The sequence below is a fragment of the Leptotrichia sp. SK-5 genome (genome assembly GCF_055387215.1).
This window is the reverse complement of sequence record NZ_AP028931.1, coordinates 2,018,503-2,133,845: the sequence shown is the minus strand read 5'-3', so window position 1 is coordinate 2,133,845 and position 115,343 is coordinate 2,018,503. Positions and strand designations below refer to the sequence as shown.

Genomic DNA, 115,343 nt, shown 5'->3' with positions numbered 1-115,343 from the left:
ATTTTATCACTCCTTATTTTAAATTATAGTTTAAAAAGAAAGCCAAGAGTAAATCCTAACTTTCCATTTTTTATTTGTTGTATAGTAAAACTGCTTTAAAGCCGAACTCAAAAGCTATGGCTATTTTACTCAAACCCTAAATTTATATAATTTTCAATAGTTCGGTTTTAAATGGGTTCGAGTATATTTTTAAATTAATTTTTCAACGCCTGAATTGGAGGAGCTACTTTTCCACCACGATTTATTAAGACAGAACAATCTAAATTATTTATGTTTATAATATCTGCTTCTCCTAGAAGTCCTCCAAACACTACTCTATCGCCAGCTTTTTTTCCAGGAACTGGGATTATTCTAACTGCAGTAGTTTTACTGTTTACCATTCCAATTGCCATTTCATCTGCTATTATTCCAGAAATTACAGCTTCAGAAGTATCACCTGGAATAGCTATCATATCAAGTCCAACAGAACATACACAAGTCATTGCCTCCAGTTTTTCAAGTGTCAAATATCCTTTGCTTGTAGCTTCTATCATTCCCTGATCTTCACTTACTGGGATAAATGCTCCTGTTAAGCCTCCAACACGAGTTGCAGCCATTGCTCCGCCTTTTTTTACAGCATCATTTAATATTGCGAGTGCAAGCGTTGTTCCATAAGCTCCGACTGCTTCCAGCCCAAATTCCTCCAGTACGTTTCCAACACTATCGCCCACTGCTGGAGTTGGTGCAAGTGACAAATCAATTATTCCAAATTCAACACCAAGTCTTTCAGCAACTTCTTTTCCGATTAATTCTCCCATTCTTGTGATTTTAAAACTTACTTTTTTTATTGCTTCTGTTATTTCATCAATTTTTGCCTTTTTTGAAATGTTAGCAAGTGTGTGTCTTACAACTCCTGGACCGCTGATTCCCACGTTTAGTACAATATCTGGATTTTCTACTCCGTGAAATGCACCCGCCATAAATGGATTATCAGGAACAGCATTTGTAAATACGACAAATTTTGCCGCTGCCAGTCCGTCTTCATCTTTGGAAAGTTCAGCCAATTCCTTTACAGTTTTTCCCATCATTTTTACAGCATCCAAGTTGATTCCTGACTTTGTAGAGCCTACGTTTACAGAGGAGCAAACTCTGTCTGTTTCAGAAAGTGCCTTTGGAATACTATTTATTAGCTTAACATCACCTTTTGTAAAACCTTTGTCCACAAGTGCCGAAAATCCTCCAATAAAGTCAATTCCAATTGTTTTCGCCGCTTTATCCAGTGCTTTTGCAAAAATTGTGTAATCTTCGGCGTTAGTTGCATTTCCAATTATTGAAATTGGAGTAACTGAAACTCTTTTGTTAATAATTGGCATATTGTATTTACTTGCCACTTCATCAGCGATTTTTACCAAATCTTTTCCATTTTCCGTAATTTTGTTATAAATATTTTCTGCTGTTTTTTCGGCATTTGCATCAATGCAGTCAAGCAGGCTTATCCCCATTGTGACAGTTCTCACATCAAGGTGCTGCATTTCTACCATGTCTATCGTTTCCAGTATCTCATCAGGTAATAAATTCATTTTTCCCTCCTAAATTTCTTATAATAATTGCTCTCGAAAAATTCTGAAAAATTATATTCTGTGCATCGCCTTGAAAATATTTTCATGTTGCAAGTAAACTCTTACTCCAATTTTTTCCTCAACCGCCTTAAACTCTTCCTGCAATCCTTTTATATTCGTATTTTTAGGAGCTTCCACAAGCATAATCATCGCAAAAATATCATTTTCAAAAACTTTTTGTGTTATATCTATAATATTCAAGTTAAGTTCACTTAACTTTGTCGATACATTCGCAACAATTCCCGATTTATCCGTTCCAATAACTGTAATAACAATTCTATCGTTCATTCTGATACCTCCTGACAAATTAAATTAAAACTCTTCTTAATGTATTAAATTATCGCATAAATTTAGGTATTTCGCAAGTGGGAAGTTTTATTTTGACAGAGTAAAAAATATAGGGGCAGTCATTAAATACCACAACAAATCTTTTTTGACTGCTTTTTTTAAAATATTTTACTTTGTGATATTTCTTTCAAAACTTCCCTAAGCGGACATTCTCCTCCTCTCAAATATGGCATATTTGTGCTTTTTCCTGTTTCATTAACAATTTCTGGCAAGCATTCCATCTCTATTGCCTTTTCTAGTGAACTCGTTCTTTTGCCGCTAAAGTACAATTCATACGCCTTTTTCCTGTCTTTTCCATAGTTTGCAAAAAAGGTGTGATATAACGCTCTTGCCATTATCTTCCTTCTTGAAAACGCTTTCGGCCTGCTTGACAAAAATCTTGAGCATTCGTGGGACACAAGGGCTTCCGTCCTTGAGCCTATGTAATCCTCTTCAGTATATATCCTCCTTATCTTCTCATGCTGGTTAAGCAGCATCTTCATCTGCTCCTTTCTTCTCTGGCTCACATTCTCCTTTTCCTTGAAATTTTCATAAAAGTTTTCAAGTTCTTTAAAATTATCTCCCTTTAGCCATCTGTAAAGTTTTTTTGATATTTCCTTGTCCCTTTTAGAAATTTCAGCTATGGCTTTTACTAAATGGAACTTGTCATAGATGTGTATTGGCTTGTAAATTCCAAGCTCTCTTACAAAGCTGTCTGTCCATGTTCCTCCATCAGAGTTGACAATTAGTTTCTTTTTGTCCATACTGTATCTTTTTTCAAGATAGTTAAGTACATACTCCGACACTTCCTCAAGCGATACGGATGCAGGAAACATTATTGTGTGCTTGTCAATGAGTTTGTTCCTGCCTGTGCAGATTTCTTCAATTCCACGATGTATTACAATCATCCTCATATATGTATTTCTGCTTCTTCTACACTTCATATGATCTTCATCAATCTCCATATATACTGGTGAATTGTCATCTCTTTCAAATCTTTCAATATCAAGTTTCGGCATTTGAAAAGAATTGACAAGATTATACACGGTAGCCCTTGAAACACCGTAAGTTTTTGCAAGAAATGAAGCTGCAGTATGCTGACATTCAAAAAGTATAGTAAAAATCATCTCCTCAGAAAGCCGTCTATACCGCTTAAGTCCAATTTTTTCATCAATGTAATAGTGAATGCCTGTTTTTTTGTTTACATATTTTCGACGTTCAAAAGTTACATCCCCGAAGGCAGTGGTAACAGTTCTTTTAACAAATCCTTTGCTTTTAAACTTATCATTTCTTTCATCGGAATGAAAAAAGGCATCGTCAACTCTTTTGACATAAACTCTAAACAGCGTTTCAAAGGCCTTTGAGACAAACAGCTTAAACTGCTGCTCAAACGGAAGTTTGAAGGAAAAAATATTTTTAAAAAAAGTCTTTACAAGTGAAGAAAAATTTGATATTCTGATCATAGAGGAAACCGCCTTTCAATAGGATTTGGCGATTATATTGTAACTGGTTTCCTCTTTTTTGTTAATTTGAAATTTAATTAAATTTATTTGCCCCTATATTTTTTACTCTGTCGTTTTATTTTATAAAAAACTTAGGATGTGAAATAATTTGGATTAAAAAAAATATCCAAGTAAACAACACTCTCTTTATTGCAACTTTTTTGATTATTAATATCCAGCTTGTAACATTTTTTTATAAACTTCCTGAGCTTCTTCATAGCCTAAATCAGATGCTTGTTTTACATATTTTTTTGCATTGATACGGTCATTTTGGTTGTAATACAAGATTCCTAAATTATACATAGCTTTAACATGTCCTTTTTGTATAGCTTTTAAAAACATTTCTTTGGCTTTGTCAAATTTATTTTGTTCATAGTATAAAGTTCCTAAATTATACATAGCTTCAATTTCACCTTTTTGACTGGCTTCTAAAAACATCTGTTCAGCTTTGTCAAATTTTTTCTGGTAATAATATAAATTTCCCAAATTATATATAGCAAAAACAGAACCTTTTTGGCTAGCCTTCAAGTACATCTGTTCAGCTTTTGGATAATTATTATTCTTAAAATACGAATTCCCATTCTCTAAGTATCCAGCTTGTGCTGCATGTGCTAAAGCGATAGTTCCTAATATAATAAGTTTTTTCATTTTAATTCATCTCCTCTGTTGTTTTTTACTATGTAAACTATAATTTAGTTACATTAATTATATACATTACTTTTTATTTTTGTCAATAATTTAATCAAAAGTACGAGTTTAGATATTATTGAAAGTATAGAAAAAATATTTTATTTATTGATATTTGTAGATTAAAGTGATATAATTTGAAAAAATTAGATTTGCATAAAATCATACAAGGAGGAAAATAAAAAATGAAATTTTTGAATTTTTTCAAAAGATTTTTGATATTTACATTAAAAGAAATATATTCGTTTTTTCTAAAACTGTCGTTATTTATATTTGTAATTTTTATTATTGGAATTTCTACAATTGCAATTTTTAGTTCCAAAGATAAGAATGAAAAAATGAAAAAAAGCTATGAATATATACTTTTTAATGTTTCTGACGTTACAGAAGATAAAATTATCGGTTCAAATTTTCTATCAGATGAAAAATTATCGTATATGGATATTTTAAATAGTTTGGATGATATTAAAAATAATAATCAAGTAAAAGGAGTGATTATTGCTTTAGACACTATAAATTTATCATCTGCAAAAATAGAGGAATTGTCTAAAAAATTTGAAGAATTAAAAGCAAATAATAAAAAAATATATGCGTTTGGTGCTTATATTACGAATGCCAATTATAAATTAGCTTCTATTGCCAATGAAGTAGTTATGGTTCCATCAACATCAGCAAGTCTTGATTTGACAGGATATCATTATTCAGATTTATATTATAAAGGGCTTTTTGATAAACTTGGGGTAAATATGGAAGTAGTCCGTATAGGAAATTACAAATCTTATGGGGAAAATTATACTGGAAATGAGATGACTCCCGAATTGCGTTCAGAATTAACTAGAATTTTGGAAAATCGATATGATAAATTTGTTACAGAAATTTCGAAAAATCGTAAAATTGACAAAAATGTTTTAAATAATGATATTGTAAATGGAAATGATATTAATTTGACTCCATTTGCTGCACGTGATAAAAATTTTGTCGATAAACTTGAGCATTTTTCTGATTTTACAAAACGTCTAAACATAAGGGAAGACAATGTTGCAGATATTTATGATTATTATGAAAAAAGAGTAGAAGATGGTAAAATAGGAAATCCAAGAAATGGAACAATAGCTGTAATTTATGCCGAAGGTTCGATTTTATATGATCCAACTGATGTTACTGAAGGTGTAATTACTCCAGATAATATTTTACAAAAAATTGAAAAAGCTATGAAAACTAAAAATTTAAAGGGAATTGTACTTCGGGTAAATTCAGGTGGAGGTTCAGCACTTGCTTCTGAAATAATTTATCAGGAACTTACAAAACTGAATATTCCAATTTATGTTTCAATGTCTGATACAACAGCCTCTGGAGGTTACTATATCTCAATGGCAGGAAATAAAGTATTTGCAAACAATGCCACAATAACAGGATCAATTGGTGTAGTTTCAATGCTCCCAAAATTTAACAATGCACAAAATAAATATGGAGTTCATTCTAATTCAGTATCAAAAGGCAAATATTCAGAAATTTATGATAGCTTTGAACCATTATCTGAAGAATCTCGTGCGAAAATCAGTCAATCTATGCAAGAAACATACAAAGAGTTCAAATCTCGTGTTTCTAAAAATCGTAAAATAGATGAAAATACTCTTGAAGGCTATGCACAAGGTAAAATATGGCTAGGGGATGAAGCAAAAAATATAAACTTAATTGATGGAATTGCGAGTCTTGATGAAGTTATAAAAATAATGGCAAAAGACTTAAATTTACGTAACAATTATGCTGTAGAAAGTATTTATCTGGAAGAAGATTTTTCTCACAAGTTAAAATCACTCACAAGAATGGTTACAGAAAAATTCAGTTTAACTACACAATTGAAAAAAAATATTCCAGAAGCTAAAAAAGTATTTAACGAATATGATTTTGCAGTTCAAAATCAAAATAAACCACTGTATTATTTAACATACAAATTAAATTTATATTAGAAATTAAGCGGAGTAAAAGTAAAAATTGTTTTTTAGAGACACTTTTTATTAAAAAACTCCGTTTTTTGCTTATTTAGTTTTGATAAATTTTATAAAATATAGTATAATAAAAACAAGAGTTTATAATAATTTAATTTTCATTAGAGATAGTAAAATTATTTTTTTAATAGTCTCTATTTCAAAGGCTATAATATAATTTGAAACAAGGAGGAAAAATGATTTATTTAGATAATTCAGCCAGTACAAAGCCACGTAAAGAAGTTATAAATGTGTTAGTTCAAACAATGGAAGAAAATTATGCAAATCCCGATGCAATTCATGATTTTTCCCATAAAACTTTATTAAAGATAAAAAATGCTAAAAAGATAATATCTGATTATTTAGAAGTTGAAGCTGACAGAATTTACTTTACAGCAGGTGGCGGAGATGGAAATAACCTTGTATTGCAAGGAATTATCAATGCAAATTCACGAATAAAAAAACATCTAATTACAACAAAAATTGAACATCCGTCAGTCTATGAAGTGTTTAAGCATTATGAAAATCTAGGCTTTGAAGTGGATTATCTGAATGTGGATAAAGATGGTTTTATAGATCTTGAAGAACTTGAAAATACGATTAGGGAAGATACGGTAATAGTTTCGGTTGGAGCAGTGAATAGTGAAACTGGAGCGATTCAAGATTTGGAGCAAATTTCAAAAATTATTAAAATGAAAAACAGAGATACATATTTTCATACTGATTTTGTACAGGGACTTGGATGTACGAATATAAAGTTTGATAAAATTCCTGTAGATGCAATAACAATAAGTGGACATAAAATTCATGCACCAAAGGGAATTGGAGCCATCTATATAAATAAACGTGTCAAAATTGCAAATATAATTTATGGTTCAAATGCTGAAAATGGAATTGTAAAAAGAACAATGCCGACAGAATTAATTTTGGCTTTTGCAAAAGCTGTAGAGATTTTGATAAAAGAGGAAAAAAACGAAATGGAGCATTCACAAAAGTTAAAAGAAATGCTTGCAAATAAAATCTCTGAGGAAATTACAAATATAAAATTTAATTCTTTGCTTAGCATTGAAAAATCAAGTCCTAAAGTATTGAATGTATCGTTTAACGGCACAAAAGGTGAGGTGCTGACACATTTTCTAGGAATGTATCAAATTTATGTTTCTACAGGCTCAGCCTGTTCATCAAAAAAAGGGAATAGCAGAATACTTGAAGTTATGGGACTTACTCAATCAGAATTGGATGGAGCAATAAGGTTCAGTTTTTCAAAGGATAATACAGAAAAGGAAATTGATGAAGTTGTGAAACGACTGAAGGAAAGTGTGGAAAGAATTAGGAAAATGAGATAATATTTTTTATATAAAAAACAGAAAGGAAAAAGATGAGCAATTATACTGATAAAAATTTATTGAATGCAATAGGGCTTTCTTATGGAGAGTTGTCACTAAAAGGTAAAAACAGGGTGCAATTTGAAAAGAAATTGAAAAATAAGATTAATAAGGTGTTAAAAGGATTTGATTATCAGTTATTCGATGATTTATCAAAATTATATGTCTTAATAAATCCTGAAAATTTGGATGAAGTTACAGACAAACTAAAAAAAGTTTTTGGAATAGTAGGTCTTAATCAATCGGCAAAAGTTGAAAGAAATGATGAATTTATAAAGGAAAAAGTATTAGAATTTGCAAATTATGCTTATGAAAATGGAGCTAGAACTTTTAAAATAACAGTTAATCGCAGTAACAAAGGATTTGAGAAGAAATCAATGGACTATGCACGTGAACTCGGAGGACATGTACTGGTAAACAGTCCTTTTGAAAAAGTTAAAATGAAAGATCCTGATGTTATGATAAATGTTGACATTAGAAAAAATGCTTATATTTATACGGATAGAATAAAAACTTATGGTGGACTTCCGCTAGGTTCAACGGGAAAGGGACTTGTTCTTTTATCAGGTGGAATAGACAGCCCAGTTGCTTCATTTATGATGGCAAAAAGAGGAATGCGTTTAAATTTTATAACATTCCACAGTTTCCCATTTACAAGCCAGCAGGCTCTTGAAAAAGTAAAGGAACTAACTGATATTTTATCGCTTTATGTTGGTAAAACAAGACTTTATTCTTTAAATATATTAAAAATACAGGAAGCGATAAATACACAGACAAAAAAAGATTTGGCTACAATTTTAACAAGACGGGCTATGATGCGTCTAGCTGAAAGATTGTCAAATACGATGCAGTATCAGGCATTAATTACAGGGGAAAGTCTTGGACAGGTAGCGTCACAGACAATGGGAGGGCTTACTTGTACAAATGCTTCTGTGGAAAAATTGCCAGTATTTAGACCTCTTATTGGAATGGATAAGACAGAAATAATTGAAATTGCAAAAGAAATAGAAACTTATGAAAAATCCATTGAGCCATACGAGGATTCATGCGTGATTTTTGCTCCGAAACATCCTGTTACAAATCCTAAGCTAGAAGATGTGCTAGCAGAAGAGGCAAAAATTGAAAACTATGATGAAATTATGAATGAAATTTTTGAAGAACGTGAATATTTTAATTTTGGATAAATTTATTTTATAAAAAGATTATGTATAAATATATTTGTTTGTAATATTTAGATACATTTAATAAAAAATAAAAAAGAAAATGGAGAAAGTTTATGAAAGAAAAGAAAAATTTTCAAAAACAAAAAAAAGGAGTAAAAGAAAACGGATTTAAGAAAAAAATATCCGAAATAAAAAGAATGATTTACTTGATTTACCGAAATTATCGTGATGGTGAAACGCAAATACTTGCGATTTCTTTAACTTACTACTCACTTCTTGCCATTTTTCCAGTAGTTGCTCTTGTATTAGGAATCACAAAGGGATTTGGGCTGGATAAAATATTCATACAGAAGTTTTTTGAATTATGGCCAGGAAATAACAGTTTTTTAAGGGTAATTGTGGATGTTGCTCAAAGGCTTCTTTTATCTACGGAAAGTAGTATATTAACTGGAGTAGGAATTGTTATTTTAATTTATTCAGCAGTAAAAGTTTTAATAATGCTTGAAAATTCCTTTAATAAAATATGGAAAATTAATAAGAAAAGATCAATTACAAGAAGAGTTATTGACTATATTGCAATTATATTTTTAGGACCAATATTTTTTGTTTTGCTATCAGCCTTAAATTCGGTTGCAGTTGAGGAAATATCCAAACATTTTTCAGGGAATGCAGTAATTATGAACTTATTTATTGGATTGTTCGGGCCTGCGACATACATTATTTTGTTCAGTTATCTATTTTATGTGATTCCAAACACAAATGTAAAAATAAAACCAGCAGTTTATGCAGGAATTGTAACGACATTACTTACTTTTGGATGGAAATTGCTGTTCTTATTATTACAGTCGTCAATTACAAGATACAATATAATTTATGGAAGTTTGGCTCTAATTCCTATTTTCCTAATATGGGTACAATATGTTTGGGTAACAATTTTACTTGGAGCGCAAATAGCTTTTTCAATTCAAACATCGGATGAGTTCTTATACAGCGAAAAAATTGAAATGCCAATCAAAGTAAAAAGGGAAGCTGGAATTTTAATTTTATCCCTAATTATCAAAAATTTTGTTGAAAAAAAAGAGTCATTTACGTATCAAAAATTAACTGATAGGCTAGGTATGGAAGTTTTTTTTGTGAAAGAAATTTTGTCTGATTTGGAAAAAATGGGATTTATTAATGAAGTTTTTTATGATAAAAATTCAGACAGTCAATACCAAGTTGCATATAGTCCAGAATCCATAACAATCAGAGAATTTATGAAAAAATTTGATACAAAAAATATTGAATATTATGAAAATATTTTTGATAATTTGAACGAAGAAGACAAAAAACTTCTTGAAAAAATAAGGGAAAAACTGGCAATGAAAAAAATAGAAAATCCTGATCCTGAATTTGAAAATACTCCTGAAAAAGAGGAAACATATTTTTCAGAATCAGAACAGCCAGAAAATTTTCAAAATCCAATAAAACCAAGAAATCCCGAAGAATTAACAATAGATTTTCAAATTTCAAAACAAAAAAATGAAAATTTACAAATAAAAGATTCTCCAAGAATAATAAGAAAAGAAAGAATTAACCGTGAATCAGAAGTTCAAACTTCTCAATCAGAAGATAATAATTCTCAAGATACTCAAAAAAGAGTCAGATACGAAGATGGAACTTGGAAATTCTTTTAATTAGAAATGAGGAATAGAAATGATAACAGTAGTAATAATTATCGTGATAATAAACATTGTTACAGTTGTTGGAACAATTATTTTTCTTAATAAGAAAAACATTGAAAATGAAGAAAAAATGCTGTTAAATCAGATTAACGAAAATAATCAGCAAAATTTTGAGGAAAATAAGAAAAAATTTGATGAAATTGAAAAAACAATAAGCCTAAATGCAAAAAATAACTTGCTTGAAGGCATAAATAACTTACAAAATAAATTATCTGAAAATAATGAAAAATTACTTTTAAGGTTTAATCAGCTGGGACAAAATTTAAGTGGTACAATGAACGATAATAATCAGTTGTTATCTAAAAATCATACTGAAAACAGCCAACTTTTAACTTCCAGCATGAATAATAACATTCAAAAGCTGTCAGTTCGCCTAAATGAAAATAATACAGCGTTGACAGGTGTAATGACTGAAAATAATCAGAATTTGACAAAAAATATAAACGAATTTAAAGATGGACTTACAAAAAATATAAATGAAAATTTTGAAAAATTAAGTCAAAAAATTGAAAATAGACTTGATGTAATGAATATGAAAGTGGAAGAACGTTTATCAAAAGGGTTTGAGGAGACAACAAAAACTTTTGGAAACGTGTTAGAACGTCTGAGTAAAATCGATGAAGCACAGAAAAAAATTGAAGCTTTGTCAAGTAATGTCGTTTCACTTCAAGACATTCTAACTGATAAAAAAAGTCGTGGAATTTTTGGTGAAATTCAGCTTTACCAAATATTATCTTCAGTTTTTGGAGAAAAAAATGATAAACTTTACCAAAAGCAATACAAACTTTCAAACGGAACCATTGTTGATTCTATTATTTTCACGCCAGAACCACTTGGAAATATCGCAGTTGACTCAAAATTTCCATTAGAAAATTATAGAAAAATGTATAATAATGATTTATCTCAAATTGAAAGAGAAAATGCTCGGAAAGATTTTGTGACTGATTTGAAAAAACATATAGACGCAATTTCTTCAAAATATATAATAAAAAATGAAACGAGTGAACAGGCAATATTGTTTCTTCCAGCTGAAGCAATTTTTGCTGAAATAAACGCTTATCATACAGATATAATAGAATATGCCTACAAAAAAAACGTACGGATAGCGTCCCCAACAACTTTAATTTCAGTATTGACAGTAATTCAAGTTATGATGACAAACTTAGAACGTGATAAATATGCAAATATAATTCAGCAGGAACTCGAAAAATTGAATGTTGAGTTTACAAGATACCGTACTCGTTGGGATAATTTACAAAAAGATATCGAAAAAGTTTCTAAAGATGTAAAAGAAATCAACACAACTTCAAACAAAATAAGCAAAAGATTTACAGAAATTTCGAATGCAAAATTTGAAGAAAAAACAGTTAATAATAATGTTGAAAATTTAAAAATCTTAGGAATGGAAGAATAGATTTTATCAAAATTTATTAGATAAGATTTACTTCAAAAAGGAGAATAAAATAAAAAATGCAAAAAAATGGAATAATATTTGGAAAGTTTTATCCACTTCATATTGGACATGTTGATTTTATTCAAAGAGCTAGTGGTTACGTAGAAAATTTATATGTTGTGGTATGTACTGATGATGACAGGGATAAAAAATTATTTGAAGACTCAAAAATGAAAAAAATGCCAACTGTAAAAGATAGAATTAGATTTGCAGAAAAAACTTTTAAACACCAGAAAAATATAAAAATAATACATCTTGCGGAAGATGGTATACCATTTTATCCCAATGGCTGGAAATTATGGAGTGAAAGAGTACAGGAAACACTTTTAAAAAATAAAATTAAAGTGGACATAATTTTTACAAATGAAACTCAAGATGTGGAAAATTACAAAAATAATTTTTTGACATTACCCAATTTTGAAAAAACTTTCAATAAAAATTTAGAAATTAAATTAATAGACATAAATAGAAACAATTTTCATATTAGTGCAACAGAAATAAGAAAAAACCCATATAAAAACTGGTTTTTTATTCCAAAATATGTAAGAGAATTTTTTGTACTAAAAGTAGCAATAATTGGTTCGGAATATTCAGGAAAGACTAACTTAACTCATAAATTAGCAAATTATTATAACACAACTTATGTAAAAGAATATCGAAAAGAGTATATAAAAGAAGAAATGCAGAATCACATAGAAAACATTCAGTACTCTGATTACAGCAATATTGCTTATGAACACAATAGAAGAATACTAGAATCTATCAAAAATGCTGATAAACTAACTTTTATAGATACAGAATTTTCTTCTTTACAAACATTTTCAATAATTCAAAATGATACAAAAAACCCAGTAATAGAAGATTTTATTAAACACAGCAATTTTGATATTCTGCTATATATTGAAAAAAAATCAAACTCAAAAGATAAATCAAAATATAAAACTTCTGAATATGATAAGATATTACAATCCTTACTTGAACAAAATAACCAAGAGTTTATACAATTATATTACAAAAATAATAATAGTCTTACAGAAAATTATATAAAAAGCATTGAAATAATAAATAAATATCTTGAAATAAACTAATATAAAATAATACCTTTCTAAGAAATAAAAAATAGACTACGAATAAAAATATTCAAAAACACAAAATTTTTTAAAAAAAGTAGTTGACAAATAAATTCAGTTATGATAATATATATCTTGTCGATACGAAATCGTGTCGCAGGACAATTGAGATAAGAATAGAAGAAGCAATAATGTGTAAAAGATAAATAATAGTCAAGAGCTCTTGTTGTAAAACAAGATTCTCGTCAAGACAAAGGTGAAAATTAAATATATGTAAAATATATTGAATGAAGAGTTTGATCCTGGCTCAGGATGAACGCTGACAGAATGCTTAACACATGCAAGTCTTTGGCGAATCTGTGCTTGCACAGGCTAGCCAAGGCGGACGGGTGAGTAACGCGTAAAGAACTTGCCCTGCAGACAGGGATAACAGACGGAAACGACTGATAACACCTGATACAATTGCCAGCACGCATGTGCCTGGCAATGAAAAGAGATGCTGCAGGAGAGCTTTGCGTCCTATTAGCTTGTTGGTGAGGTAACGGCTCACCAAGGCGATGATAGGTAGCCGGCCTGAGAGGGTGAACGGCCACAAGGGGACTGAGATACGGCCCTTACTCCTACGGGAGGCAGCAGTGGGGAATATTGGACAATGGGGGCAACCCTGATCCAGCAATTCTGTGTGCACGAAGAAGGTTTTCGGATTGTAAAGTGCTTTCAGCAGGGAAGAAGAAAGTGACGGTACCTGCAGAAGAAGCGACGGCTAAATACGTGCCAGCAGCCGCGGTAATACGTATGTCGCAAGCGTTATCCGGAATTATTGGGCATAAAGGGCATCTAGGCGGCCAGGCAAGTCTGGGGTGAAAACTTGCGGCTCAACCGCAAGCCTGCCCTGGAAACTGTTTGGCTAGAGTGCTGGAGAGGTGGACGGAACTGCACGAGTAGAGGTGAAATTCGTAGATATGTGCAGGAATGCCGATGATGAAGATAGTTCACTGGACGGCAACTGACGCTGAAGTGCGAAAGCTGGGGGAGCGAACAGGATTAGATACCCTGGTAGTCCCAGCCGTAAACGATGATTACTGGGTGTGGGCATGAAGAGTGTCCGTGCCGAAGCAAATGCGATAAGTAATCCGCCTGGGGAGTACGGCCGCAAGGCTGAAACTCAAAGGAATTGACGGGGACCCGCACAAGCGGTGGAGCATGTGGTTTAATTCGACGCAACGCGAGGAACCTTACCAGATCTTGACATCCTACGAATGCCTGTGAGAACAGGCAGTGCCTTCGGGAACGTAGAGACAGGTGGTGCATGGCTGTCGACAGCTCGTGTCGTGAGATGTTGGGTTAAGTCCCGCAACGAGCGCAACCCCTATCGTTAGTTGCCATCATTAAGTTGGGGACTCTGGCGAGACTGCCTGCGAAGAGCAGGAGGAAGGTGGGGATGACGTCAAGTCATCATGCCCCTTATGATCTGGGCTACACACGTGCTACAATGGCCGGTACAGAGAGCTGCAAAGTGGCAACGCCAAGCGAATCTTTAAAGCCGGTCCAAGTTCGGATTGAAGTCTGCAACTCGACTTCATGAAGCTGGAATCGCTAGTAATCGCAGATCAGCAATGCTGCGGTGAATACGTTCTCGGGTCTTGTACACACCGCCCGTCACACCACGAGAGTTGTCTGCACCTGAAGCTGCCGGTCTAACCGTAAGGAGGAAGGCATCTAAGGTGTGGATAGTGATTGGGGTGAAGTCGTAACAAGGTATCCGTACCGGAAGGTGCGGATGGATCACCTCCTTTCTAAGGAGTTAATTCATTACACTGCTTCTTCGTATATCTTATGGGCGTGTAGCTCAGGTGGTTAGAGCACTGTGCTGATAACGCAGGGGTCGCTGGTTCGAGTCCAGCCATGCCCACCATATTATGTCTTGGGGATATAGCTCAGTTGGGAGAGCGCTGCCCTTGCAAGGCAGAGGTCAGCGGTTCGAACCCGCTTATCTCCACCAATTAATATTTAGGACAATGGGAAATGAATAGTAGGTAAAAGATTACAATGAAACTGGAGTAAAAGTTATTCTGGATAAAAAGCTAACAAGGGCACACGGAGGATGCCTAGGCAACAACAGCCGATGAAGGACGTGATAAGCTGCGATAAGCCGGGAGAAGATGCACATAATCGTTAATCCCCGGATTTCCGAATGGGAAAACCTGCATGCCTGGAGGGCATGCGTGAAAACGGTAAGCCCGTGAACTGAAACATCTAAGTAACGGGAGGAAAAGAAAGTAAAAACGATTCCCTAAGTAGCGGCGAGCGAACGGGGAAAAGCCTAAACCGTGCCAGTGCCAAGCGGACAGCATTGCTGGCACGGGGTTGTGGGACTTCCATCAACGGATTGTCATAATGTTTAAGCTGTATGTATGTAAGTAGAATCAGCTGGGAAGCTGAACCAAAGAAGGTGATAGTCCTGTAGAACATAAAATACATATAGTGACTGGAAGCACCCGAGTAGCGTCAGGCACGAGGAATCTGGCGTGAATCAGCGTGGACCATATCACGCAAGGCTAAATACTGCTGTTGACCGATAGTGAAGAGTACCGTGAGGGAAAGGTGAAAAGAACCCTGAGCAAGGGAGTGAAATAGAATTTGAAACCGTGTGCTTACAAACGGTAGGAGCACTTTATGTGTGACTGCGTGGATTTTGGTTAATCATCCTGCGAGTTATGATTAGTGGCAAGGTTAATAAAGCGGAGCCGAAGGGAAACCGAGTCTTAACAGGGCGTCAAGTCGCTAGTCATAGACGCGAAACCTAGTGATCTAGGCCTGTCCAGGCTGAAGCTGAGGTAAGACTCAGTGGAGGGCCGAACTCACCGCCGTTGAAAAGTTGGGAGATGAGGCAGGTCTAGGGGTGAAAAGCCAATCGAACTAGGAGATAGCTCGTTCTCTCCGAAATGCATTTAGGTGCAGCCTTGACGTTAAGATATGTGGGGGTAGAGCTCTGTATGGTCTAGGGGGCGTACTGCTTACCGAAATCAAGCAAACTTCGAATACCATATATTAATAGTCAGGAGTGAGTCCGCGGATGACAAGGTCCGCGGACGAGAGGGGAACAGCCCAGACCGCCAGCTAAGGTCCCTAATTATGTCTAAGTGGGAAAGGAGGTGGATATTCACAGACAACCAGGAGGTTGGCTTAGAAGCAGCCATGCCTTAAAAGAGTGCGTAATAGCTCACTGGTCGAGAGTATCTGCGCCGAAGATGTAACGGGGCTAAGACATAAACCGAAGCTGCGGAGGCGTGCCTGCACGCCTGGTAGGAGAGCGTTCTGTAGGCCGTTGAAGGAATGCCGCAAGGCCATTCTGGAGGTATCAGAAGTGAGAATGCAGGAATGAGTAGCGAGAAGGCGGGCGAGAATCCCGCCGGCCGGAAGTCCAAGGTTTCCAGGGGAAGGTTTGTCCGCCCTGGGGAAGTCGGGACCTAAGCATAAGCAAAATTGTGATGGCGAATGGAAAACAGGTTAATATTCCTGTACCACTATTATCGCTTGAGAGACGGAGTGACGCAGGAAGGTATGTGAGAAGACTGACGGAATAGTCTTTCTAAGGGCGTAGCATGGACACGCAGGAAAATCCGCGTGTCTAAATGTGAGACCTGACGGGGAAGTGCATTGGCATAAGTCACAGATCCTACACTGCCGGGAAAAACTTCTATCGATGAGAAGTAGTGCCCGTACTGTAAACCGACACAGGTGGACAGAGTGAGAAACTTAAGGCCGACAGGATAACTCTAGCTAAGGAACTCTGCAAAATAGCCCCGTAACTTCGGGAGAAGGGGTGCCTGATATACCTGAGAGGAGAAACGCCTCAAGGGGAAACAGGCCGCAGTGAAGAGTCCCAAGCAACTGTTTACCAAAAACACAGGTCTATGCTAAGCTGAAAGGCGACGTATATGGGCTGACACCTGCCCAGTGCCGGAAGGTTAAGAGGAGGAGTGAGAGCTCCGAATTGAAGCCCCGGTGAACGGCGGCCGTAACTATAACGGTCCTAAGGTAGCGAAATTCCTTGTCGGGTAAGTTCCGACCTGCACGAATGGTGAAATGATTTGGGAGCTGTCTTGGCTGGAGACCTGGTGAAGTTGTAATGCCGGTGAAGATACCGGCTACCTGCAGTAGGACGGAAAGACCCCGTGGAGCTTTACTGTAGTTTGGCATTGGGTTTTGGCTGTGTGTGTATAGGATAGTTGGGAGACTGTGAAGCTGAGGCGTCAGTTTCAGCCGAGTCGCCGTTGGAATACCAACCATATGCCGTTGAAATTCTAATCCGGTAACGGAGACAGTGCTAGATGGGCAGTTTGACTGGGGCGGTCGCCTCCCAAAGAGTAACGGAGGCGTTCAAAGGTTCCCTCAGGCTGGATGGAAATCAGCCTAAGAGTGCAAACGCATAAGGGAGCTTGACTGCAAGACTGACGGGTCGAGCAGGCACGAAAGTGGGAGTTAGTGATCCGGCGGTTCCGTATGGAAGGACCGTCGCTCAACGGATAAAAGCTACCCCGGGGATAACAGGCTGATACTTCCCAAGAGTCCATATCGACGGAAGTGTTTGGCACCTCGATGTCGGCTCGTCTCATCCTGGGGCTGGAGAAGGTCCCAAGGGTTGGGCTGTTCGCCCATTAAAGAGGCACGCGAGCTGGGTTCAGAACGTCGTGAGACAGTTCGGTCCCTATCCACTGCAGGCGCCTGAATACTGAAAAGATCTGACCTTAGTACGAGAGGACCGGGTTGGACAGACCTCTGATGTACCAGTTGTCACGCCAGTGGCATGGCTGGGTAGTCACGTCTGGAACGGATAATCGCTGAAAGCATCTAAGCGAGAAGCCGACTTTGAGATGAGTATTCGCAGTATCCATGGAGAACACATGGTTGATAGGCCAGGGGTGTAAGCGCAGCAATGCGTTCAGCTGACTGGTACTAATATTACATCTGCTTTTTAGTTAATCTTTTACTGCTGCTATTTATTTCTCATTGTCTTAACTTGACAATTTAGTTTTTAAAGTTTGGTGATGCTAGCAGCAGGGATACACCCGGTCACATTTCGAACCCGGCAGTTAAGTCTGTTTACGCCTACGATACTTGGATTCGTCCCGGGAAAATAGGCAGTTGCCAAACTTTTTTCTTTTGCGTGTCTCCGTAGCTCAGCCGGTTAGAGCATCTGACTGTTAATCAGAGGGCCGTTGGTTCGAGTCCAACCGGGGACGCCATTTTTTTTGTTAAAAATATTCAAAAATAGACTTCTTTCATTTCAACTTTTCTATATTTTAGTTTGATTCTTTAACTTTTTATATATATTATACATTCTTAAATTCTGATGTTTATTTAGGTTTTATTTATTAACTATTGTAAAATAAATTTAGAGTAAATTTTATATAAATAATTAATCTATTAAAATTTTTTTTACAAGGATCAGAATCTAATATTTTTAATTAATATACAAAACTTATATTACAGACGTTATAGGTATATTTGGTGGCTTGTAAGAGCATATTATATTTGTGTCTATTTATTTTTAATACATAATAGATTTGTTATTTGATTATGATATTATGTCAAAAAAATAGACTGTGTCATAAAATTGATATCATGAGACAGTCTTAAATTATAATATGTATAAATTTTTAAATATTTATTTTTGTGTGTTTTTTAAAAATTTTAGAATTTTTAAAAGATTCTTATTGAATACGTAAATTATAGTTTTAATTATGGTACTTTTAATTTTTTTATGTATTTATTATGTATTCCATTTTTTTCTCAGATTAATTTTAAAATTTCCAAATTTATCCATTATGTTATAGGAAATATCGCTTAAAAATTCATCAAAAATATTAAATTCAAAATCAAAATTATTGTCAAATTTATTTTTTGAATAATTTTTGTAATGATTATTTAAAAGATTCCATAAGTCAAGACTTGAAAGATATAAGTTTCCAGTAATATTATATTTTTCAGGTATTCTTAACTTGAAAGGAGCGGAATTAATTTCAACATTTTTTGCTGTATTTTGTGGTAATTTGATTGTTTCAATTGCAGAAGTTAATTTTTTTCCCAAATTATTATTAGTATTTGAAAGAACGTGTGATGTTGAGTTATTTATTGATAATATTAAATTTTCAACATTTTGTGGCAAATTATCATAAGGGATATTTGGCATATTTGTTGTTATCATTAGAAATCCTGCATTGCGTTCTTTTGAGAGTTTTAAAAGAGTTTCATACTGATCTGAGGTTGCAGAATGAACGACATGAACAATACGATTTGTATTTTCAGGATTATTTTCAAAATTGTAATTTCTGGGAGTCCAATGGTTTATGTAAGTATCAGCAGATACTTCACTTGTTAACCATAAATCAGAATAGTTTGACATTTCATCTGTAATACTTACACCAGGATTTGCAACGACAATTGAATCAGGATATTTTGTTTTAACATAATTGTATAATTGCGCCATATATTTTATTTCTAAAGGGTTTTTTCCAGATGATATTTCATCAAAGAAAATTCCTGAAATATTATCAGAACCATAAAATTGTATATATTTGTCAATTTCAGAATACACTTGCTTTATGCTTTTAGTATATTCGTTTGTAGTTACGTATCCGAGATTTTTGATTCCCAGTTCTTTATTTTTTTTGATTTGAACAACATAGTTATAATCAGCCTTGTCAGATGGACCGTTGTCAGGATTGATTATAACGTAAGGAATTGTTGTTTCATATTCATAATTTTCAGAGTCTGGTGTACTAAGGAAATCATGATTAGAAGAATAAGTATTTGTAACTTTACTTTTATGAATATCACCAGTATAGCTAAAATCAACTTTAAATTCATTTTCATTTTTTAAATTATTTTTTATAATATCAAAAATTTCATCATTTTTAGAAAAATTAAAATTACTTTCTACACTTGATATGGTTTTATTTTTTAAATCATTAAAGTTAGAAGTTTGTATTGATGAATCAATATTTGAGGAATGTACAGTTTTTTCATAACTTAATCCTGTTACACCCGCTAAGAAAGATGGAATTAAAAAACTATTATTTTTTAACTTTTTCTTCATTTACGACCTCTTTTCAGTGTATATTTGTACTGCTAAAGACAATCTTAGCAGTTTTTTATTTATAGATATTTCAAATTATAAATGAAAGTGTAAGTTGCGTTTTGATTTTCTATAAAGTGATTGACCAATAAAAATTTAATACTAGAATTTTCAAATTCCATTTTAGCAATATATATTATCATTTTTTTTTTATAATTTCAAGAACTTTTTTCTAAAAGAAGATAAAATTTTATTAAAAATAAAATATGCAGCCAAATAACTAACATTGACTGCTTTTTCATAATTTTAAATTGGATAACATAGTAATACTATGTATTAAAGCTTAAATTAAAAGTTTAATTACTATAAAGGAGTTTAGTGTCTTTTTAACTTAGCTTGTTTAAAGTTTTAGTAGTATAAATTAATGTTTTTTATTTTGTTTTATACTAGGTTTTTTAGTGTTTCTTTTTTCTTGAGGATTTATTGTTTGTTTTTTTGTTGGGTTTTTGTTTGTCGTTTTTCTTTTTGACTGAACAACCGTTACTTTTGGTTTTGGCTTTGGATGCTTAGGAGGTACTGCAAAAGAGACTATTGAAATTCCAATAATTCCTAGAATTGCAACCATTTTCTTAAAGGTGTTTTTTATATTCATATTTAACCATCTCCATTCAAATTTATTTTTTCTATTTTCTCTTGACAAGTATATAGTATCATTTAATTTTGTCAAAATTATGTAAATTTTATGTCTTTTTTGTGAAATTTAAGTTTTATTTTTATAATATTGATTAAATTAAAATTAAAAAACAATTGACAAAAATATAAAAATGTAGTATTATAAGTTAAAATTAAAATATAATTAAGAAAATGAAGGGGAATGGATTATTATAAAATACTGGAAGTGTCTGAAAATGCAGATATTTTGAAAATAAAAAAGAAATATAGAAAATTAGCAATGAAATATCATCCCGACAGAAATGCAGGAGATGAAAAGGCTGCAAAAAAATTTCGAGAAATAACAGAGGCTTATGAAGTACTTTCAAATGAGAAAAGACGGAAAGAGTATGATTATAAAAGAGAAAATGAGAATAATCATACAAAAAAGAAAAATGATAAGGAAAATTTTAAAAATAAATATTCTGAAAATAATTTTAGTTTTGGAAAAGAATTTTTTAAAAGTGCGGCCGAAATGAAAGGAATGTTTGAAAATAGTTTTGGACTAGATAAAATGGCAAAGAATAAAGCAAAAGCTGAAAAAGAAAGTGTGAAAAGCAGGTTTGAGAGTTTTTTTGATATGAAAGAGAAAAAGTAAGAAGGGGAAATTAGAAATGTTGTGGGGAATCAGAAGAAGTTTTACAAATTGGAAAAATATTTTTAGGCGTCCGATTGGGCGTGGGAGCATTTACAGGCTGGAAAGGCTTAGAAGTGTAGCACGGCTTGGAAAAAATAGAGAAAATGGAAAAATTAACAATGAAAAAAATAAAATTAGTGTCGATAAGGGAATTAAAAAATATGAAAAACGTAAATTGAATGCAAAAAAACAGAAAAGTTACAAATTTTTAAATATAAAAAATATTTTGATAATGACAGTTTTAATATTTACATTTATTTTTGTCCATCTTTCAGGATATTCTACAAAAAGCCTTTATTTTTCGATTTTTATTTATATCGGAGTTACACTTTACCTTCTTATTGTGGAAAGATTTTTTGAAAAAGTGGAAGTTGAGGAGGAAATCAGAAATATAAAACATGAGAGGGAAAGGGAGCATAATGTATTTTTAGAAAGAGTAAAGGAAATAGAGGATTTGGAGAAAAATCAGATTGAGCATATATTTTTGAAGGATTCAGAAGACTATGATATGAAAATTTGGAAAATTGGGAGGGCAACATCACTTCTCATTGGGAAGCAATCGCCAAGAAACAGAGTGGATATAGATGTAAGTGAAGGAATTTACTCAAATTTAGTCAGCAGGGCTCATGGAATTTTAAATCGTGTCAACGGAATTTGGTATTATGAGGATTTAGGCTCACAAAATGGAAGCGGAATTGAAAGAAGTTTAGATAAACGGAAAATAAAGCTGAAAAAAAATATACCAGTAAAAGTGGAATCAGGGGACATAATTTATTTAGCGACTACAAAAATATTATTAAAATAAATCTATAAATTTATAAAATGAAAAAAGAAAGGAAAATTTTAAAATGAAATTGGATAGATGTAAAAATGGGCATATATATGATGTTTCAAGATACAGCTTATGTCCTTACTGCAAATCAGAAGGGCTGGAAACGGAAAATCTGGATGACAAAATTAATCTGGTTGAAGAAATGAAGGATGAGGACAGAACAACAGCCTACTGGTCTAAAGACAGCACAGTAGATCCGGTCGTGGGTTGGCTTACGTGCATTGAGGGGCATGATAAGGGAAAAGACTACAGAATTGTGAGCGAACGGAACTTTGTTGGGCGTGGAGAAAATATGGATATACAAATTTTAGGAGATACTATGATTTCTAGAAAAAACCATTGTTCAATAAGTTATAATCCTAAACAGAGAAAATTTATGCTAACTCCCGGAGATTCTAATGGACTTATTTATTTAAATGGAGAAGCAGTTTACAACACAGTAGAATTACGGGCTTATTCAGTAGTGGAAATGGGGGAAAGTAAGTTTGTATTTGTGAATTTATGCGGAGATTATTTTGACTGGGAAAAGGAAAAGTCGAGAGAAGAAAGTACAAAAAGGAAATATGAAAATTTAAATGATGAAAAAATTGTGAAAAATGCAAATTTTCAGGATAAAAATAATGATTTAGAAGTAAAAATCGAAGATTATGAAGAAATTTAATAAATTTATACTAAATCCAATATTTTCAAATGATTTAAGATATAATTTTTATTTTTTAAACAGAATTGAGTATAAATTAATCCGTCGGAGCATTTTTATGTGCTGGCAAAACTGTCTGAGCATAGCAAGTTTTTTGTCAGTGCATAAAAATGTCGTAGACTAGCCATAGGTGGTAGGATTTGCGGCGATGAGCAATCCTATGAAAATAAAAGAAAAAATATAATATAAAATAAGAAAAACTGTTATTGAACAAAATAATCTAATACTAAATCTTATTAGAAAATAGAATACAATTCAAAATTTATTAGATATTAACCTTTTTAATGGGGAATAGTATAAAAATATATTTTATAAAGTTGAATTAATAAAAAATAGAGGGAGAAATTGAGAAATGAGGAAAGATGAGGCAAAATTTATTACGGAATTTTTGAGCGAGGCTGGGACGAAGGCTGAAAATAACGATTATTTTGGGTATGTTTTGCTGGATAATTATGCGATTTGGGCCGTGGCGGATGGATTTGATGAGGAAGAAGGGGCAAAAGTTGCGGCAAGAATTGCTGTGGAATCCGTGATTGAATATTTTATACTACGTCCACGGTTTAACTATGATGTAATAAAGGAAATGATGGATTATGCCAATCTGAAAGTTAAGGAAAAACAGGAAGAAACTCAGAAATATTCTCTTATGCACACTTCTCTTTTAATCGTTATAAGCAATTATAATTCAATTTTATATGGAAATATCGGAAATACAAGGTTTTATCATATTAGAGGCGGATATATCATTTCTCAAAGTAGAGATGACACGATAGCACAGCTTTTGGTGGACGAAGAGGCATTGAATATATCGGATATGAGATTTCATAGGCAAAGAAATGATTTGCTGCAGGCAATTGGGGATTTTGGGAAAATTAAGCCAAATATTATAAAAAAACCTGTAGAACTTATGGAAAAGGATGTTTTTTGCTTGACGACTGTAGGATTCTGGGAAAATATTGATGAACATGATATGGAAAATGATTTATCCAGATTTGAGGATAAGAAGCAATGGTTAAATTCATTGGAAAAACGGATACTTGCTTCGCGTAGGGATAATATTGAAAATTATACGATAGCACAGGTAGAAGTGGGTGCTGTAGCAAGTCCAGAGCCGATGGAAAAGGACAAAAGGAAACTTATTAAAAAAATAATACTTGTAATGCTGATTATTGCTGTAATTATTTTGTTTGTTATAATTTGGAATGTAAAAAGGCGAAACGGTATTCTGCAGGCGGCAACGCAGTATGAAAAATTGGCGGATGAGGAGATCTTAAAGAAAAATTTTAATAATTCAATTGATAATTTGAAACTTGAAATCGGAGAGTACGAAAAATTAAAGCCAAAAAGCAAGGGTATAATAGGATTTCTTACGAATGCTGAGAAAAAGAGAGCTGATGCAAGCAAGAAAATTGATGAGATAAATAAGAAAATTGGGGAAACTGAGAAGATTAAAAAGGCATTTTCGGATATTAATGAGGGAAATGAGATGTTTAACAGCGGGAATTATGACGAGGCGAACGTAAAATATCAGCAGGCTAAGTATAACCTGAATGACAACAGTTATAAACGTGACGAGTTGAACACGGAAGAGATTTTAAATACATTGGATTCACGGATAAATTCAACCGTGAAATTAAAGGAAGCCAAGGCTTTGGAGGTCGCTGGAGATACGGCAGTTAATGAAGGAAGCTACAATTTGGCAAAAGTTAGCTATAAAAATGCGGCTGATATGTATTTGGCAAATGGAAGGGCAGATTATGTTTCGCAAGTTGAGAAAAAGCTGGAGGAAATAACGGATAAGGAAAAAACAGCGTATAATGGGGCAATGCTTGCTGAAAATAAAGGGGATTCGCTGGCACAAAGCAATATTAATTCTTCAAAAGAAGCGTATTATCAGGCACGACAGATGTACCAAACGCTTGGAGATACTGTGAAAGTGGGAGAAATCGACAATAAGATACAGGAACTTAATTCCCAGCAAAACGCTGATTTGCAGACTGCCAACAATCTCGTTCAGGAAGGGCTTTCGCAAATAACTGCCAATAATCCAGCACAAGCAATAAATATTCTAACGCAGGCTAAAAATATTTATCAGAAGATGAAAGATACAAATAATGCAAATGCTGTAAGTAAATACATAAATCAGGCACAGGAATTTATTAAATTTGAAAGCCAGAATGCTGAAAAGTTAAAAACGCAGGAAATGGAATATTCGGAAAGGTTAAGGCAGCAGGAAATCCAGATGGAGCAGCAACTGCAGATAAAAGAAGCTGAAATCAAGGCACAGCAGGAAGAAATGGAGCGGGAGAGGCAAAGACGTGAAGAAATAACAAGGAAAATGGAAAATGCGTCAAATCTGGAAATGCAGGCTGATCAACTGGCTATAAATGAAAGATTTGAAGAAAGTATTTCAAAATATGAGGAAGTGAAGAAACTTCTTGAAGAAGTAAATGCAGATGGGAACTTTGGAAATCAGATGTCGAAAATTGAGAATTTGAATAAAAAAATTGAAAAAAGTGAGGGATATTTATTAAAGAAAAAAGCAGAAGAGGATTTTAAGAATAAAAAATGGAAGGAAGCTGTGGAAAAATTTACGCAGGCAAAGGAAAAGCTGGAAAAAAGCAGTACAAAACAAAATGAAATAGCCGAAATTGAGAAAAAGCTAAAAAAGGCTGAGAAAAAGGCAAATAAAAAATGGTGGCAGTTTTGGAAGATTTTTTAAAAGGGAGAAGGGAAAATGATAAAAAATATAAAATTAAATACTTTCTTTTTTAAGGAATATGCACAAATTGCTGAAAAAAACACTTATTCAGCATATATTCCAAATGGAAGTAAGGGAATATGGTGTATTGCTGACCTTGATGAAAAGACAAATGAAAAAATGCAGGAAAAGTCAGAAATATCTCAAAAATTTGAAAATAGTAATGTTGAAAACAAGAAAATTGATAAGATAAATTTAGCAAAAATAGGAGTTCATAAAATTATTGAAAAATATTTGGAAAATAATGAATTTTCGCTGGAAAATATAGAACAGATAATACAATCTTCTATTGATAAAGTGACTTTTGAGAAAACAAAATTATATAAATTTCATAAAGCTGAAAAAGATTTTGATTTAAAAAATTTTTATTCACAAATTGTTATTATTATTGAAAAAAATAATATGATTGTTGGAAATATAGGGAAAACTGAACTTGTTTTGTATAGGGAAAATAGAATTGTGGAAAAGATAGGTGGTGAGCAAGTCAAAAAAATAAGACTTAAAAAACATGATTATTTGCTGGCTGGGAGTCCTGAATTTTGGAAAGTTGTTAATGAGAGTGAAATTGAGGAGATTTATGTTGATAGGAAAAGTAAATTAAATGTCGAGCAGAATTTAAGTGAAAAGATAAAGGCTAGTGAGAAAAAACTGGGAAAAGTGATACCATTTTTGTCGATTTTTGTTGAAGATATTGAAATGGAAAAAAATTATAAATTGTTAGAAAAAGAAATTAATGAAAAAAATCAAAAACAGGAAAAAGTTGTAAAATATATATTTTTGGCTGTAATATTTGTGTTTATGTTTGTTTCTGTGGGGAAAAATATTCAAAAGGGTAACTTGAAAGGTAAAAGAAAAGTAAAAAATATAATGGCTGAGAAAATTATAGAGAAAGCGAATTTGATGAAAATTAATTTAAGTAAACGAGCAGAGATAGAAAGAAATAAAGTCAGACAGAAAAATATTGAAGATGAAGTTGAAAAAACTTTGAAGAATAGTGATCTGGTTGAAAATAAGGAAATAAGAAATAAAAAGATAGAAAATGAAGAAATAGAAAAAAACTATGCAAAAAATTTGGAAATTACTCAAAATATTATAGAAACTAAAGAGAAAAGAGCTGAAAAATTAAATAATTCAAGAATAAAAAAGAAAAGTTCTAAAAATAAAAAATATAATAGAAAAAATTTGAATGCAGATAATAGAAATTTTAAGAAAAATTATAAAGTAAAAAGTAATGGAATCTCACAACTTGAAAAGGAAATTGAGAAAAACTGGGAAGTTATTGGGCGTGATAGAAATGGGAATAATTTTGTGAAAAATAGAGAATTTAAAAGGGAAAAGAAGAATGGATTTTTTATTAAAGGGAACAATATTGAATGGAAAGTATAAAATTTTAAATTATGTGGCTAAAAGCGATTTTTCCAATATTTACTTGTGTGAAGACAGACAAGGGGAAAAAGTAATTATTAAGGAATGCTATCCTTCGAAAATTGTTATGAGAAATGAAAAAGAGGTTTTTACGAAAAAGTATAAGAAAGATTTTGAACAGCTGAAAGAATGTTTTTGGAAAGAAAAATGTATTTTGGAGAAATTTTTGAAAAAATCTAAAAGAAGGAGACAGAAATTTGTGGATGATGTTGTTAAATTCGTGGATTTTTTTAGCGAAAATGGGACAAACTATATTGTTACCGAGTATTTTTATGGAGTTACCTTGAAAAAATATATTTTGGAAAATCGGATAAAAAATGGAAAAGTAAGGATAAATCATATTTTGGAAATATTTTTTAAAATTGCAGAAGTAGTTTGTAAAATTCATAAAAAGGGCATTATTCATTGTGATTTGAAGCCTTCAAATATTTTGATTGATATTAAGGGAAATATTAGGATTATTGATTTTGGAGCGAGCTTGAAAAAGAAGGAAAAGATTGAACTTGTTAAGATTTCAGAAGGATATTCGCCGATTGAGATTTATTCAGAGAAAGTAGAGATTGATGAAAGAACGGATGTTTATTCACTTGCGGCACTTTTATATTTTATGCTTTGTGGAGTGAAAGTGGATGGGGCGATTAAGAGGTTCTATAAGGCTGAACTAGAGTTTGGCAGGGAAGTTATTTTAGGATTTGAGAAGGTTGGAAAATTTAAGGAAGTGGAAGAAGTTATAAAAAAGGGGCTTGAGTTTGAGAGGGAGAAAAGATTTGGGAGTGTTAAGGAAATGATTGAAAAATTGAGAAAAATTTTTATGCAAAGCTAAATATTTTTAATATTTTTAGATTTTATAAATTATACTATTTGTCATTAAAATAATAGAATTATAGTAAAACTTCTTTGAAACCGAACTCAAAAGTCATGACTATTTTACTCAAACTCTAAATTCATATAATTTTTAGTAGTTTAATTTTAAACAGGTTAGAGTACAGTATAATTTTTTTTATGCAACAAAATATAATTTCTGTTTTTTAAATTTGGGTTAGCATTAGATATGCTTGATAACCGTTTAAATTTAAAGTAAATATTGTTTAACAAAGGTAAAGAATTCTTTGTTATTCAGGAAACTATTAGATAAATCACGATAAAATCAAAAACAAGTAAATCTTGAATTTTAATAAAATCGTTATAATACTTGAAAATAGTAAAGGGGAAAAGGTAAAAATGAGATTATTTTATGAAGAGGAATTGCGAAGAAAATCTTATTATGAGATGTATCAGATTGCAATTGAGGAACATTTGGTAAATGTACATGTGGAAACGCCCACGAGAGAGGAGCTTATCTCACTTTTGATGAAATATAGAGGGGTCAAGGAAAATTACTGTATTGACAAGTTTAATAAAAATGGGCTTGTGAATGTTCAGGAACTTTTTGATAATAAACTTGGCGAGAGAATTCATCATGAGAATAAGATACGAGTACCACACAAAATTATTTTATACAAGGAGCTTGATTTGATGAGAGAAGACAATTATAAAATTGAGATTCCTGAAAATGTCAGTAGTGCAAATGCTTTTCTTATAAATGCAAATAATTACTTGTGTGGGATTTTCCAGCTGGAAAAGGATTTGAATAGCAGAAATAAATATTTTCTGATTAGTAAAAAGGAATTTTTTAGAGTTGAAACACTGAGAAATAATAAGTTCTCTTTCTTATTTTTCAAGGAAAATGACTTGAAATTTATTCATAAGTTTTATAATTTGAAGGAAAATGAAATGACACCGCTTTATCCATATCAGATGGACTATTATAAAGTTGAGATTGAAAATTTTATTGTGAAAAATCTGGAAACTACGAATACATCGCTTTGTATTGATTTTGGAACGGTAAATACGGCTCTTGGGGCATATCTGGATAAAAATTATGTGAAAGATTTGCCTACTAATGATATTTTGAATGGAAATGTCGTAATAGATGCTATAAATTATGTGAAATTTGATGATGGAGAGAGACATTATCGTGAGATTTTTCCAACATTAGTTTATGTTGATGATTGCAGCGATGCTAATAATATTAAGTATTCATTTGGGTACGATGTGGTAAGAAAGCTGGAGAGAAATGACTATATTGTCAATGGCTCGATTTTTTACAGCTTGAAAAGGTGGGTGCATGAACATAATAAACTTGAGAAAATTAATGATGAGTTTGGAAATATTCTGTATGTAAAAAGAAAGGATATAATAAAGGCATATTTAAAATATGTTGTGAATCGTGCTGAATATATGTTTAAATGTAAATTTAAAAAAATTCACGCTTCCAGTCCTGTAAAATTAAAGGAGCAGTTTTTGACGATGTTTCAGGAAATTTTTATGATGGAAAATAAATTTAATAAAAATCAGAATTCTGAAATTTCTGAAAAAAATATAATTTCAAGCGAGAAAAATTATGAATATGAAATTATCCGTGAAAATGCGATGGATGAAGCGATTGCAGTGCTGTACAATACAATTGAAATACAGATAAGGAAGGGTAGATATAAGGAGAACGAAGAATACAGTGCATTAATTATTGACTGTGGTGGCGGGACGACGGATTTGGCGGCTTGTAAATATGTGATTAGCAAGGACAAAATTTCATATTATCTGGATATAAGGACGAGCTTTGAAAACGGGGATGAGAATTTTGGTGGAAATGACTTGACTTACAGGATTATGCAGTATTTGAAAATTGTTCTTGGGGCAAGATACTCTGAAAATAGGGTCGTTTCTATTAACGATTTGATAAAATATGACAATGATATGATTTATAAGGTAATTGATGAGAGCGGTGTTGAGAAGATTTTTGAAAATATGAATTTGGAATATGAAAAGTATGAAAATGTAATTCCTACAAAATATTCGCAGTTTGAGAATAAAATGAGTGAAGAATATCAGAAAATACGGAATAACTTTTATATGTTATGGGAAGCAGCTGAAAATCTTAAAAAAGAATTTTTTACATCCGATGGAAGACTGCGGACACGTTTTGATGTGCCTAAAAATTATGAAAAACGGAATGATATTCATATAACGCAGTTAAAAAGCTGGAAAATTCATACTTATGAAAATGGAATATTTACTACAATAACAGATTACCCAAGACATATTTTTACGATAAAGGAAATTGAAAAAATAGTAAAAGCTGATATTTACGGAATGCTCAGAAAATTTTTGAATACATATTACAAGGAAGGACTGCTTTTTGAATATTCATTAATAAAATTAAGTGGACAATCAACAAAAATCAGTACATTTCAGGAAGTCCTAAAGGAATTTGTGCCGGGAAAAATGATTGAATACAAGGAACTGAGCCATCGTGATGATTACGAGCTAAAACTGAACTGTCTGGATGGAGCTATAAAATATCTAGATTATAAGCGTTTCGGGCATATAGACGTGGAAATTGTGAATGAAGTTCCGCTTGTACCGTATTCTGTGTGGGTGGAAAAATACGATGGGGAAAAAGTGGAAATGATACAAACTTCACGAAAGGCTGATATTCTGATTGGACAAATTGACAAAAAGATTTCTGCTGAAGAACTAAAAATTTATGTTTATACTGCAGAAGGCGAATTGAAAAAAGAGATGATTTATAAAAATGAGGATAACTACGAAGAAATGGATGCACAGGAAATTTTGCCTGAATTTACAAATATAATTTCTCAAAATGATACCGATACAATTCAAAACGGCACAATCAGATTTTTTATTTATACTGATTTGAACAACTGGGGATTTTTTGTTGTTCCAATCCAAAGAAAATCAGATCAGCTTTATCTTGGACGAAAGGAATATTTCCCTTATGAAGATAATTTAAGTGAAAATTCCTATTTTGACGGAAACCACTAAAAAAGGAAGAGAATATTGAGAAAAAAAGATGAAATAATTTGGATAATGCCCACAATTTTTATTTTTATTATTCTTTTTATGATAAAATTCTGTACTCCGAAAGTTAATCAGAAATATGTTATTGAAAAAATAACACGTGAAAATCTTGAACTTTTTGTGGATATGAAAGGAACTGTTGTTGCACATAATATTACTAAAATTGGACTGGATGTGAATTTATCCGTTGATGATGTTTATTACAGGGCTGGGGATTTTGTAAAAAAGGGCGATATAATAGTGAAGTTTAGTGATTATCAGAAAAATGGATTGAATGAAAAACGTATGTTATTAGTGATTAAAAATCGGGAATTACGAAATTTGGAAAAACAAAAGGAATTGGGAGCTGATGTTAGTCAGAAAATTCAGGAATTACGTGGAGAAATATCAGGATTGGAAATTGAAATTAAAGATGAAATGAGAAGTACAAGATTGGTTCAGAGAAGTGTAAAAAGTCCATTTGATGCTTACATTGTGAAAATTAATCCAGTGAAAGGTGGAATTACAAACAAAAATGAACCTATTTTGATTCTTGCCAAAAGGGAAGATTTAAAAATAGTTAGTGAAAGTTTGAAAAGTGAGAAAGTTAAAAATCTGAATATTGGAAATGTTGCTGACATTACTATTTTCAGGAGAGAAAATAAAAAGATTGGGGAAGAAAAAACACTTGAAGAATTAATTGAAATGAAAAATGATAAAAGTAAGGAAATTTTGCAAGATAAGAATAAGACAAAAGAGAATTCAGATTTATTTTCTGAAAAAAAAGTTATTGAAGCAGAATTATTTAAGATTAATAAAATTGGTGATATGAATGTGTTTGAATTTTTGCCAACATTATTTAAGGATTTGTTTTTAAATGAGCAGGTAGATATTCGTGTAATTTATAGGAAAAAAGAGAATGTTCTGGCTGTTCCAAAAAAGGCTGTTATTTTTAAAAATCAGAAAAGTTTTATTTATTTGATTGATAAAAATAATTTAGTTAAAGAAAAAGAAGTATTTATTGGAATGGATAACGGAGAGAAGATTGAAATTTTTGGAATGGATATTGGAGAGGGAATCGAAATCATTGGGAATCCTGATGATAAAATTGGGAATAATGTGATTGTGGAACGAAGGAATATTAAGGATGAGGAAATTGAAAAGAAGAAAAAATTGGAAAGTTTAGAGCGGGAAAATGAAAAGCTGGGGAATAGAATGGATGAGAATGAGAGGGAAATTATTAGACTAAAAAGAAAATAAATCAGGATGTTTTTATCCTGATTTTTAGCGATACTTTTTAAATTTATATTAAATGAAAGAAGAACTTTTAATTGTTGATTTTATTAATTTTTCCTTCTTCGCTGATAAAAAGCCCATTTCCATTTGGAAAATCAGATTTATTCAAGGAAATTATCTTCTTTATTGCTAATTTTTCTGAATCTATAAAAGGACCGAAACTTTTGTAAGTTTGTCTTACTGGAATAATTTCTCCAGAAATAAAGTCTCCTTTGTTATTTATTTTAATTTTAAAAATAGGTGCAATTCCCATTGAACCAGAAACATTAATTTTTCCAAAAGTTGCAAAATTTCCTCCACTATACGAAATAAATTTATTTTTGTACAGCTCGACTGCTCTTGTAACATGAGGGCCTTGCCCAAAGATTATGTCAGCTCCATTGTCTATCGCAAAATGGGCAAACTCATAAACATTTCCTCTATCTTCGCCATGAAAAATTTCATGTCTTTTAGTAATGTGTTCAGCATTAGCACCTTCGGCTCCACCGTGAAACATAACAATTACAATATCAACTTTTGATTTTAATTCAGAAATAAGTTTTTGTGCATAATTATAGTCATTTAGTTTTACAGTAGCTGAATTTGGAGAAAATGAAATAAATCCAAATTTTTTTCCATTTTTTTCTAAAATCGTACTTTCAGCAATATCTTTAATTCCAGAATATTTTATTCCTAAATTATCAAGATTTTTCATAGTTTCCTTAATTCCAATTTCTCCAAAATCATTGCTATGGTTATTGGCAATGCTCAAATAGTCGAATCCAGCCTGTTTTAAATATGTTCCATATCTTGAAGGCATACGAAAGACATAACAAACATTTGGATTATTACAGCTTTTGGGAGTTCCGCCTGTATCAAATAGTGTTCCTTCCAGATTTCCTACAGTTATGTCAGCATTTTTCAGTATATTTTGCGTATTTTCAAGAATATTGGCATTATTTTCAGGAAGCAGGTATTCAAAAGGGTAATTTGAGCCAAGCATTATATCTCCAACACCAATTATTGTAAATTCTGTCTTTTTATTATGTTTATCAATTTTAGGAGTATCATTTTTGGAAATATTTGATATTTTTGAATTATTGATAAATTTATTAGCAACAATTTTAAAACTAGGATTTGTTGGAATTATCATAAATATTGTAACTAAAATAGCTATTAAAATTAATACAATATATTTTTTCATAAAGTCCTTTCAAAAATGTTAGTTTTTACAAATATTTTACACATCTTTAATCTAAAATGCAATAAATTTTATATTTGAAAAAATAATTTTTCATTTGTTATTGAAATTAAAATATAAAAATGATAATATAGAAATTAAGCAAAATATTTTATAATCAAATTATTTTGATTGCAAAATTATAGATTGTTATTAGATTGCTTAAATTTTAAGTTTATTTTAAAAAGTTTAAGTATATTTGTGAAAAATATGGGAGAAAGTAAAATATGAAAATAAAAGACTTATCAGTTTTATTGACAAAAGTTTCGTTATTTAAGGGATTAGATCCTGAAAAAATTTCAAAATGTTTGGAAAAATTGGATTTTAAAATAAAAAAATATGAAAAGAATGAAACTGTATTTTTTCGTGGAGATACTTTGGAAAAAGTAATAATTATTATAAAAGGTTCTGCTTATGGAGAAATGCAAAAATTTAATGGAGACACGATTGTTATAGGTGAGATGAAAACAGGGGAAGTTCTGGCTTCTGCATTTTTATTTGGAGAAAATAATATTTTTCCTGTTGATTTGATAACTTTGGAAAATTCTAAATTATTATTTTTTGATAAAGAAAAATATTTAGATACAATTCATTCCGATAAAAGACTTTTACTTAATTTTATAACTGAAATTTCAAATAAAAGTCAACTTTTATCAAAGCGAATATGGTTTAATTTTACAAATAAGACAATTGAGGAAAAGATTTTAAGCTACATAAAAGAAAATTCTGAAAATGGTAAAATTAAATTTTTGCCTAGTATTTCAGCTTTGGCAAAACGTTTTGAAGTAACAAGACCTGCTTTATCAAGAGAAATTTCAAATCTATGTAAAAAGAAAATTTTAATAAAAGCTGAAAATAATGTCTATTTGATAAATTTTTAAAAAGAATGTTTGACATTTTTTCAGATAAAAGTTATAATGATTACAGATAAATAATCAATAATAAATTAAAAGTTTTCTGATCTATGCGACACTAATAATGAATTTTTGGGCTTTACTCTATTTTAATGGGGTTATTCCTTTATAAATTGTTTCAGGGAAATCACGACGGCTAATGCTTTGTACGGATTCTGTACAATTTATAAATATGACTACCACCTGTAACGTCTTACAGGCAACCAAAAATTACATTAGAACGGTAGATCGGATTTTTTTGTGTTTTTAAAAGAAATTACTAAAATTATCTTTGCTGTTTTCTACATTTTCGAATAGATAATCCTATTATCAAATAAAGAATTGTCGGAATTATACCTACTGAAAGTGAAAAGAAAAGTGATTGATTCTTTTCTACAGATACAATTCCTAGGAGCAGTAAAGGATTTATAGCAGCATCTTCCAGAGTATGCATAATAACTGCTGGCCACATTGATTTAGTAATTCTAAAAATTTCTGTGTACATTATAGTCCAGCATGCTACTACTACCATCCCTATCAGAAAAAATGTTAATCTATCAACTGGCAAAGTATTTTTTATTTCACTTTCAGATAAAAATATTAGAATATATGGCAAATGCCAAATCCACCAAATAAATCCCACAAGTAAATATATTTTTAAATCAGATAACTTCAGTTTTAAAAGTTGATTTGTAAGATAAGATCTCCAAACAGACTCTTCAAATATATTTTTTATAAATTGAGACGCAATTTGTATAAGTAGAACTCCAGTATAGGCTGCAATTCCAATATTTACACTGGGAAATTTAATACTTTGTGTTATTAATCCTAATAAAAGAACAGTTAGAGTAACAACAGGATATATTAAAATGCTGATTAGATAAAACTTTTTATTATTTTTAAAATTGAGGGAAAATCCTGTATTTTTCCATCCATCTCCTCTAAAAGTACGAAGTATTATTGTGCAGATTAATGGAGATACAAGCCATATAAGAAGCCCTAATGATCCGTCCTTCCCTGTTACCGTTCCAATATTTTCATAATAATCTTGCCCTGTCAGTTTATCAATAAAATATCCTATCCAACCACAAATAGTAATAAAAATTGTAAAAATAATTACATTTTGTTTAATCCTATTCGAATTATTCATATAATTTCACCTCTTATAAAATATATTTAAACTCTGTAATAAAAAATTTTCAAGTCTATATTTTTGTCTTCAGTTTTTTAAACCATTTAATGTTAAAATCTACAACATCAATTCCATAATCTAAAGTAGCTAAAGTAAATTTACTGATTTCTTTGATATTTTTAGACACATTATTTTTTTTATTTAAGTTTTTAATTCTTTCCTGATATTCTGTATCTGTAAGTAGATAGTTTTCAATTCCTAGTCTTTCATTTTCAAAATTTATTGATTCTTTTAAGTTTTTTAGTTCAGAATATTCTTCTTCTAAAGAAAGAATGATTTTATTAATTAGATTTTTTTGTTCATTTTTTGGAATATATCCCATAAAAAGAAGTTTTCCCATGTCTATATTTTTAGTTTTTGAAATATCAATAGGAATCTTTATCCATTCCATTAATACTTTTTCTCCAATATCAGTTATTGCGTATCTTTTTTTATTTATTCCTTTTTCAACAAGCTCTTCAAAAGTAACCATTTTTAATGAGAGTAGTTTTTTTAGAGTGACCTGAATGCTTCCAAGACTATCGCTGCACATAGACTTGAAATTATCTCTTATAGTATTTCTAAGTTCGTATGCAGTCATTCTACGTAACATTAAAATTCCTAAAATTATTTTATCCATAATACACCTCCTATTTATACCTAATAGTAACATACTTTTTAGGTATTGTAAAGTGATTATTTTTAAGTTATCAAAAAAGAACAGCAAAACATGAATTTTACAGTTCTTTTATTTTTATAGTCAATTTAAAAATTGAAATATTTGTTATTTATTTAGATTAATAAATAGCTCTAAATGTAAGGACGTAAATCTGCTTTTTCACTCATTCTGATGTCATATCGTAAACATGTTTTCAATGTAGCTGCATAATAATGATGTCAGATTTAGCCTAAAATATTTCATCCTCACCCAAGTATTTACGTTTCGTATCATTGATATCAACAAATATATTTCCCCTCCCATTGTCGATTGCAATGTCCTATCCTAATTTTTTTAGGTTATACTGTTTAATTATATTTTCAAAGAGTATGGTTGTAAATTAAAAAATTTATACAATTAAAGAAAAATAACAAAAACTAACTTGATTTTTTCGTATTTCAAGTTAAAATTTAATATAAGGTAAATTTTGTTAATTAAAGAAAGTAGATACAGGGAGGAAATGTTATGAGAATATACGACAGCAGTAACATTAGAAATGTAGGAATTTTAGGACATAGCGGTTCAGGAAAGAGTAATATGGTGGAGGGGCTGGAATTTACGGCTGGACTTACCAATCGTATCGCAGCCAATGAAAATGATACAAAAATTACTAATTCTTTGAGTTTGCATGCTATTGAGTATCAGGCTGCGAAATTTAATTTTGTGGATATTCCAGGGTACGGAGATTTTTTTGGTGAAGTTGAATCGGGACTTGCGGCAGTTGACGGAGCGATTATTATTGTTGACGGAACTACTGATTTAACAGTTGGGACAGAAACGGCTCTTGAGTTGACAGACAGCAGAAATATTCCACGATTTATTTTTGTAAACAAAATTGACAATGAAAAAGCTGATTATGAAAAGATTCTTTCACAGTTGAGAGAAAAATATGGTAAAAGAATCGCTCCATTTCATGTACCTTGGGGACGGGGAGACGAATTTCGTGGGCATATTAATGTAATTGATATGTTTGCAAGGGAATTTGATAAAAATAAAAATGAATGTGCAACTGTGGAAATGCCCGCTGATATGGATGATGAAATAAATTCAATTCGTGAAATGCTTTTGGAAGCAGTAGCTGAAACAGATGAAGAATTAATGGATAAATATTTTAATGGAATTGAGTTTACAACGGCTGAAATTCATCGTGGACTTAGACAGGGAGTGCTTGACTGTTCTGTAATTCCTGTTATTTGCGGTGCGACTCTAAAAAATATTGGACTTCACACAACTTTTGACATGGTAAAGGATTTCTTGCCATCACCTAACGATAACAAAAAAATTGAGCCTGAAAAAAATACATTTGTATGCCAAATTTTCAAAACTACTATTGATTCTTTTTTAGGAAAAGTTTCATACGCAAAAGTTTATTCTGGTGAAGTTAAGCAAGATAGCGAAGTTTTTAATATAAATAGAAAAACAAAAGAAAGAATTGGAAAAATTTACACATTCGTTATGAATAAAATGGAAGAAGTTCAAAAGGGAATCGCTGGAGATATTGTTGTATTTTCAAAATTTAACAGTACAAGAACTTCTGATACATTGTCAACTAATGAAAAAGAAGCTGCCATAAAGGAAATAACTTTTCCAAAACCACAATTATTCGTGGCAATAGAGCCTTTGAACAAAAATGATGATGAAAAAATGTCTTCTGGACTTAATCGTCTAATGGAAGAAGATCCATCTTTCACTTGGCATAGAAACCTTGAAACAGGTCAGACAGTGCTGGGAGTACAAGGAGAACTTCATTCTGCAACAGTTATCGAAAAATTAAAAGCTAAATTTGGAATTTCAATAAAAACTATCGAATTAAAAGTGCCGTACCGTGAAACAATCAAAGGAACTTCTGATGTTCAAGGAAAACACAAGAAACAATCAGGAGGGCACGGACAATACGGAGATGTATTAATTAAATTCTCTCACGTAGATGAAGACTTTGTCTTTGAAGAAACAATTACAGGTGGAAGCGTTCCAAAATCATATATTCCAGCTGTAGAAAAAGGATTAAGAGAATCCCTAAAAGAAGGAGTTCTAGCTGGTTATCCAGTAACTAACATAAAAGCTGTCTTATACGACGGTTCATATCACGATGTAGATTCTTCAGAATTAGCCTTTAAAATTGCCGCAAACTTGGCCTTCAAAAAGGGAATGCTGGAAGCAAAACCAGTTTTATTAGAACCAATTATGGAACTTACAATTATCATTCCAGAAGAATATATAGGAGATGTAATGGGCGACATCAACAAAAAACGTGGTAGAGTAATAGGAATGGAAGCCCACAAAAATACAAAACAAAAAATAATAGCTGAAGCCCCAATGTCAGAAACATTCAAATATGCCAACGAATTAAAAGCCATCACGCAAGGACGTGGATATTTTGAAATGAAACTTGTAAGATATGAAGAATTAATGGGAGACTTGGCACAAAAAGTAATTGACAGCAGAAAAAAATAAAATTTAACTAGAAATATTTTTTATATAGTTTGAGAAAAGAGAGAAATTTAATAATATTATTTTTCTCTTTTTTTGTTTTGATAAAGTAATACTAAGCCCTCATTTGAATAGTGGAAATCAGAAAATTCATGTAATTAAAGTCTTTTTTACAAGGCTGCCAAATTAATTGTTGTAGAATTTTATTTCTATTTTTTAAATGGAGTTTAGTATAAAATATTTGAATGGGGAAATTTTTCTAAAAAACTTTGAAAAATCAAAAAAATATGGTACAATAAGTTTGTAGAAAAAATTCCTACCACTACTAAAAATTAAAAATGCAGAGAAAAATTCGCTTAAAGCCACTAAACATGCTAGTTAGGAGTTACGGAAAATGCTAAAAAAACAGCAAAAAATGATAAAAATTAATCAAAAAAATGCGATTTTAATGTCTGAAAAAATTCTTGTAACATTGATAAATAAGGGGTTTTCTCAAAAGTACGGGTAAGAATAGTGAATCCATTAAAACAAGGATTGAGACCAATATCTTTAGGTATTGATAAATAAAATTTATCATTGTAAGAATAGTGAATCCATTAAAACAAGGATTGAGACGTTTTTCTTATTATAGGCGAAAGCATAAACCTAAATTTTGTAAGAATAGTGAATCCATTAAAACAAGGATTGAGACAAAGGAGTGATCCAAATGAAATGGGTTACAAAAGAAGTAAGAATAGTGAATCCATTAAAACAAGGATTGAGACAATCTATCATTCTGATCCTCCTTAATTTTTGTTACATTGTAAGAATAGTGAATCCATTAAAACAAGGATTGAGACATCCTAATATAAATGTAGTATACGCTAAATTAGGGGAAGTAAGAATAGTGAATCCATTAAAACAAGGATTGAGACATCCTTCACTAAGAAGTCTTTCTCTAAAATAATCTATTCCGTAAGAATAGTGAATCCATTAAAACAAGGATTGAGACAATGATTTAGCACATCCGGTACATGATATACCTTATATAAGGTAAGAATAGTGAATCCATTAAAACAAGGATTGAGACGAAAGAACGTCTTCGTTTCCTTCTAATGTAGAAACGTAAGAATAGTGAATCCATTAAAACAAGGATTGAGACAAGTACCCCTCCTAAAAATATTAAAATTTCTCTTGCTCCGTAAGAATAGTGAATCCATTAAAACAAGGATTGAGACCAGTACAGCCCTTCGCTTAATATTACCGCTCCAGCACCTGTAAGAATAGTGAATCCATTAAAACAAGGATTGAGACCATCTTCTCCTATAAGATATCCAATGTAATCTTTAACTTGTAAGAATAGTGAATCCATTAAAACAAGGATTGAGACTAAAAATTTTAAAACCAGATATGAAATCGATAAAGCAGTAAGAATAGTGAATCCATTAAAACAAGGATTGAGACAGCTAAAGAAAAATTAGATGAACTAACTAGAACACTAGTGTAAGAATAGTGAATCCATTAAAACAAGGATTGAGACAAGTACCCCTCCTAAAAATATTAAAATTTCTCTTGCTCCGTAAGAATAGTGAATCCATTAAAACAAGGATTGAGACGTCCAGTTTTTGAATCTAACTAGAATATTTGCCAACCGTAAGAATAGTGAATCCATTAAAACAAGGATTGAGACATCGTCTAAATCTTTGTATCTATAAGTTTTAGATTCGTAAGAATAGTGAATCCATTAAAACAAGGATTGAGACAGAGTGAAAAATTCTTTTGATATAGATGGAAATATAAGTGAATCCATTAAAACAAGGATTGAGACTTTAGCAATAGTTTGTTTCCATAATTATCTCGTAGAAAGTAAGAATAGTAAATCCATTAAAATAAGGATTGAAACATCGAAAGCTTCAGGATTCATATAATTATTAAACAATGTAAGAATAGTGAATCCATTAAAACAAGGATTGAGACCCTTCAAGATCTAAGACTTCATCCTCTGTTTGTTCAACAAGTAAGAATAGTGAATCCATTAAAATAAGGATTGAAACTTCCGTCCACTTGGACGGTTTAAAGCTGAAATAGGTCTCGTAAGAATAGTGAATCCATTAAAACAAGGATTGAAACCTAATATTCTTATAGAGGTAGTCCCTAGATATAAAACTTTGTAAGAATAGTGAATCCATTAAAACAAGGATTGAAACTATATAGATCGACAACACAAAGGATTTATCGATCCTAGAGTAAGAATAGTGAATCCATTAAAACAAGGATTGAAACCCCCCTCTCCAAAATAGGTAAGGTAATATTAGTGCCAACGTAAGAATAGTGAATCCATTAAAACAAGGATTGAAACTATATAGATCGACAACACAAAGGATTTATCGATCCTAGAGTAAGAATAGTGAATCCATTAAAACAAGGATTGAAACTTTTACTGATATAGTAGTCAAAACCGCTATGCCACTCGGTAAGAATAGTGAATCCATTAAAACAAGGATTGAAACATACATATCTATGAGGACTTTGAATTCTTTTTCATATGTAAGAATAGTGAATCCATTAAAACAAGGATTGAAACGATAAAATATTATCAACATTTGTAACCATAAAATACGTAAGAATAGTGAATCCATTAAAATAAGGATTGGAACAAAGAATTAAAAACAACAACTTTTATGTGAGGTTGTTTTTTTGTTTATAGAAAATTGTGAAAAAGGAGTGAAAGGAATGGCGTTAATTTTTGTTACTGGCGGGGCGAAAAGTGGGAAAAGCAAGTTTGCCGAAGAGTTAATTTTAAGTTTGAATGATGGGAAGCAGGAGAATGTGTATTTGGCAACATCGCTTGTGTTTGATGAGGAAATGAAGGAAAAGGTGAGGTTGCATAAGGAAAGAAGGAAAAACGATTGGGGAACTGTGGAAACTTATAAAAATTTTGAAAATAGTTTAAATAAATATTTTCCTAAAACAGAAAATGAAATTAAAAATAATATGCTTGTGGATTGCCTTACGAATATGATAACCAACATAATTTTTGAGGAAAAGGATGTTGACTGGGATAATTTTGACAAAAAATCTTATGTAAAGATTGTGGAAAAGTTGAATAAAAATGTGGAAAACTCAGTAAATGAATTGCTAAATATCACAAATCAATTTGAAAATACGGTAGTTGTGTCAAATGAGCTGGGACTTGGGCTTGTGCCGAGTTATCCATTGGGACGTTATTTTCGTGAAATTGCAGGAAAGATGAATCAGGCTGTGGCAAAAAGGGCTGATGAAGTTTATTTTGTGGTGTCTGGCATTCCAATGAAAATTAAATAATTAATAGTCCTGTTCGATAACTATAAGAACTTAGAATTTATAACCAATTTATTTTAATGGGGAATGGTATAAAATATTATTATAGGAAATTGTAAAAGTAAAAGCAATAAAATTATTGAATGACAGGGGTAATTATAAGTACAAGAGATTAATCACTCTTTTCAGAGAATAGAGAAAAATAATAGAATAAAAAATTATATTTATTGGAATTTATATACTTTTACAATGGCTGAAAAGCATTAATAAAGGAGTATTTTAATATGAAAAACAAAAAAACAGATTTACAGCTGGAAAAGGATAAAATTAGACAAGAAATTTTGGAAAAAAGAAATAATTTATCCACTGAAGAAGTAGAAAAAAAAAGTGATTTAATTATTGAAAATTTGGGGAAATTTATAAAAAATGCTGAAAATATAATGATTTTTATGGACATGAAAAATGAAGTGAGAATCACAAAATTGATGAAACTTTATCCTGAGAAAAGTTTTTTTATTCCAAAAATTACAGATAGTAAAAATAGAGAAATGAAAATTAATAGATATAACGAAAATGAGCTTGTGCTACATAAGTTTGGATATTATGAATCTTCTTCCAGCGACTTTTATAACGAAAATATTTTGAATATTGTAATTGTTCCAGCAGTTGTCTTTGATTTGGAAAAAAATCGAATTGGATTTGGCGGTGGATATTATGATACTTTTTTGAAAAAGATTCGAGGGGAAAATAAAAAAATTTTGTTTATTGGCATTTGTTATGATTTTCAGATTATTGAAAAAGTTCCGGCAGAAGAGCATGATGTAGTCTTGGATTTTGTTGTAAGTGAAAGTAGAATTTTTTAAAAATTTTACTAAAAAATTGCTGTTCTATTTGATTATCCAAGAGTTTAGTTACTTTCTGTATTTTTTTCTTAAATATGTTGTAATATTTGACTTCTTTATTGCTCTATTATTTTTTATTATAAGTAATTAAAATTTCTTTTTTATTGCAACTTTTTTACTTTCAAATTATTTAAGTGAGCTTTCAAATCATATAAAAAAACATTATCCAAATATTTCTTTGTTTTTTGATTCTGTAGAATCGTAATTTTTTGCAACTTATTTAGAGTTACAAAATCTGTTTTAGTATATACTCTGGTTTCATAATATCACATTTCTATATATTCGTGTATTCTCACTTCTAATTTAACCCTTCTAAATTTTCAAAATTTTTATTCAAAACATATTTTTTTAGTTATATAAAATGTTTTTATAGGCATTATTTGAAGAGATTTTCTAGATTCATTGTAATTGAAAAATATAATTTTCTGTGTATTTTTAAAATACGCTAGATTGTTTAGTTATTGTTCATTTAATTTTTCAGCAGTTCACAAATCATATTAAAAATGCTATAATATCAGATAGCAATAAAAAAGGGTGAGAACATTGAATATTACATTATATAGAAAATATCGGCCTCAGAACTTTGATGAAATTGCAGGGCAGGAATTTGTGTTAAGGGCAATAAAAAATTCTTTGAGGGAAAATAAACTTTCGCATGCGTACTTGTTTACAGGGCCACGTGGAGTTGGGAAAACAACTATCGCAAGGCTTATTGCAAAAGGTGTAAACTGCCTGAATAGTGAAGATGTGACAGATAATCCTTGTGGAGAGTGTGAAAATTGCCGTGAAATTTCTCAAGGGATTTCTATGGATATGATTGAAATTGATGCGGCTTCTAATCGTGGGATTGATGAAATTAGGGAACTGAAGGAAAAAATAAATTATCAGCCTGTTAAAGGAAGAAAAAAAATATATATAATTGATGAAGTCCACATGCTTACAAAAGAGGCTTTTAATGCACTTTTGAAGACGCTGGAGGAACCTCCTTCACACGTTATATTTATTCTTGCGACTACCGAGATTGACAAGATTCCAGATACAGTTATTTCCAGGTGTCAGCGATATGATTTTTTGCCAATTGATAAGGAAGATATAAAAAAATTGTTAAAAAATGTGGCTGAAAAGGAAAATATTAAGATTGATGATGCAAGTCTTGATTTGATTTACCGAAAGTCTGAAGGAAGTGCAAGGGACAGTTTTTCCATATTTGAGCAAGTTGTGTCAAACTTCAACAATGAAGAAATTGATATTACAAAGACGCAGAATGCTTTGGGAGTTGTGCCTGACGTTATTCTGGAAGAATTTTTAAATCTAGTAAAGGAAGGCGATAAAGAAAAATTAGTTGATTTTATTGATAAAATCTGGGAAGACGGACTTATTATCGAAACTTTTTTAAAGGATTTTTCGTATTATTTAAAAGAGCAGTTTAGGAAAAAAACGGATTTATCGGTAAATTTTCTGCTGGATACGATAAGCGCGATTTTTTTTACCTTGAATGAATTTAAGTATGAAGAGGATAAAAGGCTGCTTGGCTATGTACTTATCCACGAGCTTTATAAAAAGAATAAGAAAAATTCCCAAAGTACAAATTCTAGTGAAAACATTCCTGCTTTTAATAAAAACGACATGAAAGATATGTCAAACAGCATTTATGAAAAAGTATTAAGCCAAGTTATGAAAAATGCTAATATTGTGAATCAGAAGGCTAGCTCTATGGGAATTTCCGAACCTGTAAATATGGAAAAAACTGAAAAAATTGTAAAAGATTATGATATTTCAATTTTTACTGAAAATTGGAAAAAAGTTTTGGCTGGAATAAAAAAGGTAAGCGTTATGCTGGGGGCACTAGCGATAGAAAGCCGTCCAGATAGAGTGGAAAATGGAGTTTTGTATATAAAATTCCCCAAAAATCAAAAATTTCACAGCGAACAAGTTTTACTGCCCGAGAAAAAGCCGAAAATTGAAGCAGTTATTAATCAAATCTGTAATTCAGATATTATGATCCAAACTTTTCTCGAAAGCGAAGATTCACAAAATGAAGAGGATAAATTTTTGCAAAATGCGGTCAAGTTCTTTGATGGAGAGATTTTGGAAAAAAAATAATGTTAAAATATTGAACAAAAAAATTTAAACAAAGAAAGGAATGATTAAATATGAAAATTAAAGTAATTTTGAAGGAAACAATAAAAGGTGTCGGGAAAAAAGATGAAATTGTGGAAGTAAAAGATGGATATGCAAATAACTTTTTATTAAATAAAAATAAGGCAATACTTGCGACTCCAGAGAATGTTAATAAATTGAAGGCAAAAAATGAAAAAATTCAAAAAAATCACGATAGAGATGTAAAAAATGCAAATGAACTAAAAGAATTCTTGGCTGACAAAGAAATTGTTCTAAAAGTGAAGGCTGGAGAAAATAATAAAGTGTTTGGTTCAATTGGGGCAAAGGAAATTGTAGAGGCATTGAAGGAGCAGTTAAATGTTGAAATTGATAAAAAGAAAGTTTCTGCTAATTCAAAAGTTAAGGAAATTGGAGTGCATAACGTAGAATTAAAACTTCACTCTGAAGTTAAAGCAAATTTAAAAGTCAGGGTTGAAGCTAAATAACTTAAATTATATTTAAACTTAGTAAAACTCAGAATAGAAGAAATTCGTTTGGTAAATATATGATTATAAAAAAATATTGACAAAAGGGGGAGGCTTGCCCCCTTATAAAAATAAAAAACAGTAAATTATCAAACACATTTATAATATTATGGCTTCTAGTTTTGATTTTTAAATGGGATTTTTATAGAAAGTGAGAAATTACAAAAATGGGATTGTATGATTTGGAAGAAGAAGAAAACAGCAAGCCGTTTAGTATCGAAGCTGAAGAGGCCTTGCTCGGATCTATCTTTATAAATCCTAATGTTATTGGAGATGTTGTCGATGTTGTAACATCCGAGGACTTTTACAAAAATAACTATAAGCTGATTTTCTCAGAAATGGTAAAGGCTTATAATGTTGGGAAAATAATTGATGTGCTTTTAATTATTGAATCGCTGAAAAAGCAGGAAATGATGGATGAAGTTGGGGGCGAGGACATTATTTACGATTTGACGGAAGTTGTGCCGACTGCTGCAAATGCGGTGAACTACGCTCAAATTGTAAGAGATAAATCTATACAGCGGCAATTGATAGGCATTGGGGAAGAAATTGTTAAAATGGCTGTGCGTGGTTACGAAGATGTCGATAAAATGCTGGATAAATCAGAAGGCATGATTTTTAAAATTGCCGAATCCAAGCAGAAAAAGGACATTGTCCCTCTATTTGAGCTTGTTCAAGGCAAAGTTACACAAATGGACAATTATAGTGAGAGCAAAGGCAAGATAACTGGCATTTCTTCGGGATTTGATAGATACGACAGCATAACCAGCGGGTTTCATGGCTCCGACTTATTAATTCTTGCAGCACGTCCTGCCATGGGTAAAACGGCCTTTGCTTTAAATTTGGCTATAAATGTTGCACGACAGGGAAAAGGCGTACTTATATACAGTTTAGAAATGGGAAATGAGCAATTGTTTGACAGACTTGTAGCAAGTGAGGCAAAAATACGGTTAAAAGCTCTAAAAGACAGCACAATGACACCAGAAGAACTTGTAAATTTGGGAAGTGGATTAGGTCGACTTTCTGAAATGCCAATTTATATTTCAGATTCCTCAAGTGTAACAATGTTGGAAATAAAAGCTACTGCACGGCGTTTAAAAGCTGAAGGGAAATTAGATTTTATGTTAATTGACTACTTGCAGTTAATTAATCCGTCTGAAAATTCAAGAAAAAGCAGAGAACAGGAAATATCCGAAATTTCACGTTCATTAAAAATATTGGCAAAAGAGCTGAATATCCCAATTGTAACACTTTCACAGCTATCACGTGGAGTAGAGCAGAGAGTGGATAAAAGACCAATTTTGTCAGACTTGCGGGAATCAGGGGCAATTGAGCAAGATGCAGATATGGTAATGTTTTTATATCGTGATAAATATTATCACAAAGACACTGCTCCTGAAGTAAACAACATGAATGTTCCATCAAAATATCTAAGTGCATCACAGGAAGTCCCAAAAGATAATAAAAATGAACTTGAAAAAGTGGAACTAATAATTGGTAAACATAGAAGTGGGCCGACTGGAACCATAGAATTAGGATTTAGACCAAGCTATCAGCAGTTTGTAAACGTTGTAGACGATGAATTTGTACCGCCTTCTGAATAATAAAAATAAAGAAAAAGAAAAATTAAGGAGAGAAAATAAAAAAATGGAAACAAAAAAAAGAGTAGAATTATTGGCACCAGCTGGAAATATGGAAAAGTTAAAAACAGCTTTTCATTTTGGAGCTGATGCCTGTTTTGTTGGAGGAAGCGCTTTCAACTTGAGAGGAATGTCTTCAAACTTTAAAAATAAGGAATTAAAGGAAGCCGTGGACTATGTTCACAGTTTAGGTAAAAAAATATATGTTACACTAAATATTTTTGCACATAATACAGAGATTGAATATATGCCAAGATTTATAAAAAAACTTGATGAATTTGGCGTGGATGCGGTAATTGTGGCTGATTTAGGAGTTTTCCAGATGGTTAGGCAACATGCTCCGAATATGAAAATTCACGTAAGTACTCAAGCAAATAATACAAACTGGATGAGTGTAAAAACTTGGAAGGATATGGGAGCAAAAAGAGTTATTTTAGCTAGAGAAATGTCGTTAAAAGAAATAAAAACTATTCGTGAAAAAGTACCTGATGTGGAAATTGAAGTATTTATTCATGGAGCAATGTGTATGGCTTATTCAGGAAGATGCCTATTAAGCAATTACTTTACAAACCGTGACGCAAACCGTGGAATCTGTGCACAGGATTGCCGTTGGAACTATAAAGTGATTGCAGAGGGGCATGAGGAAACTGGGGCTCACGATATTGTAGAAAATGAAGAAGGGACATATATGTTTAATGCTAAAGACTTATGTTCCATTGAATTTATTGACAAAGTGCTTGAAACTGGTGTGGATTCGTTAAAAATCGAAGGAAGAATGAAAAGTATTTACTACAATTCAACTGTTGTAAAACAGTATAAAAGAGCATTGGATAACTATTATTCTGGAAATTACGAATATAATCCAGACTGGCTAAAAGAGCTTAAAACAATCAGCCATAGACAATATTCAAACGGATTTTATTTAGGACCGACTTCTGAAAAAGATCAAAATTATGAAACAGGACTTTCTTATAGCCAAACTTACAGACTTGTTGCAAATGTACTTGAAAAAGTTGACACAAATAAATACAAAATTCAAATAAGAAATAAAGTTTATGCAACAGAAACTTTGGAACTTGTACGTCCGATTGGAGATGCTGTTAAATTCAAAGTAGAAAATTTTTTAAATACAAAAAATGATGAATTGCAAGAATACGTAAATCCAAATACTATCGCTATTATTGAAACAGATGTGGAAATGGGACCAATGGATTTGATAAGAATAAAACTTCCAGAAGGGCAATCTGACAGTGATATGGATACTTCTGATTTTTAATCAAAATAAATTTTATTTTAATAAAAAATTTAACAAAAAAAAAGAGTAATATTCAAAACGCTATATTTTTTAATGATAACCAAACTATATATTCACTAAAAATTATAATAAAAAAAAGATAAAATACTATACAAATCAAAAAAAATAGGTTATAATTATCTATATATTTAGAAACTTTTTATTTTTTAAATGAGAAGATTGAAAATTATAAATTTAAAAACAAAAATAGAATTGGAGATAATTATGAGAGAAAAAATATTAGTAATTGAAGATGATCCTAAAATTTCGAGATTACTTGAAATTGAATTAAAATTTGAAGGGTTTGATGTATTTTTTGCATACGATGGTAAAGAAGGTCTAAATATGGCTAAGTATGGTTCATACGATATTATCCTTCTAGATGTAATGCTTCCGAAAATGAGCGGAATGGAAGTTTGTAAAAGAATAAGGGAAACTTCACAAGTACCTATTATTATGCTTACTGCAAAAGATGAAATTAGTGATAAGGTAGTAGGATTTGACTATGGAGCAGATGACTACATGACAAAACCATTCTCAAATGAAGAATTGCTTGCAAGAATAAAAGCTCTTCTTAGAAGAACTAAAAAATCTGTTGTTCATAAAGGAATATTTGAATTTGAAGATTTGACAATTAACTATTCAACTTATGAAGTGTTCAGAGAATACGGAAAAAATCTAATTCAACTTTCGAAAAGAGAATTTGAATTACTTGATTTTTTAGTGTTAAATAAAGGTATTGTTTTATCAAGAGATAAAATCTTGGAAGAAGTGTGGGGATTTGATTATATCGGAAATGACAATATTCTTGATTTGTATATTAAATATTTAAGAGATAAAATTGACAGACCTTATGAAAGAAAATTTATTCAAACTGTAAGAGGAATTGGATTTATTTTTAAATAAGGAGTAAAGGATGAAAAATTTGAAACTAGAAGATCGTATTTCAGCAAATTACGCTCTTCTATTTTTGGTATTAATATTAGTTTCTAATATTATTCTTGTTTATTCACTGCAAAGGCAGTCCAATAAAGTGTTAGAAGATTCTGCCAGTAATAAAATGGATGAAATAAACAGTTTTTTGGATAAAGTTGGAATTTTTTCGGATAAAACAAATGTTCTTACACTTGATTTTAATCCTGAAATTATTGAAGGGAAAAAAGTTATTCATGTAAAGCCGTTTAATCCTGGTGAAGAAAATTATTTATATGTGCTAGAAATAAAGCAAGCTAAAGATTCTGTAATTCCAATTAATACACTTGGAGACACTGACACGGAAGAAGCTTCTATGACTAATGAAAAAATGGTTAATTTACTTGAAACTTTTAATTTAGAAGACAACGACTATGAAGGAAAAATAATAAATATTGAAAAAAATAAATATTTTGTTTTCAAAGTAAGTCGTGAAATAAAAAATTACAAATTTAATATTTATACTTTAAAGAATGTAACGCAGGAAAATCAAATTTATAAAAGGCTGGAATATCTTGTTATTCTATTTACGATAATTGGTGTTGTTATTACAATTATCGTTTCAAAAATAATGAGTAGAAGAATTTTGAAACCTATTAATAACGTAATAAAAACAGCTAAGAGCATTTCAACAGATGATTTGAGTAAAAGGATAGAAATTCCAAAAGAGGAAGATGAATTGCAAAATTTGACGCTTATTATAAACGAAATGCTAGATAGACTTGAAACGTCATTTGAAAATCAAACAAAATTTGTGTCGGATGCTTCGCATGAATTGCGTACACCACTTGCAATAATAAAAGGTTATGCGGAAATTATACGAAAACGTGGAACTACTGATATTGACATCTTTGTAGAATCGATTGATTCGATAATTAGTGAAACTGATAATATGCGTAATTTAATCCAAAAACTTTTATTTTTGGCTAAAGGTGAGATTACAAAAATTAATACAAAATTTATAGATATTGATGCAAATGAAATGGTTCATCAAATTCATTCTGATACTGTAGTTTCTACTAAAACTCATAAGTTTCATCTTGAAACAGGAGAAAATTATAAGATTAAAGGTGATGAAACATTGTTACAACAAGCGATCAGAGCGTTAATCGAAAATGCTACAAAATATTCTGAACCACATACAAATATTTATATCAAATCATTTATTAAAGACGGTTTTGGACGGATTTCAATTCGAGATGAAGGTGTTGGAATTTCTGATGAAGATGCAAAAAGAATTTTTGACAGATTCTACAGGGTTGACTTGTCAAGAACAAAGGCAACAGGCGGAACTGGACTGGGACTTGCGATAGTAAAACGGATTGTAGAGATTCATAACGGAAGAATTGAAATTGATTCTAAAATGAATAAGGGAACAGAAATTTCAATTGTACTGCCAATTGGAGAAACTGATGCGGCTGTTTCAGAAGAAACAGCAAAAAATGTCAAAAAGAACAAATTGGAAAAAAAGGCTGTTTTCAGTTTTTTAAAAAAAGAAAGCGAAAAAGAAAATAAAAGAAAAAACAAAAAGAATAGGAAGGAAGTATAATGGCTAGAAAATATTTTGGAACCGATGGAATGAGAGGGGAAGCCAACAAAGACTTGACAATCGACTTAGTTACCCGTCTAGGACTTGCTCTTGGATATTATTTAAAAAAACATAGAAAGAAAGCTGGCAAGCCAAAAATTATTCTTGGAACTGATACAAGAATTTCAGGTTATATGATTCGTTCAGCTCTTACTGCCGGATTAAATTCTATGGGTGTGAATATTGACTTTGTAGGAGTACTGCCTACTCCAGGAGTTTGCTATTTAACTAGAAAATTAAAGGCTGATGCAGGAATTATGATTTCGGCTTCACATAATCCTGTAAAGGACAATGGAATAAAAATATTCAGTCAAAATGGCTATAAATTGCCTGATTCAGTTGAAGAGGAACTTGAAAAATTAATGGAAAAAAAGGATGAACTTTTAAAACATCAAGTCCCAGGTGATGATTTAGGAACATTTAAATATGTGGAAGATGATATGAGAATTTATTTAGATTATCTTACTTCTACTGTAAAAACTAATTTTTCAAAATTGCGAATTGTAATTGATACAGCAAATGGAGCCGCTTATAGAGTTGCTTCAAAAGTTTTTCAAAATTTAGGAGCGGACGTTATCGTAATTAATAATATTCCAAATGGGAAAAATATTAATGTAAATTGTGGATCTACACATCCAGAACTTCTTCAGGAAGTTGTCAAGGTTTATAAGGCTGATTTAGGTCTTGCTTATGATGGAGATGCTGACAGGCTGATTGCTGTCGATAATACAGGTGCAATTATAAATGGAGATTTGATTATTGCGATTATTGCCGAATATATGAAAAAGAGAGGTCTTTTAAACGATAATAAAGTTGTAACAACTGTTCTTAGCAATATGGGATTTGAAAAATATCTTGATGAAAAAGGAATTGGATTAATTCGTGCAAATGTTGGAGATAGATATGTTCTTGAAAAAATGAAAGAATATGGTTTAAACATTGGTGGGGAGCAGTCTGGACATATTTTAATGCTTGACTACAATACGACTGGAGACGGAGTTTTATCATCAATTCAGCTTGTTGCAGCTATTTTAGAAAGTGGAAAAACATTGCATGAACTTGTAAAAGGAATAAAATTATGGCCTCAAGATTCTAAGAATATCTTTGTTGCAAAAGAGAAAAAAGCAACTTGGGAAACAAATAAGGAATTAATTGACTTTATTAAGGCAAAGGAAAAAGAAATCGCTGGAAAAGGTAGAATTTTAGTAAGAGCTTCGGGTACAGAATCACTTATAAGAGTAATGGTTGAGGCTGAAAGTCAGAAAATCGTAGATAAATATGTGGAAGAATTAAGTAAAAAAGTGGAAGAAACACTTTGTTAATTAGAAAAAATATTTATAAAAAAAGAAAATCATAGTTAAATAGGCTATGATTTTTTTCTTTAATTAATCTTTTTTCCTTGAACTTACTTCATTTACAAATTTTTTAAATAACTTTTGTGCAGTTTCATCGTTAATTGCCATCATTTCTGGATGCCACTGAACTCCAACGATAAAAATTTCATTTGAAATATTTTCAATTGCTTCAATTACTCCATCTGCACTTTTTGCCGTTACAACAAATCCTTCTGCTAGCTTATTTATTGTCTGATGATGGTAGCTGTTTATAAATCCAATTCCTTCAGGATAAATGTTGCTTAGAAAGCAGTTGCTTGCCACAGTAATGGAGTGAGTCGGAGTGTGGGCTCTGGCTTTTTGAAAATGTTTTATTGAAACGTTTTCATTGTAGGAAAGATCCTGATAAAGTGAACCTCCACATTCAACATTGGCTATCTGCATTCCACGGCAAATTCCGAAAATTGGCTTTTTATAAGTTATTGCATGACGGATAAGAAGTGAGTCAAATTTATCACGTTCAGGAAATATTTCTCCAAGCTTCTCTTTTGGCTCTTCACCATAAAGAAGCGGAAAAACATCATTTCCTCCAGTTAAAATTATTCCATCCACATTTTTTACAAATTCCTCAATAATATCCTCATGCTCATTCAAAGGTAAAAGGTGCGGTACACCGCCAGCATTTATTACGGCATTGATATAGGAAACATCAACATAGGCTCGTTTATAGCCAGCAAAAAGACCTTTTTCCAGTCCAAGTATATTACTGGAAATCCCAATAATAGGTTTTTTCATATTATCCTCCCAATTATAAATTTTATATATAATTTAACCATATATTTTTTTATTAGTCAAATTTTTTATTTTTAAAATGTTTAATATTTTTTTAGTTATTAATTTTTTATAATTTTAAATTTATAATTACAAAAAACCTTTATTTTAAAGAATTTTATTCTATCCATATTTTTTATTTAATTTTATTTTAATTTAAATAAACTTTAAAATATATTTATTTTAGATAGATTTAGGCTAATTAACAAAATATAAAATATACTCTAAAAATTTTGAAAATATTATGATATAATTTTTTTATAATTTATTTTTTTAATAAATTAAACAATTTAAACAAAGATATGGGGAAATAAATAAATATTATATAGGAGGTGAATAATATTGAAATATATTAGGTTAGATGTAAACTAATAATAGGGAATCTAAAATTATAGACTTATAATCTATGTATAATTTGAACTAATGTCAAAAAATCTTAATAATTTAGATTTGATTATAATTAAAAAATTAAAAATCAAAAGGAGAAATTTATGAGAAAAAATACAGAAGATTTCATTTTTTATATGGATAAAGAAAATATTGGTACATTAAATAACGAGATATGCGGAAATTTTTATTTAAAAAAAGATGAGATTAAGGATGAAAACATTGAAAAAGTTCAGTTTGACAATTTAAAATTTGGAATCTATTTTTCTAAATCTGAAGAAAATAAAGAAAGAATACTGGTTTTAAAAAATAAAAAGAAGATAAAATGTGGACATTATTTTATAAATGGGATAAAAAAAGAGTTTTATACAGACTTATATTTTCTAATAATGCACCAAAAAGAAAAAGACAAAAATAAAATTTTTGAAGAGTTAATTGAAAAAATATTGGGAATTATTAAAATAAAAGATGTAAATCTATAGAGTTTTGTTGTAAAATTACTGTGAAATAAAAAGAGCGTTGTTATAATATAAATTAAGCTACATAATTTAAATAACAGATAATATTATCAAAAGAAATTTTTTAAAAAAATAATTTGATTTTTTGAAAAATGGGGGTATACTTTTAATGTAAAGAACAAAAATGGAGGTATTTATATGAAAGTTTTAGCTATGATTTTAGCTGGTGGAAGAGGTTCAAGACTTGACATTCTATCAGAAAAAAGAGTTAAACCAAGTGTTCCTTTTGCTGGAAAATTCAGAATTATTGATTTTGCACTAAGTAACTGTTCAAATTCTGGTATTTATGATGTTGCATTGCTTACTCAATATTTGCCATTATCATTAAATGAACACATCGGATCTGGGAAACCATGGGATTTTGACAGAAGAGACACTGCAATCACAATGTTGCAGCCACATGAAAAACTTGGCGGAAATTCTTGGTATCAAGGAACTGCCGATGCAATTAGACAAAATATTGATTTTATTAAAAGTAAAAACCCTAAATATGTATTGATTTTATCTGGAGATCATATTTACAAAATGGATTACAGATGGATGTTAAAAGAACACGAAGAAAATGACGCTGAATTAACAATTGCTGTACAGCCAGTACCTATTGAAGAAGCAAGCAGATTTGGTATTTTTGAAGTTGATCAAAATAAAAAAATCTTAAGCTTTGAAGAAAAACCTGTTGAACCAAAAAGTAACTTAGCTTCAATGGGAATTTATATTTTTAACACAGACTCATTATTAGAATACCTTGAAAAATTGGAAAACCACGATTTAGATTTTGGAAATCACGTTATTCCTGCAATGATTCATGAAGATAGAAAAGTTTATGTTCACACTTATGATAGCTACTGGAAAGATGTAGGAACTTATGATTCATACTTGGAAGCAAATCTGGATTTAATCAAAAAATCCGAAGAAGTTGGAATTAATTTGTATGACCAAGGATGGAAAATTTACACAAGAAGTGAAGACTTGGCACCTGTAAGAATCGGAGTTACAGGAAGCGTTCAAAATTCATTAATCTGTAATGGATGTAAAATCGAAGGAAGTGTTGAAAATTCAGTATTAGGACCTGGAGTTACAGTTAGAAAAGGTGCAACTATTAGAAACTGTATCATTTTCTCTGGAACTTATGTTGATGAAAATTCTCATTTGGATACAATCATTGCTGATAAAAAAACATATATTGGTAAAAATTCATTTATAGGGAATGGAAATGCAAATATTCCAAATAAAGAACGTCCAGACTTACTGTCTTCGGGAATAACAGTTATTGGTAAAGGTGTAGTTATCCCTGATGGTTCAATTATTGGTAAAAATGTAAGAATTTTTTCTGGAGTAAAAATTGATGAGCATAACAGATTAATTGAAACAGGGGAAACTATAAAATGGTAGTTTGAACTATCTAAAATTAATAATTAAAAAAATTCAAGTTATTGAGATTTTTAAACTATTTTAAATAGTCGATCTTGGTAGCTTGAATATTTTAGAATATGCTCAAAACCTTATAAAATCGAACAGATATAATAGACTTGTTCGACAACTATATGTATTTAAAATTTAATAAAACAAATATTCTAAAGCAAGGAGTCTAAAATAAAAAACTTAGGTTATCGAACACATCTAATAAAAAAGGTTTTGGAAAAATAATAGAATAATAGAATAATCATAATTTTGCAGTTCGGTTTTAAAATGATTGTACTAAAAATATTTTTAAGAATAGGAGTGATTAATTTGAAAATAGTATATTTGGCATCTGAAGTGGCTCCGTTTTATAAATCTGGTGGACTAGCTGACGTTTTGGGGGCATTACCTAAAAAAATGCAGGAATTAGGACATGAAGTTTCTATAATAATGCCTAAATATGATATAATACCTTTAAAATATCTTGAAAAGCTGGAATGGGTAGCAAGGCTTGAAAGTCACGGAGATGTGTTTAATTTAGTAAGGTACCCAGATGATAAGATAAATTATTACTTTATTGAAAATAAAGCATTGTACGAAAGAGGACATGTTTACGGGGATTTTGATCAGGATGTTCAATATGCGATGTTTTCAGAATTGGCACTTAGATTTTTGAAGGAAATTAATTTGCAGGCGGATATCTTGCATTGTAACGACTGGCAAACTGGTCCAGTTCCATATTTTTTGAATGTTAGATATAACTATGATCCATTTTACTGGGATATGAGAACAGTTTATTCAATTCACAACTTAATGTATCAAGGAAAATTCTCTAAATACTCATTTGAAAGAATGGGGTATTATATGGATGACAGACATGACTTGAACTTTATGGAAATTGGAATTGGATATGGAGATGTTGTAAATACAGTGAGTCCAACTTATGCCGAAGAAATAAAATACGCTTACTTTGGTGAAGGGCTGGAATGGATTACAAACAGAAAATATATTCACGGTATTCTAAACGGAATTGATGTGGAAGAATTTAATCCTGAAACAACAAAGGGAATAATCCCTTTTAATAAGGATTCTTTAGATAAAAAGAAAGAAAATAAATATTTACTGCAAGAAAAACTAGGATTGCCAAAATCAGATGTTGCTTTAATTTCCATAATTTCAAGACTTGTGGAAGGAAAAGGGCTGGACTTGGTATCAGCGGTGCTTGAAAACTTATTGCAATATGACGCTGTTCAAATAGTGATTTTAGGAAGTGGAGATAAATTCTACGAAGACTACTATAACCACTTGGCATGGAAATATCCAGATAAATTCAAAGTTTATCTTGGGTACAACGGACAGCTTGCAAATGAAATCTACGCTGGAAGTGACATGTTCCTCATGCCATCAAGATATGAGCCTTGCGGACTTAGCCAAATGATAGCAATGAGATTTGGAACTATACCAATTGTAAGGGAAACAGGAGGACTAAAAGATACTGTACAGCCTTACAACATTTTTACAGATGAAGGAAATGGGTTCTCATTTACAAACTTTAATGCAGATGATATGCTTTTTACAATAAAAGTGGCAGAAGGAATTTATTATGACAGACCTGACATTTGGGAAAAATTGGTAAAAAGAAACATGGAGCTTGATTTTTCTTGGGACAGATCAGCAAGAGAATATGAAAAACTTTATGAATTAGCTAAATCTTATTAATTTTTAAAAAATAAAATGGAGTAGAACTTTGATGTTGCACTCCATTTTTTGTTAATTTTAGTTAGTTGAGTGCGAAAAGAGTCGAATTATGAAACTACTCGGCTGTCTTATATTAAATGGATGTCTAAATACAATAAGTAAATTTAAGTATAGATGCAAAATTATATACAGACAATACAAAAAAGTGTAGGAGAAATTCTAAGAAGTTTATGTGAATACAACAGGATTAGATCAAGCAATAAAAAATATACAGTAGTAATCGACAAATAAAGTGTAAAAGGGTATAAAAATCATTTCAAATTAAAGTGAAAAATTAGAACTATGATATTAAAATCATAAATTTGTTTTGGTATAAAAGAGTTCAAGTATAATTTGAAAAAGATTAAAATAAAATTTTTTTATAATAAAAAATTAAAAACTTTTTCTATTGACAAATTGAAAAAATAGGGTAATATAGGAATATAAGAAACATTAAGTGAAAGGTAAAAAAAGGTGTAATTATGAGTAAAGAAGAATTATTGAAAAAATTAAAAAGGAAATTGATTGTTTCGTGTCAGGCGTTGCCTGGAGAACCTCTTTATATAGAAGATGGTACTATAATGCATCTTATGGCTATTGCGGCAGAACAGGCTGGAGCAGCGGGAATAAGAACAAATGGAATAAGAGATATTGAAGAAATCAAAAAAAACTTAGATTTACCTGTTATAGGATTAATCAAAAAGCAATATGAAGGATTTCCTCAGCATATAACTGTAACGATGAAGGAAATAGATGATTTAGTGAAAGCTAAAACAGATATAATTGCACTAGACTGTACAATGAGAGAACGTCCTGAAGCAAAAACAATAAATGAATTTATAAAAAAAATTAAGGGGAAATATCCTGATGTATTATTAATGGCGGATATTTCAACATTTGAAGAAGGAGTGAATGCTGAGAAAGCGGGTGTAGATTTTGTAGGTACAACGCTTAGTGGATATACTCCTTACAGTAAAAAATCAGAAGGTCCTGACTTTGAATTAGTAGAAAATCTTGCTAAAACCCTTAATATTCCAGTAATAGCCGAAGGGAAGATACATGAACCAAAACAGGCGAAAAAAATGCTGGAATTAGGTGCATTTGCAGTAGTTGTTGGAGGTGCCATAACAAGACCTCTTGAAATAGCTCAAAGATTTGTTAGGGAAATGGAGAAATAAAAATTAGTAATTAAAATAAATATTATAGAAAGGAAATTATTGAAACTGTTTTATAACACAAGAAGGGAGAATAATTTAATATTTTAAATGGTTTCAATATGGTATATGCTATGAAAAATAATGGAATTTTTGCAGTATTACAGAAAATAGGAAGGGCTTTTATGCTTCCTATTGCAGTTTTGCCAATGGCAGGGATACTTTTAGGAGTGGGAGGTTCTTTTACAAATCCTGTCCTTATAAAAACGTATAATTTAACTTTTCTTGAACCGGGAACTCCGTTAAATTATCTTATGCAGCTGTTTTCTAATACAGGGTTATTTGTTTTTGCAAATTTGCCTTTACTGTTTGCGGTTGGTGTAGCTATAGGGCTTGCAAATAAAAACAAAGAAACAGCGGCGTTATCAGCTGTTTTAGGATTTTTGCTTTTTCACACTATAATAGGAACAATACTCAGTTTTAAAGGGATAACTCCTGATTCAGTAACTTATGACGCTCTTGTTGGAAAAGGTTTGAGTGAAGCTGCGGCAAGAGGGACAGCGGCATTATATGCAAAGGAACTTGGAATATTTACATTACAGACAGGTGTGTTTGGTGGTATAGTGTGCGGTATTGTGGCTTCGGCAATTACAAACAGTTTTTCAGATAAAAAATTACCTGATTATTTGGCATTTTTCAGCGGGAATAGATTTGTGCCTGTTATGACAATTATTTTATTTATTCCTTTGGCAGCAATATTTCCGTTTGTTTGGCCTACAATCTTTATGGGAATTGTAAAAGCTGGAGAAATGTTTGCAGCTACAGGGGCTATAGGAACATTCTTCTATGGATTTACAATGAGATTGTTAAATGTATTTGGATTACACCATGCGATATATCCTCTGTTCTGGTATACTCAGCTTGGAGGTTATCAGGAAGTGGCAGGACAGATGGTAGCAGGAGGGCAAAATATATTCTTTGCACAGCTTGCAGATCCTTCGGTAAAACATTTTAGCGCAGCGGCGACAAAAACAATGACAGGTGGATTTTTACCTATGATGTTTGGATTACCTGCAGCGGCCCTTGCAATGTATAGAACTGCGGATGGTAAGAACAAAGCGGTTGTAAAAGGGATATTGCTGTCAGCTGCATTGACATCATTCCTTACGGGAATAACTGAGCCGATAGAATTTACTTTCTTATTCGTAGCACCTGTACTATATGTAATTCATGCAGTGCTTGAAGGACTTGCCTATATGCTGATGTATGTGCTTAATGTGGCAGTAGGAATTACATTTTCAAGAGGAATTATAGATTTCACTTTCTTTGGACTTTTACAAGGAAATGCAAAAACTTCATATTACTGGATACTGATATTAGGGCCTGTATACGCACTTGTGTATTATTTTGTATTCAAAACATTAATTCTGAAATTCAATATTCCTACACCAGGTAGAGGAGATTCTGAAAATAAACTTTACACAAGAAAAGACTATAACGAAGCTAAAGAAAATACAGAACTTATAGACAATATAGTAGTTTCATTAGGAGGAGCAGAAAATATAGAAAATATAGATGCCTGCATTACAAGACTTAGAGTTACTGTAAAAGATGCGTCTATAGTTGCTGATGATGCTAGATGGAAAGAATTGCAGGCAAAAGGTGTAATTCGTTCTGGAAAAGGAATTCAAGTAGTGTATGGAACTCAGGCTGAAACATATAAAAATCAAATAAGAGAAAAATATAGAATATAATTTTTACAAATTTTATTTGTTTTTTGTTTTAAAGTTCAAATTATACAAAAAATTTGATATAATTTTCTCAAGAAATAAAAAATAATTATAGACGTGAGGGAATAAATGATTTATTTTATTGGAGGAAAAAAGCAAAGAGAATTTAAGTATTTTGAACTTTTGGAGAAAATTCGGAAAGAAAATATTGGAATTAGTGAAAGTTTTTTTGATGTGGATTTGAAGGAAAATGAAAAATTTTTGGAAAAAATAAATATTAATTCCATATTTTCAAGTCAAGAACTGGTTGTATTGAAAAGAGCAGAAAAGCTTAAAAATATTGAGGAAATTTTGAAATACATAGCAAACCTTGAGATAGTAAATAAGGAAATTATTATTGATTATGACAAGGAAGACGGGAAATTTGGAGTAAAATTAAAAAAGCTGCTGGATGAATTTAGTAAAAATAAGCAAATGGAAGTTTTTTTGTTTCAAAAGGAAACAGAAGAGGAAATACGGGCTTATGTTGTAAATGAACTGAATATAAACGCAAGGGATGTGGCAATGCTTCTTGAAATGATAGGGAGCAATCCGTTTAAGGTCAGAAATGAAGTTGCAAAAATTAAGATTTTTCTGGATGGAGAAAAGTTTGATATTGAAAAAATTAAAAATATTGTATCTATTGAAAAAGATTATCAAATTTATGAAATGACCCGAAACATATTGTTAAACAATCCGGCGGATGTAATGAGATACTTGGAGCAAAAAAAAGAATATATGGGAATCTTGTATTCTCTTTACAATGAACTTGAAATAATGTACAAAATAAGCTCGTTAAAAATGAAAGGGCGAAAACTCAGTAAAAATTACAACACTTTTAAAATAGAATTTGAAGAAATAAAGGAAATTTTTAAATCCAATAACAGAATCCCAAATTCCTATGTAATTTTCAAAAAAATAGAACTCGAACAAAACTACACAAATGCCAGTTTAAAAAAATTAGTTTTTAGATGCTGGGAAATTGAAAAAGATATAAAGACTGGTAAAATAGAAATGGAAACAGGAGTTGAAATGTTAATTATGGAAATTTGCTCATTATTTAGAAAAAAATAATTTTAGAAATCCTAAAATATGAATAAATATAAACATCTAACAAAGATGTTTAAATAATTGATTTATAATTAGATTGCTTAAAAGCTACTTTAACTGAAACTGATAAAATTTCAACAAAAAAATTAAAGAATACGAATAAAATTTGAAAGCAAACATAAAAGAGGTGTATTTCTAATGGGAATATTAAAAAAAATATGGGATATGCTGCCAGAAGGACGTCCAATTTGTGTGCCTAAGCCTGAAGCGTGGGGAGTAAAACAGGAGGAAGATAAAGAAAAAGATAAAGATTTAAAGAAAAAAGATGATGTGGAAAAAGTAAAGAAATAAAATTTATTGTAAAATTAAGTTTTAATACAAACTGATTATTCTCAGAAAATAATGGAAGAGGGTGCATTTAGACACTCTCTTTTTTATTCTATAGGAATTTTTATACTAAATCCCATTTAAAGAATAGAAATAATTTTTTATAATAAGGTTGTTTGATAATTGATTTATAATCATTCAACTAAATTATTTTTAGATATTTTGATTAATAAATATTTTTTATAATTACTATGTTTTTTCTTTTTTGCTTTCGCAGGATTACTGATTGCCGCAAAACCTTATTTTGCAGTAAAGGTTTGAAAATCTAGAAACATAAAGCAGAAATATACAATTATAAAGAAATGTGATATAATAAAAAAAATATATAGTAAGTTAAATTTTATGAGCACAAATGAATGTAAAAAAAATTTAAAAGAAAGGATAATTTATGTTTTAAAAAGTAGTTCAAAATTTTTGGTATAGTTCAATATAATTCAAAAACAACAAATGAAAATACCTACAAAATAAAGAAAGGACAAAGCTATGACAATTTATTCAGCAGCAGATATGGGAACATATGAAGAATTTTTAAAAATATTTAAAGAAGGAGATCAAAATGAAATAAGTCCATCAGGACGAAGTTTACTTTTTACAGCATTATGTAATACAAAATCAAAAGAAAGATATAAAATAGCAAATTTTCTAATAAATAAAGGAGCAGATGTTAAAATAATAACAGAAGATGGAATGAGTATGTTTTTTCCTTTGTTTTCTTATGAACGACAAGATATAGTAAAAACTACAATTTTATGTAAAACGTTATTGGAAAAAGGAGCAGATATAACAGTAATGCATAAGAAAGAGAAAACAGTTTCATTCAAAATGTTGTTTAACATCGGCACTCCTGAAATAGAAATGTTACCGTTATACCAACTGATATTTTCTCAACCAGGACTTCCTCTTTTAGTAAAAGATAAATGGGGACTAACAGTAATTGAATTTGCAAGAAGGTTTAATAGACCGATAGCAGTGAAAATGATGGAAGACTATGTAAAAAAATATAACTTAAAAGAGGATAGTTAAAATTATTAAATAATCGTTGTTGTGAAAGACAGCGGTTATTTTTTTCTATATCGCATATAATTTGGATTTTTAAAACAGCTTTTTACCCAATAAATTTTATAAAAATAGTAATTTATAATAATTTCAGTTAAAAAGTAGTAATAAAATTTTAAAATAAACTTGACAGTGTTAAGATTTGGGCGTATAATCTTTACAGTGATAAGATAATGAAAGTTAGGGGGAATTTAAGTATGGAAAAATCTAAAAAAAGTTACCATCATGGGAATTTACGGGAAGAATTGATTGAAAAAGGGATAGAGATGATAAATGAAGTGGGAGAAGAAAAATTGTCTTTAAGAAAAGTGGCTAAAATGTGTGGAGTAAGTAACGCGGCACCGTATACATATTTTAAGAAAAAAAGCGATTTACTTTACACAATGAGTGATTATATCTGGGGAATATTGGCAACGGAACTTGATAGAACAAGGAAAAAATATGAAAATCAAGAGAATTTATTGGTAAAATTAGGAAAAACGTACGTTATGTTTTTTTGTGAGAATAACAGATATTATCATTTTATGATTTCAAGAAAAAATATGAAAATAGATTTATTTTCAAAGTTTTCAGAAATAGAAAATAATAACGAAAAAGCCTTTAGTATATTAAAAAGCGAGGCGATAAAAATACTTGAAAAAATGGGAGTGCCAAATCAGGCTATGCAAGATAAAATTATAGCAATGTGGGCGTTGGTACAAGGATTGACAACAATAATGATTACAAATGATATAAAGTATTCTGAAAGCTGGGAAGAAAAAATAGAGGAGATAATAAAATCAGTTTGTATAGCGAAATAATCTTAAAAGAGAATTGAAAGTTGCTGGTTATTGTACGATTTTGAATCTTAAATTTGATTAATATTTAGCAGTTAAATTTTAAATAGATTTAATATATCTATGGTCTATGGAAGGTGAGAAATATGGAGTTAATTATACACGATTTAGACGATGAAAAATTGGAAAATTTAAAGTGGAAAATTGAAAAAAAGGAAAAAATTACGGATAAAATAAAAGATAGCATAAATCAAAAGAAAATAATAGTTGATGAAGATATATCTATAATTTGTGACAATGATAGAATTAAAAGCTGCATGGGATGTTTTGAATGCTGGATTAAAACTCCAGGGAAGTGTAAAATTAGGGATGGATATGAAAATCTAGCAAAATTATATTCAAAAGCAGATAAAGTTGTGATTATAAGTCAATGTGTCTATGGTTCTTACAGTCCGTTTGTAAAAAATGTGCTAGATAGGACAATTCCATATTTGTTGCCATTTTTTAAATTTAAAAATAAAGAGATGCATCATATTACACGAAATAAAATAAAATTTGACTTAAATGTATATTTTTATGGAAAAAATTTGTCGCCAAATGAAAAGACAGCTGCTAAAGAAATAGTAAAGGCTAATGGCGTGAATTTAGATGTAAAAACTTTTAAAGTTTCATTTTTAGAAGATTAGGAGAATGATGAGATATGAGAATTAGTATAATAAATGGCAGTCCAAAAGCAGGCAAAAGTAATTCTGAAATATTAGGAAATTATATTTTATCCTTGCTTAAAGACAATGAAATAAAAAAATATTATTCAATTTCTGTTAGATTAGATAATAAAATTAAAAATGAAATTCACAATAGTGACATCTTAATATTTCTTTTTCCTTTGTATGTTGATGGAATTCCGTCCAATCTGTTAAAATTACTTGTAGAATTTGAAAAGGAAAAAGTTATAAAATATGGAACTAAAATTTATTGCATGGCGAATAATGGATTTTATGAAGGTAAGCAAAATCGGTTGGCAATTTTGCAGATGAAAAATTGGTGCGAGAAAGTTAAGGCAGACTGGGGACAAGGAATTGGTGTAGGTGCAGGGGAATTGTTGCCGTATTTGAAAAAATATAAACTGGGGCAAGGACCGCTCAAAAATTTAGGTAAAGTGTTAGATGAATTTTCTGCTAATATTATAACTTTAAAAAGTGATGAGGATATTTATATAAATCCAAACTGGTTAAAAAGCCTATATTTTTTTCAAGGCACAATTTCATGGATTTTAAAAGGCAGAAAAAATAATTTGAGAGTGAGAGAACTTTTTAGAAAAAGTAATTAAAATTGTATAACTAAAAAAGACTATCCTTAGATTGCGACAGTCTTTTATTTTTGTTAATCTTAAAAAAATTTTTTTAAAATCAATCAGTGGCAAAAAAAATTAATTTGCCAATGAATTAACTTTTAATGTTAATCTAGATTTTTTTCTTGATGCAGTGTTTTTCTTAAGAACACCTTTTGTTACAGCTTTATCTAATTCTTTATATGCTACGCTTAATGCTGATTTAGCTTCGTCGACATTTTTAGCTTCAACAGCGGCAAGCACTTTTTTTACGAAAGTTTTAGTTCTGCTTCTAATAGCTTGATTTCTAGCTGCATTTCTTTCACCAATAAAAACTCTTTTTTTAGATGATTTTGAGTGTGCCATTTATTTCTCCTTTCAATAGTTTTTACTTATAAAATAAAATGCTATATAATTTAATATATGCAAATTACACAATATATTATCATTTTTTTCAATAAAAATCAAGCTATAAAGAATAAATTTTTTTCTCTTATCTTCATACTAGGTTATTTTAATCAATAAATATTTTTTTTGTTATCTATATATTTTTCTTTTTTTATAAAGCAAAGGGGAACAGTCGCTATCCCCTTTGCAAACCCAGCTCGTCTAAGCATTTTTTTGAAATGAAAACTAAACTCACTTTTTAATAAAAGTTATACCAATTCTTTAGATATTTATATTTTTAAATGTATTGAAAAAGCTCAAACAGTAGTTTTCATTCCAAAAAAATCACGACATTTTTAATTTAATCATAAACAACTATTTTGATTAAAAATTATAATAAAAAAAATTCTATAAATTTTAAAATAAGCAAAATTTCGTTAAAGAAAAAACAATTATTAACAAGAAGAACTTATAACATAAGATTTGAAAAAGGTTTTTTTGGAATTTTTTATTCAAATTCCTTGATAAATTTAGAAAAAATCTGTATAATAGATATAGAAAAAGAAAGTTATTTAAAAAATGGAAGGAAGAATGTTTATGAAAAAAAGACCAGTAGTTTTAATAATTTTAGATGGATGGGGAATGAACCATCACGATAATGAAGTAGATGGAGTAAAATTAGCAAAACCTATAAATTTTAACAATTATGTAAAAGAATATCCATATACTGAATTGAGAGCAGATGGGGAATTTGTAGGATTGCCTGAAGGACAGTTTGGAAATTCTGAAGTTGGGCATACAAATATTGGTGCTGGAAGAGTAGTTTACCAAATGCTGCCAAAAATTACAAAAGCTATTAAAGAAGGTACAATTTTAGAAAATAAAGTGCTGTCAGATATTATGGAAACTACAAAAGCAAATGGAAAAGCTTTACATATTACAGGATTGACTTCTGACGGTGGAGTTCACTGTCACATTAATCATATAATTGGATTAGCTGACATGGCTAAGAAAAAAGGACTTACTGAAGTTTATGTTCATGCGATTATGGATGGAAGAGATACTGCCCCTGAAAGTGGAGTAGAGTACTTGGCACAATTGCAAAAAGCATTGGATGAACTTGGTGCAGGAAAAATTGCTACAGTTGTAGGAAGATACTATGCAATGGACAGAGATAACAACTGGGATAGAATAGAACTTGCCTATGATGCTCTAACTTCTGGAGAAGGAAACTTGGCGGCAACTGCTGATGAAGCAATCAGAAATTCTTATGCAGAAGGAATTACAGATGAATTTGTAAAACCTGTTAAAATTGGTTCAAAAGATAATGGATTGATTAAAGATGGAGATGGTGTAATTTTTGCAAACTTTAGACCTGATAGAGCTAGACAATTAACTAGAACATTTGTTGACCCTGAGTTTACTGGATTTAAAAGAAAAGTTTATCCGAAAGTAAATTTTGCTACAATGGCTCAATATGATGCAACATTCAGCTCACCAGTGGCATTCCCGCCTGAAACAATTGTAAATGGATTTGGGGAAGTTGTATCAAAAGCTGGATTAATACAAGTAAGAACAGCAGAAACTGAAAAATATGCACACGTAACATTCTTCTTCAACGGAGGAAAAGAAGAACCGTATCCAGGAGAAATCAGATTATTGTCTGACTCACCAAAAGTTGCAACTTATGATCTGCAGCCTGAAATGAGCGCTTATAAAGTGAAAGACAGATTAATTGAAGAATTAAATACTGGAAAAGTTGACACAGTTGTATTAAACTTTGCAAATCCTGACATGGTTGGGCATACTGGAAATGTAGAAGCTGTTATGGAGGCTTGTCAAGCGGTGGATAACTGTACTGGGCAGATTGTAAGAAAAGTATTAGAATTAGATGGTGCGGTATTAATTACTGCAGATCACGGAAATGCTGATTTATTAGTAAATCCTGAAACAGGAGAACCTCATACAGCACACACTGTGAATCCTGTTCCATTTATCTTCATCTCAAATGATATGAAAGATGCAAAATTGAGAACAGATGGAAAACTAGCTGACATTACTCCAACTATGCTTGATTTATTAGGATTGGAAAAACCAGCTGAAATGGATGGAAGTACATTAATTGTAAAATATAAATTATTTTAATTGAAAATAGATTCAAAATATTGTTAAAAAAAAATCTCTCTGTAAACTTAAAAAGAGAGATTTTTTTGTTGTAATACAAATAAAAAAGTGTTATAATAGAACGAAAACTAAAAAAAATTTAGATTTAGATTTGAATTATAATTAAAAATTAAAATAACATAATTTAAAGAGTCAATCAATTTAAAATTATTATACAGTTCTACTCAAATCTGTAACTTTCTTAATTCTCTTTAACATGATTTTGAATAGATTTGAACATGTAATAAATGTTTTTGGATATGATTGGCTATATTTATGTAAAAATTTAAAATTGTAATTATTACAGAGTGATAAAGATTCAAAAATTTAAAAATAATTAATTAGGTAATGGGACAATTAGAAAATCATATGTATTTTATCTGATTAAAAAATAAAAGTAAAAAGGAGAAAATATGAGTAACAATTTACAACAAGCAAAAAAAGATTTAAAAGCCTTTGCAAAAAGGGCAAAAAATGTAAAGTATACGGAATCATTACTGTTTTCATATTTAATAACAGGAATGATAACGTTTTCAATTGGTTTGAACACTTCTTCAAATGTACTTTATGAGCGTATGAATAAAGAGCTAGTAATGTCAGCTGATAAGACACGTACTGCTATTAAGAAAAAGAAAAAAGCGAATGAAGAAGCAATAGAAGACTTAAATTTAGAATTGATTCAATTAATGGAACAAGGGGATCAAGTTGTAAAATCAAAATGGGCTTCATGGCAATTTGGATCAAATACTTTTATATTAAGCAGCAATGGAGCGTACAAAGGTAGAGGAGATAAAGCTGCAAAATATCCATTTAATGGAATATTTACTCGTGGAAACTGGGCAGATAATGGAATTTTGTCAACTAGACGTAGAGGATTTGGTAGTGCACCAATACATTCTTCAAATGTGGATACAAGATCTTATGGACTAGCTTCATTATTGCATGTTCAAGAGCCAGAAGTAGAAATTCAAATAATTGCAAATGTACGTCCAAAATCAGTATTTAAAGAGGAAATCGCAATAAATCCTCAAATTGACATGCCAAGGGAAGTTGTACGTCCGAATATTAATTTGAGCGTAACTTCGCCAATAACAGCCCCAAATATAAAATTTCCAAACGTTAAACCAGTTAATATTGATATAGAAAATCCAACTGCCCCAAGTGAACCAGAAACAATAACACCACCAACAATAAGTATTGGATTAGCAACACCACAAATTACTTTAGCTCTTGCAGCCCCACAAACACCAAATATCAATATTAGTGTAAGTCCGCCAGATATTAAACCATTGACGATAGCTAAACCAAGTGAAGTGGAATTACCAAGAGTAACACCACCAACAATAAAACCAGTAGACTTTTCTATTGATCCAACTGGAGATTCTAAACATTATAAAAATAAAGGTTGGAATAGTATTCCTAAAAATCATGACATAACTGAAATTGGAAATAGCGATTATATTACTCTTAGTGGTGATAACACAGGGACAACAATGTCTGATGAGTATACATTTAATGTAACACATGACAATAATAGAGCATTAGTTTTGGATGAAGCAAGTCACAAAACAACATTTACAATGGCTGGAAAAATTTATTTAAAAAAAAGTCGAAATGTTGCAATTGATATTCAAGGAACTCATGTTAGTGGTGCGCCGAATAAATGGGAATTTACAGCAGTTAACACGGGGGAAATTATAGGTGAAAAAGGAGACGACAATAGTAATCAAGTTGCTTTTGGATTTAATAATCCAGATGCATCAGATAATAGAACTTTAACTAAAATGGTAAATAATGGAACGATTGAATTAAATGCAAGTGGAAGTGCAGCTTTTCAATTGAAACCCGAAGATCCACATAATTGGCTTCCTAAAGCAGGTCCAGGTGGGTGGGATGCAACTCCAATAAAAATTGAAAGAAGAAATTCATTAAATAATCGTGGAAAAGTTGCGATGAAAGCTATTAACCAAAAAAATATAGATATAAATGGAAAAAATAGCTTTGGGATTACAACTGTGTTTAATGAAGGACTTCCTATAACTTTTTTTAAAGACTCATTTAAAGCAAATTATGAAGATTTGAAATCTCAAAGACAAATTGCAAACCAAATAGTAAATCCAGGTGGAGAATTTGGAAATAGTAATATTTCTGGGTTTGAAAGTGGTGTTTATAATGAAAGTACAGGAAAAATAAATATAAATGGAGAAAATAGTATAGCGATTGGTTTACTACATGATATTCAAGAGGCTAAAATTGATGGGGTAATAAATATAAATTCAAACAAAGGAGTTGGAGTGTTTACTGGTGTTCCCGTTGGACTTCCAACAGCAGCTACACCTGATTTTGTTGAATTAAAAGGTAAAATAAATATAAATGATACAGCTGTAAATGCTGTAGGAGCCTATGTTGGAGATACTTCGACAGCGTTAAATCCTGGAAAAGTAAATGGTACTAATGAGGCAACTCGTAATTATTTAAGATCAGGAGATGTAAAAGCTGAGTCTACTTCTATTATTACAGTTAAAGGTACAACTAATTATGGATTTGTTGTTAATAACTCTTCTAATTATTCTAATTTTTCTGGTGCATTGGACGATATGCAACAAGGTACAGATAAATCAAAATATGGTAGAGGTGTAAATGCAGGTAAAATTAATGTAGAGGGAGTAAAATCTGTAGGATTTGCATTAATAAAAGGAGGAACTTCTTCAAATAGTGGTACAATCAATGTAAAAGCAGATTCCACAAATTCTGTTGGATTTTATGGGGAACAGGATGAATTTGCAAATTCAGGAACTATTGAAGTGACAGCAGCAAAAGATACAGGGAACACAGCTGTTGCGTTAAATGGTAAGGCAAAAAAAATTACATTTAATAATACTGGTAAGATATATGTAAATGCTAACCAGAATTCAAATACGAATTTAATAGGTAATACAAATACAGGAATCTATGCCGAAGGAAAATATGAGTTTAATCATAGTGGTACAAATGCTAATATAATAGTTGGGAAAAATGCTACAGGATTTTATGTGAAAAGTTCTACAGGGAAGGTAAATATTAATGCTCCAATCACATTAGAAGAAAGCGGAACTGGAGCAGATGCTGGAACTACAATTGGATTTTATTCAGATGGAGATGCCAAAGTTAATTTTGGAACAAATTCATTATTAACAATTGGAAAAGGAGCAGTTGGACTTTATTCATCAGATTCAGAAAAATTTAATAACACATTTAGAATAAAAGCTGGAGAAAAATTAGATGTATCTCTTGGTGAAAATTCAACATTTGGATTTTTAAGTGGAAATTCTACAAGTCCTTCATTGAAAAAATATTTAAATAATGGTTCAACAGATAAAATAAATATAACAAATTTTGGTGCAGGTGCAACTATCTTCTTTGCAGCAAATCAAGGAAAAGCACTTTTAGATGGAGATTACACGATAACTAATGGTGGAAATGCTTCTACTTCAGTTTTATCAGTGAACAATGGTTCAACAGTTGGAATTAATAGTGGTGTGAAATTAGTTACGAATACGCAAGTTGGATTGGTTGCAACAAAAGGAAAAAATGCAACGGATACAGCTTCTACAGCTGAAAATTCAGGAACTTTGGAATCTACAAGAACTTCTGGAGTAGGTATTTATGCTAATGCAAGTAATGGTAAAAATGAAGCTACTGGTAAAATAATAATGAAAAATGCTAGTTCTGTTGGTATGTTAGGGTTAGCAGATTCTGAATTAACAAATGCTTCAAGTGGTGAAATTACAGTTGAAAAAGCTTCATCAGCTGGAATATACGCTGAAAATAGTAATGTAACAAATAGTGGAACAATAACTACAGAGGATGAAAAATCAGCTGGAATATTTTCAAAATCTACATCGGCTACTGACAAGACTGTTAAAAATTTAGGAGATATTAAAATTACTGGTGCTGCAGGAAAAGAAGAAAGTGCTGGAATTTATGCGGAGTTAAAAAATACTGCAACTGGTAAATTAAAGGTAACAAATGATACATCTGGAAAAATTGAAGTTGAAACAGCAAAATCAGTAGGGATCTACGGTAAGAATGAAACAACTGTAAAAGAGAATTTTGAAGTAACTAACAAAAATAAAATTACAATGAAAAAAGATTCTTCAGTAGGTATTTTAGCTGAAACAGCAAAAGTAACAAATGAATCTACTGGAAATATTAAAATAGAAGGAAAAAAATCAGTAGGAATATTTGGTAAAATTGATTCTGAAATTGAAAATAGTGGAGAAATTTTAGCAACAAATACGGATGTTGAAAGTACAACTCCACCACTTAGTACTGCCTCAGCTTCAGTAGGAATATTGTCAGATGGTGGAAAAGCAACTAATAAAAAGACTATAAAAATGTCAGGTGGAAGTTCTGCTGGAATAATGGGAATAAATAATGCTGAAATAATAAACGACGCAGCTGGAACGATTACAATGGAAAAAACAGGTTCAGCAGGAATTTACACCCAAAATAGTAATGTTAAGAATAATGGTCAGATTAGTTTAAAAGAAGATAAATCAGCAGGAATTTACGCACAAAATACTTCTGCAAACAATTATACCCTTTCAAATTCAGGAACTATTACTGCTGAAAAAGATAGCAGCATTGGAATGTATGCGAATGTTGTTAAAGATAAAAATACACCAGCTGTTACGCCAGGAATAACTACAATGAATAACATTGGAACTATTGATTTAAAAGATGAATCTTCAGTAGGAATGTATATAAAAAATGAGTTAGATGATAGAACAAAAGCTATAATGAACAATAAAGATACAGGAATAATCAATGTAGAAAAATCTAAATCAGTAGGAATAATGGCAGATACAGCAACGGTTCAAAATGATGGAACAATTAATTTAGAAAAAGAAGAATCAGCAGGAATTTATGCAATTGATAATTCTTTTGTTACTAATAATGCTAATATAACTGCCGAAGATAAAAAGTCAGCAGGAATTTATATAAGCGATAGTGATGTTATAAATAATGCAGATAAGACAATTACTGCAAATAAAAGTAAATCAGCAGGAATTTATGGTAAATTTAAGAATAATAAAGATCATACAATTACAAATGATGGAACAATTACTTTAGCAACAAGTAGTTCTGAAAAAGAAAGTGCAGGAATTTATGGTGAATTGGAATCTGGAGCAACAAAAGCACTTACTATTACAAATTCAGCTGGTTCAGCAATAAATGTTGGAATGAAAGAATCAGTTGGAATATATGCTCAAAATTCTTCATCAAATGGAAAAGAAAATTTAACAGTTGATAATAGTGGAACAATTGTAACTTCAAAGGAAAAATCAGTTGGAATCTTTGGTGAAAAAGCGACTGTTACAAATAATAAGACTATAGAAGTAAATGGACAAGAATCTATTGGAATTTTTGGAAAAGCAGGATCAGAAATAAAAAATGCTTCGACTGATGAAGGAATTAAAGTTGTTGGTCAAAATTCAACAGGAATGTATGCGACAGATTCAGGAACAACTGGAGAAAATACAGGGAAAATTACTTTATCTGGAGAAAATACAACAGGAATGGGTGCTGCGGATAGTGCATCTATAACTAATAAAAATGAAATTTCTGGAACAGTTAAAAATGTAATTGGAATGTATGGTAAAGGTAGTGGAACAAATGTTACAAATATAAAAAATATAAATTTATCAAAAGAAAATTCCACTGGAATATTTACAAAAGATGATGCTGTAGCAAAAAATGAAACAGGTGCAAATATTAATTTAGAAGAAAAAAATTCAGTTGGTATTTTTGGACTTGCAAGTGCTGCAGGTAAAAAAATAGATTTAACAAATAATGGAACTGTAACTTTAAAAGGTGAAGGATCTACAGGAATTTTTGCTAGTAATGTTGAAAATCCTGTTGGAAGTGGTATTTATACAGGAGCACTTACTGATTCTTCTATAAAAAATACAGGAACTATAACTTTAGATGCTAAAAAAACAGTAGGTATTTATACACCAAAATCAAATATATCTAAAGTAGGAAATATAATTATGACAAACAAGGCTGCTTCATCAGTAGGTGTTTATCTTACACAAGATGCAAAGGCGGATGGAACAGGCTCTGTGATTGATTTAAATAGTAATTCACAAAACCAAGTTGCTTATTATATTAAAGGTAATGGAACTATATTAAATTCTATTGGAAATATTAAAGGCTATGGAGTTGGAGTTTACTTAGATGGAACGGATAGTACTGGAGCAGCTTTAGCAACACCAGCACAGTTAAATGCACCAGCACTTGATTTTGTAAGTGGAAGTTCAACACAAGGAAAAGGAATAATTGGATTATTATTAAAAGGGAATACTGATATTTCGACTTATACTGGAGGAATAACAGTTGGAGATTCTGTTTTGGATGGAACAAATGATTTCTATGCATTAGGAATTTATACTGATGGACAAGGAACTTCTGGAACTCCAAAAGCGATATCTACTGCTATTACAACAGGAGCAAATGGAGTTGGATTGTTTGCTGAAAATAGTAGCCATATAAAATATACAGGAATTATGAATATTGGTGCTAATAAAGTAGCTGGAACTGGTATTTATGTTGGAAACGGTGGAGTTGGAGCACCTAAACCATCAACAGTAACTGTAGGAAATAAGGCTCACATTAAATTAGAGGGAGAAAACGGAGTAGGTGTCATAGTTACAAGTAAAGCAAAAGCTGATTTTGAAACTGGTTCAAAAATTGAGTTTAAAGGAGCTGGAGTAGGTGTTTTTGGACAAAAAGGTGCGATTATAAATAATGCTTCAAATATAAATCTGATTACAAATGGAAATTCTGTAGAGAGAACTAGAATAACAGAAGGAAGTTCGATAACTCCTAGTGATTTAACTATTGCAAATGGAAGAGCAATGGAAACTGGAAATATACTTTCTCACGTTATAAATGGAGAAGCTATTATAAATAAAGGCGTTACAGTTGAAGCAAAACCATTAACACAAAATATAATTGGGCTTATGGCAGATGGTAACAAAGATCCCCATCCAACTCGTACTACAGTGTGGACAGAGCCACTTGAGTATGAAGCTGAAAATAATGGTAAACTTGATTTAGCAAATGCAACTAAGAGTACTGCTATGTATCTTGATTCTTCGAGAGGAATTAATAAAGGAGAAATTGTTGTAGGAAATAGTTCTACTGGAATTTATGGAATTTATAAAAATTCAACATCAGTTTACAGTGTAGCACCAGCAGGAACTGTAAATAAAGGTACAATTACAACAACAGCAACTTCTAAAATAACAATTGGAAATAAGTCCTCTGGTATTTACTCAATTGGATTTGATAAAGTTGAAAATAATGGAAGTATAACTGGTGGAGATAAATCAGTTGGAATTTATGCTAAAAATACGTCTGCTAGCAGCAAACTAATTGATGTTGAAAATACAGGAAACATTACTTTAGGAAAAGGAACGGCAGGAATTTATATTGCACCAGAAACTACAAATGCTTCAAATGCAACAGTTGTAAATAGTGGAAATATTACGGTTGGAGATTCTACATTGAATTCAAGAGGAAATGTTGAATCTACTTCAGTTGGAATATTTGTAAAAAATAAAACAAATTTGACTACTACTGGAGATGTAACAGTTGGAAATAAAGGATTTGCATTGTATGGAAATGATTCAACATTGACTGTAAATGGTGGAAATTACAATTTTGCAAATAATGGAAGTTTGGCTTACTTGGAAAATAATGCAGTGTTAAATTATAATAATGCTGGAACATTGACAACTTCTTCAGAACCAATGTTATATATTATCAACAGTAAGGCACAAATGAATAATAATGATATTATCGTGTCTTCAAAAGGAACAGGAATTTATATGACAGGAACATCGACTTTTGGTGGATGGAACGACATGACATTAAATGACGGTTCTACTGGAATTTATGTAGATAATTCAAATGCTACAATAGATGGTAAGAAAATAACTGGTACAGCTGATAAAGCAAAAGGAATTGTTTCAATAGGTTCAAATGTTACAAACAAAGCTGATATGCAATTTTCTAGTGATGATTCAATTGGAATTTTTTCACAAAATAAATCAGGAGTAACAAAAGCAATTATAAATAGTGGAAATATTGACATTACTGGTAAACGTTCGATTGCAGCGTATCTGGAAGGAACATCAGATCAGACATTTGAAAACAGTGGAACAATAAATGTGGATAGAACTGCAACTTCTGTTAAAAATGATTCTACTGTCGGAATTTATGCACAAAATGGATCAACAATTAATATTAAAAATAGTGGAACGATAAATGTTGGAGAGGCCTCATTTGGAGTTTATTCACTTAGTGAAAATGGAAATATAGAAACTACAGGAAGTTCTATAATCAATGTTGCAGACAAGGCTATTGGAGTTTATAAAAAAGGTGGAAGCGTTAATTTAGGTGGAACAGTAAATGTTGCAAATCATTTGGTTATGGATGTGAACAGTGAACCAGTCGGAGTTTATGGAACAAGCGGAGTTACGATAAATGATACAACATCAAACTTTAATGTAGGAGACAAATCTTATGGTATAATTTTGGCAAATCCAGGAATGAATAAAACAAATGTTTATTCAAATTCTGCTTCATCAAATGTAATGTTAGGGAAAGAAGCAACTTTCATTTACGCAGAAGGATCATCAGCAGTTACAAATAATGCAACAATTACATCTGGAACAAATGGAAAAATTATTGCAATTTATGGAAAAGATGGAGCAAATATTGTAAATAATGGAACAATTGATTTATCACAAGGAATTGGAAATCAAGGAATTCTTGTGACAGGAGCGTCAAATGCTGTAAATAGAGGAATAATAAAAGTTGGAAAAACTGATAAATCTGATCCAGATAATATTGTTTATGGAATTGGTATGGCAGCTATAGGCGGAGCAAGCATTTCAAATGAAAGAGACATTTATGTTTCAGGACATCTAAGTATTGGAATGTACGGAGATGACAGAGGAACACGATTGAGAAACTCAGGAAATATATATTTGGATGCTTCAAGAGCAACATCTTCTGATAAAATTCAGACAATGATGGGAGTATTTGTAAATAATGGAGCTACATTTGTAAATACAGGAAATATTACAACAACTGGTTCTTATCGTGGAAATGAAAATGTTCAAGGACTTGTCGGAGTTGCTGTATTAAACGGAAGTACTCTTGAAAATTACGGAACAATAAATATTGATGCAGATAGTAGTTACGGTGTATTAATAAAAGGTACTACAAACAATAAATCTATAATCAAAAATTATGGAGAAATTAATATAAATGGATCTAAATCTTATGGAGTGAGATACGATGTAAATTCTCAAGGAGTAGCTGGAGATTTACCAATAGCAGCTAATGCAACTCCTGGAAATGTGTTGCCAGCATTGAGTTCTGGAACTGGAAAAATTACTTCTGGAAATGGAGCACAAGATTATTATTCACCAACAGATCCAAGTAAAACTGTTGGAGGAGTTGGAATTGTTCAATTGCCAAATGGACGGCTTGCAATTCAGAGAAACGGTGTAACATTAGATGACAGCCAAGTTCAGACAATTGATTACACTACTCCTTACACAAACTATGCTTTCTCAAATTTTGGAGTATATGTGGATACATTAGGAAGAACACGTCCAATTAATATAAATGGAGCAAATTCTCTTGGAATTAACAGTGATTTATTAATCGGAACAGAATTTTCAGTACTTACAAATGCAAAAAATGTAATTATTGGAAAACAAATATTACAGCCGTTCTTAAATCAGATAAATTCTGGAATATTTAACTTTACTCCGTATTCTGCTTCATTGACTTGGATGGCAACGCCTGAAGTTGATCCATCTACACAGCAAATTACACGTGTTCTTATGACAAAGATTCCTTATACAGCGTTTGTTTCAACAACTTCAAATGAATTTAACTTTACTGACGGATTGGAACAAAGATATGATGTTAACAGCTTGGATTCAAGAGAAAAAGAAATATATAATAAGTTAAACTCTATTGGAAATAGTGAAGAGGCGTTATTAGTTCAAGCAATTGATGAAATGATGGGACATCAGTATGCAAATGTGCAACAAAGAATTTTTGAAACTGGTAATTTGTTAAATAAAGAATTTGGATATTTAAGAAATGAATGGGATACAAAATCTAAAAATTCTAATAAAATAAAAGCATTTGGAATGAAAGGCGAATATAAGACAGATACAGCAGGAATTATTGACTACAAGAATAAAGCCTATGGATTTGCATATTTGAATGAAAATGAAACTGTCAGATTGGGAGAATCATCAGGATGGTACGCAGGAGCTGTTAGAAACAAATTTGACTTTAGCGATATAGGTGGTTCAAAAGAAGAACAAAATATCGTAAAAGCAGGTGTGTTTAAATCAATGCCAATTGGAAAAGATCATAATAATGGATTGAATTGGACTGTTTCAGCAGAAGGATTTGTAGGAACTGGTGAAATGAAGAGAAAATTCCTTGTTGTTGATGATATATTTGAAGCGAAATCTGAATATCGTTCATACGGATTTGGACTAAAAAATGAGCTTAGAAAAAATATTAGAACAAGTGAAAGAACAAGTATTTCTACATACGGAAGCTTAAAATTTGAATATGGAAGATTTGACGGAATAAAAGAAAATACAGGGCAAATGCGTTTAGAAGTAAAAGCAAATGATTATTATTCGATAAAACCAGAAGTTGGAGTAGAATTCAAATATCAACAGCCAATGGCAGTAAGAACAAATTTTGTTGCTAAATTAGGACTTGCTTATGAAAATGAATTAGGAAAAGTTGGAGATGTAAATAATCAAGGAAGAGTACGTTATACAACAGCTGGATGGTTTGATATAAGAGGTGAAAAGGATGATAGACGTGGAAACGGAAAAGCTGATTTGAACCTTGGAATTGAAAATACAAGATTTGGTGTAACAGTAAACGCAGGTTACGATACAAAAGGTGAAAATGTAAGAGGTGGAATAGGATTTAGAGTAATTTATTAATTTTATCCTGTTTTAATACTAAACTATTATTTATTATCTGATAAATAAAAAATACATTTAATTGAGAGAGTTATTTCAGAATAAAATGAGATAACTCTTTCTTTTTATTTATATAATTTAAAAAAAATATTAATGAAAAAAAATTAGAAATGTTGTATAATATAATGGGAGTTTTTATGAAAGAAAAATAAAAGGAGGCATTATAATGATTAAAGATGAGGTGATTGAAAACCTTGTTAGTGAGGTGGAAGAAGATTCACACCGCAGTAAAATTAAAAAATTTTTAAATGGAGAGATAGATAATTTTTTAGATATTAATAAAAAAAGTTTGAAATTTGTTAATAATTTTAAAATGGAAAATTATATGGAAGAAGACGTTTTTTTTGAAAGTGAAGCAGGGAAAATATTGTTAAAATATTTTAGGTATATGTATAATAATTTTCCTAATGAACTGAGTTATCAATTTTCAAATTTTCCATTGAAATATAAAATATTTAAACTGTTAAACTTCTCAGAAGAATTTGTAAAAAAAGATTTTGAAAATAATTTAGAAATGAAAAATAAGACAGTTTTTGTTGAAAGTTGTAAATATTTTTTGAATTATTTTGAAAATCTGGCGGATGAATATGTCGAAAATTATAAAAAATATTGTGATAATTTTTTATTAAAAATCGGTATTTTAATAATTATTAGAAATAGTGATAATAAAAATAGTGAAGAAATAAGAAAATTAGAAAATATTTTTGTAAATTATATAAAAAATAAGATAGATAAATATAATATAAATGAAATATTTGAAAAATATTTGGATAATGGTAATTTTACAAGATATTTTATAAATGTGGAAGCTTTAAATTTGGAAAAAACTAGAAAATATGTTGAAAAGATATTTTTTTTGGTACTAAAAAAGAATATAAGTATCTCAAAAGTTATTTCTGAAGGAATTGAATTATTTATTATGTTTTCTGAAATAGAATTTTCATCGACAAATAGTAACTATTATTATAGAAATAAAATATTTGATAATTTAAAGAGAATTTTTAAGAAATATTCTTTTTCGCATGGGCAAAAACTTTATTTACTCGTTAATTATGGAACAAATGTTATTTTTTACAATTTTGATTATTCAAAAAAAATGTATGATTTATTTTTGGATACAATAAAAGAAAATGTTATAAATAGTAAAGCATTTTTCAAAGATAATTTGAAAGGAAACAAAATAATATATTTATTTCTGCTTCATTTTTTTATAAAATATGATTTAATTGATGAAAAGGAAAAATCTAAATTTCTTGTAAGAGCTGAAAATATTCTAATCAGCAATTTGAAAAAATTATTTAAGACAAAAGTTTGGAAATGGAAATCAAAAGAATTTAAAAATCTTGAATTTTTCAAGAAAGATAAAATTGATTGGAAAAATATTAAAGTACAATGTTTGAGAAATAAGGATGGAAAGGCTTTGATACAGAAGGATACGATAGTTTTTTCATTATTAAAGTATTCTGAAATGTATAAAAAAATTTTTCAATTTTTTGTAAATGGAGTAGAGAAAATAGACTTATTTACAGATATATTTGAGAGATATTCTGTAATTTATGATATGAATGATTTGAAATTAATATTGGATGAAATGTGGGATTACAATTTATCAATTAATTTTATAAATCAAAAATATTTTGAATACATTGATAAAAAAGGGTATAAAAATGAAAATAATAAAATTTGGATAGAATTTTTGCATAGGCATGAGAAAGAGCTTTACAAGAGTTTTGGAAATGACGCTGAATTGAAAAATGTGGAAAAATATGTGGAAATTTTATACTCAAAGGATAATAATTTTGATTATTTTCAGTTACCAAAATTATTGTTAAAAGCGGATAAAAATACAGGACAAAAAATCGAAAAAATTTTAAGAAAAAAACCAGAAATAAGAAAAGAAGTGGAAAAATTGCTGGAAAATACATTTGCACCAGCAGTACAAATTGCAAGGAATTTAATTAGATATTGGGACAATGTGGAAGCTCAAAGGGAGCTAAAAAATTTGACAAATCCAAAAGAAATTTTTGAATATTCTGAAAATATTTGTTTGGAAAAACATGAGGAAAATGCCATATTTAGTAGTTTAGTTGATTATGGAATGGTAAGAATAAGAAAAAGCGAGGAAAAGGTTCCTGAAAAGTTAATGAAATTTTATATTTCAGAATATATTTTGGAAAAAGATATAAAAACTATAGAAGTTTGTAATAAAATTGAGAAAATAGTAGATAAAAGTGATTTGAGAAAATTTATTGCAAAAATTTTTCAAAAATGGAAGGAACATAGATTTAATCCTAAATATAAAAATATTTTTATTCCATTAATACTCACTTCTAGTACAAAGATAATCAATGATAATATGATAAGTATTATTGATACACTTGTCAGTGAATACAATAAAGTGGCAGTTGCAGCTTATGGAATAAGAGTTCTTGCTTTAAGAAATGAAACGAAGGAAATTGGAATATTAGTAAAAGGTTTTTTAAACAATTACAAAGATAAACGGATAAAAATGGCTTCTGATCAGACACTTGACATAATTGCGAGAAATGGTGGGATTACACGTGATGAGCTAAATGATATTTTGATTCCTGATTTTGAATTTGGACAGGATAGAACAAGAATTTTTGATTATGGTGAAAGAAAGATTAAGGCAAAAATTGATATTATGAATACACCTGCTAATATCATTGCTTATGATGAAGAAGGGAAAATCTTAAAGGGTCTTCCTAAGGCAAGTAAAAAGTTTAATGATGTAGAAAGTGCAGTTGAAGAGTACAGAAGAGAAGTGAAATATATAAAAAAACAGATAAAGGAAATCATAACAGAACAGTCAAGTAATTTGTTGAGAGCATTGTTTTTAGAACGTAAATGGAAAACAAAAAGATGGATTGAAATTTTTATAAAAAATCCAGTTATGCAAGAATTTGCAGTTCAGCTTATTTGGAAAGAAACTGATGAAAACGGGAAATTAATAAAAACATTTAGGTGTATGGATAATGGAACTTTCAAAATGTCCCAAAACCAAGAATGTACTTTAAATGAGAATAGCTTTATAAATGTATTGTATTTTCCAGAACTTTCAAAAGAGGAACAAAAACATTGGGAAGAAAACTTCAAAAATGAAAAAATAAAACAGCCAATAAATCAAATTAATATGACTGTTTACAAAATCACAGAAAAAAATCAGGAAAAAATAGAAATTTTGGATTATAATAAAAAAGGTTTTTTAGTTAATAAAATGCGAAAAAAAGCTGAAAAATGTGGCTTTGAAATTAGTTATGGCAATGATGGATTAGGATATGGATACCATTACTATGATAAAAAAACAAATATAGACATAAGAATTTTAACAAATTCATTTTATCCTGGCGAATATACAAAAACATTACACATAGAAAAAATACTGTTTTTAGAAATTAATAACGAGAATTTTTTAAAACTAAAGGAAGTTCCACAGCGGATATTAAGTTTAGCTTGCTTTATAGCAGAAATTTTGATTGGTTAGAAAATCAAAAAAATTAAAATTTATGTAGAGAAAAAATAAGGAGAAAACAATGAATAATAAAAAGAAAATAATACTATTTTTGGGAGCAATTTCATTAATTGCTTTTGGAAATTATACACGGTTTCTAAAAAATAATAACGGGAAAACGGTAGTTGAAGGTAAAAATAGTGAAAAAGCTACATCTTCAGCAGGAGGAGCAGGTAAGGAAGGAAAAGGTAGCGAAAAAGCAACTTCATCTGCTGGTGGAAAAACTGGAACGGAAGGGAAAAACGCTGAGCAAACAACTTCGTTAGGTGGGAACAATAAAACTCAGAATGCTCAAAATACTGAAGTTATGGCAGAAATAAAATCTGTTCCACAATCTGAGCTGCAACCAGCTCCAGCTGTACATACACAAAATAAGCCAGCTAATAATGAACCACAAAATAAAGTAGCTGAAAAAAAGGATACAAAGAACGACAACAATCAAAAGAAAAAAGAAAATTCTCAAACTTCAAAACCAGGGACTTCAAAAACAACACAGCAGCAAAAAACTAACACTAATTTAAAAGATAATCAAAGTGCAAAAAATCAGTTTAAGTTAGACAATAAAAAATCAGAAACTTCAAAAACAACAACAGAAACTAAATCAAGTGAAAAAGCGACTTCATCAGGTGGAAATTAGGTGAAAACATGATGTATAAGGTTCAAGTACGTTTTTTATTTCATTCGGATATAAAAATTAAAATACCTGAAAGCTATGATGATTCTGTTTTTGACAGGTTATTTGGAATTTTAGAAAATGTGAATGAAAAGTATAATTCTTATGCTGAAAATTCGTATATTGATAAAATAAATAAAAATAGTGGACATTTTGTAAAAGTAAATAATGAAACCATAAGTATTTTGAATAAAATTATTCATTTATCAAAAATTATTGGTGGAGAGTATGACATTACAGTAATGCCTCTTATAAGATTGTGGGGTTTTTATAAACAAACCCCTATTTTGCCGTCTTTTGATAAAATAAAAAAAGCGAAAAGGCTTGTAGATTATAAAAAGATAATTATTGATAAAAAGAAAAAGCGGATAAAAATTGGAAAGAATCAGGAAATTATAACAGGTTCGTTTATAAAGGCGTATGCAATAGAAAAAATGGTTCAGGAAATGGAAAAAATTGGGATAAAGGACGCAATTGTAAATGCTGGAGGGAGCAGTATCATTGCTATTGATGAATGGGGTATTATCGCTGAAAATCCTGAGGAAGAAAAAGAAATATTAAGAAATTCCGATGGAATGCCTGTAAGAATAACAAAGTATAAAAATAATCAAAAAAATAAAGATAATGATTTATTTGAAATAAAGATAAAAAATACAAGTTACTCCACTTCTAATCAGAAAAATACATATCTTTTGATAAATAACGAAAAATACGGACACATTATAAGTCCCAGAACTGGCTTTCCCTCTCAAAATAAACAAGTCGGAATAATTACAAAGAGCGCTTTTTTTGGTGATATTATTTCAACAGGAATGTATAACCAGACACCTGAAAAATTTTATGAAATTATGGGAAAATTATCTGAAGAAATGGAAATTTCAGGATTTTTGATTAATAAGGCAGGAAAGATATTTTATTTTAATATGGAAGAATATTTTTGTGGAAAATAAAAAAGGAAGAAGGAAATAAAATGGCAAAAGATGTTTTACATGAATTAAGGGATATAAATTCACTAAAATCAAGACGGAATAATGTGGTACTTATATTATTGTGTTTTCTAGTAGGGATTTTTTCAGGAATAATTGTCGGAACATATACATTAATGTTAAAAAAAATGTCGATTTTCAGGGAATTTTTTACAACAAATCTGGAATTTCATAAAATATTTATTGGAATAGCAGTTTTTGTTATTATGGGGTTAGCCATGCAATTTATGCTTACAAAATATCCGTTAATTAGTGGGAGTGGAATTCCTCAGGTTAGTGGACTGCTTACGAAAAAAGTGAAATTTAAATGGTTTGGGGAACTGGTTACAAAATTTGTGGGAGGAATATTAGCAATTGGAGCTGGAATGTCTATGGGGCGTGAAGGACCTTCGGTTCATTTGGGGTCTTTAGTAGGCTCTGGAGTAAAGGAAATTACAAAACGTTCTGAAGTAGAGGAGAAATATCTCGTAACATGTGGGGCAAGCGCTGGGATTTCTTCAACATTTAATGCACCTCTTGCGGGAGTTATTTTTTCGCTGGAAGAACTGCATAAATTTTTCTCGCCGTTATTGTTAATTTGTACTCTTGTAGCAAGTGGAACCTCAAATTTTGTTTCAAGAATGATTTTAGGCTCACAAACTTCCTTTCAATACAATTTTATGCTTCCAAAAGGCATACCATATTATATATTTGCTCTTATAACGGTTGTTTTCTGCGTTATAATTACAATTACTGGAAAAGCGTTCAGCTATTTTTTATTGCTTATTCAAAGACATTATAGAAAGATTAAAATTAATAAATATGTAAAAATAGCTCTGTTTATGGTAATGGCATACGTTATTGCCGTATTTTTTAGTGAAATAACAGGTGGTGGACACGAACTTATTGAGGAAATGTTTGGGAAAGATGTTATTCTAAGGACACTTATTATAATTTTAGCTTTGAAATTCTTTTATACAATGCTTTGCTATGCAACAGGAGCACCTGGCGGGATTTTCTTGCCGATGCTTGTAATAGGAGCTTTAACAGGAAAAGTGTACGGAGGAATATTAAATCAGTATTTTGCAATTCCTAGTGAAGTAATCGTTCATTTTATGCTGCTGGGAATGGCTGCCTATTTTACAGCAGTTGTGAGAGCTCCAATTACGGGAATTACGTTAATTCTTGAAATGACGGGAAATTTTTCGTATCTTTATATGTTAATAATTGTCTGCACAATAACTTATATTTTTACAGAATTGCTTAAAATGGAGCCAATTTACGAACGGCTTTACTTTAATATGTTTCAGAAGCAGATTTTAGAGGAAGACGAGAAAAAAAGAAGAATGCAGAAACGTTTCAAAAGACTCGAAATTTTGGAGAAATGGTGGAAAAATAAAAAAATTGAAATTGGGATGAAGCCAGACGAAAAAAATATAAAGGATAAAATAGTAACACTTTTAATTCCTGTAGGAGCAAATTCTGAATTTGATAATAAGACAGTTAAGGAATTGAATCTACCTGAAAACCTTCTTATTGTGAGTGTACGTAAGGCTGGGAAAGATAGTATCGCACGAGGAGACACGTTGATTCAGAGTGGAAATCAGCTTGTGATTATTACAGATTATACGACAGCACAGAAGTATGCTGGAGAATTGAAAGAAAAAGGAATGAAAATAGTGGATTAATACAAAAAGATGAATAAAATAATAAATTAGGCTAGTTAGCCTTTTTTATATATTTGAGTTTTTTTAAAATTATAATAAAAAAAATTATTCAAAATCTTGCATTCCGTATTTTTCGTGGTACAATATGTATTGGAATCTAAAATATAGTAAAGCCAGTTTAAACCAAACTTAAAAATTAAAACAATTTCGTTTAATCATATCAAGAATTCAAATGATATTTTCAGTTCAATTTAAAAAGGCTAAGTTAAATTATAAAATATTGTTTTTAAAGGAGAGAAAAAATGGAAAATAATCTTAAACAAGTAAAAAAAAGTTTGCGTTCGTTTGCAAAAAGATGTAAAAATTTTAAATATACAGAATCTGCATTGATTGCATTTTTAATTGCTGGAATAATATTTACACCTGGTAATTTGTTTTCTGCGACATCAAAAGATGATGCAAATATAGAAAATCAAAAACACACAATTTCTACATCAATGCAGGATATACAAAAAACTTTGAAAAAAACAAGAATAGAAAATAATAAATTAATGAAATATACAACTTTAGAATTAATTCAACTAATGGAACAAGGAGATCATGTTGTAAAAAATCCTTGGAGTAGCTGGCAATATGGTATAAATTATTTTAATAATAATTGGAATGGAACTTATAAGGGTAGAGGAGATAAAAAGGCAAAATATCCTTATGAAGGAATATTCACAAGAAGTAACGATGTATTTGTAAGAAATACATCTCCACTAAGTAATCAGTACAAAAAATTACCTTCAATGGGCTTGGCACAAACAAGTTACGGTTTAATTAGCAATACACGTGAACAGGAACCATTAGTAAGTGCTAAGGCAGAAGTAGCAATAATCCCGAGAGTAGTATTAAAAAATCCTTTAAATGTAGTCACTCCTACAATGACGGAACCAAATCCAACAACTCCCAATATAGCAATAAAACCGCCAACACCAATAAAAATTGTGGAACCAACAGCACCAAATGTAAATCCAAAAGTTCCGGAACCAAATGCAAACCCTTTTGTTGATTATTGTTTTACAGGATGTGGAAATAGTAATAGTTGGGTAGCGGCTAATGCTAGACGTTCTGCAGGCAATGTTACGTATTATGCAGGAGTGGACAGCAGTGGAAATTTTACTGATGCGGTAAGACCTGCTCAAGTAATTTACATAAATAATTCAGGTAATGCAGGTGGACCTGGTTTTTTGTATAGTAATGATACAACAGGTGTGACATTGCATTTAGCTGGAAGCAGTAATGGGCACAGAAATGTAGGAAATGCGAGTACAGTAGCTGGACAAATAGGTATACATTCAGTAGCCGATGGTAAATTAGCAAATATAACAGCTAATTTATACAGCAGAGCAGCATTTCATTCGATAGAAACATGGCATGCAGGACGTAATTCATACGAGAATGTAGCTGTTAATCTTAAAGGAAAAGATAATACAGTGTTTCTTATTTATCCTGCTGCTTGGGAAACTTTAATTTTACATAATTCTGAGATAGCAAGTTCAACATCAAGTTTTACTACAGCTAGAGCAGGAGCAGCTAACAAAAGAGGAACATTTGAGGGAAATGTAGATGTTACAATACCAGAAAATGCTACAAAAAATATTATTTATTCTGCTCTTGGAGTACAAGGGAGTTTTGGAATAACAAGTAATGGAAATTATATAATTGAAGGTCAAGGAAATATGGTGTACTCAGGATATGGGTATTCGCCAAATTATGGAGCAGGATTATATGGAGAAGTATATGATAATGGGACAAATAAAGTAAAAATTGGATCAGATTATAAGTATACTTTAAGCGGAACCACAACTGTTAAACCTGGTCCTTCAGCAATAGACATGATACCATATATTAATTTATCATCGTATGTTCAATCTTATGGAGATGACAATATAATTTTATACTTTGGTAATAAGACAGATATAGATGGAGATCCATTTATAGATCGTTCATCAAATGCTAATACTAAGATTAATTGGAAAAAATCAGTAGTAGGAATTTATCAAGGAGAAATTTCGGCAAAAGCAGTTATTGGAAATCAATTAAATATAGCAAATGACGGTACTCCTCAAACTGGAGGAAATAAAACTAGTGGAGATAATAAATATGTTGAAACAAATGTTGGAGTATTTGCAAGATCTGGACAAAGAAAAGATATTACTCCTTCTGCTGATATGGCTGCATTAAGTATTTTTGATAAGGATAAAGTACATTCTTTACAAATAAATAATGTCGACATTAAATTTGGAAAATATTCTAAGAGTGGAATTATGTTTGCTACTGAATATGGAACTGTAATGGATGTGGCAATGAGCACAAATAACAAACAAGTAATAACAACATTGTCAACTGATATAAAAGACAATGGTACTGTTGCATCACTAGGGGTGGTAGGACCATCAGGTGCTGGAAAAATTTCAGCAGATGATTCTACAAATGAAGCGGCAACTGGAACTATTATTGCTTATTCAAATGGTGTTTGGGATAATAGTAAACATAGTATGAGTACTGCTACGAATAATACTCTTAAAGGAAAGCCAAGTGAAATTAATATTGGTGCTAATGTTGAGCTTTCGGCAAGATACTTGAAGACAGGTGTTGATGGAAATGGTAATGAAACTGGAATAAATCCGATTGCTTATCTTGCAAAAGACGGAGGATTAGTTAATGCTAAAGGAACAACAGATGCCAAAGGATTTGGGTCGATAATAGCCTATGCGGAAGGATATGATACTAATAATAAAACTACAGTATCAAAAGTAGAAACAACAGGTAAAATAACAGCCATTGATGAATGGGTTTCAAGCGATGATAAGACAGTGCCGTATATTTATAAGAATATAGGAGGATTGGCTAAAAATAAAGGACACATTGATATTAATGGAAAGGCTGAAATAAATGGTATTGGAGGACTTGCCACTGGTGATGGATCAGTTGTAAACTTAAATGGAGCAAATAATGTAATTAGAGCGGGAAGAACTGGGGGACTTGCAGCATTTGATAAAGGAGTAGTAAATGTCGAAGGAATAACGAAAATAGAAGTTAAAGATATAAGATATGTAGATAGTAAAAATGTTGTTCAGACATCAGGAAGCCATGATAGTACAACGCCATTTTATGCTAGTGGTGGAGGAAAAATTAATTTTAATGCCAATACTGAAATAGAAATGCACAATGGATTGATTATTCCTGATACTTCAGATACTAAATTTTATTCTCAAACTGCAACACCTACCTCATCAACAACAAAATATTTCAATATGGGGAATGTAAAATATAAGATAGTTGGAGATAAGGTTACATTTGGAGTATTTAATAATAAATCAAATGTTATTTGGAATGGAAGTACTCAAGATTTAGCGAGCGGATTAGGCTTTAATGGAATTATTACTTATGATTCAAGTAATCCAAATCCATTTGTAAAAACTGTATTTGAAAATTCTGATATAACACTTGATACTACAAGTACAGTTCCAGGAAGCAATAATACTAATGCTGCAATTAATTTAACATTAACACCTTATACTAATGAAGGATTTAATGCGATTACTGCTGAAAGATCAAGAATAACAATAGCTTCTACTCAGACAATAAATGCTACAACAGCTTTAAATGAAAATATTCAAGGACTTTCAATGGGATCTAATAAAAATGCGACATCGAATTCAGAAACTGCATATACTAATTTTGGAACTATAAACAATACTGGAGGAACAGCGTCTTCCAACATTGCTGGAATGAATGTAAGTTATGGAACAATAACAAATAAATCTGGTGGAAATGTTACTGTCAACCAAGGGGCTGGAATTTATGGAACTAATGGAAGTAAACTTGTAAATGAAGCTGGTGCAACGATAACTGTGACAGATTCAGGAGCGGCTATTGCGGCGAAAGTTACGGCTGATAATACTCGTCTTTTAGATTATGGAACTGATAAGTCAGGAAATACTCAGACAGCTATAGAAATTACAAATGAAGGAAACCTTGTGACAACAGGAATGGCAAATCCAATTGGAATATTAGCACAAAATAACAGAGCAGATGAAGTTGATAGAAGTAGAGTGGTTATAAATAATAAAAATAATATTACTCTTGGTGATAGAGGTGTTGGAATAATTGTTACCGCATCTTCTAAGACAGCTGGTGGAAATCCATTACATGGTGGAACAATAAACCTTACTGGAAATGGAAGTTCTGATATAGTTACAGGAGCAACTGGAACAGGAGTATATGCACAAAATTCAAATGTTAATTTACTTACAAATTATGGTATTGAAACAAAAGAAGAAGGAGCAGGTATTTATGTAAAAGGAAATACTTCAACTATAAATGGGCCTGGAAAATTTGAATACAAATATAATGGTTCTGCTACAGGAAAAGGAGCAGGACTTGCATTCGGAGGAAGTCTTGCTGGAGAAAGTGGAAATCCTGATGCCAAAAATTACGTTGATGTGGATGTTGTAAATGCAACAAATACTACAGGTGGTCTTGCTTCATTATATGCAACTGGTGGAGGTACTTTAACAAATTATGGAACTATAAATGCTTCACCTGTAAAAGGATATAACATAATTGGAGATGGAAGAAGCATTGTAAATGAAGGAGTACTTAATGTTGCAGATTCTACAAACTCTTCAGAACCTAATATAGGTATAGTTGTAACAGGTTCTGGAAAAGCTGTAAATAATAAAAATATAATAGCTGGAGATAAATCTGTTGGAATTTATGGACTAGATGCTGAACTTGGATCAAATTCTGTTACAACAGTAGGTAAAGAAGGAATAGGAGTATATTCTAAAGGTGGAACAGTTAAACTTTTGGCTGGAAGTACACTTAATGTTGGTACTGATGAAGGAGTTGGAGTTTATACAGTAGGAAATGGACAAAATATATATTCTTCTGGAAATATAAATTTGGCGGAAAATTCGTTTGGATTTGTAAATGTTGGAAATAATAATATGATAGAAAGTAATTCAAATGTAAATTTGTATAATAATAATATATATATTTATTCATCTGACACAGCGGGAAGAATATATAATAAAGGAAATGTAACAGCTAGTGGTAATAGAAACTATGGAGTATATGCTGCTGGACGTTCAGAAAATAGTGGACACATAAATATGGGAACAGGTTTAGGAAACATAGGAATGTATAGTAAATCTGGAGATGCACACAATATGGCAGGTGGGACAATAACTGTTGGTTTAAGTGGACCTAATCCAAATTACAATCCTATTGATTCAAGAACAGGCAACTTAAAAGATCCGACAAAACCACTAGATCCAGTAGGAACTTTGTACAGTGTAGGAATGGCGGCTGGATATCTTGAAAGAGATCCTAGAACAAATCTTCTGGTAAAAGATTCAGCAGGAAATAATATTGTACATGATCAAGGAAGAATAACAAATTCTGGTACAATAAATGTTGTAGGAAAAGATGGTACAGGAATGTATGGAGCTGGTTCAAATACAGTTATAACAAATGATACTAATGGATATATAAATTTAGCATCTGATGGAGCAATAGGAATATTTGCAGAAGAAGGAGCAAGAGTAATAAATAGAGGTACAATTCAAACTACTGTTGATGGATTGAAGGATGTAAAAGGTGTTGTACTTGGAAAAGATTCGGTACTTGATAATCAAGGTGGTAAAATATTGATAAAAAATGCGGATACTAGTGTAGGAGTTCTTTTGAAAGGTGCGACTATAATTAATAGAGGAACAATAGAAGTTAGAGGTGGAATAGGATCAGCTGAAACTCAAGTATTTGAGCAAAGTTCAACTGGTAAACCAGTATCAGCATTCCCAAATATTATTTCAATATCAGCGGAACCAAATGCTCCTGAAGCAACAATAACAGTAAATGGACAAGTTGTACGGCCTGAACCTGTTAAATTTAATGTAATATCAGCACCTAAACAAGTAAGTATAAGTTCAGTAGGAATTTATGTAGATACATCTGGAACAGAATACACAATACCAGTAATCGGACTTCAAAATCTTACAAAAGAGGCAGATCTAATAATTGGATCAGAAGCAGCAAGAAGAACAACAGCTAAAGAAATAGTAATAGATGATCCAAATATAATAGATCCTTATAATGAATCAATGAGAAGTAACGGAAGAGTAGATAAATGGAATTTCTATTCAGGAGCACTTACTTGGACTGCGACAGCCACAATAATAGATGCCAGCATGAGTGCATTTCCAGGACATGTTCAAATAAATAAAATGTATCTTGTGAAAAAACCTTATACTGACTGGTCTGGAAAAGATGCTACACCAGTAAATAGTACAGATACATACAATTTTACCAATGGATTGGAACAAAGATACGGAGTAGAAGCCTTAGGTTCACGTGAAAATAAATTATTCCAAAAATTAAATGGAATTGGAAACAACGAAGAAGTATTATTGTATCAAGCTTTCGATGAAATGATGGGACACCAATATGGAAACTTACAACAAAGAATCAATGCAACTGGAAACTTGCTTGACAAAGAATTTAATCATCTTAAGAGAGATTGGAGAAATCCATCTAAACAAAATAACAAGATTAAAGTATTTGGTATGAGAGATGAATACAGCACAGATACAGCTGGTGTCATTGATTATACAAGTAATTCTTATGGTGTGGCTTATGTTCACGAAAATGAAAAGATCAAGATGGGGAACTCAAGTGGATGGTATGCAGGTACTGTAACAAACAGATTTAAATTTAAAGATATTGGAAAATCGAAAGAAAACCAAACAATACTTAAAGCTGGAGTATTCAAAACAATGTCACCTAAAAAAGATTACAATGGATCATTGCAATGGACAATTGGTGGAGATGTATTTGTTGGTATCAATGATATGAAACGTAGATACTTAGTAGTGGATGAAATATTTGAGGCTAAATCTGACTATCATTCTTATGGAGCTGCATTAAAAACAGGTTTAGGATATGATATCAGAATGAGTGAAAGAACACATTTACGTCCTTATGGAACATTGAAGATGGAATATGGTAAATTTAATAACATTAAAGAAGACAGAGGAGAAATGAGACTAGAAATACAAGGAAACGATTATTTCTCAGTAAAACCAGAAGTTGGAATGGAATTTAGATATGTACAACCGTTAGCAGTAAGAACAAACTTAACAGTAGGAGTAACAGCTTCTTATGAGAATGAACTAGGGAAAGTTGGAAATATAAACAACAAAGGAAGAGTTAGATACACAACAGCTGACTGGTTTGGAATAAGAGGAGAAAAAGAGGACAGACGAGGAAATGGTAAGTTTGATTTAAATATCGGTGTTGACAATACGAGATTCGGAGTTACAGTAAATGGTGGATATGATACTAAAGGTAAGAATGTAAGAGCAGGAATAGGGTTTAGAGCCATTTACTAATGTATCATAAAAGTTCTTTAAATTAGATTTCAAGTTTATAACAATCTATTTAAGCCTTTATTTTATTTCATTTGGATGATTTAATATTAAAGATATTTAAGTCATAACGAATATTATTTAATTGTTATAAAAAAATGAAAAGTTTTAAAAATAAAAACAGTGGAATTTGACTTTCACTGTTTTTTTGTATTATTTATTATATTTGTTAATCTTCTTCCCAGCTTTTAGCTTTTTCAACCGCCTTTTTCCAATGGATATAATATTTTTCCCTTAAATTGTCAGGTAAGTCTGGTGTAAATTGCTTGTTTAAACGCCAGTTTTTTTTGATTTCTTCTTTATTTTTCCAGAATCCAACGGCAAGTCCAGCCAGATAGGCGGCGCCTAATGCAGTTGTTTCGATAATTTCAGGACGTAAAACTTTTGTATTTAAAATATCGCTTTGAAATTGCATAAGAAAATTGTTTGCTGTTGCACCACCATCGACTTTTAGAGAATTTATTTCAATACCTGAATCTTCTTTCATTGCGTTTATCAAGTCTTTTGACTGGTAGGCGATGGATTCGAGGGCAGCACGAATTATGTGGTTTTTATTAGATCCACGGGTAAGCCCAACGATTGTACCACGGGCGTACATATCCCAGTATGGCGAGCCTAATCCAACAAATGCTGGAACTAAGTAAACGCCACCGTTATCATCGACTTGCTGTGCAAAATATTCTGTATCAGAAGCCTTGTCAAAAAACCTTAATTCGTCACGAAGCCACTGGATAACAGCCCCGCCAATAAAAATACTTCCTTCCAGAGCATATTCCACTTTCCCGTCAATCCCAATGGCAATAGTTGTAAGTAAGCCATTATTTGATTTTATGCACTTGTTCCCAGTATTCATAAGCATAAAGCATCCTGTTCCGTAAGTATTTTTTATATCTCCAGTATGAAATCCAGCCTGCCCAAACAACGCCGCCTGCTGATCTCCAGCGATACCTGAAATTGGAATGGAAGTACCGTTTTCTTCACCAATCGTAATTCCCATTCTTGTTTTTCCGTAAACTTCGCTTGAGTTTCTAACTTCTGGAAGCATACTTTCTGGAATGTTAAGTTCCTTTAAAATTTTTTGGTCCCATTCTAAATTTTTTATGTTAAAAAGCATAGTTCTGGAAGCATTTGTAAAATCAGTAACATGCACTTTTCCGCCAGTTAATTTCCACACAAGCCAAGTATCGACCGTTCCAAAAAGCAGTTCCCCGTTTTCAGCTTTTTCCCTTGCACCTTTCACATTGTCAAGAATCCATTTTACTTTTGTCCCTGAAAAATAAGCGTCAATTATCAGTCCTGTATTTTCCTTTACATAATCTTCAAGTCCACGACTTTTTAATTCTTCGCAAATTTCAGCGGTTCGTCTGCATTGCCAGACAATTGCGTTATAAACAGGCTCGCCAGTATTTTTATCCCACACGATTACAGTTTCCCTTTGATTTGTAATTCCGATTGCTGCTACGTCTTTTAGAGAAATTCCAGATTGTGCGATAACTTCAGTAAGAACAGAACGCTGACTTGCCCATATTTCCATAGCGTTATGCTCAACCCATCCCGGATGTGGAAAAATCTGTGTAAATTCCTTTTGAGCTTTCCCAATAGTGTTCAGATTTTTATCAAAAATAATTGCACGTGAACTAGTTGTTCCCTGATCCAGAGCTATTATATATTTTTTTTGATTATCCATAAAACCTCCTTATAATAAATTATATCTTGAGAAAAATATTTGTCAAATTTTTAATTTGTAAAGCGATGGAATCCGTGATATAATACAAAATATAGCAAAAATTACTAAACTTTTTAAACACAAGGAGGAAAAAATGAACAAAAAGAAAATTAACACATTAGTTGGCTCAATAGGAGCATTTATAGGGATAATTGTATTTATAACATATATTCCCCAAATTATTGCCAATATAGGTGGACAAAAAGCACAGCCGTGGCAACCACTTTCCGCCTCAATTTCATGTTTAATATGGGTAATTTACGGATGGACTAAAGAACCTAAAAAAGATTATATTTTAATTGTGCCAAATGCAGCAGGGGTAATATTAGGATTTTTGACTTTTATTACAGCACTTTAATAAAAAATAACTTTAAAAGACTGTGAAAAATCAGTCTTTTTTTCTTTTCCAGATTTATAAAAAAAAATTATTTTTCTTTAATTTTTAGATTATTTAAGGTATAATAAACTGATAAAATTTAAAATGTGAGGAGAAATATGAAAAATAAAATAAATGTACTTGGATTAGGTCCTGGAAATCTGGACTATACTTTGCCAGTTGTATTAAAAGAAATTGAAAAATCAGATATAATAATTGGTGGAAAACGACACATTGAAAGTCTTGGAAAATATGCAGAAAATAAAGAATATTGTTATATAAAGGCTGATTTACAAAGAGTTTTGGATTTTATCGAAGAAAATCGAAATAAAAAAATATCGCTAATCTTATCTGGTGATACAGGTTTTTATAGCATGCTAACATTTATGAGAAAACATTTTGATGCAAAGGAACTTAACGTAATACCTGGAATTTCTTCGATCCAGTATATGTTTGCAAGAATTTCTGAATATTGGAATGATGCTTTTATATCAAGTGTTCACGGACGGGAAGTTGAGTATGTTCAAAAATTGCGTGAATTTGGTAAAATCGGGCTTTTAACAGATAACAAAAATACACCTCAAAAAATAGCAGAAATACTTATTGAGAATGGCATGGAAGAGGCTATTATTTTTGTTGGAGAAAATTTGTCTTATGAAAATGAGAGGATTTTAGAATTTTCAGCAAAAGAAATGGTAAAGGTTGAGGAGAAATTTGAGATGAATGTGGTTGTGATTTATTGGGATGGGAAGGAATAGTGAAAAATCAAAAATTATACGTATTTTAAGATTTGATAAAACAAATTTTTAAAAATAAAAATAGATTAATGAATATATCTATTGAAAAAATAAAGAAATAAAAATAAAATTTTTTAGTAATAAAGTTAAATTTATAAAAAAGAGAGAAGTGAATAATATGAAAAAAATAATTTTAAGTTTATTTGTATTGCTAAGTTTAGCAACTTTTACACAGGAAAAATATCAAATAGAAATAGAACCATCAGCGAAAATATCTCAAAATGTTATTCAAAGCTATAATTCTCAAATTGAAAAAGAAGTGAGCAAAATATATTCAAAAGAAGAAATGTTTGGATTGATGAATAAAATGATGAATGGAGTTTCTGCTCAAAGCAAAAATGAAGCAAATGATTTGAGCAGATTAATGAATGGATTTTTTGGAGAAAACTATGTTTCTAAAATGATGGATACAGTGTTTAAGTATTATAAAATTGAAATAGAAAAGATAAATTATATTTCTGAAAATAAAGCTTATGTAAAAGTTAAATTGGGATTTCCTATTAATATTGATGAAATGAAAAGTATGAGTAGTATTGATAAAATGCTAGAAAAAGCCGAGGAAACTTCTAAAAAACTTGATGCTGCCTTTAAGAAAAAAACAGGAAAAACAATGGAAAAATATTCAAAGTCAATTTCAGAAAAAGATGAAAAAGCAATGAAAAAATTTTTTGAAATAATGGGCGAAATTCAAATGGAAATTATGGATGAAGAATTTGCCAAAATAACGAAAAATGGAAAATATGTGGGAAGAAAAGAAATTTTAGAGGCTAACAAGAAGAATGGAAAATGGATGATAGAGAATCCGAATTTTGGGTATTGATTAAATAGAAATAAAATTATTTGTTGAAAGACTAACTATAAAAAGTCAAGCATAAATTTTAAAGTTTTTAGAGAAATAGAAAAAATGTTCAAATAATTTGAAGAATCAATATTAGAGATGATGTTTATCTTAAGCAAATAAAGACCAATTAAAACTTATTATCAATGACAAATGAAAATTCATTTGAAACAAGTATGTATATTTATTGAGCTTATGATAAATTAGGTAAAAAATCTGGAGTGAAATTGAAAATGGTTGTAAAATTGAAGAAGTAAATGGTATGAATGATAGACGGAATTTAGGAAATTTATGGTAAATTAATTTAGAATTATAAGAAAAAGATTTTTACTTGAAAGGCGAAAAAATATGAAAAATTCTATTTCAGATTTAATAAAAGAAATATTTGCAGAAGTAAATAAAGAAATAGTTAAAATTTTAAATTTTAAGAATAATGAAAAAGAGTATTTAAAAAATGAAAGTTATGATTTAAAAAAAGAATCTTTTGAAAAAGAAATCATAAATAGTGACATTATTAAAAAAGAAGATGATTTTTTTAGTAAAGAAAACGATATAATAGATATTACAAACTTTAAAGAAGAAAAAATTGTTTATTCTGAGTTTAAAAAAGACGAGATGAAAATTATTAACAACTGGGAATCTAAATTAGGTAAGATAGATGACTATTATTTTAGTGAATTAAAAGTTCCATTTTTGAGAAAGAAAATTTTGGAACTTTATAATAAAATATTTGAAATTTCAAATGTTGAGTTAAAAAATAAAAATAGAATACTTATTAAAGAAATTGAAAAATTTGAAAAGGAAAATTATGTTTTTAAAGGAGAAACTTTTAAAGATGTTTTTTATGGGGGAATACAGATAATAAACAGTAAGTATAACGGAGTTAGAAAAAATATAAGGAATTATTATTATTTTCAAGATTTTTGGAATATTTTACAAGAAGAGGCAAGGGAAGTTGTGATAGATGAAATAAATAAATATTTAAAAAAATTGCCTAGGTTAAATACTGAAATTATAGAATATTATAATTTAACACCAAATGGATTGCCTTATAGATATTGGGATAGAGATGGAAAATTTAGAAAAGAATATAATTTATCAGATTTGGAACAAAGAATATTAGAACAAACGAGTTTCAGACAAACTAAAATTTGGAATAATTATGAAGCTAAGAAGCAAATGATTCTTCTATATTTGGATGAATGGAAAATAATAGAAGAAAAAGTAAAAACTGAAGAAAAACTAAAAAAGAAAAGTAAAAAAATTATAAATGCTATTTTAAATTTACAAGATTATGATTATTTTGAATATAATGAAATAGAAGGGTTATACGCAATTTTAAAAATAGTAGAAAACAAAATTAGGAGCTTTATACCAAATTACAAAATACTTGAAGTAGAAAAAGAATTAGAAAGTATAAAAAAATTTTTTCCTAAATCAATGTCAAATGAATTATTAGAAAATATTGAAAATTTTAAGTTATCCAAAGAAAAAATTGAATCAATTATAACTTATGAGATAAAAAATTATCCTAAAGATTGGAAATTAAAATTAGGATATATAGAATTATTCAATGAGAAAAAAATAAATTTAATAATAAGATTTAATAATGACGAAAATTTAGAAAAAATAATCAAAGAATTACTAAAAAAAGAAGAGAATAATGACAATAGGTTATTCTATTTATTCCTATTAAATAAGAAGAGAGAAGTGAAAAAATCTGAAATAAGAATGTTAGAAAAAATAATATCTTCTGATAGATTTCAAGATTATGAAAAGCTGTTAGAAAGAAATGATGAAATAACTGAAAAAATGTACGAGGAATTAAAATTATTAAAGTTTCAGAAAATGAAAAAAATAGATTTAAATTTCGAAAAAGTAAAAGTGACAAAAGAGAAATTTGCTGAAACAGTTAATATTTTAGAAGAATATTTAAAAGAAGAAAATGAAGAAGCTGATATTAGTAAAATTTGTAATGAAGAACAAAAAGATATAGTTGTTGAGAATAAAGAACAAGAAAAAATAGAAAATTTTCAGGATAATAAAGTAAAAGAAGTATTGAAAGTAATAATAGAAACTCAAAAAATAGACGAAAATGATTTGAAAAATTATGCTAAAGAAAAAAATATGTCATTAAATGCTTACATAGATTCTATAAATAAAGAGTTATATGATATTGTAAATGATCAGGTAATAATTCTTGAAAATAATATTGTAAAAATAGATGAATTTTATATTGACAATATAAAGGAGTGGCTGAAAGAAAATGATTAAGATAAATCTCAAAGAAGCAGATAGTGTGATTAAAGCAATAGAGGGAGGGATAACTCCCAGAAGAGGAATACAGCATTTGTTAGTTGGAAGAAATAACGAAGTTCAGGAAATAGTAAAAATATTAGATAAAATAACTGAAGGAGATAGTGAAATAAAATTTTGGGTAGGAGATTTTGGTTCAGGAAAGAGTTTTATGTTGAGGACAATAGAATCTATTGCCTTACAAAAGAATTTTGCTGTTTCTACAGTTGATTTGAATCCTACAAGAAGATTTTATTCAACAGATGGAAAATCAAAAGCTCTTTATAGTGAAATAATAGATAATATAGTAGTTCAAACTGCTCAAAATGGAAGAGCTATAAATACAATAATAGAAATCTGGATAGAAAAAGTCAAAAATCAAATCATAAATAATAAAAATTTAAAAGCAGAAGAACTGGATAAAAATCCACAATTTATTGAAAAAGAAATATTAAATTTAACTTCTTCATTTACGACATCATCTATATCCTATGAATTTGGTCAAGCAATTATTCAATATTATAGAGGAATGTTAGAAGAAGATTATGATAAAAAAGAGAAAGCTTTAAGATGGTTACGAGGAAATATTGAAACTAAAACTGAAGCAAAAAAGGATTTAGGAATTGGAAAAATAATCAATGATGATAACTGGTATGAGTCCTTGAAAACATTTGGAGAATTAATTTTAGATATGGGATACTCAGGTTTTGTAGTTAATTTTGATGAATTAGTTAATCTATATAAAATACCTCAATCACAAACAAGAGAAAAAAATTATGAGAAGATATTAAATATTTTTAATGAATGTAAATCTAATAAGGCAAGAGGAATGTTTATAAATTTTGGTGCAACTAAAAAAACAGTATATGATAAAGGTAGAGGAATGTCAAGTTATGAGGCATTAAAAGGGAGATTAGGTACAGAAAATGATGATTTATCAAATTTAGTTAATACGAAGAAATCTGTATTATTATTAAAACCTTTGAACAATGAAGAGATATTTATACTTTTGGAAAGACTGAAAGATATTTATAATGTAAATTATAAAACTTCTATAGAACTAGATGCAAATGAAATAAGATTATACATGGAAGGAAAATTAAATCTTCCAGGAGCAGATGAATTTTTGACACCGAGAGCAGTAATAAAGGATTATATTGAAATTTTAGATTTAATAAGACAGAATCCAAATGAAAATACAATAACAATAATAGAAGCAAAATTAGGAAAAATGAATAAAGTGGAAAAGGATGAAAATAATTTTGATGATGAAATAGAGGTATTTTAATGGACACTTATAATATGTTAAAAAAAGAAATTAGAAGATATATCTATGATCAAAATTGGCAGAAATTTACTAAAATACAAGAACATTCTATAAAACTTTATAGTGAAAGTGAGGATAATTTAATTTTAATTGCACCAACTGCCTCAGGAAAAACAGAAGCAGCTTTTTTACCTGCAATTAATAGTATTGAAAATTGGGAAGAAGGTATTAAGATAGTTTATATCTCACCATTAATTGCATTAATTAATGATCAATTTAATCGGATTTCAGAATTATGTAAATATATGGAAATAACTGTTACTAGATGGCATGGAGAAGCTTCTCAAAGAAAAAAGAGAGATATCTTAAAGAATCCCAAGGGGATATTGTTAATAACTCCTGAAAGTCTGGAAGCATTATTTGTAACAAAATCAGATAGAGTGAGGAAATTATTTTACAATGTTGAAAATATAATTATAGATGAGATTCATAGTTTTATTGGTTCTAATCGAGGAATTCAACTTAAATCTTTACTTAAAAGAATGAGCCTGTATATAAAAAATAATAATCCTAGGATGATAGGAATGTCTGCAACGGTATCAGAAGAAAATTATTTAGATTTAAAAGAGATATTTCAAAATAAAAGAGTAACAAAAATAATTAGAGATAAAGGAAGAAATGAACTAAAAATAGATTATAATTTTTATTCTGATGAAACAGAAGTATTAAATAAGATTTATGAATATTCTAAAAGTGAAACAATGTTAGTTTTTCCGAATACAAGACAAAATGTAGAAATGATAGCCGCAAATCTGAAGAAAAAAGCTCAAAAAGAAAAAATTAATATAAGTTATTTTTCTCATCATGCTTCAGTAAGCAAAAACATAAGAACAATGGTAGAAAATTTTGCTAAAGAATCTAATAAAAATTTATTTACAATATGTTGTACATCAACACTTGAATTAGGGATAGATATAGGAGCAGTTGATAGCATAGTTCAATACAATGCTCCTCATTCTGTATCATCTTTAGCTCAAAGATTAGGTAGAAGTGGCAGAAGAACAGGAATAAATAATTTACATTTTATTTCAGATGAAAAATGGAATTTATTACAAGGATTGTCAGCAATTTCAATTTATAAAAAAGGAAAAGTTGACAAAATAGATGTTGTGAAGAAGCCTTATGATGTAATGGCTCATCAAATATTATCTTTAATAGTTGAGAAGAGTGAAATAAATTTATCAGAGTTTAAAAAAATTATTCAAAAATATCAAACTTGGAAAAACATTGAATATGAAGAGTTTTCAAATATTTGTAATCATCTTTTAAAAGAGAAATATATTGAAATGTTGGATAATAGTATTATTGCAGGAGTTAATCTTGAAAAATTATTAAAAAAAGCAGAGTTTTATACTCAATTTAAAGTGGAGGATATGTATTCAGTATATAACAGTCAAATTAAAATAGGAGAACTTCCACTAGAAATAGGAGTAAATATAGATGATAATATATATTTGGCCGCAGGAATTTGGAAAATAAAAAAAGTAGATGAAAAGGTAAAGAAAATATTTGTAAAAAAGGCAACAGATGGGAAAGCACCTAGATTTTTGGGAGAAGAGGGAGAAATTACTGATGAATTAAGAAAAGAAATGAAGGAAATTTTATTCGATAAAAAAAATTGGGAAAAATATTCTGAAAAAATAAGAAAAAATTTAGAAATTATTTCAAAAAATCTTATTTTAAAACAAAAAATTTATTTTTATTTAGATAAAAATAGAAAAGATATAAAAACATTTAGAAGTACTAAAATAGAGAGAACTTTGATGATATTATTATTGATTTTTTTAGATTTAAAAGATTTTAGGGAATTAAATGATACAATTCAATCAAATGATAATGTTATAGAAGAAGCTGTAAACAATATTATAAAAAGTGGGATAAATGAAACACAAATTGTGAATTTTTTTGAAAATGATATAAAAGAGTCAAGGAAGTTAGAAAAAATAAGCTTAGTAGATGCTTACTTAAGTTCAAATAAATATATGCTTTTAGTACCAGATAATTTAAAAATTAAATATGTTATAGATAATAAACTTGATGTTCAAGGTGTTAAAAATTTTTTAGAAATTAGAAAATGATAGGTAAATGTATAAAATATTTTAAAGTAAAGAATTGAAAAATAATTGTCAAAAATCTCAAAATATAGTACAATTATTAGGTAAAAATAGAAAATATATATGATTTAAATTTTAAATAATTATTTTATTCATTAATAATTGGTAGAATAGAATTATGAAATGAATTGAAATAGTAATTTGCATTATGTACTGTTAAAACAACAGAGTTTAGTTACAGATTTGTAAAATGAATAAAAAGTATCAAAAAATAAATACTGAAAAATTGGAGGAAAACGATGATAAAAGAATACAAACCGTCGGAAATTGAGAAAAAGTGGCAGGATAAGTGGTTTGAAGAGGATGTTTTTAAATCGGAAAATAAGGTTGAGGGAAAAGAGAATTATTATGTGCTTGAGATGTTTGCGTATCCATCTGGAAAGCTTCATGTTGGGCATTTGAGAAATTATGCGATTGGAGATGCGATTGCTAGATATAAGAAGATGAAGGGGTTTAATGTGCTGCATCCATTTGGATGGGACAGTTTTGGATTACCTGCGGAAAATGCCGCAATTGACAATGGGGCACATCCTGGGAAATGGACAAAGGCTAATATTGACAATATGAGAAGACAGATGAAGCTTATGGGACTTTCTTATGACTGGAACAGGGAGCTTAGTACTTATACTCCAGAATATTATAAGTGGAATCAGAAGTTTTTTATTGAAATGTATAAAAAAGGGCTTGTTTACAAGAAAAAATCTTATGTAAACTGGTGTCCTGACTGTAATACGGTTTTGGCGAATGAACAAGTTGAAGACGGGAAATGCTGGCGTCACGGTAAAACTGATGTTATCCAAAAGGAATTGTCGCAATGGTATTTTAAAATTACAGAATATGCAGAAGAATTGCTGCAAGGGCATGAGGAGCTTAGAGGACATTGGCCAGAACAGGTATTGACAATGCAGAAAAACTGGATTGGAAAATCAACAGGATCTGAAGTGGACTTTATTTTAGATTATAAATTTGAAAATGATGGAAATTCACATTTAAAATTGAATGACAGGGGAGAAGTTGTAATTTCTGTGTTTACAACAAGACCTGATACGCTTTATGGGGTTACGTATGCAACTGTTGCGCCAGAGCATCCGTTGGTTGAGGAAATTATTTTGAAAGAAAATCCTTCGATAAGAGAAGCTGTTGAAAGAATGATAAATGAGGATAAAATTGCACGTACAGCGGAAGATAAGGAAAAAGAAGGAGTATTTTCTGGACTTCATGTGATTAATCCTGTGAATGGTGAAAAAGTGCAGTTATGGATTGCAAATTATGTGTTAATGGATTATGGGACTGGAGCGGTAATGGCAGTGCCGGCACATGATGAAAGAGATTTTCAGTTTTCTAAAAAATATAATTTAGATTTGAAAATTGTCGTAAATCCTGTTGATAAAAATGGGAATTTGGATGAAGTTTCCGTTGAAAAAATAGAAAATGCTTTGGTAAATTCAGGAGTATTAGTAAATTCAGAAGAATTTAACGGATTAAATAGTAATGAAGCAAAAGAGAAAATTACTGAAAAATTGGAAAAAATTGGATTAGGTAAGAAAACAGTAAATTACAGACTGCATGACTGGCTAATCAGCAGACAAAGATACTGGGGAACTCCAATTCCTGTGATTTATGATGAAGATGGGAATATTTACTTGGAAGAGGAAGCAAACTTGCCTGTGAAACTGCCTACAGATATTGAGTTTAGCGGAAAAGGGAATCCACTTGAAACTTCTGAGGAATTTAAAAATGTGATTTTACCAAATGGGAAAAAAGGGAGAAGAGAAACCGACACAATGGACACTTTCGTTGATTCTTCATGGTACTACTTGAGATATTTAGATTCTCACAATGATAAAGAGCCGTTTAAAAAGGAAGATGCAGATAACTGGACTCCAGTTCACCAATATATCGGTGGAATTGAGCATGCGGTAATGCACTTGCTTTATGCGAGATTTTTCCACAAATCACTAAGAGATTTAGGATACATTGACACAAATGAGCCATTTAAGCGTTTATTGACACAAGGAATGGTTTTAGGGCCTTCTTACTATTCTCAAAACGAAAGAAGATACTTGTTCCCAAGAGAAGTGGAAATGAAGGATGGGAAGCCTGTTTCTAAGGAAACTGGAGAAGAATTGGCAACAAAAGTTGAAAAAATGAGCAAATCTAAAAATAATGGAGTAGATCCTGAAGAAATCGTGAAAGAATATGGAGCTGACTCTTCAAGAGTCTTTACATTGTTTGCTGCACCGCCTGAAAAAGAGCTGGAATGGAATATGAACGGTCTTGCAGGGGCTTATAGATTCATAAACAGACTTTATCTGTTAGTTTCATCAACAGCTGATTTTGCTGATAAAAATGCATCAAAGGAAAATAATTACGGAATTAATTTAGATGCAAGAAGTGAAAAAGACAAGGAAATTCAGAAAAAATTACATCAGACAGTGAAAAAAGTTACAGACAGCATTGAGGACGATTTCCACTTTAACACAGCAATCGCTGCAATAATGGAACTTCTAAATGATATGACAACTTATAAGCAAAATGTGATTGATAAAAACGATATTTCATCAGAAAGTAAAAAAGTATGGCACGAAGTTCTTGAAAAAGTGATCTTATTAATTGCACCTTTTGCACCGCACGTGGCGGATGAATTATGGAGTGATTTAGGAAATACAACTCTTATTTTTGAGGAAGAATGGCCAACATTTGATGAAAAATTAACTGTGGAAAACAACTTTAACTTGGTTTTACAAGTAAATGGAAAAGTAAGAGATATGATACCTGCACAAATTGGAATTTCAAAAGATGATGCTGAAAAATTGGCATTTTCTTCAGAAAAAGTTCAAAAATTTGTTGATGGAAAAGAAGTTGTTAAGGTAATTGTTGTGCCTAATAAGCTGGTTAATATTGTGGTGAAAGGATAAAGTTTAATAAAAGGGGAGGAATTTTTAAAGAGAAAAATTGAATTAGGGGTGATTAAGATGACATATATTGCAGAAATAGAAAATAATAAAATAATTAATGAATTTAAAAAAGCTGTAAAAAAAACTGGAAAAAGTGAAAGTGATGTATTAGTTCAATTGATGGCTAAATTTGTTGAAGAAAACAAAATTGAAAGGAATTCAATGGATATTCTATTTAATAAAATGGAAGAAAATAAAGATGTTTTTATCAGAATGCGTGATAAATAATGATTAAATATTTTGAAGTTTGTGACATTTTAAAAATACATAATAAAGTTTTAGAATTATCAGGTGGTTTAAAGGGTTATAAAGATAAATTGGGAATAGAAAAAGTATGTCTGAAATAAAAAAAGTAGGAGAGAAATAAAATGGCTAAAATAGCAGTAACTGGAGTGACAGGAAATTTAGGTGGTATGGTTTCAAGATTATGCAAAGAAAATGGCATAAAAGTGAGAAACTTGGCTAGAAATAAGGAAAAAGCTGAAAAAATGGGGTTTTCTGATGTTTTTAAATCAAGTTACGACAAGTCAGATGATACTGTAAAATCGCTTGAAGGAATTGATGTACTTTTTATGGTGTCAGGTTCTGAAAATCCTGACCGGGTTCAGCAGCATAAGGATTTTATTGATTCTGCTAAAACAGCTGGAGTGTCGCACATTGTTTATCTTTCGTTTTACAATGTTTCAAAAAATTCGATATTTACATTGGGAAGAGATCATTATGCAACTGAGGAATACATTAAAGAAAATGGCTTTAAATATACATTTTTGAGAGATAATTTTTATGCAGATTTTTTTGTATATTTGTGCAGAGAGTATGGTGAAATAAAAGGACCTGCTGGGAATGGGAAAGTTTCTGTTGTAGTGCGTTCAGATGTTTCAGAAGTTGTTGCAAAAATTTTGGAAAATCCAACAAAATGGGAAAATCAGACTTTGAATATGACAGGGTCTGAGGAATTGACAATGAATGAAATTGTAAAAATTGTGAGTGAACATTTTGGCAAAGAAATTAAGTATACTAATGAAACTGTGGAAGAAGCTTATGAAAGCCGTAAAATCTGGAAAGCTGAACAATGGGAATATGATTCTTGGGTTTCAACTTATACTGCAATCGCTGAAGGTGAGCAAGCTGGTGTTTCAAATGACATTAAAAAAGTGCTGGGACGTAAAGCGACTTCATTGACTGAGTATTTGGAAACACTATAAATAAAAAAAAGATAAAAAATTACCAATAGGAATATAAAATTATTAATAAAGAGTTAGCATTAGGCTGGCTTTTTATTTTTCATAAATTTCGTTATTTAAACAAGGGGTAGGATTAGATACAAATTTTTTAATATCAAGCTGATAAAATTAAATAATTTTAAAGAAGATTTATTATAATTGATTGAAAGGAGAAATTTTTAATTATTAAAATAAATATAAATATGAGAATAGATGAAGTTTTAGAAAAAATTTTTAATATGAGAACAATTAATAAAAGAATAACCAATGAATCTTTGAAACAAAATAATGAAAAACTGAAAAAAATTTATGAGTTGCTGGGAGAGCCGTGTAAAGATAAGAAAATTGTTCATATTGCAGGAACGAATGGGAAAGGTTCGACAGCTACATTTTTAGAGAGTATTTTTTTTGCGGCGGGATATTCTGTTGCAAAGTTTACTTCGCCACATATTTTACGGTTTAATGAGAGAATTTTAGTAGATAAAGAGATGATTTCTGATGAGGATGTAGTGAAGTATTATGAAGTTGTTATGGATATTTTGGAAAAAAATTCGTTGCAGATAAATTTTTTTGAGATAACGACTTTTATGGCTTTACTTTATTTTGAGGCAAAAAATCCTGACTTTATATTTCTGGAAACTGGTCTTGGCGGAAGATATGACGCTACAAATGTTGTAAATTCGACAATTGCAGCTATAACAAATGTGAGTTTTGATCACGTCAGTCTTTTGGGAAATTCACTTGACAAAATTGCAGATAGGAAAGCTGGCATTATAAAGGACGGACAGCTGTGTATTTATGCCCAGAATTTAGTCGAATTGGAGAATGCTGTAAAAAAGGAAACTGATAATTCAGTAAATGTCTTGAAAAAGTATGAAAATTTACAAGTCGAGCTGGATACTCAAAATTATAAGACAATTGTGAAGATTTTTGAAAATGAAAATTTGGAAGAATCTCAAAATATTGAAGATAAAAAAAATAAACGTAATTTGGAAAAAACATTTATATTGCCACTTTTTGGAAAATTTCAGGCAAACAATTTTTTGATTACTTATGAAATTGCTAAAATTTATGGTATCAGCGATGAAATTATTAAGAAAGGGCTTGATGAAATTTCGCTGGCTGGGCGGTTTGAGATTTTTTCACAAAATCCAGCTACAATACTGGATGTGGCTCATAATGATGATTCTGTACGAGTTCTTGTAGAAAATTTGAATGAACTTTTTAAAAATAATGAAGTGATTTTTATTCTTTCGATACTTGGAACAAAGGACATTGCAAATATTTTTGAGAAAATTTTGGAAAAAAATTACAAAATTTTTATAACTTCTCTAAAAGACGTTACTTACGGACTTTCTGCCAATGAAATAAAGAAAAATCTGGAAAATGCAAATATTTTGACAAATAATATTATTTTTGAAGACAATATTTTAGATGCCTATAATCAAGCAAAACAGATGGTTTTGGAAAAGAATAGTCGGTATAAGGCGATAGTGGTTTGTGGCTCTTTTTATGAAATTGCGAAATTTAAGAAGCTGTGTGGCAAGAGGGATGAGCATTTTTTATAGTAGAAAAGGCAATTGTTTCACACGATATTGAAAAATATATACAAAATGAAAGATTTGAAAAGAGAATGTACGAATAAGTAGAAATGTGATATAATAATAGCAAGAAACATAATAAAATAGGGACTTGTAATCCTAAATGAAGTTATTGAATAGATATATAGATTTTAAAGTAATTACAAGAAAGTCTTTTAATTTCTAAAATTATGAGTAGAAATTAATTGTGATATTAATTTTTTAATACTACAAAAGAAAATAAAAAAGAAGGTGATATTTTTGAAATTAAAAGTGAAAATATTTTTTATTATAATAATTATATTTTTTTTGGTAACTATATATAATTATTATTTTCATGAAGCAAAAGATGAATGTCTATTTTCTTCAGAAAATGTGGAAAAAAGTTATTATTTAAAAGCAAATAAATTACTAAAAAAAGAAGGTATAAAATTATTTCTTTATGATAGTAATACGATGAAATATTATGAAGCTAAACGTCCTTATGAAATTTTTTATTCATTAGTACATGTGTCTGGAGATATAATGATAGCAAAAAAACAAAAAAGAATGAATAAAAAAGATAAGGTATCCTGGGCATTAGGTATCTCTAGAGAACCAACATATATTTATATTCCTGAAAATAAAAGAGCAGTTATTTTAAAAAGAAAGAATCAAATTTTAAAAAATATAGGAACATGTTATTTAGTTGATAATTTACTGGGATATCATGTTCCCACAAAAGAATAAAAAAATTTAATTTTTTAAATAATCGTTGTTGTAAAAGACAGCGGTTATTTTTTTGTTTGTAATTTTAAAAAATTTATTTAATAAAATCTCCTATCCCTTTTCTTTCATAAAAAATATGTTATACTTATAATGAGAAAAAGTAAAAGTTCAGATATGCAGTAAAGAGGAAAATATGGAAAAATATGTGATGTTTCGAGGAAAAGTTATAGATAAATGGTACGACTTTGATAAAAGGGCACATTATCATATTGTAGCGATGGATGATGAGGGGAAAAGATTTGATTTGGCGGTTAATATTGGAAGTATTTATGAGAAGATGAATGAGATTGTTTCTTCCAATTTGAAGGTTTATTATGATGAGAGTTATAATTGCCGAAAGAGGATTGTCCGTAAAATGCTGTTGCAAAAAGATGGTATTACAGAATGTCACAAGGATTTATATCTGGATTATATTAGAATGAAACTTTTTCCACACGAAAAGATGATACAGATGAAGGGGTTTGATGTAACAAGTATTTACTTGACTGGGATTATTGAAAAGAATGTTGTGCAGGCTATGAATAATGATGATTATGAGGTAATTGCGTTTGGAAGGCTTTATGCGAATGGGAAAGGTTTGCACGATATTCATATGAATCAGGGAAGTGTGAATAAATTTAGGAAAAATGATGCTTCGTATTCTGATGGAGGGCTGTTTTTTAGAAATAAACGAGATAATAAGATTACAGCTGTATTTATTGCATTTATTACTCAAAGTTTGAATATGCCTGAAAGTGTTTAGAGTCAGATTAATAAAGATTAGATGGAGTTTATGAAGTTGATTTTGAAATGATTTTCTATAAAAATAAAATATGGGGAAATATAAAAGTTGGAAAAGAAAAGAGGTGTGACAAAAATGTCTATAAGAAATTTTGCTACAAAACTTAAAATGAAACGTGAAGAGTTTTGGAAATACATTTCCATATCGCATAAAAAAGCCAAAAATAATAATGAGTTTGTAGACTATTTAATAGATATTCTATCAAAAAAAACAGATGAGGAAATTTTTGATTTTGAAATAATTACATTTGAATTAATGCGTGAAAGTTACAATGAAAAGTTGTGGTGTGCCTCGTATCTTGTGAACGGTGACACAGCGAGCTGGAGCTTTGATTTTTTCAGGCTATGGTTAATTTCGCAAGGGGAAAAAATATATCATTCAATTATAAAAAATCAGGATAATTTATCAAAATATATAAACATATCTTTTGAAGCAAAATTTATGACAAATTATTTTGAAAATGAAAACTTTGCTTTTATCCCAGCCTATGCTTTTTCAAGAAAAAATTGCTCACACAATATTTTAAGCAAGGAAAGTTACAAGATTAATAACAGAACTATTTTTCAAGATGATTTTATCGATGATTATAATAAAAGATTGAATACTTATAAGAGAAAAATAGGATACATCAACAAAAAATATCCCAAAATAATATTTCACTGGTGTGCACAATTTCCAAACAGCATGAAAGAAGTGTGTCCAACATTATTTAAAAAAATGTACTTTTAAAAAAACGAGGGAGTGTCTCAATTTATGGGACATTCCCTCTCCTCTAATGAGATTTAGTATTGAATTATTTTGTTTAATAACAGTTTTACTATTTTTATTATATTTTTTCTTTATTTATTTTCATAGGATTGCTCATTGCCGCAAATCCTCATCTTGCAGTAAAGATTTATCCTAATAATTAAAATTATGGCAAGATTGCTACGCAATAACCTATAGCTAGTCTACGACATTTTTCTGCACTGACAAAAAACTCGCTATGCTCAGACAGTTTTGCCAGCACAGAAAAATGCTCCGACGGATTAGTTTATGCTATACTCTGTTAAAAAATGAAAATTATATTTTAATTATTTGAAAATATTAGGTTTATATCCTCTATCGGAAAAGTTTGTAATAAATTTGTTATGTAAATCGAAAATAGAATTAACGCAAAATAATTAATTCCTTATTACTTTTATTCAATACTTCCCTACCATCTTTTTTAACTACAACGTCATCTTCAATTCTAACTCCGCCCCATCCGTCAAAATAAAGTCCTGGTTCAGAAGTTACAACCATATTTTCTTTCAGTTCAATATGTGAAGCGCTTGATAAGTAAGGTAATTCGTGAATTTCAGCACCAATTCCGTGTCCCAGTCCGTGTCCGAAATACTCGCCATAGCCTTTTTCAGTTAAAAAGTTTCTAACGACTTTGTCAACATCATCTGACATGATTCCTTCTTTTATAGTATTTACACCCAATATTTGCGCTTCTAAAACAGTATTATAAATTTCTACGTGTCTATCAGAAATATTGTCTCCATAGTAAACAGTTCTTGTCATATCTGACACATATCCTTCATAATATGCCCCAAAATCCATTGTAATAAATTCTTCTTTTTGAATCTTTTTGTCAGAAGCTACTCCGTGTGGCATAGCTGAACGGTATCCGCTGGCAAAAATTGTAGTAAATGAACGGTCATCAGCTCCTAATTTTCTTTGAATGTATTCCATATATGAAGAAACTTCCTTTTCAGAAACGCCTTCCTTTATAATTTTTAAAGCCTCTGAAAATGCTACATCACTAATTTCTACAGCCTTTTTAATAAGTGCAATTTCTTCTTCAGATTTTACCATTCTTTCCATTACAAGTTTATTTCCAACTGGTACTAATTCTACTTTAAAAATGTCTTTTATCGTTTGATAAAGAGAAAATGCCACATTCACATCTTCACATCCCACATTTTTTAGCCCAAATTTCTTTATATATTCTCCAACTGTCTGAAGTGAACCACGTGAGACTTCCACAAATTCAAATCCCATTTCACTAACTTGTTTAGTCGCTTGCGTCTTGTATCTAAAATCCGAAAAGAAAAAATTCCCGTTTTTTGTCGCAAGAGCAACTCCAGTCGTCCCAGTAAAGCCAGTAAAATATCGAAGGTTATACAAATCTGTAATAAATAATCCATCAATATTCAGTTCATTTAAAATTCTTGATAATTTTTCAGTTCTTTTTTCCATGTTTTTTCCCTCTTTTTTATTAAAATTTTTTTACTTTTAAAGTGTAACATAAATTCAAAATTTTTTCTATTTATTTTTATAAATGATATTAAGAAAAAGTTTAATTTTCTATTTTTAGTTTGATTAATAATTATTTCTTTAATTTATAATTTTTATATTTTTTAACGTAAGGGCATCAGACGCCATGCCCTTACAACCTGGCTTTACGCAAAACTTTCTTATAAAAGAAAAAGAAAACTCGCTTTTGAATACAAGTTATTTTAATATAAATAAATATCAATGATTTAAAGATTTTTTCAAAAGCTCAAACAATTCTTTTTCTTCTAACGAAATTTTGCTTAAAACATATTTAGTGAGTTTGTTTAAACCTAAATGGTTTTGTTATTACTCCAAATGAGCAATTGTTAGTTTTGAAATTTATTCTTATTCCTTTAGCGGCTCTTTTGGCTTCATTTAGAAAAATAGAACTTGCTCCTGAAGCTGAAATTACTGAGATGCCTCCTCCTCTAGTAAATTTTACTGTAACATTTACAACAACATTAAATTCTCTGTTTAAACGTTGACTGCCTTGTGGCATTTCCAATGTTTCTCTGTATGAAACTGAAAAATCAGTACCTTCATGACATCCCCCACCTCGTGTACTTCCAGATTTTTTATCATTTCCATTTCCAGAACTATTTGAATTCCCGCTTGTTCCTGTTCCATTTCCGTTTTTGTTACCTGTAGAGCTTCCGTTAGCAATATTTCCATTTTTATTTTCATGTGAAGTTCCTGAATTTGAGGAAATGTTTTTATGTCCAGAATTATTGGAAATAGTGGAGTTTGAAGCGGTTATGGTATTTTGTACTGACTTTGTGCTGGCAGAATTTCCTGTGGACTGTGAAATTACTGGTTGTGTAGCATTTTTAGGGGTGGAGGTAACTGGGGGGATAATTGGGTGTGATGTAGGTTTTGGTTGTTCTTTTTGTATGGTCTCTTGGGGTACTTTGGGAGGTTGTGGTAATGGTTGCTGTGGTTGTTTTTGCTGTATTGGTTGTGCTGGTGAAAGTTCGGGCTGTTTTGGATTTTTAGGCAGTTTATTTTCTTCTATGTTTTGAGCTTGGGAAATTGCATTGTTTTTATTTTGTGGATTGCCCTTTTGCAACCCGGCTGTTCCGTTGCTTTCCTCATTGTTATCCGTATCAACTGTGCTTTTTGTATTATTCTCTTCTAAAATGCTGTTTTTTAAGTCAACAACAATAGTCTGCTTTTCTTTTTTTTCTTCAAGTTTCTGCTTTAAAACTGGAGTTGCAATTGGAATAAGGAGTATTCCCAAGTTTATTGCAGCTGAAATTATGTAATATTTCATTTTTCACCTCCATTCGTTTTCTGTAAATATCTAATTTTACATACGTTTAATTTTTATTTTGAATATTTAAACTTATATTTTCTATGTTCATATTTTTTAAAATGCTCATTGTATCCACAATGTCCTTATATTCTAAATGTTCATCAGCAGTTAAAGTTATATTTTTTAATGCTTCCTTTGGTAATTTTGAAAATTCGGAAGCTATTTCATTTTGGGAAAGTTCTCTAGTTTTGTCGTCTATTTTTAAAAAGTATTTTTTATTTTTATTTACGATTACTTCTATTTTTGTATCTTCCTTTTTTTCAAGCTGTGCTGATGTTTTTGGGACTGACAGCTGAAATTGGGAATAATTGTTAAATGTAGTTGCAAGCATAAAAAATATTAGTAGCATAAAAATTACATCAATTAGGTTTAGCATTGATATATCAACGTTTTGACGTTTTCGTCTGTTAGAAAATTTCATATTTTTCTCCTAAGAAATTTGATTTGTAAATTTTACTTGAATTTGTTTGAAGTTAAACTAATCTAAATCAGATAAAATTAGTTTGGATTTTAAATCTAAGATTAGAATAAAAGGTTAAAAATCAATCTTTTACTCGGCTCAAAAATTGCAATGCTGCTCTTTCCATTTCTGCCACAATAACATCAATCCGTCTATTAAAATAATTATAAAAGACTAATGCAGGTATTGCAACTATTAATCCAAACGCAGTTGTGTAAAGTGCTTCTGAAATTCCGCCAGCTACTATTTTTGCAGTACTTGTACCGTTTCGGGTAAGGGCTGAAAAGGCTGCAATCATTCCTGTAACAGTTCCCAGAAGTCCAAGTTGAGGAGCAGCATTTACAACTGTTCCCAATAAACTCATGCCTTTTTCGAGTTCAGTAGTCTGCTCTAAAATACTTTCACTTATGATACCCTCGATAACCTGTCTATGTGAATTATCAAGTTCATCAAAGTTAATATCCATATTGGAAATAATTTTTGACACACTTTTAGAAACAGAATCTGTTTTATCTTTGCAAAGTTTTAAAATTTCTTCTCTGTTGCCTGTTCTAAGTGCTTTATAAAGCTGATTTTTCTCGTTTTCTGACAATTTTTTCTCTTTTGACAAAAAAGTATACATTTTTTCAATAATAACAGCAAGTCCAGATACTGAGGCAAGTAAAATTACCCACATAAATATTCCGCCGTCAAAAAGGTATTTTAACATAATTCGTCCTTCTTTCTCTTATTATTTTTGATATAAAATTATTTTACTATAAAAATATTTTTGTGTCAAATATTGTTTGTAAATAATAATATAATAATAATTTAGAAATTTAGTAATATATTTAATTTTTTTAGTTAAATTTTTAGTATATACAAGTAATTATTTTGTTTTAATTAAAATTTTTTAATTATAAATTGTTATTTTAGGTTGATTATAATCAAAATACCTGTTATAATAAATTATGTAATATAACAGGTGATATATTTGTATTTAAAAATTAAATAATTATAATTTGATAGTAAAAAAAAATCATTTTATAAGCAAAAAAAAATGGACTATTAAATTTTATATGGTATTATTATAATACAAAGTTAGTATTTTAAAATTGATTTTATATTCATATATATCTTATTAATCATTTATTTAAGCATAAAGATTGATTAACTGATGTGGTAAAACACAAAAAATATCTTTGTATATGAAAGGAAAAATATGAATAAAAAAACTAAGAATAAAAACGCTAATACGTTATTAGAAATACATAAAAAAGCAGAAAGTTTTTCACAAGGTGAGGAAATTGCTAATTTTGTGAGTCATACTGTTGGTGCTGGACTTGCTGTAATAGCTTTCATAGTACTTACGATACGTGCAAGCTGGAATCGAGATATAGGAACAATTATATCTTTTATGGCATTTGGATTTGGATTAGTTGTTTTATATACAATGTCTGCAATATATCACGGGTTAAAACCAGGAACAGCTAAAATGATTTTTGAAATTTTTGATCATTCTGCAATATATATTTTAATTGCAGCATCTTATACACCTTTTTTATACCTAGTCGTTGATTCTCCAATGAACAAAATTATATTGACGATTCAATGGATAGTGTGTATTTTAGGAATTGTTTTTAAAGCATTTTTTACTGGGAAATTTAAATTGTTTTCCACAATGCTATATTTAATAATGGGATGGATGATTGTATTTGCTTGGAATGATTTGATAAAGAATATAAATCAAGTTTCATTAATTTATTTAATTTTGGGTGGTGTTTTATACTCACTAGGAACAATTTTTTATTCATGGAAAATATGTAAATTTAA

The 115,343-nt window shown here is 30.3% G+C and carries 74 protein-coding genes, 3 tRNA genes, 3 rRNA genes, 1 other RNA gene and 1 CRISPR repeat array (2 of these 82 only partly in view); of the genes, 64 read left to right on the top strand and 17 right to left on the bottom strand.

Annotated features, from left to right (window positions below):
• The 5 genes from cbiT to ACZ5B9_RS10500 form a co-directional block, all read right to left on the bottom strand.
• On the bottom strand, positions 1 to 2 hold a 2-nt sliver of the coding sequence (cbiT, locus tag ACZ5B9_RS10520; RefSeq protein ID WP_071123880.1) for a precorrin-6Y C5,15-methyltransferase (decarboxylating) subunit CbiT. 568 nt of this gene lie to the left of the window's left edge; just 2 of its 570 coding nucleotides fall inside the window; its start codon straddles the left edge of the window (only 2 of its three bases are visible, at positions 1 to 2); the stop codon falls past the left edge of the window.
• Between the two features lie 192 nt (positions 3 to 194).
• Positions 195 to 1,559: a DUF711 family protein gene (locus ACZ5B9_RS10515; protein ID WP_464422549.1), complete on the bottom strand. Its 1,365-nt coding sequence runs from the start codon at positions 1,557 to 1,559 to the stop codon at positions 195 to 197.
• Between the two features lie 51 nt (positions 1,560 to 1,610).
• Complete coding sequence (locus tag ACZ5B9_RS10510) at positions 1,611 to 1,886, bottom strand: ACT domain-containing protein (protein ID WP_464422548.1); 276 nt, start codon at positions 1,884 to 1,886, stop codon at positions 1,611 to 1,613.
• Between the two features lie 158 nt (positions 1,887 to 2,044).
• Positions 2,045 to 3,388 (bottom strand): ISLre2 family transposase, encoded by a 1,344-nt coding sequence (locus tag ACZ5B9_RS10505; RefSeq protein WP_464422547.1) that lies wholly within the window; start codon positions 3,386 to 3,388, stop codon positions 2,045 to 2,047.
• Between the two features lie 207 nt (positions 3,389 to 3,595).
• Positions 3,596 to 4,075 (bottom strand): tetratricopeptide repeat protein, encoded by a 480-nt coding sequence (locus tag ACZ5B9_RS10500; RefSeq protein WP_464422546.1) that lies wholly within the window; start codon positions 4,073 to 4,075, stop codon positions 3,596 to 3,598.
• Positions 4,076 to 4,299: 224 nt separating this feature from the next.
• Between ACZ5B9_RS10500 and sppA the strand changes: the two genes are divergently transcribed.
• The 12 genes from sppA (at position 4,300) to ACZ5B9_RS10440 (ending at position 18,146) form a co-directional block, all read left to right on the top strand.
• The gene (sppA, locus tag ACZ5B9_RS10495) at positions 4,300 to 6,084 is read left to right on the top strand and encodes a signal peptide peptidase SppA (protein WP_464422545.1); all 1,785 of its coding nucleotides are present in this window, start codon (positions 4,300 to 4,302) and stop codon (positions 6,082 to 6,084) included.
• A gap of 215 nt (positions 6,085 to 6,299) precedes the next feature.
• Positions 6,300 to 7,448, top strand: a complete 1,149-nt coding sequence (locus ACZ5B9_RS10490) for a cysteine desulfurase family protein (RefSeq protein ID WP_464422544.1) — start codon at positions 6,300 to 6,302, stop codon at positions 7,446 to 7,448.
• A gap of 32 nt (positions 7,449 to 7,480) precedes the next feature.
• Positions 7,481 to 8,671 carry a tRNA uracil 4-sulfurtransferase ThiI gene (gene thiI, locus ACZ5B9_RS10485; protein WP_464422543.1) on the top strand — a complete coding sequence of 397 codons (1,191 nt, stop codon included), beginning with the start codon at positions 7,481 to 7,483 and terminating at the stop codon, positions 8,669 to 8,671.
• A 92-nt stretch (positions 8,672 to 8,763) separates the two neighbouring features.
• A complete protein-coding gene (locus ACZ5B9_RS10480) occupies positions 8,764 to 10,326 on the top strand; it encodes a YihY/virulence factor BrkB family protein (protein ID WP_464422542.1) in 1,563 nt (520 codons plus the stop codon).
• A 19-nt stretch (positions 10,327 to 10,345) separates the two neighbouring features.
• A complete protein-coding gene (locus ACZ5B9_RS10475; RefSeq protein WP_464422541.1) occupies positions 10,346 to 11,788 on the top strand; it encodes a DNA recombination protein RmuC in 1,443 nt (480 codons plus the stop codon).
• A gap of 56 nt (positions 11,789 to 11,844) precedes the next feature.
• Positions 11,845 to 12,915 (top strand): multifunctional transcriptional regulator/nicotinamide-nucleotide adenylyltransferase/ribosylnicotinamide kinase NadR, encoded by a 1,071-nt coding sequence (nadR, locus tag ACZ5B9_RS10470; protein WP_464422540.1) that lies wholly within the window; start codon positions 11,845 to 11,847, stop codon positions 12,913 to 12,915.
• A gap of 266 nt (positions 12,916 to 13,181) precedes the next feature.
• Positions 13,182 to 14,693, top strand: a 16S ribosomal RNA gene (locus ACZ5B9_RS10465).
• 42 nt (positions 14,694 to 14,735) lie between these two features.
• Positions 14,736 to 14,812: transfer RNA gene (locus ACZ5B9_RS10460), tRNA-Ile, on the top strand.
• 11 nt (positions 14,813 to 14,823) lie between these two features.
• Positions 14,824 to 14,899: transfer RNA gene (locus ACZ5B9_RS10455), tRNA-Ala, on the top strand.
• Between the two features lie 75 nt (positions 14,900 to 14,974).
• Positions 14,975 to 17,880: ribosomal RNA gene (locus ACZ5B9_RS10450) — 23S ribosomal RNA — on the top strand.
• Positions 17,881 to 17,941: 61 nt separating this feature from the next.
• Positions 17,942 to 18,054, top strand: a 5S ribosomal RNA gene (gene rrf / locus ACZ5B9_RS10445).
• The 16S, 23S and 5S rRNA genes sit together here with 3 tRNA genes alongside, the layout of an rRNA operon.
• Positions 18,055 to 18,069: 15 nt before the next feature.
• Positions 18,070 to 18,146, top strand: a tRNA-Asn gene (locus ACZ5B9_RS10440).
• Positions 18,147 to 18,673: 527 nt separating this feature from the next.
• Here the strand turns inward: ACZ5B9_RS10440 and ACZ5B9_RS10435 are convergent.
• Positions 18,674 to 19,999 carry a spherulation-specific family 4 protein gene (locus tag ACZ5B9_RS10435; RefSeq protein ID WP_464422539.1) on the bottom strand — a complete coding sequence of 442 codons (1,326 nt, stop codon included), beginning with the start codon at positions 19,997 to 19,999 and terminating at the stop codon, positions 18,674 to 18,676.
• Positions 20,000 to 20,399: 400 nt separating this feature from the next.
• Entirely contained in the window at positions 20,400 to 20,630 is a 231-nt protein-coding gene (locus ACZ5B9_RS10430) for a hypothetical protein (protein WP_464422538.1), read from the bottom strand.
• Between the two features lie 222 nt (positions 20,631 to 20,852).
• On the opposite strand from ACZ5B9_RS10430, the gene ACZ5B9_RS10425 reads away from it, so the two are divergent.
• The 8 genes from ACZ5B9_RS10425 to ACZ5B9_RS10390 all read left to right on the top strand — a co-directional run bounded on the left by ACZ5B9_RS10425 (position 20,853) and on the right by ACZ5B9_RS10390 (position 32,204).
• Positions 20,853 to 21,287 carry a DnaJ domain-containing protein gene (locus tag ACZ5B9_RS10425; protein ID WP_464422537.1) on the top strand — a complete coding sequence of 145 codons (435 nt, stop codon included), beginning with the start codon at positions 20,853 to 20,855 and terminating at the stop codon, positions 21,285 to 21,287.
• Between the two features lie 16 nt (positions 21,288 to 21,303).
• A complete protein-coding gene (locus tag ACZ5B9_RS10420) occupies positions 21,304 to 22,131 on the top strand; it encodes an FHA domain-containing protein (protein ID WP_464422536.1) in 828 nt (275 codons plus the stop codon).
• Between the two features lie 43 nt (positions 22,132 to 22,174).
• Positions 22,175 to 22,819, top strand: a complete 645-nt coding sequence (locus ACZ5B9_RS10415) for an FHA domain-containing protein (RefSeq protein WP_464422535.1) — start codon at positions 22,175 to 22,177, stop codon at positions 22,817 to 22,819.
• A gap of 391 nt (positions 22,820 to 23,210) precedes the next feature.
• Positions 23,211 to 25,580: a PP2C family protein-serine/threonine phosphatase gene (locus ACZ5B9_RS10410; RefSeq protein ID WP_464422534.1), complete on the top strand. Its 2,370-nt coding sequence runs from the start codon at positions 23,211 to 23,213 to the stop codon at positions 25,578 to 25,580.
• A 15-nt stretch (positions 25,581 to 25,595) separates the two neighbouring features.
• Complete coding sequence (locus ACZ5B9_RS10405) at positions 25,596 to 27,005, top strand: hypothetical protein (protein ID WP_464422533.1); 1,410 nt, start codon at positions 25,596 to 25,598, stop codon at positions 27,003 to 27,005.
• The gene (locus tag ACZ5B9_RS10400; protein WP_464422532.1) at positions 26,962 to 27,867 is read left to right on the top strand and encodes a serine/threonine protein kinase; all 906 of its coding nucleotides are present in this window, start codon (positions 26,962 to 26,964) and stop codon (positions 27,865 to 27,867) included. The genes ACZ5B9_RS10405 and ACZ5B9_RS10400 overlap by 44 nt, the downstream gene beginning before the upstream one ends.
• 398 nt (positions 27,868 to 28,265) lie before the next feature.
• Entirely contained in the window at positions 28,266 to 30,929 is a 2,664-nt protein-coding gene (locus tag ACZ5B9_RS10395; protein ID WP_464422531.1) for an Hsp70 family protein, read from the top strand.
• A gap of 15 nt (positions 30,930 to 30,944) precedes the next feature.
• Positions 30,945 to 32,204: an efflux RND transporter periplasmic adaptor subunit gene (locus ACZ5B9_RS10390; protein ID WP_464422530.1), complete on the top strand. Its 1,260-nt coding sequence runs from the start codon at positions 30,945 to 30,947 to the stop codon at positions 32,202 to 32,204.
• A gap of 67 nt (positions 32,205 to 32,271) precedes the next feature.
• Here the strand turns inward: ACZ5B9_RS10390 and ACZ5B9_RS10385 are convergent, their stop codons facing one another.
• Positions 32,272 to 33,423, bottom strand: coding sequence for a CapA family protein (locus tag ACZ5B9_RS10385; RefSeq protein WP_464422529.1), 1,152 nt, complete (start codon positions 33,421 to 33,423; stop codon positions 32,272 to 32,274).
• A 263-nt stretch (positions 33,424 to 33,686) separates the two neighbouring features.
• Between ACZ5B9_RS10385 and ACZ5B9_RS10380 the strand changes: the two genes are divergently transcribed.
• Positions 33,687 to 34,340: a Crp/Fnr family transcriptional regulator gene (locus tag ACZ5B9_RS10380; protein ID WP_464422528.1), complete on the top strand. Its 654-nt coding sequence runs from the start codon at positions 33,687 to 33,689 to the stop codon at positions 34,338 to 34,340.
• Between the two features lie 70 nt (positions 34,341 to 34,410).
• Positions 34,411 to 34,612, top strand: a non-coding RNA gene (ssrS, locus tag ACZ5B9_RS10375) — 6S RNA.
• Positions 34,613 to 34,638: 26 nt separating this feature from the next.
• On the opposite strand, the gene ACZ5B9_RS10370 is transcribed toward ssrS, so the two are convergent.
• Positions 34,639 to 35,502 (bottom strand): CPBP family glutamic-type intramembrane protease, encoded by an 864-nt coding sequence (locus tag ACZ5B9_RS10370; RefSeq protein ID WP_464422527.1) that lies wholly within the window; start codon positions 35,500 to 35,502, stop codon positions 34,639 to 34,641.
• Between the two features lie 55 nt (positions 35,503 to 35,557).
• A complete protein-coding gene (locus ACZ5B9_RS10365; RefSeq protein ID WP_315288179.1) occupies positions 35,558 to 36,163 on the bottom strand; it encodes a PadR family transcriptional regulator in 606 nt (201 codons plus the stop codon).
• A 543-nt stretch (positions 36,164 to 36,706) separates the two neighbouring features.
• Here ACZ5B9_RS10365 and ACZ5B9_RS10360 point away from each other — a divergent pair.
• The 10 genes from ACZ5B9_RS10360 to glmM all read left to right on the top strand — a co-directional run bounded on the left by ACZ5B9_RS10360 (position 36,707) and on the right by glmM (position 52,313).
• On the top strand, positions 36,707 to 38,695 hold the full coding sequence (locus tag ACZ5B9_RS10360; protein WP_464422526.1) for an elongation factor G: 1,989 nt from the start codon (positions 36,707 to 36,709) through the stop codon (positions 38,693 to 38,695).
• 480 nt (positions 38,696 to 39,175) lie between these two features.
• A CRISPR array of direct repeats spans positions 39,176 to 41,307; the repeat unit is 37 nt; unit sequence GTAAGAATAGTGAATCCATTAAAACAAGGATTGAGAC.
• Positions 41,308 to 41,383: 76 nt separating this feature from the next.
• On the top strand, positions 41,384 to 41,974 hold the full coding sequence (gene cobU / locus ACZ5B9_RS10355; RefSeq protein WP_464422525.1) for a bifunctional adenosylcobinamide kinase/adenosylcobinamide-phosphate guanylyltransferase: 591 nt from the start codon (positions 41,384 to 41,386) through the stop codon (positions 41,972 to 41,974).
• A gap of 260 nt (positions 41,975 to 42,234) precedes the next feature.
• On the top strand, positions 42,235 to 42,813 hold the full coding sequence (locus ACZ5B9_RS10350) for a 5-formyltetrahydrofolate cyclo-ligase (RefSeq protein ID WP_464422524.1): 579 nt from the start codon (positions 42,235 to 42,237) through the stop codon (positions 42,811 to 42,813).
• A gap of 582 nt (positions 42,814 to 43,395) precedes the next feature.
• On the top strand, positions 43,396 to 44,955 hold the full coding sequence (dnaX, locus tag ACZ5B9_RS10345; protein WP_464422523.1) for a DNA polymerase III subunit gamma/tau: 1,560 nt from the start codon (positions 43,396 to 43,398) through the stop codon (positions 44,953 to 44,955).
• Positions 44,956 to 45,005: 50 nt separating this feature from the next.
• Entirely contained in the window at positions 45,006 to 45,458 is a 453-nt protein-coding gene (gene rplI, locus ACZ5B9_RS10340; protein WP_036087426.1) for a 50S ribosomal protein L9, read from the top strand.
• A 206-nt stretch (positions 45,459 to 45,664) separates the two neighbouring features.
• Positions 45,665 to 47,101 (top strand): replicative DNA helicase, encoded by a 1,437-nt coding sequence (gene dnaB / locus ACZ5B9_RS10335; RefSeq protein ID WP_464422522.1) that lies wholly within the window; start codon positions 45,665 to 45,667, stop codon positions 47,099 to 47,101.
• 43 nt (positions 47,102 to 47,144) lie between these two features.
• Positions 47,145 to 48,413 (top strand): peptidase U32 family protein, encoded by a 1,269-nt coding sequence (locus ACZ5B9_RS10330; protein WP_464422521.1) that lies wholly within the window; start codon positions 47,145 to 47,147, stop codon positions 48,411 to 48,413.
• 243 nt (positions 48,414 to 48,656) lie between these two features.
• Entirely contained in the window at positions 48,657 to 49,337 is a 681-nt protein-coding gene (locus tag ACZ5B9_RS10325) for a response regulator transcription factor (RefSeq protein ID WP_006805100.1), read from the top strand.
• A gap of 10 nt (positions 49,338 to 49,347) precedes the next feature.
• On the top strand, positions 49,348 to 50,952 hold the full coding sequence (locus ACZ5B9_RS10320; protein WP_464422520.1) for a sensor histidine kinase: 1,605 nt from the start codon (positions 49,348 to 49,350) through the stop codon (positions 50,950 to 50,952).
• Positions 50,952 to 52,313 carry a phosphoglucosamine mutase gene (gene glmM / locus ACZ5B9_RS10315; RefSeq protein ID WP_304984822.1) on the top strand — a complete coding sequence of 454 codons (1,362 nt, stop codon included), beginning with the start codon at positions 50,952 to 50,954 and terminating at the stop codon, positions 52,311 to 52,313. The genes ACZ5B9_RS10320 and glmM overlap by 1 nt, the downstream gene beginning before the upstream one ends.
• Positions 52,314 to 52,376: 63 nt before the next feature.
• Here the strand turns inward: glmM and ACZ5B9_RS10310 are convergent, their stop codons facing one another.
• Complete coding sequence (locus ACZ5B9_RS10310; protein WP_464422519.1) at positions 52,377 to 53,120, bottom strand: gamma-glutamyl-gamma-aminobutyrate hydrolase family protein; 744 nt, start codon at positions 53,118 to 53,120, stop codon at positions 52,377 to 52,379.
• A gap of 527 nt (positions 53,121 to 53,647) precedes the next feature.
• Between ACZ5B9_RS10310 and ACZ5B9_RS10305 the strand changes: the two genes are divergently transcribed.
• The 11 genes from ACZ5B9_RS10305 (at position 53,648) to ACZ5B9_RS10255 (ending at position 64,721) form a co-directional block, all read left to right on the top strand.
• Positions 53,648 to 54,025, top strand: coding sequence for a hypothetical protein (locus ACZ5B9_RS10305; protein WP_314291957.1), 378 nt, complete (start codon positions 53,648 to 53,650; stop codon positions 54,023 to 54,025).
• 174 nt (positions 54,026 to 54,199) lie between these two features.
• Positions 54,200 to 55,453 carry a glucose-1-phosphate adenylyltransferase gene (locus ACZ5B9_RS10300; RefSeq protein ID WP_464422518.1) on the top strand — a complete coding sequence of 418 codons (1,254 nt, stop codon included), beginning with the start codon at positions 54,200 to 54,202 and terminating at the stop codon, positions 55,451 to 55,453.
• A gap of 339 nt (positions 55,454 to 55,792) precedes the next feature.
• Positions 55,793 to 57,181: a glycogen synthase gene (locus tag ACZ5B9_RS10295; protein WP_464422517.1), complete on the top strand. Its 1,389-nt coding sequence runs from the start codon at positions 55,793 to 55,795 to the stop codon at positions 57,179 to 57,181.
• Positions 57,182 to 57,681: 500 nt separating this feature from the next.
• The gene (locus ACZ5B9_RS10290; RefSeq protein WP_464422516.1) at positions 57,682 to 58,377 is read left to right on the top strand and encodes an N-acetylmannosamine-6-phosphate 2-epimerase; all 696 of its coding nucleotides are present in this window, start codon (positions 57,682 to 57,684) and stop codon (positions 58,375 to 58,377) included.
• Between the two features lie 110 nt (positions 58,378 to 58,487).
• Positions 58,488 to 60,107, top strand: a complete 1,620-nt coding sequence (locus ACZ5B9_RS10285; RefSeq protein ID WP_464422515.1) for a PTS transporter subunit EIIC — start codon at positions 58,488 to 58,490, stop codon at positions 60,105 to 60,107.
• A gap of 105 nt (positions 60,108 to 60,212) precedes the next feature.
• A complete protein-coding gene (gene holA / locus ACZ5B9_RS10280; RefSeq protein ID WP_464422514.1) occupies positions 60,213 to 61,196 on the top strand; it encodes a DNA polymerase III subunit delta in 984 nt (327 codons plus the stop codon).
• Positions 61,197 to 61,370: 174 nt separating this feature from the next.
• The gene (locus tag ACZ5B9_RS10275; protein WP_464422513.1) at positions 61,371 to 61,523 is read left to right on the top strand and encodes a hypothetical protein; all 153 of its coding nucleotides are present in this window, start codon (positions 61,371 to 61,373) and stop codon (positions 61,521 to 61,523) included.
• Positions 61,524 to 62,042: 519 nt separating this feature from the next.
• Positions 62,043 to 62,582: an ankyrin repeat domain-containing protein gene (locus tag ACZ5B9_RS10270; protein WP_464422512.1), complete on the top strand. Its 540-nt coding sequence runs from the start codon at positions 62,043 to 62,045 to the stop codon at positions 62,580 to 62,582.
• Positions 62,583 to 62,812: 230 nt separating this feature from the next.
• The gene (locus ACZ5B9_RS10265) at positions 62,813 to 63,415 is read left to right on the top strand and encodes a TetR/AcrR family transcriptional regulator (RefSeq protein WP_464422511.1); all 603 of its coding nucleotides are present in this window, start codon (positions 62,813 to 62,815) and stop codon (positions 63,413 to 63,415) included.
• Between the two features lie 122 nt (positions 63,416 to 63,537).
• Positions 63,538 to 64,077, top strand: coding sequence for a flavodoxin family protein (locus ACZ5B9_RS10260; protein ID WP_464422510.1), 540 nt, complete (start codon positions 63,538 to 63,540; stop codon positions 64,075 to 64,077).
• 14 nt (positions 64,078 to 64,091) lie between these two features.
• Positions 64,092 to 64,721, top strand: a complete 630-nt coding sequence (locus tag ACZ5B9_RS10255; protein ID WP_464422509.1) for a hypothetical protein — start codon at positions 64,092 to 64,094, stop codon at positions 64,719 to 64,721.
• Between the two features lie 99 nt (positions 64,722 to 64,820).
• On the opposite strand, the gene rpsT is transcribed toward ACZ5B9_RS10255, so the two are convergent.
• Positions 64,821 to 65,087, bottom strand: a complete 267-nt coding sequence (rpsT, locus tag ACZ5B9_RS10250; protein WP_021768146.1) for a 30S ribosomal protein S20 — start codon at positions 65,085 to 65,087, stop codon at positions 64,821 to 64,823.
• 618 nt (positions 65,088 to 65,705) lie between these two features.
• On the opposite strand from rpsT, the gene gpmI reads away from it, so the two are divergent.
• The 7 genes from gpmI to ACZ5B9_RS10215 all read left to right on the top strand — a co-directional run bounded on the left by gpmI (position 65,706) and on the right by ACZ5B9_RS10215 (position 92,637).
• Positions 65,706 to 67,253: a 2,3-bisphosphoglycerate-independent phosphoglycerate mutase gene (gene gpmI / locus ACZ5B9_RS10245; RefSeq protein WP_464422508.1), complete on the top strand. Its 1,548-nt coding sequence runs from the start codon at positions 65,706 to 65,708 to the stop codon at positions 67,251 to 67,253.
• A 431-nt stretch (positions 67,254 to 67,684) separates the two neighbouring features.
• Positions 67,685 to 78,319 carry an autotransporter-associated N-terminal domain-containing protein gene (locus ACZ5B9_RS10240; protein WP_464422507.1) on the top strand — a complete coding sequence of 3,545 codons (10,635 nt, stop codon included), beginning with the start codon at positions 67,685 to 67,687 and terminating at the stop codon, positions 78,317 to 78,319.
• A 205-nt stretch (positions 78,320 to 78,524) separates the two neighbouring features.
• Positions 78,525 to 81,863, top strand: a complete 3,339-nt coding sequence (locus ACZ5B9_RS10235) for a DUF4132 domain-containing protein (RefSeq protein WP_464422506.1) — start codon at positions 78,525 to 78,527, stop codon at positions 81,861 to 81,863.
• 49 nt (positions 81,864 to 81,912) lie between these two features.
• Positions 81,913 to 82,527 (top strand): hypothetical protein, encoded by a 615-nt coding sequence (locus ACZ5B9_RS10230; protein WP_464422505.1) that lies wholly within the window; start codon positions 81,913 to 81,915, stop codon positions 82,525 to 82,527.
• Positions 82,528 to 82,535: 8 nt separating this feature from the next.
• A complete protein-coding gene (locus ACZ5B9_RS10225; RefSeq protein WP_464422504.1) occupies positions 82,536 to 83,513 on the top strand; it encodes an FAD:protein FMN transferase in 978 nt (325 codons plus the stop codon).
• On the top strand, positions 83,501 to 85,216 hold the full coding sequence (locus ACZ5B9_RS10220) for a ClC family H(+)/Cl(-) exchange transporter (protein ID WP_464422503.1): 1,716 nt from the start codon (positions 83,501 to 83,503) through the stop codon (positions 85,214 to 85,216). Before ACZ5B9_RS10225 ends, ACZ5B9_RS10220 begins: the two co-directional genes overlap by 13 nt.
• Positions 85,217 to 85,497: 281 nt before the next feature.
• A complete protein-coding gene (locus ACZ5B9_RS10215; protein ID WP_464422502.1) occupies positions 85,498 to 92,637 on the top strand; it encodes an autotransporter-associated N-terminal domain-containing protein in 7,140 nt (2,379 codons plus the stop codon).
• A 205-nt stretch (positions 92,638 to 92,842) separates the two neighbouring features.
• Here ACZ5B9_RS10215 and glpK read toward each other — a convergent pair whose 3' ends face one another.
• On the bottom strand, positions 92,843 to 94,360 hold the full coding sequence (glpK, locus tag ACZ5B9_RS10210) for a glycerol kinase GlpK (RefSeq protein ID WP_464422501.1): 1,518 nt from the start codon (positions 94,358 to 94,360) through the stop codon (positions 92,843 to 92,845).
• Between the two features lie 133 nt (positions 94,361 to 94,493).
• Here glpK and ACZ5B9_RS10205 point away from each other — a divergent pair, with 133 nt between their 5' ends.
• The 13 genes from ACZ5B9_RS10205 (at position 94,494) to ACZ5B9_RS10145 (ending at position 110,184) form a co-directional block, all read left to right on the top strand.
• Positions 94,494 to 94,757, top strand: coding sequence for a SemiSWEET family transporter (locus tag ACZ5B9_RS10205; protein ID WP_071124319.1), 264 nt, complete (start codon positions 94,494 to 94,496; stop codon positions 94,755 to 94,757).
• 137 nt (positions 94,758 to 94,894) lie between these two features.
• On the top strand, positions 94,895 to 95,533 hold the full coding sequence (gene cbiE / locus ACZ5B9_RS10200; RefSeq protein ID WP_464422500.1) for a precorrin-6y C5,15-methyltransferase (decarboxylating) subunit CbiE: 639 nt from the start codon (positions 94,895 to 94,897) through the stop codon (positions 95,531 to 95,533).
• 157 nt (positions 95,534 to 95,690) lie between these two features.
• Positions 95,691 to 96,392, top strand: a complete 702-nt coding sequence (locus ACZ5B9_RS10195; RefSeq protein WP_464422499.1) for a hypothetical protein — start codon at positions 95,691 to 95,693, stop codon at positions 96,390 to 96,392.
• Between the two features lie 366 nt (positions 96,393 to 96,758).
• Positions 96,759 to 98,684, top strand: a complete 1,926-nt coding sequence (locus ACZ5B9_RS10190; protein WP_464422498.1) for a tellurite resistance TerB C-terminal domain-containing protein — start codon at positions 96,759 to 96,761, stop codon at positions 98,682 to 98,684.
• Positions 98,677 to 99,993 carry an ATP-binding protein gene (locus ACZ5B9_RS10185; protein WP_464422497.1) on the top strand — a complete coding sequence of 439 codons (1,317 nt, stop codon included), beginning with the start codon at positions 98,677 to 98,679 and terminating at the stop codon, positions 99,991 to 99,993. The genes ACZ5B9_RS10190 and ACZ5B9_RS10185 overlap by 8 nt, the downstream gene beginning before the upstream one ends.
• Positions 99,993 to 102,110 (top strand): DEAD/DEAH box helicase, encoded by a 2,118-nt coding sequence (locus tag ACZ5B9_RS10180; RefSeq protein WP_464422496.1) that lies wholly within the window; start codon positions 99,993 to 99,995, stop codon positions 102,108 to 102,110. The genes ACZ5B9_RS10185 and ACZ5B9_RS10180 overlap by 1 nt, the downstream gene beginning before the upstream one ends.
• Before the next feature lie 275 nt (positions 102,111 to 102,385).
• On the top strand, positions 102,386 to 105,064 hold the full coding sequence (gene leuS / locus ACZ5B9_RS10175; RefSeq protein WP_464422495.1) for a leucine--tRNA ligase: 2,679 nt from the start codon (positions 102,386 to 102,388) through the stop codon (positions 105,062 to 105,064).
• A 57-nt stretch (positions 105,065 to 105,121) separates the two neighbouring features.
• On the top strand, positions 105,122 to 105,331 hold the full coding sequence (locus ACZ5B9_RS10170) for a hypothetical protein (protein WP_464422494.1): 210 nt from the start codon (positions 105,122 to 105,124) through the stop codon (positions 105,329 to 105,331).
• Positions 105,332 to 105,471: 140 nt separating this feature from the next.
• The gene (locus tag ACZ5B9_RS10165; RefSeq protein WP_464422493.1) at positions 105,472 to 106,308 is read left to right on the top strand and encodes an SDR family oxidoreductase; all 837 of its coding nucleotides are present in this window, start codon (positions 105,472 to 105,474) and stop codon (positions 106,306 to 106,308) included.
• Between the two features lie 257 nt (positions 106,309 to 106,565).
• A complete protein-coding gene (locus ACZ5B9_RS10160; RefSeq protein WP_464422492.1) occupies positions 106,566 to 107,894 on the top strand; it encodes a bifunctional folylpolyglutamate synthase/dihydrofolate synthase in 1,329 nt (442 codons plus the stop codon).
• Positions 107,895 to 108,167: 273 nt separating this feature from the next.
• Entirely contained in the window at positions 108,168 to 108,635 is a 468-nt protein-coding gene (locus ACZ5B9_RS10155; RefSeq protein WP_464422491.1) for a hypothetical protein, read from the top strand.
• Positions 108,636 to 108,807: 172 nt separating this feature from the next.
• Complete coding sequence (locus tag ACZ5B9_RS10150; protein ID WP_464422490.1) at positions 108,808 to 109,416, top strand: DUF2278 family protein; 609 nt, start codon at positions 108,808 to 108,810, stop codon at positions 109,414 to 109,416.
• A gap of 114 nt (positions 109,417 to 109,530) precedes the next feature.
• A complete protein-coding gene (locus ACZ5B9_RS10145; RefSeq protein ID WP_464422489.1) occupies positions 109,531 to 110,184 on the top strand; it encodes a DUF4240 domain-containing protein in 654 nt (217 codons plus the stop codon).
• 420 nt (positions 110,185 to 110,604) lie between these two features.
• Here ACZ5B9_RS10145 and ACZ5B9_RS10140 read toward each other — a convergent pair whose 3' ends face one another.
• The 4 genes from ACZ5B9_RS10140 to ACZ5B9_RS10125 all read right to left on the bottom strand — a co-directional run bounded on the left by ACZ5B9_RS10140 (position 110,605) and on the right by ACZ5B9_RS10125 (position 114,240).
• Positions 110,605 to 111,681, bottom strand: coding sequence for a M24 family metallopeptidase (locus ACZ5B9_RS10140; RefSeq protein ID WP_464422488.1), 1,077 nt, complete (start codon positions 111,679 to 111,681; stop codon positions 110,605 to 110,607).
• 349 nt (positions 111,682 to 112,030) lie between these two features.
• Positions 112,031 to 113,029 carry an energy transducer TonB gene (locus ACZ5B9_RS10135; protein WP_464422487.1) on the bottom strand — a complete coding sequence of 333 codons (999 nt, stop codon included), beginning with the start codon at positions 113,027 to 113,029 and terminating at the stop codon, positions 112,031 to 112,033.
• A gap of 46 nt (positions 113,030 to 113,075) precedes the next feature.
• Positions 113,076 to 113,492 (bottom strand): ExbD/TolR family protein, encoded by a 417-nt coding sequence (locus ACZ5B9_RS10130; RefSeq protein ID WP_464422486.1) that lies wholly within the window; start codon positions 113,490 to 113,492, stop codon positions 113,076 to 113,078.
• Between the two features lie 121 nt (positions 113,493 to 113,613).
• A complete protein-coding gene (locus tag ACZ5B9_RS10125) occupies positions 113,614 to 114,240 on the bottom strand; it encodes a MotA/TolQ/ExbB proton channel family protein (RefSeq protein WP_464422485.1) in 627 nt (208 codons plus the stop codon).
• A 492-nt stretch (positions 114,241 to 114,732) separates the two neighbouring features.
• Here ACZ5B9_RS10125 and trhA point away from each other — a divergent pair, with 492 nt between their 5' ends.
• Positions 114,733 to 115,343, top strand: the 5' portion of a protein-coding gene (trhA, locus tag ACZ5B9_RS10120) for a PAQR family membrane homeostasis protein TrhA (protein ID WP_464422484.1). It continues 76 nt past the right edge of the window; 611 of the gene's 687 nt are visible here — the first part of the coding sequence; its start codon is at positions 114,733 to 114,735; the stop codon falls past the right edge of the window.

What these genes read in the sequence shown, in the direction of transcription:
- ACZ5B9_RS10300 (WP_464422518.1), top strand. Translation starts at nt 54,200, where the DNA reads ATGAAAGTTTTAGCTATGATTTTAGCTGGTGGAAGAGGTTCAAGACTT.
- holA (WP_464422514.1), top strand. Translation starts at nt 60,213, where the DNA reads ATGATTTATTTTATTGGAGGAAAAAAGCAAAGAGAATTTAAGTATTTT.
- ACZ5B9_RS10415 (WP_464422535.1), top strand. Translation starts at nt 22,175, where the DNA reads ATGAAATTGGATAGATGTAAAAATGGGCATATATATGATGTTTCAAGA.
- thiI (WP_464422543.1), top strand. Translation starts at nt 7,481, where the DNA reads ATGAGCAATTATACTGATAAAAATTTATTGAATGCAATAGGGCTTTCT.
- ACZ5B9_RS10160 (WP_464422492.1), top strand. Translation starts at nt 106,566, where the DNA reads ATGAGAACAATTAATAAAAGAATAACCAATGAATCTTTGAAACAAAAT.
- ACZ5B9_RS10500 (WP_464422546.1), bottom strand. Translation starts at nt 4,075, where the DNA reads ATGAAAAAACTTATTATATTAGGAACTATCGCTTTAGCACATGCAGCA.
- ACZ5B9_RS10185 (WP_464422497.1), top strand. Translation starts at nt 98,677, where the DNA reads ATGATTAAGATAAATCTCAAAGAAGCAGATAGTGTGATTAAAGCAATA.
- ACZ5B9_RS10205 (WP_071124319.1), top strand. Translation starts at nt 94,494, where the DNA reads ATGAACAAAAAGAAAATTAACACATTAGTTGGCTCAATAGGAGCATTT.
- ACZ5B9_RS10215 (WP_464422502.1), top strand. Translation starts at nt 85,498, where the DNA reads ATGGAAAATAATCTTAAACAAGTAAAAAAAAGTTTGCGTTCGTTTGCA.
- ACZ5B9_RS10420 (WP_464422536.1), top strand. Translation starts at nt 21,304, where the DNA reads ATGTTGTGGGGAATCAGAAGAAGTTTTACAAATTGGAAAAATATTTTT.
- ACZ5B9_RS10145 (WP_464422489.1), top strand. Translation starts at nt 109,531, where the DNA reads ATGTCTATAAGAAATTTTGCTACAAAACTTAAAATGAAACGTGAAGAG.
- ACZ5B9_RS10180 (WP_464422496.1), top strand. Translation starts at nt 99,993, where the DNA reads ATGGACACTTATAATATGTTAAAAAAAGAAATTAGAAGATATATCTAT.
- ACZ5B9_RS10195 (WP_464422499.1), top strand. Translation starts at nt 95,691, where the DNA reads ATGAAAAAAATAATTTTAAGTTTATTTGTATTGCTAAGTTTAGCAACT.
- rpsT (WP_021768146.1), bottom strand. Translation starts at nt 65,087, where the DNA reads ATGGCACACTCAAAATCATCTAAAAAAAGAGTTTTTATTGGTGAAAGA.
- ACZ5B9_RS10410 (WP_464422534.1), top strand. Translation starts at nt 23,211, where the DNA reads ATGAGGAAAGATGAGGCAAAATTTATTACGGAATTTTTGAGCGAGGCT.
- ACZ5B9_RS10310 (WP_464422519.1), bottom strand. Translation starts at nt 53,120, where the DNA reads ATGAAAAAACCTATTATTGGGATTTCCAGTAATATACTTGGACTGGAA.
- ACZ5B9_RS10225 (WP_464422504.1), top strand. Translation starts at nt 82,536, where the DNA reads ATGATGTATAAGGTTCAAGTACGTTTTTTATTTCATTCGGATATAAAA.
- ACZ5B9_RS10400 (WP_464422532.1), top strand. Translation starts at nt 26,962, where the DNA reads ATGGATTTTTTATTAAAGGGAACAATATTGAATGGAAAGTATAAAATT.
- ACZ5B9_RS10270 (WP_464422512.1), top strand. Translation starts at nt 62,043, where the DNA reads ATGACAATTTATTCAGCAGCAGATATGGGAACATATGAAGAATTTTTA.
- ACZ5B9_RS10235 (WP_464422506.1), top strand. Translation starts at nt 78,525, where the DNA reads ATGATTAAAGATGAGGTGATTGAAAACCTTGTTAGTGAGGTGGAAGAA.
- gpmI (WP_464422508.1), top strand. Translation starts at nt 65,706, where the DNA reads ATGAAAAAAAGACCAGTAGTTTTAATAATTTTAGATGGATGGGGAATG.
- ACZ5B9_RS10325 (WP_006805100.1), top strand. Translation starts at nt 48,657, where the DNA reads ATGAGAGAAAAAATATTAGTAATTGAAGATGATCCTAAAATTTCGAGA.
- rplI (WP_036087426.1), top strand. Translation starts at nt 45,006, where the DNA reads ATGAAAATTAAAGTAATTTTGAAGGAAACAATAAAAGGTGTCGGGAAA.
- ACZ5B9_RS10480 (WP_464422542.1), top strand. Translation starts at nt 8,764, where the DNA reads ATGAAAGAAAAGAAAAATTTTCAAAAACAAAAAAAAGGAGTAAAAGAA.
- ACZ5B9_RS10130 (WP_464422486.1), bottom strand. Translation starts at nt 113,492, where the DNA reads ATGAAATTTTCTAACAGACGAAAACGTCAAAACGTTGATATATCAATG.
- leuS (WP_464422495.1), top strand. Translation starts at nt 102,386, where the DNA reads ATGATAAAAGAATACAAACCGTCGGAAATTGAGAAAAAGTGGCAGGAT.
- ACZ5B9_RS10190 (WP_464422498.1), top strand. Translation starts at nt 96,759, where the DNA reads ATGAAAAATTCTATTTCAGATTTAATAAAAGAAATATTTGCAGAAGTA.
- ACZ5B9_RS10510 (WP_464422548.1), bottom strand. Translation starts at nt 1,886, where the DNA reads ATGAACGATAGAATTGTTATTACAGTTATTGGAACGGATAAATCGGGA.
- ACZ5B9_RS10360 (WP_464422526.1), top strand. Translation starts at nt 36,707, where the DNA reads ATGAGAATATACGACAGCAGTAACATTAGAAATGTAGGAATTTTAGGA.
- cbiE (WP_464422500.1), top strand. Translation starts at nt 94,895, where the DNA reads ATGAAAAATAAAATAAATGTACTTGGATTAGGTCCTGGAAATCTGGAC.
- ACZ5B9_RS10425 (WP_464422537.1), top strand. Translation starts at nt 20,853, where the DNA reads ATGGATTATTATAAAATACTGGAAGTGTCTGAAAATGCAGATATTTTG.
- ACZ5B9_RS10430 (WP_464422538.1), bottom strand. Translation starts at nt 20,630, where the DNA reads ATGAATATAAAAAACACCTTTAAGAAAATGGTTGCAATTCTAGGAATT.
- ACZ5B9_RS10140 (WP_464422488.1), bottom strand. Translation starts at nt 111,681, where the DNA reads ATGGAAAAAAGAACTGAAAAATTATCAAGAATTTTAAATGAACTGAAT.
- ACZ5B9_RS10515 (WP_464422549.1), bottom strand. Translation starts at nt 1,559, where the DNA reads ATGAATTTATTACCTGATGAGATACTGGAAACGATAGACATGGTAGAA.
- ACZ5B9_RS10395 (WP_464422531.1), top strand. Translation starts at nt 28,266, where the DNA reads ATGAGATTATTTTATGAAGAGGAATTGCGAAGAAAATCTTATTATGAG.
- ACZ5B9_RS10365 (WP_315288179.1), bottom strand. Translation starts at nt 36,163, where the DNA reads ATGGATAAAATAATTTTAGGAATTTTAATGTTACGTAGAATGACTGCA.
- ACZ5B9_RS10170 (WP_464422494.1), top strand. Translation starts at nt 105,122, where the DNA reads ATGACATATATTGCAGAAATAGAAAATAATAAAATAATTAATGAATTT.
- ACZ5B9_RS10330 (WP_464422521.1), top strand. Translation starts at nt 47,145, where the DNA reads ATGGAAACAAAAAAAAGAGTAGAATTATTGGCACCAGCTGGAAATATG.
- ACZ5B9_RS10135 (WP_464422487.1), bottom strand. Translation starts at nt 113,029, where the DNA reads ATGAAATATTACATAATTTCAGCTGCAATAAACTTGGGAATACTCCTT.
- ACZ5B9_RS10350 (WP_464422524.1), top strand. Translation starts at nt 42,235, where the DNA reads ATGAAAAACAAAAAAACAGATTTACAGCTGGAAAAGGATAAAATTAGA.
- ACZ5B9_RS10370 (WP_464422527.1), bottom strand. Translation starts at nt 35,502, where the DNA reads ATGAATAATTCGAATAGGATTAAACAAAATGTAATTATTTTTACAATT.
- ACZ5B9_RS10505 (WP_464422547.1), bottom strand. Translation starts at nt 3,388, where the DNA reads ATGATCAGAATATCAAATTTTTCTTCACTTGTAAAGACTTTTTTTAAA.
- ACZ5B9_RS10385 (WP_464422529.1), bottom strand. Translation starts at nt 33,423, where the DNA reads ATGAAAAAATATATTGTATTAATTTTAATAGCTATTTTAGTTACAATA.
- ACZ5B9_RS10150 (WP_464422490.1), top strand. Translation starts at nt 108,808, where the DNA reads ATGGAAAAATATGTGATGTTTCGAGGAAAAGTTATAGATAAATGGTAC.
- ACZ5B9_RS10380 (WP_464422528.1), top strand. Translation starts at nt 33,687, where the DNA reads ATGAAAATAAAAGACTTATCAGTTTTATTGACAAAAGTTTCGTTATTT.
- sppA (WP_464422545.1), top strand. Translation starts at nt 4,300, where the DNA reads ATGAAATTTTTGAATTTTTTCAAAAGATTTTTGATATTTACATTAAAA.
- ACZ5B9_RS10125 (WP_464422485.1), bottom strand. Translation starts at nt 114,240, where the DNA reads ATGTTAAAATACCTTTTTGACGGCGGAATATTTATGTGGGTAATTTTA.
- ACZ5B9_RS10230 (WP_464422505.1), top strand. Translation starts at nt 81,913, where the DNA reads ATGAATAATAAAAAGAAAATAATACTATTTTTGGGAGCAATTTCATTA.
- ACZ5B9_RS10255 (WP_464422509.1), top strand. Translation starts at nt 64,092, where the DNA reads ATGAGAATTAGTATAATAAATGGCAGTCCAAAAGCAGGCAAAAGTAAT.
- ACZ5B9_RS10275 (WP_464422513.1), top strand. Translation starts at nt 61,371, where the DNA reads ATGGGAATATTAAAAAAAATATGGGATATGCTGCCAGAAGGACGTCCA.
- ACZ5B9_RS10435 (WP_464422539.1), bottom strand. Translation starts at nt 19,999, where the DNA reads ATGAAGAAAAAGTTAAAAAATAATAGTTTTTTAATTCCATCTTTCTTA.
- ACZ5B9_RS10405 (WP_464422533.1), top strand. Translation starts at nt 25,596, where the DNA reads ATGATAAAAAATATAAAATTAAATACTTTCTTTTTTAAGGAATATGCA.
- ACZ5B9_RS10240 (WP_464422507.1), top strand. Translation starts at nt 67,685, where the DNA reads ATGAGTAACAATTTACAACAAGCAAAAAAAGATTTAAAAGCCTTTGCA.
- glpK (WP_464422501.1), bottom strand. Translation starts at nt 94,360, where the DNA reads ATGGATAATCAAAAAAAATATATAATAGCTCTGGATCAGGGAACAACT.
- glmM (WP_304984822.1), top strand. Translation starts at nt 50,952, where the DNA reads ATGGCTAGAAAATATTTTGGAACCGATGGAATGAGAGGGGAAGCCAAC.
- ACZ5B9_RS10165 (WP_464422493.1), top strand. Translation starts at nt 105,472, where the DNA reads ATGGCTAAAATAGCAGTAACTGGAGTGACAGGAAATTTAGGTGGTATG.
- ACZ5B9_RS10320 (WP_464422520.1), top strand. Translation starts at nt 49,348, where the DNA reads ATGAAAAATTTGAAACTAGAAGATCGTATTTCAGCAAATTACGCTCTT.
- ACZ5B9_RS10290 (WP_464422516.1), top strand. Translation starts at nt 57,682, where the DNA reads ATGAGTAAAGAAGAATTATTGAAAAAATTAAAAAGGAAATTGATTGTT.
- ACZ5B9_RS10265 (WP_464422511.1), top strand. Translation starts at nt 62,813, where the DNA reads ATGGAAAAATCTAAAAAAAGTTACCATCATGGGAATTTACGGGAAGAA.
- nadR (WP_464422540.1), top strand. Translation starts at nt 11,845, where the DNA reads ATGCAAAAAAATGGAATAATATTTGGAAAGTTTTATCCACTTCATATT.
- ACZ5B9_RS10305 (WP_314291957.1), top strand. Translation starts at nt 53,648, where the DNA reads ATGAGAAAAAATACAGAAGATTTCATTTTTTATATGGATAAAGAAAAT.
- dnaB (WP_464422522.1), top strand. Translation starts at nt 45,665, where the DNA reads ATGGGATTGTATGATTTGGAAGAAGAAGAAAACAGCAAGCCGTTTAGT.
- cobU (WP_464422525.1), top strand. Translation starts at nt 41,384, where the DNA reads ATGGCGTTAATTTTTGTTACTGGCGGGGCGAAAAGTGGGAAAAGCAAG.
- ACZ5B9_RS10490 (WP_464422544.1), top strand. Translation starts at nt 6,300, where the DNA reads ATGATTTATTTAGATAATTCAGCCAGTACAAAGCCACGTAAAGAAGTT.
- ACZ5B9_RS10260 (WP_464422510.1), top strand. Translation starts at nt 63,538, where the DNA reads ATGGAGTTAATTATACACGATTTAGACGATGAAAAATTGGAAAATTTA.
- ACZ5B9_RS10475 (WP_464422541.1), top strand. Translation starts at nt 10,346, where the DNA reads ATGATAACAGTAGTAATAATTATCGTGATAATAAACATTGTTACAGTT.
- ACZ5B9_RS10285 (WP_464422515.1), top strand. Translation starts at nt 58,488, where the DNA reads ATGAAAAATAATGGAATTTTTGCAGTATTACAGAAAATAGGAAGGGCT.